Consider the following 110,127-nt stretch of genomic DNA (forward strand, 5'->3'; position numbering starts at 1 on the left):
GTATCTGTGCGCCGGCCATGTCTGCGTGACCACCTGCGCTTCCGATCTGGTCGAACGCCGAGCGGAGCGTCTCCCCCAGGTCGATGTCCGTTCCCTGTGCTCGCGCAGAGATGTAGACGACGTCGTCGATGAACCCGTAGACCAGCGTGGTCGTGATGCCGTCCATCGTCAGGAGCTTGTCCGCCGCCTGTGGGAGCGCGTCCCGGTCGTTGATGCGCCCGGCTCCCGTCACCAGCACGGACCCCCGGACCTCGCGGTTCCTGATGGCACGTGCGACTGTGTCGAACGTGTCGCCGCTGATGCTCGGTGACTCGATGCGTTCGAGTGTCGCCGTGTCGACGAACGGGAGCAGCATCGCCGCGGCCGAGAAGTCGAGGGTCGCGACCTCGCGACTGAAGTCCTGCGTGTCCACCTGGATACCGTACAGGAGCGCGGTCGCGACCGTCTCGTCGAACGGAACGCCGAGTCGGTCGTAGTGGTCCGTGAGCAGCGTACTCGTCGAGCCCACGTCGTACCGAAGGTCCTGATACCGGCCCTGGATGGGACCTCTCGGTGGGTGATGGTCGATCACGATGTCCACGTACAGCTCCTCTGGAAGCTGGTCGTTCACACCCGGTCTGGAGTGGTCGACGAGTGCGAAGCCGGCGAACTCACCGAGGTCCGAGCCCGGCTCCAGACTCTGTAACTCCAGGTCGAGCAGGTTGACCATCGCCCTGTTCTCCTGGTGTGAGATCTCGCCGTAGTAACAGGCGACCGCTGGTGTGCCGACCGCCTCCGCGAGCCGCGCCAGTGCGACTGCGCTCGCGATCGCGTCCGGGTCCGGGTTGTCGTGCATCACGACGGCGAGCTTGCCGTCGATGTCGTCGAGCACGCGCCGTAGTTCGAGCGAATGCTCGGCGCGCTCGTCCGCGACCCGGTCGACGATGGCGGAGGCGAGCGCATCCCGGGGGTCTATGAGTCTGTCCGCGAGGCCGGCGAGCGCCGACCGCTCCGATTCGCTCGCATCGATACCTGCGTAGACGACGAGCAACGCATCGGGATACCGCTCCCTGGCGGCCTCCGCAATCTCGAAGTTCGCGCGAGCGCCGTCACTCGCCACGATCACGACATCCGCGTCGTCGAGTTTCGCGAGGACCGACGGATCCCGGGGGTCCGCGTTGATCGCGTTAACACCCTCCTCTCTGAGGGCCTGGACGCGGCTCTCGCGGTCACAGACGACGCGTTGGAAGCCGTGCCAGTCGGCCATCCCCTCGACGAGACGCTGGCCGATAGCACCGCACCCGAGGACGACCCGGGAGACCATACCCGGCGTTGCCACTCCGGCGGGTAAAGTGTACCGACACCGTGCGAAAAGAAAGGAAGCCGTTACAGCAGTGCCGCGGCCGCCTCGATGGCGGAGTCGGACAGCGGACCGAAGACGGCGAACATCGCCGTCGTCACGACCGCTGCGAACACGACCGAGGCGTAGATGCCGACCGGTCGACCGGTGATCTCGAGCGGCTTCTTGCTCTCGGGTCGGTCGTCGACCCACAGCGCCTTCACGACCCGCGTGTAGTAGAACAGGCTCACGGCACTGTTGATGGCGCCGATCGCGGCGAGCCACCAGAACCCGCTGTCGATGGCGGCACCGAACAGCAGGTACTTGCTGAAGAAGCCACCGAACGGCGGCAGCCCAGCGAGCGAGAACATGAACACGGTCATCGCGACAGACGCGATGGGCGCCTGCCGGCCGAGTCCCGTGTAGTCCTCGAACGTCCGGCCGACGTCCCAGTACTCCGCGAGTGCGATGAACAGGAACGCGCCGGTGTTCATGAAGCCGTAGACGAACAGGTGCAGCATGCTGCCGGCCAGCACGAACTGCCCTGCTTCGATCTTGCCGCCGACGGCTGCGCCGCCACCGGAGAGCGCGGCCAGTCCGATGAGGACGTAGCCGGCGTGACCGACGGAGGAGTACGCGAGCATCCGCTTGACGTTGTTCTGCGTCGCCGCGGCGAAGTTGCCGAGCGTCATCGTGACGACGGCGAGGATCTGGAACAGCAGGACCCAGTCCGCACCGAGCACGACGAACTGGCCTCCCTCAGAGGAGACCTGCAGGAACGCCTCGGTGAACACGCGGAAGGCGATGACGAAGCCGGCCGCCTTCGAGGCCGAGGAGATGAACCCGCTTATCGGCGCGGGCGCGCCCTCGTAGGCCTCCGGTGCCCAGAAGTGGAACGGAACGGCGGCGACCTTGAAGCCGATACCGGCGATGGTCATCACGACGCCCATCCCGAGCAGCCCCGCGAAGTCGCTGGAGATGGCCGCCTGCACGTCCGAGAGCAGGAGCGAGCCGGTCGCAGCGTAGATGAGGCTGATACCGTAGGCGAACACGGCGCTCGACAGGGCGCCGATGAGGAAGTACTTCAGACCCGCCTCGACGCTGCCCTTGTTCTTCTTCAGGAACGCGACGAGCGCGTACGAGGGCAGGGAAGCGAGTTCGAGCGCGACGAAGATGGTGGCCAGCGAGTTGGCCATCGCCATCAGCGTCATCCCCGTCGCGGCCAGCATGACCAGCGAGTAGTACTCGGCCTGGTAGGCGTGGTCGCGCAGGTAGTTGTAGCTCGCGAGCGACACCATCGCCGTGACCGAGGCGACGATGACGGCGAGCAGCAGCGCCATCTGGTCGACGATGAGCGCGTCTCCGACCGGAATCGTCGGCGGCTCGCTCAGGTCACCGTACGTGGCCAGCAGGCCAACGGCGGCGACGAGCGAGACGAAGGAACCGGTGACGGAGATTCCCGCGAGCAGCCCGCGGTTGCGGGTGTCGGGGTTGACGCTGTCGACGAGCAGCAACAGCAGCGACGTCAGCGCCAGCACGATCGCCGGCGAGAGCCACTGGTAGTCGACGAGTGCCATCAGGCACCACCTCCGGAGATGAGATCAGCGACCGGACCAGACGCGTCGCGGATCATCTCGAAGAAGATGTCCGGCGCGGTGCCGAGCGCGATGATCATGACGAGCAGCACCGCGAGCGGTGCGACATCGTGGAGCGGTGCCTCACCGACCTCGTAGTCGGTGTCGAGGCGGAACTCCCCGAACAGGGTGCGCTGCATGGCGAACAGCAGGTAGCCAGCGACGACGACGATACCGAACATCCCGACTGCGGTGAACAGCACGTGGATGTCGCCGAAGTTGGCGCCCCACTTGGCCTGCATCGAACCGAGGAAGACGTAGAACTCGGCCGCGAAGCCGGACATGAGCGGGAGGCCCATGTAACCGAACGCGCCCGCGATGAATATCGCGACCGTGTACGGCATCTTGTCGGCCATCCCCGACATGTCCGTGACCATGCGCGTGTGCGTCGTGTTGTAGATGACGCCGACGGCCATGAACATCAGCCCCGAGATGAGGCCGTGGGAGATCATCTGGAACGTCGCGCCGCCGACGCCGTAGAGCGTGTAGGCGACGAGGCCCAGGATGACGTAGCCCATCGAGGAGACGGACGAGTAGGCGACGATGCGCTTGAGGTCGCTCTGTGCGAGCGCGAGCATCGCGCCGTAGATGATGGAGATGACGGCGAACGCCGCGATGATGGGCGCGTTCGCGTTCGCCACCTCGGGAAGCATCGTGAAGTTGAACCGGAGCAGTGCGTAGGTACCCATCTTCAGCAGGACGCCGGCCAGGAGCACCGACACCGGGGTCGGTGCTTCGACGTGAGCGTCAGGCAGCCAGGTGTGCACCGGGACGACCGGCACCTTCACCGCGAATCCGGCGAACATCGCGAAGAACGCGGCGGCCTTCAGGGCTCCAACGGAGAACCCGAAGGAGGTGTCCGCGGCCGGGTTCGCGCCGAGACTCGCTTCGGTGACCGCCGGCAGGCCGAACGAATCGACGCCGAGGCCGAAGACGAGTGCCGCGAAGCCGATGAACATCACCAGCGAGGCGACGTTCGTGTAGACGAACATCTTGATCGCCGCGTACTTGCGGCGGGGACCGCCCCAGACACCGATGAGGAAGTACATCGGCAGGAGGACGGCCTCCCAGAAGACGAACCAGACGAAGAAGTCGAGCGCCGTGAAGACGCCGAGCAGGCCCGCCTCGAGGAAGAGGACGAGACCGTAGAACTGCGACTGACGTTCGTCGATGGGCGTCCACGAGCTCACGAGTGCGAGCGTGGTGAGGACGCCGGTCAGGACGACGAGCGGCATGCTGATGCCGTCGACGCCGACGTACCACTGGATGTCGGGCAGCGGTCCGAGCGAGAGCCAGTTGACCTGACTCTCGAACGCGAGCACTCCATCGGAGAGGAGTGCGTTCTTCTCACCGTCGAAGTTGGCCCACATGTAGAGGCTACCGGCCAGCGGCAGCAGACTCCAGACTGTCGCGAGCTTCGGCGCGACCCGGTCGGAGCTGGCCATGACGACGAACGATCCGACCAACGTGACTGCGATGAGCGCTTCAATCGTTCCGTTTATCATTTAGAACCACCCCCCTGTTATGCCGACGATGACCAGGAGGACCACGAGACCCAGCGAGAGGAGGGCCGCGTAGTTCGTCACCACGCCAGTCTGGACGCGCTTGATGCGCGAGCTACCGAGCAGACTGACGCTGGATGCGCCGTTGACGACGCCGTCGACGACGCCCTGGTCGAACTTGTCGGCGACCTTCGCCAGGGGCAGGGTGAGACCCGTCGCGAGCCACACCTGGTACTCGTCCTGGTAGTAGTTGTTGTACCAGAGTGTCTTCACGGAGCCGAGCTTGTCCGTGTGCTCCTCGGGGTCGGCACCAGCGTACAGCGCGTACGCCAGTCCGACTCCCGTGAGCGCGAGTCCGAGCGACGCTGCTGCGGCAACGAGCGTCGGGAACTCGGCCGCTTTGAAGTGTGCGAACTCGTGGAGGAGACTCTTCTCGCCACCGGTGTAGTGGTGGGCGGCGAGCGCGTGGAACGGCTCGGCCGCCTTCTCACCCTTGTCCAGGTAGTGGTGAAGCTCCTCGATACCGAGGGGGACGGCGTTGACGAAGCCGGACACGGTCGCCAGCACGCCGAGGACGACGAGCGGGACCTTCACGTTCCAGCGGACGCCGTGCGGGTTACGAGCCGTGTCGGACCGGGGCTCCCCGTGGAAGGTCAGGAAGACCATCCGGAAGGTGTAGAACCCGGTGAACAGCACGGCGAGCATGCCCATGCCGTAGGCGACGAGGAGCAGCGTTCCCGCCATCCCCTCGGTTCCGAGACCGTGCAGCAGGGTCTCGTACAGTGCCTCGTCCTTCGACCAGAAGCCGGCGAACGGGAAGATGCCCGCGAGCGCCAGCGAGCCGGCGAGGAACGTGGCGTAGGTCACGGGCATCTTGTCCTTCAGTCCGCCCATGTCCCACATGTTCTCGTTGTGGTGCATCGCGATGATGACCGACCCTGCACCGAGGAACAGCAGCGCCTTGAAGAAGGCGTGGGTCATCAGGTGGAAGGTCGCCGCGACGTAGCCACCGCCACCCAGTGCGAGCATCATGTACCCGTACTGCGAGATGGTGGAGTACGCGAGGACCTGCTTGATCTCCTTCTTGACGACGCCCATCGTGGCGGCGAACAGCGCGGTGAAGCCACCGACGAGTGCGATGACCGCGAGCACCGTCGGGAGCAGCGCGTAGAAGCCGTACATCCGAGCGACGAGGTACACACCGGCTGCGACCATCGTCGCCGCGTGGATGAGTGCGGAGACGGGCGTCGGGCCCTCCATCGCGTCCGGCAGCCAGGTGTGGAACGGGAACTGCGCAGACTTACCCATGACGCCGCCGAGGACGAGGAGCCCGAGGATCGGGAACCACGCTTCGGGGCCCATGCCGAGGAAGGTGTTCACGTGCGCGCCACCCTCGGCGAGCGCGTGCTCGGCGAGGACGGGGAACGACTCCTGCTCCTCCGTGCTGACGAACAGGCCGGTCCCGAACGTCGCGATGATGCCGACCACGCCGATGAGGAAGAAGTAGTCCCCGAAACGGGTGACGAGGAACGCCTTCTTCGCGGCCGACGGCGGGCCGTCCTGGCGGAACCAGAAGCCGATGAGCAGGTACGAACACAGACCGACCAGCTCGAAGAACATGAACGCCATGAGGATGTTGTCCGCCATGACGAACGCGAGCATCGAGAAGGTGAACAGCCCGAGTTCGGCGTAGTAGCGCGGCAGGCCGGTCTCGCCCTCGTCGTTCATGTACCCCATGCTGAAGATGTGCACGAGGAACGCGATGAGCGAGACGATGACGAGCATCATCGCCGACAGCGGGTCGATGAGGACGCCGAAGTGGAGCGGAATCTCCTCGGCGCCGCTCCAGACGAACAGCTCGTGGTGGTACGCCTTCCCGCCGTACACCGTCAGCATGGCGAACAGCGAGAGGACGAGCGAGCCACCGGTGGCGGCGATGCCACCGAGTGCCCCACCCTTGGGCATGTACTTCCCGACCGCGAGCGCGACCAGGAACGAGGCGAACGGAAGCGCCGCGATTGCGGGCGCGAGTTCGAATGCGAGTTCTCCTGCCATCGTTACCACCTCATCGTCGTGGCGTCAGCCACGTCTACGTCTTCGAAGTTACGGTACAGTACGAGGATGATGCCGATACCGATGGCCACCTCGGCCGCCGCCAGCGCCATCGTGAACAGCGCGAACGTCTGGCCGGTCAGGTTGCCGTGGTACTGGCTGAACGCGACGAGGTTGATGTTCGCCGCGTTGAGCATCAGCTCGACCGACATCAGGAACATCAGCGCGTTCCGACGGGTGAGGATGCCGAACAGGCCGGTACAGAAGACGCCGGCCGAGAGTATCAGATAGTACGTGTTGTCGATCGCCATCAGTTGTCACCTCCGTCGGATCCGGCCCGGCGAGATTCAGCTGCCGCGGAACCGCCGTCGGTCGCGACCGCCGGACCACTGGACGACTCGTCGTCGCTCCCGCCGATACCGAGCGCACCGACGACCTCGCCGCCGACGTCACGACGGGCGAGCATCACGGCACCGACGAGTGCTGCGACGAGCACCAGATCGATGATCTCGAACGCGACGAGGAACGACTCACCGGGCACGGTCGGCTCTGCGCTCGAGCCGAGACCGAACAGGTGGTACCCGATGTCGTCCGTCACGCCACCGGAGGCGCCGGTCGCACGCGCGTAGACCTTCCCGTTCTGCGTGAACACCGATGCGTTCACGTTCTCCGGGGAGTCGTCCGAGAGTTTGACCTTCTTGACCTCCTTGGTCGTCTTGTTTCCGTCAGCGTTCGTCGTCTGTTCCTTGACGACGGCGAACGTCTGGTTGTTCTGTGCTTCGACGACGGCGAACTTGCCGGAGTCGGTCTGCTCGGTCGCGATGTCGTCGGCGGAGCCGAGTTCGACCGTCGCATCACCGAATCCCGCGTTGTCGCCCGCGATGGGTGCGCTCACGAAGGTGAACGCCATCACGGCGAACAGCAGCACTGCGACGATTCCGGGGGCGAGGTGCCCACCGAGGCGCAGCTTCGGTTTCGTCGTCATGTCTCTACCACCTCTGTTTCGCCTTCCTGGCGCACGAGCATCACGGCGAACGTGATGAGGATGAGGACCCCGCCCACGTAGACGAGTATCTGCATCGCTGCGAGGAACTCTGCATCTCGCATCACGTAGTGCACCGCGAAGCTCAGTAGCGCGACGCCGAGGAGGAGTGCGGAGTGCCACACGTCCTCCACGAGAACGACGCCGATGCTACTCGCCATCGTGACGATGGCGAAGAGCGCGAAGGCGACGAGTTCTGCGGTTACCATTTTCTATATCCTTCCTTGTGTTTCGTATCGGTCGTCACTTACTGGTAGTCGACCTCTCCGTCTCCTTCGCCGATCCACGCGCCGCGGTCGGGTTCACGGGACTCGAGCGGGTCGATGTCCTTGTACCACGGGACGGCGCGGAGCTGATCCTTGTTGTACACCAGGTCGTCCTTGGTGTCGCCGGTGAACTCGAAGTTCTGCGTCAGCAGAATCGCGTCGACCGGGCAGACCTCCTCGCACAGTCGGCAGTAGATGCACTGCCCGATGTGGAGGTTGTACTGCTCACCGTTGCGCTGTGCGTCGGTGACGATGTGGATGGTGTCGTTCGGACACACGTTCTCACACTGGCGGCACCAGATACAGCGTTCCTGGCTGAACTTGTGAACGCCGCGGAACCGGGGGGAGACCTCGGGTGCGACGTCCGGGTACTCGACGGTGAACGTCTCGCCGTCGAGTGCGTGCTTCATCGTCGTTGCCATCGATTTGAGGAGTCCGATCATGCTATCACCCCGACGAGTATCGCGGTCAGCAGCAGGTTGGCGAACGAAAGGACGAGCATGCCCTTCCAGCCGATCTCGATCATCTGGTCGATACGCACACGCGGAATCGCGGAGCGGAACCACTGCGTCAGCAGGAACACGCCCCAGATCTTCGCGGTGAACCAGATGAAGCCCGGGATGACCGCGAGCTGCGGAATCGGTGCCGTCGGGCCACCGAGGAACAGCGTCGCGGCGATAGCGCCACCGAGGAAGATGTGCAGGAACTCGCCCAGGTACATGAGGACGAAGTAGACCGAGGAGTACTCGGTCTGGTACCCTGCGACGATCTCGGTCGGCGCCTCGGGGATGTCGAACGGGTTACGTCCGACTTCGGCGAGGTTCGCGACCATGAACAGCACGAACGCGAACGGGTTCACGAACGCGAACCACGAGTTGATCTGGATCGGTCCCAGCGAGATGAACGTCGCGGTCTGCGCCTCGACGATGCCGCTCATCTGGAGCGTCCCCGTGAACAGCACGACGGACGCGGCCGTGATGACGAGCGGAATCTCGTAGGCGATGTTCTGTGCGATGGCGCGGAGGCCACCGAGCAGGGAGTACTTGTTCGCGGACGCGTAGCCACCCATCGTGATGCCGAGCGTCGCGATGGACGCCACGGCGAAGACGTAGGCGAGGCCAGCGTCAGGGTCGGCGAGCTGCAGGTTGACGCCGGCGATGGAGCCGATGGGGATGACCGCGAACCCGAGCATGGCCGAGCCGGCCATGATGATGGGTGCGAGGTCGTACGCGGGCCGGTCCGCGTTCTCCGGGATGATCAGTTCCTTCGCGAGCAGGCGGACCGCGTCCGCCACGATGATGAGCAGGCCGAAGGGCCCGATGCGGTTCACCGCGATGCGGTCCGTGAATGCGGCCGTGATCTTCCGCTTCGCCCACGGGCCGGCGATGCCGGTGTAGGCGAGGAAGATGTTCCCGACGAGGAACGCCGCGATGAACGCGGCGACGAGTTCGCCGAGTGCGCCGTACGCGCCCAGTCCGAGCGCCTGCTGGATCGTCTCGGGAAGGAGCGTCTTCTCAGCCATCAGCGGTCGACCTCCCCGAGAACGATGTCGAGGCTACCCAGCGATGCGATGAGGTCGGGGATGTACTCGCCCTGGCTCATCTCGGGCAGCGTCTGCAGGTTCGAGAAGCACGGACTGCGGATCTTGAACCGTGCGGGTTTGTCGGTACCGTCTGCGCGGATGTAGATGCCGAGTTCGCCCTTCGCGGCCTCGACCGCCTGGTAGGTCTCCGTGTCGTCGGCCGGCTTCAGCGTGCGCGGCACGTTCGACTGGATGGTGCGGTCGTCTTCCGGCCACTCCTCGAGCAGGTCGACACACTGCTCGATGATCTTGGCGGACTCTTCGACCTCCTGCATCCGGACGAGGACGCGAGCGTAGTTGTCGCAGCCGTCCTCGGTGACGACGTCCCAGTCGAGCTCGTCGTAGTAGCCGTAGGGGTCGTCGCGGCGCAGGTCGTAGTCGATGCCGGAGCCACGTGCGACGGGACCCGTCGCGCCGTAGGACTTGGCGACCTCGGGGTCGAGGTAGCCCGTGTCCACACAGCGGAGCTGGAAGATCTCGTTCGACGTGATCATGTCGTGGTACTCCTCCAGCTTCGTCGGCAGGTCCTCGAGGAAGTCGCGCGACTTCTCGAAGAACTCCTCGCGCGGTTCCGGGAGGTCCCACGCGACGCCGCCGAGGCGGAAGTAGTTGAACATCATCCGCTGACCGGTGAGGTCCTCGAGGATGTTCTGGACGACCTCGCGGTCGCGGAACGCGTACTGGAAGATGGCGGTGAAGTCACCGTAGACGTCCAGCGCGAACGTCCCGAGTGCGAGCATGTGCGCGGCGATGCGGCAGTACTCCGCCGACATCGTCCGGATGATCTGTGCGTACTCCGGCACCTCGATGTCCGCGAGGTCCTCCGCCGCGCGGGCGTAGGCCCACTCGTTGAGGATGCCCGCCGAGACGTAGTCCCAGCGGTCCGGGTAGGGCATGATCTGGTGGCGGTAGGTGCCCTGCTGGCACATCTGCTCCTCGCATCGGTGGAGGTAGCCGATGTCGCTCTCGACGTCTGCGACCTGCTCGCCGTCGAGCACGGTCTTGACGTGCAGCACGCCGTGGGTCGCCGGGTGGTGCGGGCCGATGTTCAGGAACATCGTGTCCGCCTCGTCGTCACGGTGGTCGTCCTTGAGCGGGTTGTCCCACTCGCCCAGCGTGACGATCTGCGGGCGGTCCTGGTCGTAGTCCATCCCGAGGGGATGGCCCTGCCACGTCTCGGGCAGCAGGATGCGACGCAGGTCCGGGTGGTCCTCGTACTGGATGCCGACGAGGTCGTACGCCTCGCGCTCGTGCCAGTCGCAGGTGCGGTAGGCCGCGTTGCCGGACTGGCTGACGGGGTTGTCCTTCGAGGCCGGGACGACGACGCTGACCTGCTGGGTCGGGTCGTCGTACTTCTTCAGATGATAGATGGACTCGAAGCGGTCCTCGTACTCCTGCGCGGTGACACAGGAACAGTGGTCGAACCCGGCCTGGTCGCGGAGCGCAAGGAGCGTCTCCTCGACCTGGTCGGGGCGGACGACGACGGACTGGTCGGCGTTCAGGTGCTCCTCCGTGTCGAGCACCTTGTCGCCGAGCAGGTCGAGGATGGCGTCGCCGTCGACGTCACCCTCGGCCGTGACCATCCGCTCGCTTGGCTTCTCCAGGCTCATGGTGAATCAGCCCAGTTGTAGCGCATGGCGAGCGTCTCTTCGTCGATCTGGTCCGCGAGCTTGTCGACGACCTCGTCGCGCGGCATGTCGCCGAACTGCTCGAGTTCGTACGGCTTCACGGTCACCGGAGCGGACTCGCCGTTGGCGATGCGCTCCTGGAGCTTCGCGACGCCGTAGATGAGGGCCTCCGGACGCGGCGGGCAGCCCGGGACGTGGATGTCGACCGGGATGACCTCTTCTGCGCCCTTGATGACGTTGTAGCCCTCCTGGAACGGGCCGCCGGAGATGGTACACGAACCCATCCCGACGACGAACTTCGGCTCGGGCATCTGGTCGTAGACGCGCTTCATCCGCGGCGCGAACTTCGACACGATGGTCCCGGGCACGATGATGACGTCCGCCTGTCGCGGGGACGCCCGCGGCACACCTGCACCGAAGCGGTCCAGGTCGTGCTTGATCGCGTACGTGTGAATCATCTCGATACTGCAGCACGCGATACCGAACTGCAGCATGAACATCGAGGAGCCCCGGACCCAGTTCATGAACTTGTCGAACTTCGTGAGGATGAACGGCGTCGAGCCGAACGCCTCGCGAAGTTTGGAGTTGAACCGGTCGTCGACTCCCTCGCCCATCCGCGCATCGCGCGTCTTGGTCAGAGCGTCTGTACTCGTTCGGTCTGTGGGATTGTCACTGCTCATCGTTTTGCCTGTGCTCCCTTTCTACTCTCGGCGCGGGGGCTCCGTGCCCACTTGACAGCGCCGTTGCGCCACGCCCAGGCGAGACCCACGACCAGCACGGCGATGAACACGAGCATCGGGACCAGCACGACGTCGAGCCCGACGCCGCCTTCGAGAGCAGAGCTGTAGATGACCGTCCACGGGAAGATGAGGACGGTCTCGATGTCGAAGACGACGAACAGGAGCGCGACCATGTAGTACTGGATGTTGAACCGGATGCGCGTCCCGCCGGTGGGGATCTCACCACTTTCGTATGTGGCGCGTTTGTTCTTCTCGGGTACCGTCGGTCTGAGGAGTGCCGACACCGCCATCATACCGAGCGGAATCAGCAACCCGACCAGAGCCAACGCCCCTATGGCTATCCATGGATTCATACCGTATACTCCGTATCATCCGGGGGTTTGGAGCGCTCCCATATAAGGGTTGATTCTTGCGATTTTCGGCTTCTCTCCGGGGTTTCTGCGGTGCAAGAAGTGCGAACGACACCCGTGAGAACGTATAAAAGGACGGGGTATTCCTGGTTCCGGACCGGTCCGGTGGACGGATACCCGGTCCTCCCAGTCGCTCCTCGAGCTTCGGAGCGTCTAGTCCCGCCGTGCCTTGAAACCGGGCGTCCCGAGTTCGTGGAGCGACCGGGAGGTCCGCGCGACGTCTCCCTTCAGTCCCTCGTGGTAGTCGACGAGCCGTTCGCGGAGTTCGTCGTGCTCGCGGGCGAGAATCATCGCCGCAGACAGTGCCGCGTTGAACGACTTCCCGGCGTCGACCGCGGTCAGGGGCGCACCCTGTGGCATCCCGATGACCGAGTCGACCGACTTCTCCTGTACCGGGACCCCGATGACCGGCAGGGGATAGGCGATGGAGGCGGTCATGTTCGGCAGGTCCGCCGACTTGCCGCCGGCCCCGGCGATGATGACGTCGATGCCGCGAGCCTCCGCCGTCTCCGCGTACGCGTACATCAGTTCCGGCGTCCGGTGGGCCGAGACGACGAACGTCTCGAAGGTGAACCGCTCGTCCGGTGCGTCGTCGAAGTCCGTGACCTCCGCGAAACCGAGTTCGTCCACGAAGGCGTCGTACGCACCGGGTCGGCCGTCCTCGGAGCCCATCATCACGTCGAGGTCGGAGTCCGAGCCCATGACGATGCCCACGTCGGGGGTGTCCTCGGCCGGGCGGTCGCGCTGTGCCTCTGCGTGCAGGTCGTCGATGAGTGACTGGAGTTCGTCGGTCATTCGAAGTCGAGTTCCGCGACGAGGTCGCGGGTCGCCGAGAGCAGTTCGTCGGTCGATTCGTCGTCGGTGGCGACGCGAGTGACGTGGCCCATCTTCCGCAGCGGCCGGACCTCGCGCTTGCCGTACCAGTGCATCGCTGCTCCGCGAGTCGACAGCACCGCGTCGACACCGGTCAGCTCTGCCGGCCGAGACTCGTCACCGCTCCCGAGGATGTTCTTCGAGACGGTCGGGGAACGCAAGTCGGTGGCACCGAGCGGCCAGCCCAGGACCGCCCGGGCGTGCTGCTCGAACTGCGAGGTGAGCGAGCCTTCGATGGTCCAGTGGCCGGAGTTGTGCGGCCGCGGGGCGATCTCGTTGACGAGTATCTCTCCCTCGCGCGTCTCGAACAGTTCGATACCGTAGACGCCACGGCCGACCATCAGGTCGAGGACGTCCTCGGCGACGGCCTTCGCCTCTTCGAGCACCGCGTCGGAGGAACGAGCCGGGACGACGGTCTCTCGTAGAATCTCTTCCTCGTGGACGTTCTCGCCGACGGGGAAGGTCGCGACCTCGTCGTCACCCTTGACCGCGATGACCGACACCTCACGCTCGTAGTCGACGAACTCTTCCAGCATCGCGGGACCGGCCACGGCGTCGATGGCCGCGTCGGCCTCCTCGCGGGACTCGACCGGGACGTTCCCCCGGCCGTCGTAGCCGCCGGTTCGCGCCTTCAGCATCGCGGGCGCACCGAGTTCGTCGATGGCGTCGCGAAGCTCGTCGGCCGTCTCGACGGCCCGGAACTCGGGGACCGGAATCCCCTCGTCGGCGAGCGCGCGCTTCTGATGGAGCTTGTCGTGGATGAGTTCGAGCGTCGCCGGGTCGGGATGGCACGGGACGCCGGTCGCCTCGCTGACCTCGTTCAGTGCGGTCTGGTCGGCGAGTTCTATCTCGAACGTCAGGAAGTCCACTCTCTCAGCGAGTTCGCGGATCGCTTCCTGGTCGTCGAAGTCGGCGACGAGCTGGTCGCGGCAGACCGCCGATGCAGGACAGTCGGGCGTCGGGTCGAGTACAACCACATCGACGCCGAGCGGTCCCGCGGCCTCGGCGAGCATCCGCCCCAGTTGCCCACCGCCGACGACGCCGAGTGTCGGCCCAGGCAGGGTCGTTGGCATATATGCGGCGGTTCTGTAGCTCCGCGCTTAACGCTTGCTCTCTGCGCTCAGTAGTGCCACTCGTAGTCGTCGAAGTCCGGGTCGCGCTTCTCGACGAATGCGTCCCGTCCTTCCTGGGCTTCGTCGGTCATGTACCCGAGGCGGGTCGCCTCGCCGGCGAAAACCTGCTGGCCGATCATGCCGTCGTCGGTCATGTTGAACGCATACTTGAGCATCCGCATCGCGGTCGGCGACTTCGAGTTGATGGTCTCCGCCCACTCGAGCGCGGTCTCCTCCAGCTCCTCGTGGGGCACCGCCTCGTTGACCAGGCCCATGTCCGCGGCCTCCTCGGCGGAGTAGGTCTTCCCGAGGAAGAATATCTCGCGCGCCTTCTTCTGGCCGACCTGCTTCGCGAGGTAGGCCGACCCGAAGCCGGCGTCGAAGCTGGCCACGTCCGGGTCGGTCTGGAGGAACTTCGCGTGCTCCTTCGAGGCGAGCGTCATGTCGCAGACGACGTGCAGGGAGTGGCCGCCGCCGACCGCCCAGCCGGGGACCACGCAGACGACCGGCTTCGGGATGTGCCGGATGAGTCGCTGGACCTCGAGGATGTGTAGCCGACCGGACTTCGAGGCCGACTCCTTGTCGGCGTCGTCGCCCTGGTACTCGTAGCCGGCGCCGCCCCGTACGCGCTGGTCGCCGCCGGAACAGAACGCCCAGCCGCCGTCCTTCGGGGAGGGACCGTTCCCCGTCAGCAGGACACAGCCGACGTCCGTCTGTCGCTTCGCGTGGTCGAGCGCCTGGTACAGTTCGTCGACGGTTCCCGGGCGGAACGCGTTGCGTACCTCGGGTCGGTCGAAGGCGATTCGGACGGTGCCCGAGTCGACGGCGCGATGGTAGGTGATGTCGGTGAAGTCGAGGTCGATGGGTTCCCACCGGTCCGCGTCGAAGAGTTCCGAAACCATGTCGCGAGAGTCCGGTCGGTGTCGGGAAATAGGTTCCCGTCCTGCCGCGGCGAATCCTGGTCGAGACGGACCGGCGGTCGCTACGGGCGACGCCCGCGACAGACCGGCGACCGAGCCACCCGGGATTCAGCCGTGCTGGCCGTCGAGGGCGAGCAGTGCGGCGAACCCGACGAGGACCGTCCCGCTGACCCCGCGGAGGAGGGTGGGGAGTCGCTCTGACTCGGCGACGAGCGACCGCGCACGCCCGGCGAACACCGCCAACAGTCCGAGGTACGCCAGGCTCAACAAGGCGTAGACGACGCCGAGCGTCGCCATCTCGACGGGGGCTGCGGTACCTGCGGGGACGAACTGCGGGAGGAACGCCAACACGAAGACGGCGACCTTCGGGTTCGAGACGTTGACGACGACCGACCGTCGGTATGCGTCTCGGGGGGAGCCGCTGTCCTCTGCGCCAGGCGTCACGTCGAACCCCTCGCGGTCCCGGAGCGTCTGGATGCCGACGTAGGCGAGGTAGGCAGCTCCGACGTACTTCACGACGGCGTACGCGACCTGGGACGTCTGGAGGAGGACCGATAGACCCGCGACGGCGGCGAGCGTGTGGACGAGAACCCCGGTCGCCGTGCCACAGGCCGCGGCGACGCCCGCCCGCCGGCCGCCACCGAGTCCGCGTGACAGCACGAACATCGTGTCCGGACCGGGCGCGAGCACGACCGCGATGGCGGCCGGAACGAACGCGACGAGCGTGGCAGGGTCGAGCACGTTCACACTGAACACTGCCGGGGATTTCAAACCTGCTTCCGTGTCGAACCGTGCCGCGTCACCAGTGGCAAGAACTGTTTTGGGGAGGAGGGGCGTAGCTGGCGCAACGACATCTCGAATGACGGAGACGTTCTACGACGTGCTCGGTGTCGAACGCGACGCGTCGCAGGAGGAGATACGGTCGGCCTACCGCCGCCGAGTCAAGGAGACGCATCCGGACCTCAACGACGCGCCCGACGCCGCAGACGAGTTCCGCCGGGTCACCGACGCCGAGGAGGTGCTGGGAGACCCGGAAGAACGTGCACGGTACGACCGACTCGGACACAACTCCTACACGCGCATGTTCGGCCGGGCTGGTGACGGGAGCGCCAGTCGAGAGCGCTCCCGGCCAGGGGAGAGCGAGGCGGCATCACGGTCGTCGGGCTCTCGCGGCCGAACGCGGTCGAGACGGCGTCGGACTAACCGTCGTCGGACCGACGGACGCCAGAACGGGCGTCGTCAGACGAACCGCCGCCAGAGCAGTGACCGACGGACGAGCCGCGGGGCTGGCGCCGACCGGCGGGCGACCGACTCGGGCAACGCCTCGCGTCGGAGCTACAGTTTCGACTCGGCGTCGCACGAGGAGGAGCCGACGGACCGGAGGAGCGCCGACGCGAGTGACGGTGCCAGTGCCCGTCGGGGGGACCGTGGCCGCAGTGAGAGCCGTGCCCGCCGCGAGACCCGTGGCCGATACGAGCACGTTGCCGAAGGGAAGGCGAACGAGTGGCAGGGGTTCTCCGTCCACGACTGGGACGAGGAGGAGCTCGCCACGGACCCGGAGCCCATCGGTCTCACGCAGAACACCGCCGTCGTCGTCGGCTCCATCTTCCTGCTCTACCCCGTGCTGGCTTACGCGACCGTCGCACCCGGGTTCGGCCTCGCCGTGAACGTCACCGTCGGCGCGTGTACCCTGCTGTTGCTCGGCTACCTGCTGACGATTCCGCGGGTGTCGACCGTCGGATTCGGTGCACTGAGTCTCGTGGTTCCCGTCCTGCTGTTCGCAGCCGGCGTGAACCTGTTCTCCCTGATGAATCTGTTCGTCGTCGGCGCGTGCTGGGTCCCGTTCGGCTACGCGATACTGTTCTCGCGCGTGCTCAGTTCGCCGACGTGAAGGCGTGGAGCGTGCCGTCGCCGTCACCCACGAATATCCAGTCGTCGACGACGAGCGGGCCAGCCCGAGTTCTGGCCCGGGTGAGCCCGAGCCTGTAGCGGACCTGCCCGTTCGACCGGTCGTAGGCGACGAGCAGGCCGGAGTCGCCGACGGTGAAGACGCTCTCGGTCGTTGCAACCACCTGCGAGACGATGGAGCCGGTGTTCTCTCTGGCTTCCCACAGCTTCTCTCCCGTGTCGCGGTCGAGCGCGGTCACCGTCCCACCGTCGTGCCCGACGTAGACGGCATCGGCCGTGACTGCAGGTGATGGATTCTGTCCACCGCTCAGCGTCGTCTTCCACCGCGCCGTGCCCGTTTCCGCATCGATGGCGTAGGTCACACGGTTCTCACAGCTCGCGTAGATCGTCCCGTCGTCGTACACCGGTTCGCCGGTGAAGTAGTAGTACGAGCCGCTGCCGTCGGATTCACCGACTTCGTACCGCCACCGCTCCGAACCCGTTGCGAGGTCGAGCGCGTAGATTCGGCCGGGTCTGTCGCTGGGCCGGTCGGCCACGTAGACGACGTCGCCAGCGACTGCAGGAGCGGTATCGACCTCGACGTCGGTGAGGGCCCGCCAGGTCACAGCCCCGATATCGGCGTCTAATGCGACCAGACCGCGTTTTCCACCCGCGAGTACGAGGTCATCCACCACGGTGAGCCCGGCAGCGTCTTCGCGCTCGTTCCACTGCTGCTCGCCCGATTCCGGGTCGAACGCGGCCACAGTCCCGTAATCGGACGAGTAGACCAGCCCGTTCGAGACGACCGGGGACGCGTTTCCGCCGATGTGCGTGGACCATCGTTCTTCGCCGGTGCGTGCGTCTCTCGCTGTGAGCCCGTCGGCACCAACGTAAAGTGTGCCGTCGACAAGAGCTGGGACGGTCTTGATCGGGTTGTAGAACGAGACCGTCCACGCCTCGATGGGCGATTCCACGGGGCCGGTGGCATCGTAGAAGCCGGTGTTCGCCGTATCGTACCCGATGGAGCGGCTCGTCCCCGTCACGGGAGGTCCATCGACGCCACCGTCTTCGGTGGACGATTCCTCCCCGGTCGTAACCTCGCTCGTCGTCTGGGTATCCCCGGTGGTCGTCCCGTCGTCCGACTGGGGCTCCACCGCGGCCGTCGGCTCCTGCTCAGAGACGCCCCCGTTTGCCTCCTGTAACCGCAGACAGCCGGCCCCACTCATCGCGCTCGCCAGTGCCGCGAGCGCCGCTCGTCGCTTCATACCGTGGACTCTCCTGTAGGGTATAATAAATCGTCTGGCAGAATCGAGAGGCGGTACCGTGGTTGGCCGCGTCTCAGAGTCGGTCCACGACCGCCTCCGCCAGCTCCTCCCGTGTCCGATGACTCGTCTCGGCGTCGAAGTCGACCTCCACCACGGTCGTCCCGTCGCTCGCGAGCGCGTCCCGATACGCCTGGTCGAACTCGGCCGGTTCGACCCGACGGAAGTCGAGGTCGTACAGCTCACCAGTGGCCGAGAAGTCGAGCCCGTGTGGTGTCTTGAACTGCTCCGTGAACGGTGGGTCGTGCTCCTCGATGGGGAGCAGGTGGAAGATGCCGCCGCCGTCGTTGTTCAGGCAGACGATGGTCGCGTCCACGTCGCATCGCGAGAGCGCGAGCAGACCGTTCATGTCGTGGTAGTACGCGAGGTCACCGGTGACGAGGACGAGGTCGTCGTCGGTCGCCGAGCCGGCACCGAGGGCGGTCGAGACGATGCCGTCGATACCGGACGCCCCGCGGTTTCCGAGGACTGTCAGGTCGGCGGCGCGCGGTGCGCCGAACCGGTCGGCGTCGCGGATGGGCATCGAGTTCGAGACGAAGACGGTGGTCGGGTCGGGCGCGTCGGCGAAGACCGTGTGGAGGACAGCGCCCTCAAGCGTCGTCTCGGCCGCACCGAGTTCCTCGGCGAGCGTGCTCCAGTACCGGCCGTCGGTCGCCACGAGCTCGCTTCGGAAGTCCGAATCACCGGGCGAGTCGACCGCCTCGGCGAGTGCGAGCGCGGTCGCCGCCGGGTCGGCGACGACGAGGTCGGAGCAGACGAACTCGGCGTCGCGCCACTGCCCGGCTGGGTCGACGAGCACCTGTCTGGCGTCCCACGATGCGGCCGTCTTCCGCGTCACCTTCGAGGTCATCGACGCCCCGAACCGAACGACGATGTCGGGGTCGACGTCGAGCGCGTCGATGTAGCCGTCGTAGCCCCCGAGCACCGGGGCGGAGAGGACGTGCGGGCCGAACCGCAGGCCCGATAGCGGGTCTGCGAGTACGGGAAAGTTCGTCTCGCGTGCGAGTGCGGCGATGGCCGATGCGCTGTCCTCTCCGGTGCTCGCTGGGTCGGCTGGGCCCGCGAGGATGAGTCCCGTCTCGGCGTCGTCGATGGCCGCCGTCAGCGTCTCGAGGTCCGCGTCCGAGAGCGTCGGCCGCCCCTGTGTCCGACGGACGTAGGGAACACGCTCACCGGACGAACCGACGCGGCCGACGGCTGCACGCTCGTCTCCCTCGTTCCAGTCCTCCGGGACGTCTCCGGGTACATCGGTCGGCTCGAGCGGTTTCCGGAACGGACAGTTGAGGTGGACCGGTCCCTTCGGTGTCCCGGTCGCCGAAGTGAGCGCACTCGCGGCATCGGTCCGCAGGCGACGGAGTTTCCGCGGGGTCGCCTCCGGCTCCGGCAGGTCCCGGTACCACCGGACTGCCGAGCCGTAGAGCTTCTCCTGATCGATGGTCTGATTCGCGCCCGAGTCCCGGAGTTCGGGCGGCCGGTCGGCCGTGAGGACGAGCAGCGGGACCCTGGCCTGGTCGGCTTCGACGACAGCCGGGTGGAAGTTCGCCGCGGCGGTGCCGGAGGTACAGACCAGTGCGGTCGGCTCGCCGGTCCTGCGCGCTCGACCGAGCGCGAAGAACGCTGCAGACCGCTCGTCGAGGTGTGAGAAGACCTCGACGCCGTCGTGTTCGGCGAACGAGACGGTGAGCGAGGTCGAGCGACTGCCGGGCGCGATGCAGACCGCCGAGAGACCGCCGGCGACGAGTTCCTCGACCAGCGTCCTCGCCCAGAGGACGTTCCGGTTGGGGTAGTCGCTGCGGTTGGGGGAGTCGCTGCGGTTGGGGGAGTCGCCGGGCATTGTCACTCCAGTTCGTCGAGCAGCGGGCGGTACTTCAGCTGTATCTCGTCCCACTCCTCCTGTGGGTCGGAGTCACCGACGATGCCGTTCCCGGCGAACAGGGTCGCCCGCGTCCCGCCGGCCAGTCCGGACCGGATGCCGACGAGGAACTCCCCGTCGCCGTCCGCGTCGAACCAGCCGATGGGTGCGGCGTACCAGCCGCGGGCGAACGATTCGACTTCGCGAATCGTCTCCGCTGCGACCTCGGGCGGAAGTCCCCCGACGGCCGGCGTCGGGTGGAGCGCTTCGACGAGGTCGAGGACGTGGCGGTCCGAATCGAGGTCGACCGATATCGGCGTCTGGAGGTGCTGGATGTTGTTCAACTTCCTGACCGTCTGTGAACCCTCTGTGACGTCCCCGAGCGGGGCGAGCTGCTCGCAGATGGCGTCGACGACGAGCCGCTGTTCGTGCTGTATCTTCTCAGAGTCAACGAGCGACTGCGCCAACGCGGCGTCAGCGTCCGGCGTGCCACCCCTGCCGACCGAGCCGGCCAGGGCCTCGGTCTCGACGTACCGTCCCGTCTTCCTGACTAGCCGCTCGGGCGGGGCGCCGAGGAAGCCGGCCTCCTCGGTCGGCTGGACGAGGAACCGGAAGCAGTTCGGGTAAGTCCGCCGCAGTCGTTCGAGCACGTCCGGCAGGTCCACCTCGTTCGCGAGTTCGACCTCCAGCGCGCAGCCGAGGACCACCTTCTGCAGATCGCCGGAGTTGATGCGGTCGGTCGCGTCGCGAATCATCTCTATCCAGCGGTCTTTCGGGGTCGTCCGCCGTGTGGAGACGACACCGGGGGAGCCGCCGCTGGGGCGCATCGCAGGCAACTCGGCGACGGCCATCGCCGCCCTGTCGAGCTGTGCCTCGACAGCGGCCGGGTCGACGTCCGTCCCGAACCGGTTGACCGTCAGCCACGTTCCATCGTCGGTTCGGGTCAGCTGTACCTCCGGGAGAAGGAACTCCGCAGCGGGAAAGCCGACCCACGGGTCGGCAGGTTCGTGCCTCTCGTCGAAGGCGAATCCACCGACGAGGCGTGGACGCGGGGCGTCCGTGTTCGAACAATCGGCGTCGGAGAAGAGGGCTGTCGCGCGTTCTCGTATCGACGCGAAGCGTTCGTGTCCGCTCGCGGTGAGTCGCGCGGCGGTGCCTGCACCGGCCAGCTCCATCCCGTCGAGGCCGGCCCAGTGCAGGCGTGGCGGTTCGCGAGAGGCGAGAAACGCCCGGTAAGAGACGTCGTCTATCCGGCGACTCCGGCTGACGAGAACGCCCTCCTCGCGCATCGCCGGGGTCACCGCCGGGCCCTCGCTACGCGCTCGTTCCATTGGCGAAAGCTGGGTAACACGTCTGCTAAAACCTGTCCATTGCGAGCGACGCGTGGAAGATTAGCTGTACCGCTCTTCTTCCCAGGGGTTGGCGCTGTCGGAGTAGCCGCGGCGCTCCCAGTAGCCCCGCTCGGGCTCGGTGAGGAACTCGACGCCGTCGACCCACTTCGCACCCTTGTACGCGTATCGGTGTGGGGTGACGACCCGGAGCGGCCCGCCGTGGTCCCGCGGAAGCTCGTCGCCGTCGAACGCCCAGACGAACATGACCTCGTCGCGCATGCACTGCTCGAGCGGGAGGTCGGTCGTGTAGTCGTCCATCCCGCTGAACATGACGTGACAGGCGTCGTCGTCGACGCCGGCCCGTTCGGCCAGTTCGGTGAACGTGACGCCGGTGAACTCGCAGTCGAACTTCGACCAGCCCGTGACGCAGTGGAAGTCCTGTCGCTGCGTCTCGCTCGGCAGGTCACGGAACTCGTCCCAGGAGAACGTCAGCTCCTCGTCGACCGCACCGGTCACCGTGAACTCCCACGTCTCGGGGTCCCACGGGGGCGTTCCGCTCTTCGAAAGAACCGGGAACTTCGAGGTCTCGCGCTGGCCGGGCGGGAGCCGGTCGTCACCGAACTCCTGGTAGAGGTCGGTCACGTCTCTGACGGTCATACCCGACACTCGGCAGTGAACGACTGTAGTCGTGACGGAACCGCCCGCAGAGAGCAGTTCGCCACCGGCCGATATATCTCCCCGTCAGGCTTAAATACCCCATCACCGAAAGCCCAACCAACGATGCCGAAAGTCGAGATTAACATCCCGGAACACCTCGAGATGCAGATTGCACAGATGGTCGAACGCGGCGAGTTCGTCAACCGCGAAGAAGCCATCAAGGACCTGCTGTCGACCGGACTCAAGGCGTACAAGACCTCCGGCCCCATCGACGAGGACGAACCCGCGGGCGGGTTCGAGGACGATGGTATGATGGGCCACGAAGACGAGTACGTCTTCTAACGAACGAGTTCCGGGTGTCAGGCAGAACGGTTCTCCGGCCGTCTTGGCCGCGTTCGCGAGCAACGAACAGTCGAAAGTCCGGAAGGGAGGAACTCGGCGGATTTTTGTGACGTCCCGCGCGACTGCCGCCAGATGAGCGACGACCACCCCCTGGCGACCGTCGAGACGCTCGCGCTCGTCGCCCTGGGTGGCTTCGCCGGCGCGAACGCCCGGTTCGTCGTCGACGGTGCGCTCGGTCCCTTCGGGTTCGGGCTCGCCGGGACCCTCGCCGCCAACGTCTGCGGCTGTCTCCTGCTCGGCTTCGTCCTCTACGAAGAGGTCTACGTCGGCGTGTTCTCTCGCCAGCTGCGTGTCGCGGTCGGCACTGGCTTCCTCTCGTCGTTCACCACCTACAGCACGTTCGCCGTCCAGACGTTCGAGGCCGGGACGGATTCGCTGGCGCTCGTTCTCGGAAACGTCGGCGCGAACTACGCGCTCGGTTTCGCCGGCGTCCTGCTCGGACGCTGGCTCGCCCTCTCGTTCGCCGCGGAGGTGGACGCGTGACGGCGCGGCGCGCCCGCGAGCAGGAAGAGCGTGGACGCGTGATGGGACACTCCCTGTCGGAGGTGGTCGGCTGATGTCGACCATCGCGCCCGCCTACCTCGTCGGCCTCGGCGGGGCCCTCGGCGCACTCCTCCGTCACTGGGTCTACTCACACCTCAAACGTGCCGGCGACCCGGTCCCGCGGGCGACCCTGACTGTCAACGTCGTCGGCAGCCTCGTCCTCGGCTTCCTGACCGCCGCTGCGCCCGGACAGGACCTCGCGCTGTTCGTCGGAACCGGTGCCTGCGGCGCCTTCACGACGTTCTCCAGCTTCAGCTTCGAGACCGTCGACCGGTGGACAGATGGGAAGCGACTGGCTGCGGTTGCGAACGCGCTCGGGAATCTGGTGCTGTCACTGGCGGCCGTCGCGGCCGGCTGGACGCTCGCGGGATTCGTCTGAGGCTGCAATCGTCGTTTTAGCTTGACAGGTATTTATCGGGTTTCCGAACGAAGACGAGAGTATGCGACACGCCCTCCCCACCTTGCTGTGCTGTCTGTTGTTGATGACCGCCGGCTGTGTGAGCGATCCGCTGGTCCCCGGTGCGAACCCCACCGACACCGAATCGAAGGCCGACGACCCCGTCGAGCCGAGCGAAGCATCCCCCGGAACGACCGTCTCGAGGGACCTCGGAGAGCCGACGACCTGCGGTGTCTCCTCCGTTGCTTTCTGGAAGCCGCCGAACGGCTGGGAGTCGGACGAGGTGCAAATCGGCTACACTATCGACGGGAACAGTACGGTCCTGTTCGTCGTCCTCGACGGGAACGAAGTCGTCGGCGTGAAGGAATCGACGAACTCGAACGACCAGGCACTGGCCGTCGACGGCGAGCCAATTCGAATCGACCCGGAAACCGGCGGCCGGGTCTCCGTCGTCGCGTTCTCGGACGAGAACGGGAACCTCGCGTTCGACCCCGGGACGGACCGACCCTGCGGCCACGACGGAGAGGTCGTCAGCACGGGCGAACGGTCGCTGAACTGAGGCCTGCAGCATCGACGGCACCGACCCGACGACACAGTGACCCTTTTGCGGACACGGTCCCAACCCGCCAGCAATGACCGAGAACGCGACTGCGGACATCTCGCGGACGAAGGCGTGGGTGATGGCCGCGCGGCCACAGACCCTACCGGCGGCCGCGGCCCCCGTCATCGTCGGGACGGCCGTCGCCTACTACGGCGACGTCTTCCGGCCGCTTCCGGCCCTGATGGCGTTCGTAGGGGCGGCGCTCATCCAGGTGGGGACGAACTTCGCGAACGACTACTACGACGCCGTCCAGGGCGCGGACACCGAGGACCGACAGGGCTTCACCCGTGTCACACAGTCGGGGCTCATCGACGCCAGCGAGGTGAGACGAGCCATGCTGCTCACCTTCGCCATCGCGGTCCTGACCGGGACCTACCTCGTCTGGGTGGGTGGGGTTCCCATCCTCGTAATCGGCCTGCTCTCTGTCTTCTCCGGCATCGCCTACACCGGCGGGCCGTACCCGCTGGGCTACAACGGCCTCGGCGACCTGTTCGTCTTCGTCTTCTTCGGCGTCGTCGCCGTCGTCGGCACCTACTACGTGCAGGCGGCCGCAGCCGCGACGACCTATGGCCCGCTCGCAACCGGGCTGGCCCCGATGGACCCGGAGACGCTCACGGTCGCCGCCCTCGCGAGCCTGCCCATCGCGGCCATCTCGACGAACATCCTCGTCGTCAACAACGTCCGAGACAGAGAAGAGGACGCTCAAACGGGCAAGACGACCCTCGCAGTGGCCTTCGGCTACGGCTTCGCACGTGGTGAGTTCCTCACGATGCTCGCGCTCGCGTACCTGACACCCGTCGTCCTCGTCTTGGCCTACGAGGTCCCGGCGGCAGTTCTCGCGCCGCTACTCTCGCTGCCGCTGGCCGCGAAGACGGCGAAGACGGTACTCACTCGAACCGACGGCGAGGCGCTCAATCCGACGCTCGAACGTGTCGGGAAGTTGCTCGCGGTGTACGCGATACTGTTCGGACTCGGCTTCGTCGCCGCGGGGGTGGCCTGATGGACGCCGAGTTCCGCGAGTTCGACGTCTCGCTCGCCCGACCGCTCGCGACCGCGAAGGGCGAGATGACCGAGCGCGAGGGCTTCCTCGTGCGGGTCAGCGACGGCGAACACACCGGCTACGGCGAGGCCACTCCGCTCCCGGGCTGGACCGAATCGCTCGCGGACTGCCGTGCCGCGCTGGCGGACGCGACAGAACGCATCCGGAACGACGAAGCGGCACTCCGCGAGGACCTCGCGGCGAATCCGGCTGCCCGTCACGGGATATCTCTCGCGCTGGCCGACCTCCGCGCGAAACAGCACGACAGACCGCTGTACAAGCTCCTCGGTCGGAAGGCGACCCGCCAGACCGTTCCGGTCAACGCGACGGTCGGTGATGCGGCGCCCGAGGACACCGCCAGGGCTGCCGAGCAGGCCGTCGAGGAAGGGTTCGACTGCGTGAAGCTCAAGGTCGGCGTCCGGGACGTCGAGACCGACGTCGAGCGGGTGTCCGCCGTCCGCGAGGCGGTCGGCGACGGGCTGAGCCTCAGAGCAGACGCCAACGGCGCTTGGACCCGAGAACAGGCCGAAGCGGCGTTCGACGGCTTCGCAGATGTCGGCCTCCAGTTCGTCGAACAGCCACTCGACCCGGACGACCTCTCCGGCCACGCGGCACTCCGGAACCGGCCCGGCCCCGTCGGCGTCGCACTGGACGAATCGCTCGCCGAGCACACCGTCGAGTCCGTCCTCGAATCGGACGCGGCCGACGTGCTCGTCCTCAAGCCGATGGCGCTCGGTGGGGTCGAGAAGGCGAGACAGGCTGCCCTGGCGGCGCGCGACGCCCAGGTCGCGAGTGTCGTGACCACGACCATCGACGCCTGTGTCGCCCGGACCGCCGCCGTCCACCTCGCGGCCTCGCTCCCGGGCGTCATGCCGAGCGGACTGGCGACCGCGGAGTGGCTCTCGACCGACGTCGGTCCCGACCCGTGCCCGGTCGAGGACGGCGAGATCCGCGTGCCGCAGGCGGCGGGACTCGGCGTTCGAGGGGTGTGGGAGGAGTGACCGGCTCGCCGTCAGGTGGAGAGGCTCCGGCGGCTCGGACGACCGGGCCGAAGACTTCGCCGGTCGACTGGCCGACTCGCGACCTCGTCACGATTCGCGCGGAGACGACGCCGGAGCGAACCGCACTCGTCGACGCGGAGACCGGCGATACCTGGACCTATCGGGAACTGGACGCCAGCGTCGACCAAGCTGTTCGCGACATCGGCGTTCCGGCCGGCGGCCGTCTCGGCGTCCTCTGCGACACTCGCGTCGAGGTGGCGATGCTCCTGTTCGCGGCGATGCGATGGGGGGCGACACTCGTACCCCTCAACGTCCGGAACACGGCGGACGAACTGGCCAAACAGGCGGCTCGTGCCGACCTCGACATGCTCGCGTGCGAGGCCGAGACTCGCGAGATGGCCGAGACCGTCGCCCCCGCGGGCTGTCCGGTCGTCGACGTGGCTGCGATGGGGACACCCGCTACGGCCGACGGCGCCGAGTCCCCACAGGGCCGACGGCCAGTTAGTCCGGCCGAACTCACCCCTGACACCGACCTCCTGCTCCTGTTCACCTCCGGTACGACCGGCCGCCCGAAGGGTGTGCGCCTCACCGTGGCCAACCTGCTCGCGAGCGCGACCGCCTCCGCGTTCCGGCTCGGCGTCGAGAGGGGCGACCGCTGGCTCGTCTGTCTCCCGACGTACCACATGGGCGGGCTGGCCCCGTTCGTCAGGTCGGCACTGTACGGCACTGCCACGGTCGTCCAGCGCGAATTCGACGCCAGAGAGACGCCGGCAGTGATGGACCGATTCGACGTGACGGGCGTTTCGCTCGTTCCGACGATACTCCGCCGACTGCTCGAAGCCGGCTGGACGGCCCCGACCTCGCTTCGATTCGTCCTGCTCGGCGGGGCAGCCGCCGGACACGACCTGCTCGAGGCGGCACTGGCGTCCGGGGTCCCCGTCTTTCCTACCTACGGTATGACGGAGGCGGCCTCGCAGATAGCCACGGCGACGCCAGAACAGGTGGCCGATTCGCCAGGGACCGTCGGCCAACCGCTCGTGAACACCTGCGTTCGGGTGCTCAGCGAGACGGGCGAGCCGTGTGACACCGGTGACCCCGGCGAGCTCGTCGTCTCGGGGCCGACCGTGACACCAGGCTATCTCGACGACGCGAACACCGGTGCCGCGTTCTCCGACCGCGGCTTCCACACCGGCGACGTCGGCTATCGAGACGACGATGGGCTGCTCTGGGTCACCGGCCGGGTCGACGACCGCATCGTCACGGGCGGCGAGAACGTCGACCCGTCGGTCGTGGCTTCGACGGTCCGGGCCCATCCGGACGTGTCCGAGGCTGCCGTCGTCGGCCTGCCGGACGAGGAATGGGGAGAGCGAGTCGCTGTTCTGGTCGTCGCGGCGAGCGAGGAACTCTCCGCCGCGGCACTCCAGGAATTCTGTCGCGACCGGCTCGCCGACTTCGAACTGCCGAAGACCATCGCGTTCGCTCCCGAGCTCCCGCGAACGGTCTCCGGAACGGTCGACAGGGAGGCAGTCAGAGCGCGGTTACGTAAGGAGCGGTAGTGCGTGGCGACCGGGGTCAGTGCTGAACAACGTCTCCGTGTTCGTCGACCTCACCGGCGACGACCCTGGTCGACGAGAGCCGTTCTCCACGGTCGTCGAGGACGAACGGGACGACTATCGAGACCAGCTCCGGAAGCTCTGCTGCCCGGCGGGCTTCGTTTATCTCGTCGACGACGGGGTACGTCTCCGGAGAGACGACGATGGCGTCGAGGTCGTTCTCGGTCGCCGCGAACGCTCCTTCCGAGGCTATCTTCCGTATCTCGAGCGGTCTCCCCCACAGGTCGAGGTCGTTCAGCTCCCGTTTCAGCGACCGCTCTCGGGACGGGAACGGCAGGACCATCCTGTCTCTCGACTCCTTGGCGAAGGCGTCGCTCGTCAATCCGACGAGGACGCCTCCAGCGCCGAGCTCGAGGGCCGTCTCGAACAGTTCGCGGTGGCCGTCGTGTATCGGACTGAACGTCCCCGCAACGGCGACTCGCATACCGACCCATAGGTGGTGTACGAAGATACCGCTACCGGGCGTTTTTCAGTCTCTCAGCCCGTACGACGGCTCGTGTGTACTCTCACCATCGCGTGGCGAGTGTTCGACGAACCGGTCGTCGTCGCCGCCAACCGCGACGAGCTGCTCGACCGACCAGCTGATCCGCCGGCGGTCGTCGGGACCGACCCCGTCGTCGTGGCACCCACGGACAGGGAGGCCGGCGGCACCTGGGTCGGCTACAACGAGCACGGGTTGTTCGTCGGCGTGACGAACCGCTGGGTCGACGCCGACCTGGCGGGCGAGCGGTCTCGCGGACTGCTCGTCCGCGAGGCACTCGACCAGCCGAGCGCCCGGGCAGCAGCGGAGTTCGTCGAGGCCGCAGTCGATTCCCACGAGTACCAGGGGTTCAACCTCGTCGTCGCCGACGACACCGATGCCATCCTCTTCGAGTGGGACGGCGAGCTCAGCCGCACCGCGTTCGACCCCGGCATCCACGTCGTCGTCAACGTCGGCGCGGACGACCGGTTCGAGATTCCGACTCACCGGGCCGCCGTTGCCCGCGAGCAGGCCGACAACGCCCGGGCGGTCCGGTCGGAACTCGAGCCCCGCGAGGGTGAGACCGCGACAGAGTGGCGGGACCGGGCCGCGGGCGTCCTCGGCGACCACGAGTTCGGCGTCTGCGTCCACGACCCCGACGGTCGGTACGGGACGCGCTCGTCGACGCTCCTCGTCCTGGGTGACACCGTCGACTACCGGTGGGCGGACGGCCCCCCGTGCGAGACGCGTCACGAACCTGTCGACCTCGAAGGGCAGGTTTAAGCGAGTTCGGACGGCAATTCGTAGTGTGATACCCATGCCTGCTACGCCGACTCCGGGGTGGTCGCAGTGAGCGTCTCCGAAGAGGAACTCACCGAGGAGGAACTCGCTGGCCTGGAACTCGTCCGCGAGACCGGTGGCATCCACCAGAGCGACTTCTGGAAGAAGCTCGACGTGTCGTCGCGAAAGGGGTCGCGCATCGTCGAGTCGCTCGTCGAGAAGGAGCTGGTCAACCGCGAGGAGACCATCTACAACGGGCACAACACCTACTTCATCGAGCCCGTCGCCGCCGACCTCGACTTCGCGCTGCTCATGGCCGGCGACATGCTCTCGCCGTTCATCGGTGAGGAGGAGGCCGACCCGCAGAGCGACGCCTTCACGCAGTGGATAATGAACCTCGCCTACCAGTAGGCGAACCGCAGAATCTCGTTTCTCTTACGCCGTCGGGTGCCGCCGTTCGATGAGCACGAACGGGTCCCGTTCCCGGTTGTAGTATCCGACGTCGCCGTCGATGGCCTCGATGATGCGCCGGTGTACCTCTCGGGCCGCCCGCCCCTCGTCGGGCGACATGTTGTGGTTCTCGCGGAGCTGCCGCCAGAACGAACCGTCGAGCCACAGGAGCGTCTCGTCGTTCGACTGGTAGACGATGTCGCCCTCCTCCTCCAGCGTCTCGGGTCCGAGTCCTCGACCCGAGAGCTGTGCCCGGGCGAGAACCGCGACGAGCTGTCTGTGCGACACGGGAGCGTGCAGTGCGACCTCCTCCAGCAGGTCGCCGTAGTACTCCTCGACGATGTCACAGGCTCGGGAGAACTCGTCGAACTCGACGTCCGTGTCTTTCGAGATTCGCATTGTTGATCACGCTGCCCCGGCATCCAGCCACGGGGCAGTTCTTGCAGGAGAATACATGAGGAGTGACATAAGGATTGTGGGTCCTCAGGTGGTGTTACCGGTTGTGGAACCCAGTTACACGGCCGGAGTGTCAATAAAAAATTAATGGTGAAGGAGACATCGAAGCTCGAATGCTCGTCCCCACCTTTTTCCAGTCCGCCCTCTTTCCAGTCCCCCCTTCTTCCCGTCGGGTGGACACAGTCGACCGCTCCTCGAAAAAGCTCGGCCAAAAAGCTCGGCCAAAAAGCTCGGCCAAAAAGCCGGCGGCAAGCTGCCGGAGAACCGCACTCGCAGTGCTCGTGCGGACGTTAGTCCTCCAGCGCGCTCGCCGCTCGAATGATCGTTTCCTCGTCGAACCGCTTCCCGACGAGCTGTAGGCCGACCGGAAGGCCGTCGGTCTCGCCAGCCGGGACCGAGATGGCGGGCAGGTTCGCGAGGTTCACGGGAACCGTGTTCGCGTCGGCGAGGTACATCTTCAGCGGGTCCGAGAGGCTCTCGCCCAGCTCCATCGGCGGGACCGGCATCGTCGGGGAGGCGAGCACGTCCGCCTCCTCGAACGCCGCGTCGAAGTCCTGCTGGACCCACGCGCGAGCGTCCTGTGCCTTCTTGTAGTACTTGTCGTGATAGCCGGCGGAGAGGGCGTACGTTCCGAGGAGGATGCGTCGCTTTACCTCCGGACCGAAGCCCTCCTCGCGGGCCTTGCCGAAGACCTCGTTCCAGTTGCCGTCGTAGCCGCCGGAGTGGCCGTACCGGACGCCGTCGAACCGGGCGAGGTTCGAGGACGCTTCCGACATCGCGATGACGTAGTACGCCTGAACGGCGTACTCGACGGATTCCAGCGAGACGTCGACGGTCTCAGCACCCTGTGCTTCGAGCTCCTCGAGTGCGGCCTCGAACTGGGCCTTGACGCCCTCGTCGGCGCCTTCGACGAGTTCGGAGGGGACGCCGATGGTGAGTCCCTCGACGTCGCCGTCGGCCGCCGCCGCGTAGTTCGAGTCGGCACCCTCGTCGCGGGTCGTCCCGTCGCGCTCGTCCGGACCGGCGATGACGTCCAGTAGCTCGGCGGCAGACTCGACGTCGGGTGCCAGCGGGCCGATCTGCTCCAGCGAGTTCGCGTAGGCGACGAGGCCGTAGCGCGAGACCAGCCCGTAGGTCGGCTTGATGCCGACGACGCCACAGAAGGCGGCCGGACAGCGGATGGAGCCACCCGTGTCGGAGCCGAGTGCGAGGTCGGCCTCGCCCGCGGCGACAGCGGCGGCGGAACCACCTGAGGAGCCGCCGGGGACGTGGCCCTCGGCGACGGGATTCTCTGTCGGGCCGAACGCGGACGTCTCCGTCGTCGTCCCCATCCCGAACTCGTCCATGTTGGCCTTGCCGACGATGGTCGCACCGGCGTCCTTCAGCCGCTCGACCACGGTCGCATCGTATGGCGGGACGTAGTCGTCCAGCATGGCGGAGCCGCAGGTCGTGCGGACGCCCTCCGTGGAGATGTTGTCCTTGACGGCGATGCGCTTCCCGGCCAGCGGCCCGTCGTCGTCACCCTCGAGTTCCGTCTCGGTGATGAAGATGCCGCTCATGAGACGTTCGGCCCCTTGAAGAAGCCGTCTTCTGTCTCCTCGGCGTTTCGGAGTGCGTCTTCTCGGCTGAGACACTCGCGCGTCTCGTCGGGACGCATGACGTTCACGAGGTCGGCCTCACGCTCGACTTCGGGCACCTCGTCCAGTGCATCGAAGTAGTCGAGGATATCCGCGAACTGCGTGGCGAACTCGTCGACCTCGTCGTCGTCGAGGTCGACCCGTGCCAGGTCCGCGACGTGACGGACGTCCTCTGCGGTGGCGGACGTGTCGCTCATGGTCGGAAGGACTCGACTGGTCCGAGTAAGGGTTTCGATACTGTTGGCCCGGAGCCTGCCCCCGCTCGTGTCGGTTGGGAACCACGAAATTCCCCAATCGATAACGAACGTTTTCGAATCTGCAGATATTTTACCGGCAGTCCAAGCATTCTACCCCTGGAATTTAAGTCGGCGGCATCACAACAGATAGATACGAGCGCCCGTTTTCGAACCCATCCCCCGAGGGCCCCCATACTATGACCGATACGAGAATCCGACGTCAACAGACCAGCGAGACGCGAACGAGTCGCACAGACACAGAGGAAACAGAGGAGACGAAGCTTCACTGCCCGGAGTGTGGCGGCGACCTCATCAACGACGACGAGCACGGCGAGACCGTCTGCGCCGAGTGTGGGCTCGTCGTCGAGGAGGACTCCGTCGACCGCGGTCCGGAGTGGCGCGCGTTCGACGCTGCCGAGAAGGACGAGAAGTCCCGCGTCGGTGCGCCGACGACGAAGATGATGCACGACGAGGGACTGTCGACCAACATCGGCTGGCAGAACAAGGACGCCTACGGCCGTCAACTCAGCTCGAATCAGCGCCAGAAGATGCAGCGCCTCCGCACCTGGAACGAGCGCTTCCGCACCCGCGACTCCAAGGAGCGCAACCTCAAGCAGGCGCTCGGCGAGATCGACCGCATGGCGAGCGCGCTCGGCCTTCCGAAGAACGTCCGCGAGACGGCGTCTGTCATCTACCGCCGCGCCCTCAGCGAGGACCTGCTCCCCGGCCGTTCCATCGAGGGCGTCTCGACGGCGTCGCTCTACGCGGCAGCGCGCCAGGCGGGCACCCCGCGTAGCCTCGACGAGGTCACCAACGTCTCTCGCGTCGAGCGCGACGAGATCGCCCGAACCTACCGGTACGTCGTCCGGGAGCTGAACCTCGAGATACAGCCCGCGGACCCGGTCAGCTACGTACCCCGCTTCGCCAGCGAACTGGAGATATCCGACGAGGCCGAGCGCCGCGCCCGTCAGCTGCTCGAGACGGCCAAGCGAGAGGGCCTGCACTCCGGCAAGTCGCCGGTTGGGCTCGCCGCGGCAGCCGTCTACGCGGCGTCGCTGCTGACCAACGAGAAGGTCACCCAGAACGAGGTCTCTGAGGTCGCCAATATCTCCGAGGTCACCATCCGCAACCGGTATCACGAACTGCTGGAAGCCGAGCAGCCAGCCTGACGCGTCAGCGAACGTCGTCCTCGGTCGGGAAGTAGTCTTTTCCGAAGTCCGCGAGTCCGACCAGCGCCAGCACTGTCATCCCGATGACCGCGACCCAGAAGCCGACGAGCAGGAACAGGTCGTCCCGGCCGCCGCCGCACTTCTCGACGTCGTCAGTGGTCACCCAGTAGTACTGCCCTTCGAACTGAACCGTCGAGTTGTCGATATCCGTCCCGTACTGTCCCGGTTCGACGAACCCCGGTCGGTCCTCCTCGATGGCGGTCTGCAACGCCAGCTGAACCGGCTCCGAGAGGTTTCCTGCTTCCGTCACGGTCCCGTTCGGCTCCGAGAGTTCCGTCACCGAGATCGCGACGGCCTGGTCGCACTCGTCGGGCTGGACGAAGCTCGCCCCGACGAGACCCACACCGAGGAGGAGAATCACGGCACCGACGAGGTAGCGGTTTCGCGTTCGCACAGTTCGAGTCGAGGACTACGCGACAATAGGCGTTCCGTCACGCAGAGACGACCAGCCGCGTGGCGAGGCGAGGAGAACGGGAAAAACGGGGCCGTCAGCGTGGGCGATTTCACCGGTACAGGCCACCGTTCGGCGATGGGTCGGGCCGCGGACCGGGGAACCGCGGACCAGGGTCCGGGTTCGGTCGCGGGCGGGGGAACCGGTCACGGTCCGGACGCGGGAACCGCGGGCGGAGCCACTCGATTCGACCGCCGACGTGCCGGTGCGGACGGCAGCCGTCCGCGTGGCTGTGGCCGAGGACTCTCCCGCCACGGCCGCGGTGCAGATGGGTCCGCGGCTGCCGGACGCAACGTCCCCACTCCCAGGTGCGCCGGGTGCCGACGGAGGGCCGGTGCTGGTGACGCTGCCAGCCACCGCTGTGACAGTGCTGTATCCAGCGGCCACGGCGGTTACGGTGCCAGTGACAGGTCGGCCGACGCCCACGCTGGTAGCCGGTGAGCCAGCCGTTGGATGGTCGTGGCTCAGGGTACGGGTACGGACGTGGTCGTGGCTCGGGGTACGGGTACGGACGTGGTCGTGGCTCGGGATACGGGTACGGCCGTGGTCGTGGTTCAGGATACGGGTACGGGCGTGGATAGGGGTCCGAGTCTCCGTTCGAATCCGAGTCTCCGTTCTGCGGCTGTACTCCCGTCGACGGTGTCAGCGCGGCAGCCGTCCCGGTTCCGACCGCCAGAGCCGACGCTCCGATTCCGACCGTTCGGAGAAGCGTACGGCGAGTCAGTCGATGGTATCGGTGCATGTTCACTCCCCGCTAGACGTAGACCACGGCGGCGGAAATCGCCGCGCTATACGGTGGTTACGGAGCAACCACGGAGTTGTTCAACGAAACGTGATTTCGTGCTGGTACGCCCGTTTCCCTGCGCTCACCTATCGGACCGTCAGCGGGTTTGTGAACGACCGTACCGGTCCCCTCCCCGCGGTCGCCGCACGGGTGGGACCCCCCGCCTCTGTCCCGGACGGTCCCGGACGGGCACGATACGACCCCACTGATGGTCGTGGGGCCGGCAGCCGCGCCGGTGGATGTGGTAGATGAGCCGCCGCCGACGGCCCGGTCCACCGTGGACGTGGTAATCCGGGCGTTGGCGACAGCCGACCCACTGGAGCGAGTTCGGGTCCTCACCGGAGCGCTGGACAGGGTGACGGTACTGCCCACCACGGTGGCAGTGACGGACCCAGCGGCGGGTTCGGAGGTTCCAGTGCCAGTGGCAGGTCCCCCGGTCGCGCCGGTACCGGACCAGTCCGCGGTGCGTACTCGTCGGGCGCGGGAACGGTCTCGGTCGAGGCCACGTCTGGTCGTGTCCCTGCTGTCGCGACGACGCGGCCACACCATCGCTTCCGACGGCGACGGCGCCCAGGCCGACGCCCACCGTCCGGAGCAGAAGCCGTCGGCTCAGTCGCTGTTCTGCGTTCATGGATTCTCTCCCCGAGAGACCTACATCATCCAGACGAATAACGCCGCGCTGAAGTGGGGTAACCGGGGAACCACCGGGTTGCCCGGCGGAACGTGATTTCGTTCCGTCGGGGAACGTGCGTCGGGGGTCACGTGTCCGGGTCGATGCGGGATTCGACGTAACTGGAGACGTGGTCGGTCATCCGCCGCTTGAACCCCGCCTGCCGGGCGAGGCGGTCGAGTTCGCGAGAGACCAGACTGCCGTACTGGACCGCCTTCTTCTCGCGGAACGTGACGCGGTCGGGAAGCCACTCGCGGGCGGCGAGCCGAAGCGCGACCTTCCGTTCGCCCCTGGCGTCGACCAGTAGCTCCTCCGGCAACTGGAGGGCCGCCGACACCACCGCGTCGTGCAACAGCGGGGCGACGGGTTCTACGCCGGCCGCCCGGATCGCGAGTACGTCCCGTTCCAGCTGGTCGGGCAGGGTTCCGACCATCTCGCGGGCAGCACCGCGAATCGTCTCCGCGCCGACGCGCGGGTCGTCGGGTGCCTTCGCCACCTTCGCGTAGCCGCCGAACAGCTCGTCGGCGCCCTGCCCGACCGCGAGTCGGTCGAAGCCGTCCGCCGCGATTCGTCCGGCGACAACGAACAGCGGCAGGGCGATGGCGACGTCCATCGCGTTCGTCCGTCCGATAGCCCGGGCCACTCGCGGAACCGCTCGCTCGAGTCGGTCCGCCGTGAGCTCGACGACGGTCAGTTCGACGTCCATCGCCCGCGCCGCTGTCCGTGCCGCGTCGACGTCGTGGCTATCGGGGAAACCGACCACGTAACAGGGTGAATCGAGGAGGGCGGCGACGAGCGCCGAGTCGACCCCGCCCGAGAACGCGACCGCGGTTTCACCCTCCGTCTGGAGGGAACCGACGCTGGCCTCGATGCCGCGTCTGACCGTCTCGACCGCGCGTCGCCGGTCCGTCTCGGGGGCCGGGTCCGGGAGCGACCACGATCGATGAGAATCGTCGTCGACGGAGTGGATGCCCGGGTCGACCCGCCGGGGGTCGTCGAGTTCGCCCGGTCGCGTGTCCCACTCGTCCGACTTCCCGTCTCTGAACAGCGGCACGCGGCCGAGCACGTCGCGAACGAGAGCGCCGTCGAGCTCACCCGCGAACCCGGCAGTTCCCGGTAGAGACTCACCGTTCTCGATGGCACGTCTGACGAGAGCCGGGTCGGCCCCGTAGAGCGTCACAGAAGGATGTCGTGCAGCCGGTTCTTCACGCGTCGTTTCGCCCCCGTCGCTGCCTGCTGAAAGCTGATTCGCCACGGGGTCCGCTTGCCCTCGACGGTCGTCCGACCGTCTTCGATGGCACTGAGAATCGCGTCTGCCGACTGCTCGTTCGTTCCGACTCGCGTCACCGCCTGCCCGACCATCTCGCTGATGTGGGCGTCGCTTCCCGCGGTCATCGGGAGCTGGTGTTCGCGCGCGAACCGTTCCGCCTGCCGGTTCGACCGGCCGGTCAGCAGCCGGGAGTTGTACACTTCGATGGCGTCGGCGGTGGCTAGCTGCTCCTGGCTGATGTTCTCGATGACCCCGCTCCGGGATTCCTGGAAGGGGTGCGGGACGACCGCGATGCCCTCACGCTCGCGGACGTAATCGAGGGTGTCGTCGAACGGCATCCCGGCCGGGACCTTCTCCTCGACACCGAGCGCGAGGACGTGACCTGCGGCGGTCGTAACCTCCATCCCCGGGATACCCACGAGGCCGTAGTCGGGCGCCTTCTCGACGGCGGCGAGACTCGCGTCGATCTCGTCGTGGTCGGTGACTGCCACCGCGTCGAGGCCGACTGCTGCGGCTTGTTCGAGGATGAGCTCGACGGGGTCGTAGCCGTCGTACGAGAGTTCCGAGTGACAATGCAACTCGACCGATAGCACGGGTAGCCCTAGCGGAGGGTAGGTCAAAAGCGACTCGGTATCTGTGCTGGTCGTCGTTGTTACGTGCTGACGGTGCAGTCGCCGGTCCAGTCACTTCGTCTCGAGCGGCGACAGGTGAACGTGCGACAGAAAGAAGATACTCGGGGGCAGGCCCCCCGGCTCAGCCGAGGATGTAGTCGAGTTTCGGGTACCGCTCGATGAGTGCCTGTCCGCCGACCTGGTAGTTCTCGATTATCGCGTCGAGGCCGAGGATCCGGCCCGCACCGAACGCGGCGAGCGCCAGGAACACCAGCATGTACGCGAAGTCGCCGTTGATGACGCCGTGTTCGACGCTCCAGTTCCCGAAGTAGAACATCGCCATCAGGAACGCGCCGAAGAACGCCGCGAGGCGGACCAGCGCGCCGACGAGGAGGCCGAGACCGATGAACAGCTCACCCCACGGCACGGCGACGTTCGCGAACGAGACAAGCCACGAGGTCTCGCCCATCCAGACGAACATCTCCGCCAGCGGGTTCCCGTTCGCACCTGCCGCAAAGAGCAGGTATCCCTTCGCGTTGAACGGCTCGGCCGCGACGATCTTGTCCCAGCCCGCGTGCAAGAACGCGTAGCCCATCATGAGGCGCAGCGAAAGCACGAACCACGCACTCAGGCTGTGTGCCCTCCCCGTGACGGTTATCCCGCCCAGCTTGCTCTCGAAGGTGTTGCTTCCGACTGAAATCTCGTTCGTTGCCATTGTAATCGTCTCCTCCGACTCAATAGATGTCGGCTCGAATTATATAAACAAGATATAATTCTCAATAACGTAGAATCAGTACCGGCCGTCGAGTTCGAGCCCACTCAACCGACACAGACTCCCGAGACCCGTCTTTTCCGGACCCCAAACCGACTATATGGAAGATAGAGCACTCCCCTCGTGACGGGCGGTCGGTGCCAGACCAGTTCACTATCCGTCAGTTGAATCGGGCAGCGATCTCTCGTGCCCGCGACCGGACCGCCGCCGCGTCGGTTCCTCGGTGCTCGCCGTCCTCGTACAGCACGTGGCCATCCACCATGGTGAACACCACGTCGTCGCCGTGGGCGGCGAACACGAGGTGGGAGAACACGTCGTGGACGGGAGTCGCTCGCGTCACGTCGGTCGTCAGGCCGACGACGTCCGCCTTCCAGCCCTCTCGAAGCTCGCCGACCAGCTCGAAGCCGGCCGCCTTCGCACCGTTCCGCGTCGCCATCTCGAAGATGTGCTGGGCGGGCATCGCCGTCGAGTCGAGGTGTTCGACTTTCTGGAGCAGGCTGGCCTGGCGCATCTCGGTGAACGCGTCGAGGGTGTTGTTGCACGGCGGCCCGTCGTTGCCGAGGGCCACGTTGACGCCGCGGTCGAGGTAGTCGAGGACCGGCGCGACGCCGCTCGCGAGCTTCATGTTCGATGACGGGCAGTGGGTGACGTGCGTGCCCGTCTCGGCCAGCAGCTCGCGCTCGGTCTCATCCGTCCAGACGCAATGTGCGAGGACCACGTCCTCGCCCGTGAGACCGACCTCGTGGAGCCAGTGGATGTTGCGTTTGCCCGTCTCCGCCTCGACCGTCTCTATCTCGCCGCGGTTCTCGCTCGCGTGTGTGTGGATTCGGACACCGTCGTAGCTATCCGCGAGTTCGCGCGCGCCACGGAGGCACTCCTCGGAGCAAGTGACCGCGAACCGTGGGGTCACGGCGTACCGGATGCGGTCGTCGAACGAGCCGTGGTACTCCTGGACGAGTCGCTCGCTCTCTGCGAGGGCCTCGTCGGTGTCCTCCTGCAGCCCTTCGGGGGAGTCTTTGTCCATCATGACCTTCCCGAGCAGACCGCGGATACCGACCTCGCCTGCGGCATCGAACGCCCGGTCCGCGTGCGCGACCGAAAGGTGGTCGACGACCGTCGTCGTCCCGCTCTCGATGCACTCGAGATAGCCGAGCGTCGCCGCGACCTCCATCTCCTCGGCCGTCAACGACGCCTCCATCGGGAGGACGTGGTCGAACAGCCAGTCGAGCAGCTCGGTGTCGTCCGCGATACCGCGACCGAGACTCTGGACCGAGTGAACGTGCGCCCCGACGAGTCCGGGGGCGATGACGTCGTACTCGCGTCGTTCGTCCTCGGTGTGCCCGTGCTCGGCGACGATGGCGTCACGCTCGCCGACCGCCTCGATCCGGTCGTCCGCGACGACCAGTGCGCCGTCGTCGATGACGGTCTCCGAATCGACGACGACCGTCCCTGTGAGTAACATCCAGTCGGAAACAGGTCGGTCGAGAAGGAATACGCCTTCGGTTCAGTACGAGCGAACCTTCGGCTCGTACTTCTTGCTCTCGCCTTCGAGGATGGTCGGCCGGTAGAAGACCGTCGGCTCACCCTCGTGCCAGCCGATGAGCGTGTGCTTCAGCCACTCGTCGTCCTTGCGCTCCTGGTGCTCTGCGCGCCAGTGGGCGCCGCGGAACTCGGTGCGGACGAGTGCGCCGAGCGTGATGGTCTCCGCGATGTCGATGAGGTTGCGCGTCTCGATGGTGTGCTGGAGGTCGGTGTTGAACGTCCGGGAGGGGTCTTCCACGTAGACGTCCTGGTAGGCCTCGCGAATCTCGCGGATGTCCTTGAGCGCCTGCTTCAGGCCCTCCTCCTCGCGGAAGACGTTGACGTTCTCGGTCATCGTCTTCTGGAGCTTCGCACGGATCTGGGAGTGCTGGATGCCGTCTTCCTTCTCCATCAGCTGTTCGACGCGCTCGCGCTCGCGTTCGACCGCGGCCGAAAGGACGCTGTCGCCGTCGGTGGCGACGGCCCCGCCGTCGGTCGCCGCGGCGTGGGTCTGCGGACCCTCCATGTCGACCTCGCCGGGCAAGTACGGCAGTTCGGTCTCGTCGTACTCGATGTCGCCGCGCTCGCCCGTCTCGATCTGGGGTTCGCCCAGGTCGGCACCGGCTGCGTGGCGGCCGGCTCGGGCGCCGAAGACGATGAGCTCCGGCAGGGCGTTCCCGCCGAGGCGGTTCGCACCGTGGACCGAGACGCAGGCACACTCGCCCGCTGCGTAGAGGCCCGAGATGCAGGTCTCGCCGTGCTCGTTCGTCTCGATGCCGCCCATCTCGTAGTGCTGGCCGGGCTTGACCGGCATCGGCTCGACGAGGCCGTCGACGCCCTCGAAGTCCTCCGCGAGGTGGAGGATGTTCTCGAGTCGGTCGATGATGCGCTCTTCGCCGAGGTGGCGCATGTCGAGCATCACGTACTCGTCCTCGAAGCCGCGACCCTCGTTGACCTCCGTCAGCTCGGAGCGAGAGACCACGTCACGCGAGGCGAGCTCGCCGTCGTTGTTCGCGTAGCCGTACTCGAACATGAACCGCTCGCCGTTCGCGTTGTAGAGGATACCACCCTCTCCGCGGACACCCTCGGAGATGAGGACACCCGTGCTTGGCAGCGTCGTGGGGTGGAACTGGACGAACTCCATGTCCTCCAGCGGGACGCCCGCGCGGTAGGCCATCGCGTAGCCATCGCCCGTACAGGCGACCGCGTTGGTCGTGTGGTCGAACGCCTGTCCCGGGCCACCGGTCGTCAGGATGACGCCCTTGTTTGCCTTGAAGCCCTCGACGTTGCCGGTCTGGACGTCGATGGCGACGATGCCGTGGCAGGAGCGGTCCTCGGGTTTCTCCTCGTCGGTGACGGCGAGGTTCGTGACGAACCACTCGTCATAGACCTGGATACCCCGTTTCACGACCTGCTCGTACATCGTGTGCAGCAGGTGGTGTCCCGTCTCCGCGCCCGCGTAGGTCGTTCGCGGGAACGACAGGCCACCGAACGGACGCTGGGAGACGCGACCGTCCTCCTCGCGAGAGAACGGCATGCCCCAGTGTTCGATCTGGAAGACCTCGTCAGGGGCGTCCTGCGCCAGCGTCTCGATGGCGGGCGCGTCGCCGAGGTAGTCCGAGCCCTTCATCGTGTCGTAGGCGTGGTCCTCCCAGCTGTCGGCGTCACGCAGGGCCGCGTTGATGCCCCCCTCCGCCGCACCCGTGTGCGAGCGGACCGGGTGGAGCTTGGTCACGATCGCTACGTCTGCTCCCTCCTCGTGTGCGGCGATGGCCGCGCGGAGACCCGCGCCGCCGCCACCGACTACCAGTACGTCGTGTTCGTACATCGTTGATTACCAGAATTTCAGGTTCTGCTTGACCGCCTCGCGCTTGAGCTCCTGAATGTGCTCGGTGAGCGGGATGTCCTTCGGACACACCTCGGTGCAGGAGAACTGGGTCTGACAGCGCCAGACGCCGTGTTCCTGCTCGAGGATGCGCAGACGGTGTTCTTTCAGCTCCTCCTCGTCCTCGCGCTCGTCCATGTAGAACCGGTAGGCCTTGTTGATGGCCGCCGGGCCGAGGTACTCGTTGTCACCTGCGGCGATGTTGCACGAAGACATGCACGCGCCACACCAGATGCACCGGGTAGACATCTTGATCTTCTCGCGGTTCTCGCGGGTCTGGCGCTGCTCCTCCTTCGGGAGGTTCTCCGACTGGAAGTACGGCTCGACCGCGTGCATCTGGTCGTAGAAGTGCTCCATGTCGACGACGAGGTCCTTCTCGACGTCTTGGTGCGGAAGCGGCTCGATGCGGACCGGCTCGGACAGCTCGCTGAGCTGGGTCTTACAGCACAGGCGCTGCCGCCCGTTGACGAACATCGCGTCGGAGCCACAGACCGCCTGCCGACAGGAGTGACGGAAGGTGAGCGAGGAGTCGTAGTGGTCTCGCGCGTACATGAGCGCGTCGAGGACGGTCATCCCCTTCTTGTACGGAACGTAGAAGTCGTCGAATCGTGGCTCCTGTTTGTCCTCGACCTCGGGGTCGTACCGGAAGACCTTGAGGTGGTAGGTCTCCTCGGCGGCCTTCAGGTCGTCTTCGGCCTGTTTCTGGGCGTCGCGGAACGCTTTCTTGCGTGCCTTCTCGGCCATGCGCTTGTCCTGGGGCGACTGCCCCTGCGACTCGGCCGGCTGTTCGGCGTCGGTCTCCGTCTCGGTCTCTGCGTCTGGAACTTTCGTACTCATGTTAGAGGAATCCGTTCATGACGAGTGCGACTCTGGTGCCCTGTGCGACCAGCAGGAAGCCGGCGAGTGCCAGCACGCCTTTCATCGCGGTCTTCTGGCCACCGCTGATGCCCTGGTTGACGAGGGCGTTGTAGATGCCGTTGACCCCGTGGAACGTCGCGGTCACGAGGAACAGCCACATGGTGGCGAAGTAGCCGACGTCCTGCATCCGGGCCTGCGTGCCCATGAAGGTGATCTCGAAGGCGTGGTGGTAGAAGTGGAGCAGGAAGAAGTGGAACGCGAGCACCACGACCAGAAACGCCGCAGTGATGCGCTGGAACAGCCAGCCCCAGCCGCCACGCTCGAACGAGGTAGGTGCGCCAGTACTCATTTCAGGCACCTCCGAGTCCGGCGAGGAAGGTCGGGACGCTCGCGACGACGATGACGCCCGTCAGCACGAGCGAGGCGTAGAAGGTCTTGTCCTGCGAGTCGAGGCCGATACCCAGGTCGACCAGGAGAAGACGGATGCCGTTCAGGATGTGGAAGACGGCGACTGCGAGAAGGCCGACCTCCAGCAGGCGGACGATGAAGATGCCTTCCAGCGTTCCCAGCGTCTGGGAGTACACGTCGGTTCCCTGGCTGATGGCGCTCTGTGACGCCGTCGACGCCTCGATGGCAGTGCTCAGCACGGCGATGTGGGTGAACAGGTATCCGATGAGAACCCATCCGGTGAACTTGTGGAATATCCACGCCCACATCCCGGCCGAGAACTCCTTCCAGCGACTGAAGTCCTCGATGAGGCCGCGATTGTAAGACTGGCTCATACTCTCAGTTCGGAGGGTTGGAGCGTATCTTAAAGAAAGTTCCTACCTGCCCCTGCCGTGGCCGCTTCTCTCAGGCCATCTTCGGGTGCGTGTCCGGCGGTGCAGACTGCTCGCGCTCAACGGCACGGAGCGTGCTCTGGTCGAGTTCGACCATGTGACAGAGCGGATTACCGGGATAGACGACGGGATTCTCCAGCACCCCGACCATGACGCCGGTGAACGGGGCGAAGATGGGTTCGTTGTCCGTCTTGAACGGACTCGTGATGGTGCAGATTCGGTCGCCCTCGTGGACGAGCGCACCGGACTCGAAGTGCATGTCGACGATGCCGCCCGCGTCGGCCCGGAGCCAGGTCTTCTCGCCGTGTCCCTCGATGATGGTCCGCCAGCCCGGCCAGCGGACCGCCTCGGCTTTGAGCATCCCGTACTCCGCGAGGACGCTCCGCACGCCGTCGAGTGCACGGTCGATGAGGTCGCGCTGGAACCGGTGTGCCTCGCCCATCTCGATGGTGATGGTCGGGATGCCGATGTCGGACGCCTCTCGTCGAAGCGTCCCCTCCGGTCCGTCGCTCCCGATGATGACGTTCGTCGCGAAGGCCCTCGCGAGTCGTGCCACGTCTGGGTCGTCCATGTCGGCGCGAACGTGGAGCATGTTCGTCCGGCCCCGGGTCGACGTGTGCAGGTCGATGCCGAGATCGCACGGTTCGATGAAGTTCGTGAAGATGCGGTGTGCCATCCGCTTCGCACTCGTCGAGTCCTCACGGCCGGGGAACGAGCGGTTCAGGTCGCGGTCGTAGATGGGGAGATACCGCTGCTGGGCGAGGAAGCCCGGAACGTTGAGCACGGGGAGACAGACGAGACAGCCGTGCAGGTCCTCGAGTTCCCACTCGTGAGCGACCTCCCTGACGACCTCGATGCCGTTGAGTTCGTCGCCGTGGGCCGCCGCAGACAGGAACAGCGTCGGACCCGGCTTCTCCCCGTTGATGATGGTGACGGGTATCCTGACCGGGTCACCGAGATACGTCTCGCTGATACCGTAGCGGATGTTCGCCGACTCGCCGGGCGCCACCTTCCCACCGATATAGGTGAACGCCTCGTTCGCGTCGGCCGAATCCTCCTCACTGGTCATACTGGCCCTCAGTGCCCATGCTATAAAGGAGTGTGCGTCTGCAAGCCTGTCTCCTCGCCGGACGACGATACCTCGGCCGGGACGTTATAAGCGATGACTCCGTACCCACGAACATGGAGATTCGCCCAGCTACCGACGCTGACTTCGACGCTATCCGTGACATCGCGAACCGGTCGCTCCACGAGACGTACGAGTCGTTCCTCGATGCAGAGAGCATCGACGAAGCGGTCGGTACCTGGTACGCGTCGGATGCGCTTCAGGACCAGCTCGACGCCGAGGACACGCTCTTGCTCGTCGCCGAAGACGACGACGGCATCGTCGGCTTCTCACAGAGCCAGATATTCGGTGAGACGCCTGCGGAGGGTCGTATCGTCTGGCTCCACGTCGACCCCGACGCCCGCGACCGCGGAATCGGCGCGCGCTTGCTCGTCAGGACACAGGAGGAACTGCTCGATGCGGGTGCGGGGCAGCTCTCCGGTGTCGTCCTCGAGGGGAACGAACTCGGGAACGACTTCTACGAGGCCAATGGGTACGAACACGCCAGCGAACGAACCGTCGAGATATCCGGGACGGAGCTGACGGAGAACGTCTTCATCAGGGCCGAGAGCGACGACGAGACCGACTGGGAGACGCTCGACGAGTACGACACGGAAGACGGACCCGTCTACGTCAGCTACAGCGAGTCGAACCGGGGTTCGAACGGTCCCTTCTACCAGGCCTACACGGACGACGACCGGGACCAGAAGTACGGCTGGTTCTGTGGGGCCTGTCAATCGTTCGAAACGGCGATGAGCAGCATGGGCGAAGTCGTCTGTAACGAGTGCGAGAACCGCAGGAAGCCGACGCGGTGGGACGCCTCGTACCTGTAGCGTGTAACCCGCTACCAGTCGAAAGCGTGACTGGCAACGTTTTTGGACCACCCGCGAGTTGATTCGGTATGGTTGATTCTGAGAGTGTTCGAGTAGGGGTACTCAGCCTTCACAACAGCAAGGAGTCGAAGGCGATCTGTAACGCGGTCGAGGACCTTGGTCACGAGCCGGAGTGGATGCGAGAGGAGAACACGACTATCCGTATCAAAGAAGACGGTGTCACTCTCGAACCCGACGTGGACGTCATCGCGAACCGGATGCTGCTATCGAACACGGAACAGCCGTGTGAAGAACTCGGTCTTGCGAACTCTCTCAACAGTCTGCGGCCGATGCTCAACGAACCGAGTACGACACTTCGAGCCACACACAAGATAGCGACGGCCGCTGCGCTCGCGGACAACGGCATCCGCGTCCCCGAAGCGCTGCTCGCCCTCAACGGCGACCGACTCAACGCGGCACGAAGCGAGTTCGGCGAGGAGGCCGTCTACAAGACGGCTATCGGCACCCACGGCGGCGGCACCTGGAAGGTCGGCCCGGACGAGCGCGTCAACGCGAAGGTCGGCAACCGGTACGCGTTTCTCCAGAAGCTCATCGACCGCGACGGCGAGCGACACCGCGACCTGCGCGTCTACGTCGTCGGCGACAAGATAGTCGGCGCGATGTACCGGTACGCGCCGGACAGCGACTGGCGGACGAACGTGGCACTGGGCGGCGACGTCGAGGACGCGACGGGCGAACTGCCGGACGAGGTGCGCGAGATAGCGAAGAAGTCGGCCGACGTGGTCGGTCTCGACTACGCCGGCGTCGACATCGTCGAAGGCGACGAGGGCTGGTACGTCCTCGAGGTCAACCCGACCGCCGGGTTCAAGGGGCTGTACAAGGCGACCGGTCGCTCGCCCGCACCGTACATCGCCCAGCTGGCCATCGAGCGGGCAGGCGGCAAGGTCGACACGGAACGGGTCCGCGAGCTGTCGGCGACGCTCGACGACTCGTGGCCGTCCTGTGCCCCCCGCGAGACCCAGCAGAAGCCGGACAAGCCGGTCGTCGTCGGCTACACCGAGGAGGTCGTCGTCTCCGGGACCTCCGACTCGAAGACGGTCCTCGCGAAGTCGGACACGGGTGCGACCCGGACCAGCATCGACACGGGTCTCGCCGCGGACATCGGTGCCGGCCCCATCAAGTCCGTCATGCGCGTGAAATCGGGCAGCCTGAAACAGGGTAAGTCCCGCCCGGTCGTCGACCTCGTGGTCGGCGTCGGCGGCAACCAGCATACGGTCACGGCCAGCGTCGAGGACCGGAGTCACATGGACTATCCCGTCCTGCTCGGCCGTGATATCCTGAAGAACTACCAGGTAGACGTCTCGAAGCGCGTCGACCGCGACGACGGAGACGAGCGAGAGGAAGAAGAAGAGGTAATGGAGTAGCGGAGGCGGAGTCGTCGTTATTCGGACTCTTCGTTCGACTCGCCGCCCGATCTGAATCGCCCCTCGTCGAGTATCTGGTCGTCGCCCCGCTTCCAGTAGTGGACCGCACCCGTCGTGACGAACAGGAGCGGAAACACCACCGCCCAGATGAGTCCGTCGAGGTCTGCGAACGGACTGACTCCGAGCGCGACCAGACCCGCGACCGAGAGACAGACCACGCCGAGTCCGAGGTAGTACTTGCTCCAGGAGACCGGTTGTTCCTCGGCTGTATCGAAGAGTCCATCGAGGTCGTCACACGCGTCGGTCAGTTCGATGGCCCCCGTCGACGAGTCGTACTCGACGAGTCCAGCATCCTCCAGCTTCGGAAGGTGTGTCTGGTGCAACGCGATGTAGACTCGCTTTCGTTCTTCGGACGAGACCATCTCGGGAGATTGCTGTGTCTCCCACGCGGCGAGCTGACGAGAGAGCTCCCGCTTCGTCGTTCCGCCGTCGCGACGCTGGAGCAGATAGTAGAGAGCTTGCCTGCGTCGCTGATTCGAGAGTACCTCGAACAGTTCTTCGTTCGTCGGTCCCAGTGCTTTCGACTGATCCGGTGGCGGCCGTATCGTCTGTTTCGTTGCCATGAATTCCTGTTTGACTGTCTTTCTCCCCCACTTCGGGGCGGGTACGAGCGCATATGTCGAAACATGGCCAAAACGTTTAAAATAAGGCCTTGGTTCGTCATGCGTTTCGGTATCATGACATTCACTTCCGGCGATAATTACGAGCGGCCGGCTTTCAGACCAGTGTCTGGACGACCCACAGGGTCACCATGCCGACCGAGATGGTCGCGAGCACGTCTTCCGTTCGCCACGCGACGGCCGCTGCCACGGCGGCGGCGACGACCTTCGCTGGTTCGTAGACGAGTTCGAACGAGCCGACGGTCCTCGCGAGTGCGGACGCGAGTTCCGCGGGCTCGGAGGCGAGTTCGACCGACCCGCTCGTCACGACAAGTGCGGGGACCACAAGTGCGGCCAGAACCGCCGCCGGAACGAACCGAAGGACGGTCTCGACGACGTCCGGAACGTCGTCGACCCGTCCGAGCAGGAAGATGAACGAGAGCCGGATGAGGAACGTCCCGATGCCGGCGGCCACGATTATCGTCCAGACGGTTCCGTCGGCGTAGCTGGTCACGGCTCCGCACCTCCGTCGCCCACGGAGTCGTCTCGGGTGGATTCGGCCGTCCGGTCGTCCAGCCGGTGAACCGCGAACCCGGCACCGATTCCCAGTACCGAGGCGACCACCAGTCCGAGGTCGAACGGGAGCAGCGTCGCCGGAATCGCGACGGCCCCCGCCACGAGGGCGGCGGTCCACGTCGACCGGTCCTTCAACGCCGGGAACAGAAGCGCCATGAACGTCAGCGGAACGGCGAACTCCAGCGAGAGTCCGGCCGGGAGGCTGGCCCCGAGGACGACGCCGCCGATGGTCGCCGCCTGCCAGACGACCCAGAGGGTGACCGCGGCACCCAGATAGTACCACTTCCGGCTTCGCTCCTCGCGAGCGGTCTCCCTGAACTCGGTGAGCGAGAGGGCGTAGGCCTGGTCGGTCAGGAGATACGCACAGAGCCACTTCCAGCCCCGAGAGAACGGGCGGAAGTACGGGGAGATGGAGGCGCTGTACATCATCATCCGGAGATTGACGACCACCACGGTCAGGACGACGACGGCGGCTGGCGCGTCGCGACCGAGCAGGTCGATGGCGGCGAGCTGCGACGCACCCGCGAAGATGATGGTCGACATGCCGACGGCGTGGAGCGGGTCGAGTCCGGCCTCGAGCGCACTCACGCCTGCGATGAGCCCGAACGGGATGACTCCGAGGAGAATCGGTGCGGCCTCCCGGGCGCCTGCGACGAAGTCGGTTCGGCCGCTCATGGCGGGCCCTCCCTGCGGCCGCTCATGGCGCGCCCTCGTGCTGGTCGATGACCGGCGTCGGCTCGTCGACGGATGGCATCTGTCGGAAGACTCGACGTGGAACAGGATAGGTGGTGTGATTCCTGTCGGTGTGTTCCGACCCCGAGCGCTCCTGCTCCGCCGGTCGGGGATTTCGCCGGAACAGGCAGCGTCGGTTCAGTCGACCGCCCGCCAGAGGTACCGGCTCGCGTAGCTCCGGTACGGCCGCCACCGCTCGGCGATGTCGACCATCTCGGCCCGGCTGCAGTCGCCGAACAGCTGCTCCGTCCCGCGGCGGATGCCGAGGTCCTCGACGGGGAACACGTCCTCGCGGCCGAGGCAGAACATGAGGAACATCTTCGCCGTCCAGTCACCGATGCCGGTTATCTGGGTCAGCTCGTCGACGACCGCGTCGTCGTCGAGCTCGTGGAGCCGCTCGACCGAGAGTCCGTCCTCGAACCGTTCCGCGACGTTCCGGACGTAGCGTATCTTCTGGCCGGACAGGCCTACCTCCCGGAGTTCGTCTTCGTCTGCACCGAGTAAGCCGACTGGCGTCACCTCGAACCGGTCGAACAGCCGCTCCCGGATGGCGGCCGCGGACTCGGTCGAGAGCTGCTGGTTGACGATGGAGACGACCAGCCGCTCGAAGGGGTCGGGGTGGGGTTCGACCGACAGCTCGCCGTGCTCCGCGACGAGCGGTCCGAGGTGGGGGTCGTCGCGCAACCGTTCGTATGGGTCGTTCGCGGACACGCCGAAGAAGAGGGGGTCGCCGGGGTTAAATTCCGCGCCCGGGGATGACCTCGAGCAGGGTCGCCTCGCCGAGGTTATTGCCTTCGTCGAACGATTCGACGCGCAGTTCGACCCGTTCGTCGACCAGCGATGCGGCGTTGTCGACGCCCGTGACCCGCAGGTGCGAGTCGCCGATGCGGACGATCGCATCCCCGTCGTCGACGCCCGTGACGAACGCGGTTATCGTCTCACCCTTCTGGAACTCGGGGGTGGCCGAGCGGAGTCCGAAGCCGGCGAAGACCGACGAGAACAGACTCATACGCGCTCCACCTCCGCGGACTGACGGTCGTGGACGTACTCACGGCCGTAGCCGGTGAGGGCCGCGAAGACGAACACCCCCACCAGGAACCAGCCGTGGAAGACGTACGGCCAGACGGTGACGGGGTTGACGAGCATCTCTTGGGTGAACCACGGCTCGGACTTCACCAGTCCGGTCATCGCGCCGTAGCCCGCGAGCAGACCACCACCCCACGGGAAGATGTACCCGAGGGCGGAGGTGTTCGCGTCGAGGACGTTCGCCCGCCGGTAGCCGTTCAGGTTGAACCGGCCACCGATCTTCGCGATGTACGGAGCGATGGCGATCTCGGCTGCGGTGTTGATGGTGATCATCCCGTTGATGAGCGCCGTGCCGAGGACCATCGTTACCTCTGCGCGACGGACGGTGGTCGCGACCTTCTCGAGCAGGAAGTCCTGGATGGCCGCGAAGCCACCGCCGCGGATCATGACCTCGGCCGCAGCGACGATGAGTAGCGTCAGGACGATGAGCGGGAAGAACCCAACGGCACCGCCGTAAATCGCCCCATCGACCGCGACGGACTCACCCTGACCGGCGACCTGGACGAACGGCAGCCAGGTCAGTTCGGAGGCGAGGCTCGTCTCGGCGGGTGCCCGGAAGACGATGAGGTCGGAGACGGTCGACAGTCCCAGGAGCAGGTTGGCCGAGATGGCCGTGATGAGACCCCAGGAGACCGCCTCGATGATGTGGCGGCCCTTGATTGCCGTCACGATGACCACACCCATGGAGACGAGGTGGACGAGCCCGATCGGGTTCGCCTCACTCGCGAGGCTCGTCCCGGACCCGGAGACATCGATACCGGACATCGACATTCCCGCGACGATGTAGGCGACGAACGCCAGCGCGGCGGCGACGAGTGCGTACTTCAGCCGCGATGAGACGACGCCACCGATGTCGGCGTCCTGGGTCACGGCACTCACGATGGTCGTGTCGGAGACCGGCGCGAGGTTGTCACCGAAGACGGCACCAGAGAGAATCGCGGCGAACAGAAGAGTCGGGTTCGCGCCGAGCAGGACGCCGGCAGGGAACACGACGGTCGTGAACGTGATCGCCGTCCCGTAACCGGTCCCGATACCGGTCGCGAGGAGTGCGGCGAGAATGAATGTGACCGCTGGGAACAGCGCGCCAGACACCTCGAGGATGTCGGCGGCCCAGACGAGACCATTTACGAACTGTCCTGCCTGCAGGACGTTCGCGAACATCCCGGCCCAGAGCCAGGCGACGACCGCTGTTGCGGCAACACGTTTCGTCATGCCATCGAAGATGGCGTCTGCATAATCTTTCCATGGGCCCTTCACCAGGAACATCCCGGCGACGAGACCCAACAACATGCCGACGACCAGCCCGCTGGTGTCGCCGACCCCGAGGACGCCGCTCTGGAAGATGGCCCAGGCGACGAACACGGCGAGTGGAACGGTACTCGCGATGCGGCCCCCTCTGAACGTCAGAGAAGGACTATCAGGCTCCGCATCGTCATCGAACGATTCGATCTCTGCCATCGGCGAGTCCGATGTATTCCGCCCGTATAAATCACACGAGATTCTGTAGAAAACGGCGTTTGCGGAGGCTGATACCTTTGTTTGTCTGTCAGAAGCCCTTGCCGAGCAGCTCGCGGGCGATGATGTTCTTCTGGATCTCCGTCGTACCCTCGTAGATCTGGGTGATCTTCGAGTCGCGGTAGAACCGCTCGACGGGGAAGTCGTTGACGTAGCCCGCACCACCGTGAATCTGGACCGCCTCGTCTGCGACGTCGACGGCGACCTGCGAGGCGAACTCCTTCGCCATCGAGGCGAGCTTCGTGATGTCGTTGTCCTGGTCGACGTTCCAGGCGGCCTTGTAGGTCAGGTTCCGTGCAGCCTCGGTCTTCGTGTGCATCTCGGCGAGTTTGTGCTGGATGGCCTGGAAGTCCGAGATGGGACGGTCGAACTGCTCGCGCTCCTGTGCGTACTTCAGTGCGGCTTCGGAGGCACCCTTCGCGATACCGACGCCCTGTGCGGCGACGGCGGTCCGGGTCTGGTCGAAGAAGTGCATCTGCTGGAGGAAGCCCATGCCGCGGGTCCCGACGAGGTTCTCCTCGGGCACGCGAACGTCGTCGAGGATGAGTTCGGCGGTGTCGGACGCGCGGATGCCGAGCTTGCCCGTGATCTTATCGCTCTTGAATCCGTCGCGGTCGGACTCGACGATTATCTGGCTGAAGCCGTTGTAGCGGCCCTCTGCCTCGGGGTCCGTCTTGCAGAGCATCACGAAGAAGTCGCCGACGGTCCCGTTCGTGATCCACATCTTGTTGCCGTTGATGACCCACTCGTCGCCGTCCTTCTCGGCGGTGGTGGAGACGCTGGAGACGTCGGAGCCGGTGTCGGGCTCGGAGATGGCCGCGCCGGAGATCTTCTCACCGAGTGCGACGGGTTCGAGGTACTCCTCCTTCTGTTCCTCGGAACCGAACTCCATGATGGCCTCGCAGCCGAACGAGGACGCGACGATGGACAGGGCGATGCCCGGGTCGGCGGCGAACAGCTCCTCGACGATGATGGTCGTGTCGAGGATGGAGTAGCCCGCGCCACCGTAGTCCATCGGGATGTACGGACCGGTCAGCCCCATCTCGGCTGCCTGCTTGACGATGTCGTGGGGGAACTTCTCCTCGACGTCGTACTCTTCCGCGTTCGGAATGATCTCGTTCTCTGCGAAGCGACGGACCTCGTCGCGAATCTGTTTCTGCTCGTCTGAGAGTGCGAAGTCCATGAACAACTAATAACTAATTGTGGGTTAAAAATCTATGTAACCCGTGATAAACTCAACAAGAGTTCTGTATTCTGCCAGGGGAAACCTTGAAACAGTAGCCACGTGACGTTTCCAACATGGAGTTGGACGAAGTCAACACTATCACAGTTCTTGGAGCGGGGAACATGGGCCACGGTATCGCGGAAGTGGCCGCGCTCGCCGGCTACGACGTGAACCTCCGTGACATCAACGACGAACTCGTGGAGGATGGGTACGACAAGATCGAGTGGAGCCTGAACAAGCTCGCGGAGAAAGAGGCCATCACACAGGAGGCAGCCGACGCCGCCATCGACCGAGTCACACCGCTGGTCGACCTCGAAGTCGCCGTGCAGAACACCGACTTCGTCATCGAGGCCATCGTCGAGCGGATGGACATCAAGAAGGATGTCTGGGGGCAGGTAGACGAGCACGCGCCGGACCACGCCGTGTTCGCGACGAACACCTCCAGTCTCTCCATCTCGGAGATCGCGACGGCCACCGACCGCCAGGACAAGTTCTGCGGGATGCACTTCTTCAACCCGCCCGTTCGGATGGAGCTCGTCGAGGTCATCTCCGGCGCGGAGACGAGCGAGGAGACGCTCGCCATCACCGAGGACCTCGCGGAGTCGATGGACAAGACGCCGGTCCGCGTCCGCAAGGACGTCCCCGGGTTCATCGTCAACCGCATCCTGGTCCCCCTGATGAACGAGGCCGCCTGGCTCGTCCACGACGACGTGGCGACCATCGAGGAGGTCGACTCGACGACGAAGTTCGACATCGGCCTGCCCATGGGCAGCTTCGAACTCGCGGACTACGTCGGCATCGACGTGGGTTACCACGTCCTCGATTACATGCACGACGAGCTCGGCGACCGGTACGAGCCGTGCCCGCTGATGACCGAGAAGGTCGAGGCCGAGGAGTTCGGCCAGAAGTCCGGCAAGGGCTTCTACGACTACGAGGACGGCGACGGCGCCGACATCCCGATGGACGAGACGAACGCGGAGGTCAAAGAGCGCCTCCTCGCGGTGCTGGCGAACGAGGTTGCCTACCTCATCGGTGACGACGTCGCCTCCGCCGACGAGATCGACGAGGCCGTCAAGCTCGGCGGCCGCTGGCCCAAGGGCCCGGCGAAGATGACCGACGAGTACGGCCTGAACAAGCTCCTCAGCACGCTCGAATCCGCCCACGAGGAGTCCGGGCACCCGCGCTACGAACCCTTCGACTCCTTCGAGTCCTTCGTCGACGAGGGCTTCCACGGGAAGGCCGGCGACGCAGACGAAGGCGAGGTCGAGTTCGACACCATCGAACTGTCCTACCCCTCCGAGAAGGTCGCCCACGTCGAGCTCAACCGCCCCCAGCAGATGAACTCCATCTCGCTGGAGCTCATCGAGGAACTCGACGCCGTGCTCGACCTGCTCGAGGAGAACGACGACGTCCGCGGCATTCTCCTCTCCGGCGTCGGCGACAAGGCGTTCTCCGCCGGTGCCGACTTCATGAGCATCGCCGGCGGCGGCGCGGATCCGCTCGGTGCGGTCGAGCTCTCGAAGTTCGGCCAGGAGACGTTCGGTCGCCTCGAGTCCATCGAGATGCCCGTCGTCGCGGCAATCGACGGCTACTGTCTCGGCGGTGGCATGGAGCTGGCCACCTGCGCGGACCTCCGAATCGCGACGACCCGCTCGAAGTTCGGCCAGCCCGAGTTCAAGCTCGGTCTGCTCCCCGGCTGGGGTGGCACTCAGCGTCTCCAGCGTATCGTCGGGATGGGCCGCGCGAAGGAGATAATCTTCACGTGTGACCACTTCGACGCCGAGCGCATGGAAGAGTTCGGCTTCGTGAACGAGGTCGTCGAGCCGGGCGAGTTCGACGAGGCCGCACTCGACCTCGCGTCCAAGCTCGCCGGTGGTCCGCCTATCGCGATGCGCTACACGAAGCGCGCGATGCAGAAGGGCTGGGACGACACGGACGCCGGGCTCGAGATCGAGTCCCAGGCGTTCGGTCACGTGGTCGGTACCGACGACGTCCACGAGGGAATCAACGCGTTCTTCGGCGACGGCGAGCCGGAGTTCGAGGGCAAGTAACGTCGCGCTGACCCCCGCTACGGCGGGGACCGATTCTGCGGCCCTACTTCTATAGGACGTACCACCAACGGTGTGTCCACGTATTGTCCACCTATGGAGCTCCTCGAGGTGCTCGACAGGGAGCGCGGACGCGAGAAGACGCTCACCCTGTTCAACGCCCCGGCCGACTCGTCGCTCGCAGCCGACGCCGAAGCGTTCTTCGGAGACGACACCGTGGAGGTGGCGGTCGACGAGACCTCAGCGTCTGCCCCGTGTTTCGCGACGCTCACGAGCGACGGCGAGTTCCACACGGCGATATCGGGTGACGAGCTCAGATCGCTCATCGACGGACCGCTTCCGTCCTCCGCGAAACTCGGAGACGACGCCACCACGCCGGACAGCCTGTTCGACGTGTTCCAGGACGCATCGACGACCCGCTTCGACGAGTCCCGGCTGCTCGCGACCACACGGGAGTTCGAAGAACGTGCCTTCCGTGCCGGTGGGGGCTCCTTCCACGTCGCCATCCCCGACTGGACCGGTGAGTCCGACCGTTCCGAACCGCTCGCGGCGCTGGCTTCGGAAGGGGTCGACGTCCACTGTTACGGTGAGCCTGCGGAAGAGCCGTCGATTCAGGGTGTGACGGTCCACAAGGCGGACGAAGAACTTCGGGCAGTGTGGTTCGTCTGTTTCCAGGGTGCCGGGCCCGACGACGGCTCCTGTGCATTCTACGCGACCGCCTCACCGGATGGAGCCTTCGAAGGTCACTGGACCTACGACCCGGCGGTCGTCCGCCGACTGGTCGCGTACGTCACCGCCCAACATTGACGACTGTCTCGGAAGATAGCTGTCAGTGAACCACGTGGCGCCGTGGCAACGAGCTGAGCTATCAGATTTATTAGCTGTGGGCGCGGCATTTATGAACCCCACACACCATTGCCAAGACGTGGCAGAAAACGACGGTGAAGGGGCTGGAAATACGGATGGCCTCGAAGTGCTCGTCGTCGACGACGAGTCACGACTGGCGGACCTCTTCGCAGCGTGGCTCGCGCCGGAGTACAACGTCGAGGCGGCGTACGACGGGGAGACAGCACTGGAGTTGATGGAAGAGACGGTCGAGATAGTGCTTCTCGACCGCCGGATGCCCGGTCTCTCCGGCGACGAAGTTCTCTCGCAGATCCGTGACGCCGGCTACGATAGCCGCGTCGTGATGGTGACAGCGGTCGACCCCGACTTCGACATCATCGAGATGGGCTTCGACGACTACCTCGTCAAGCCGGTCTCGAAGGACGAACTCCTCGACGTCGTCGTGCGAGTCACGTCCCGTTCGGACTACGAGAACGACATCCAGGAGTACTACGCGCTCGTCTCGAAGAAATCCCTTCTCGAATCGGAGAAATCAGAGCGAGAACTGACCGACAACGGCGATTACGTCGAACTGTGTGACCGCGTCGACGAACTCAAGCGCAGGGTCGATAGCGCCGTCTCGGACATGCGCGACCACGACGATTTCGTCGGTGCGTTCCAGGACCTTCCAGGCGGGAGTTAGACCGTCCGTACCCCCGAGAACTCGAATCGAGCACCGCCCTCCGAACTTTCCACGACACGCGTCGACCAGCCGTGAGCGTCCGCTATCTCGCTGACGACCCACAGCCCGATGCCGAACCCGTCCTCCGCAGTGGTGAAGTCCGAGTCGAACGCGTTCTCACGGACGTCCCTGGGCATCCCCTCGCCGTCGTCCTCGACGTAGAACCCGACCGGCTGGCTCGTCTCGTCCTCCCGGAGCAAGCCGACCCCGACCGAGACGTCGGAGCCGCCGTGCTCGACCGCGTTCCGGAACAGGTTCTCACAGGCCCGAAGGAGCCGTGACCGGTCGACCGAGATGACGGTCGACTCGTCGACGGTGAGCGACGCTTCCTTCGTCTCTACGTTCGCCCACGCTTCCTCGACGAGTGCAGCGAGGTCGGTCGGGGCGGTCTCCGCGACCGTGCCACCGTGTCGCGCGAGGGTCAGCACGTCCTCGATGATGTCCTCCATCCGGGCGAGTCCGTCCTCGACGTAGCCGATGTACTCGTCCAGCTCCTCGTCGGTCTCGGTCTTCACGAGGTCGAGATATCCCTGCGAGACGCCCAGAGGATTGCGGAGGTCGTGACTCACGATGCTCGCGAAGGCGTCGAGCCGTTCGTTCTGCCGCTGGAGTTCGCGTTCGCGTCTCTTTCGCTCCGTGATGTCGCGGACGACACCGACGCTGCCCTTGTACTCGTCCTCGAATGGCAGCAGTGCGAACTGGACCTCACACGGGAACGATTGGTCGTCTTTCGTAGTCAGCGTCACTTCGCTCGTCTCGCCCTCCATACGCTTCTCGGAGAGCATCTCTTGGATGAGTTCGGTCCCCGACTCGACCGACGCGTCGTCGAAGATGATGGAGATGTGTTCACCCAACAGCCCCTCCCGGGAGTACCCCGTCATCGAGACCAACGCGTTGTTGACGGTCATGATGTGCCCCCCGGAGTCGAGGGCGTACATCCCGTCGCCGACGGTCTCGACGAGTCGCTCGTAGCGTTTGAGGACGCGCTCTTGCTGGTCGATGCGCCCCCGAATCGCGATGCTGTCGAGGACGTGGGAGACGCTGCTCCCTATTTCGCGAATCGCGTCGACCTCCTGGTCGTCGAATCCGCCCGGGTTAGTGGTGTAGAGCCCGAGCACGCCGTGGAGTTCGTCCAGACCGAGCGGGACGACCGCGACCGACGTGCACCCTCGCTCGATGGCGGCGGTTCGCCAGGGAACGGCGTCGCGGTGGGTCCTGACGTCGTCGACTATCTGGAGTTCGCGCGTCCGGAGCGCGTGGTCGATCACGGAGATACGTTCGGGCCGTCCCACCGGGAACGTCATGCTGGTGGGCCAGTCGCCGGACCCGCTCGCGGAGACCCACGGTATCACGTTCCCCTCGCCGCGGTCGTACTCGCCGATCCAGGCGAACCGGTACCAGTTCTCGGCGGTGAGCTGGTCACAGACCGCCTCCTCGATGTCGAGCGGCGACGAGGCGTCCACCAGCGAGCGTTTCACCTCACGGACCAGTTCGCCCGGCGTCGAGGCCGACGCGTCGTCGTGGGCTTCCGAGCCGCCGAACACGGTACTGGCGACCCAGTCGGCGAACGCGCTCTCGGTCGCCGGGGCGTTCCGTTCGTCGATGAAGTCGACGGTTTCGGCGAGAGCGGCTCCGCTTCCGCGGTCGGTCTCGTACGAGGATACCACGAGGAGCGAGACGTCGGGATGTCGTTCTCGGGTCGACTGGAGGAGGTCGGGAGCGCTCGAGACGGTCGCCGCGTCGCTGACGATGCATTCGAGCGAGCCGTCGTCGAGGTGGTCGACGATGCCGTCGAAACCGGGTGCGGTGAGCACCTCGAGGGATGGATAGGACTGCTCGAGTGCCGCCTCGTAGTCGTCACGACACGTTGCATCGTTGCTGATGATGAGGACCGTCGCCTGCGAAGTCATCCGTCCTCCGGGACCGCGTTCGGACTGCGGAACTGAAGCGTCGAGAGCATCGGATGTGTTATCTGGTCTATTCGCCGGTTCCTATAAAGACGCTTGTGGCAGATGAGTCACGGTGTCGCACACCGACCCTTCGTCGGGACTGGTTCGGTCGGAACCGTGCTCAGGCCTGCCGGTAGATGAGGTTGCGCTGGATCGCGTTAGCACCCTCGTAGATGACGGGGATGCGGACGTCACGGTAGACGCGCGCGATGCGACGCTCGTCGAGGACGGAGCGGCCACCGTGGAGCTGCATCCCTTTCTCGGCGTTGTGCGTCGCCGTCTCTGTCGCCTTCGTCTTCGCCATCGCGGCCCAGTAGCCCGCGTTCTGCCCGTTCTCGACCTTCTCGCAGGCGCGCCAGGTGAGCGTCCGCGCGGCTTCGAACTCCAGCAGCATGTCGGCGAGGTCGTGCTGGACGGACTGGAAGTCGGCCACCTTCCGGCCGAACTGCTCGCGGTCGTGGACGAAGTCCCACGCCTCCTCGATGGCCGCGGCGGCGAGGCCGAGGCCGTGGCCGGCGACGACGACCCGGCCGTGGTTGAAGAACTCCGCGAGCATCATGAAGCCGTTGCCCTCGTAACCGATGAGGTTCTCCTCGGGGATGCGGCAGTCGTCGAAGGTGATGTGGGCCTGCTTCGACGCCCGGAAGCCCATCTTCTCCGGGATGTGTTCTGCCTCGTACCCCTCGGTGTCGGTCGGGACGATGAACATCGAGTGGTTCCCGTACTTGTTGTCCTCGTTGTCGCCCGTCCGTGCGTAGACCGTCACCCAGTCGGCCTCGACGCCGTTGCCGATCCAGTACTTCTCGCCGTTGAGGACGTACTCGTCGCCGTCCTTCTCCGCGCGGGTCTGCATCCCCGCGAGGTCGCTCCCGGTCTCGGGCTCCGAGACAGCGAGACCCGATATCTGCTCACCCTCGGCGACGGGTCGGATGTACTGCTCTTTCTGCTCCTCGTTGCCGTACTCGTAGGTTATCTCGCAGCCGAAGCTCGCGAGCTGGAGGGTCAGCGCGATGCCGGCGTCGGCACGGTAGAACTCCTCGGTCAGTGCCAGCAGCTGTGTCAGCGACAGCCCCCGGCCACCGTACTCCTCCGGGATGTCCTGCGCCACGAGCCCTGCCTCCTGTCCGGCTTTCAGGATCTCGGTCGGATACTCACCGCTCTTGTAGTACTCCTGTGCGTTGGGTTCGATGTACTCGGCGGCGAACTCGCGGGCTTCCTCTTTTATCGCTCGGGCCTCCTCGGGAACCAGACTCTCGTCGAGAAGCTCCATGGTTCGGCTTCGCAGGGGAGGCACAAATACGGTGGGGCAGCGACATCGAAACCACAACTAAACCCGTCACGTTGGCCTATCCGAGCCTGAGTCGGTAGCCGCTTCCCTCGTAGCGGAACCGGACGTTCTCTCCCTCCGGTCGCACACCCAGCTGGGAGAGGCGGTCGCGCAACTGTCCGACGCGCTCCTGAGACGTGTGCAGGACCACCCGTGAGTGCGAGCCGTCTTCGAGATGATAGAGCGTGTTCCGAAGCACGGGGAACTGCATCACCTGCTCGCGGGCGAGGACGGTGCCGCCCGGAGCTGTCGTCTCCGCCTCGACGTCGCCGAAGTTCTCTACCGTGGTGTAGACGTGGAGGCTGTCTCCATCGGTCTCGGTCCGGTCGACGTCGACGGGCGTGAGTGTCGGTGCGTCACCGATGAGTTTCAACAGGACGGCCGGAACGACGGTCTCCGATTGCTCGGTGGACGGGTTCCTCTTGAACCGTCCGTAGGCGACGGCGTAGGTTCCCGGACCGAGCCCCGGGACCGCGAAGTCAGCCTCGTCCTCCGGCCCTGTTCGATAGTCGGCAGCCGGCAGTCGCCTGCCGTTCGAGAGTGCCAGCCGCACCGACCGGGACTCGCCGGGCCACACCGTCGTCACGTTCCCACCCCTCGCCCAGGGAGCGATGAACCGCCAACGGCCATCCACGAGCTTGTAGAGATTCCACGTCGAAGCTTCGATGGTGACTGCCCGGCCAGCCCAGTTCTGGAAGGTGAGTTCGAGCGGCCGGTCGTGCAGGCCGAGCTGTTCCGTACTCGGCTTCGTGTAGATAGCGTCGGTTCGCTCGACCTCGTGGTACCAGCGTATCTCTGCCGAGTCGTCCATCGGCAATGCTGGTGCCTCGAACCCTGCGAACTGTGACTCCCCCGGCTGGTTGTCGCGCGGGTCGAACACGGAGAGTCCGAAAGACCAGCCCGAGTTCGACGAGACGACGTACTGCCCCGGTGGGAGACAGCCAGGCTCGTCTGTCGGCGTGACGATAGCGTAGTCGTGGACGACGGCCTTTCCGGGCGGAATCCGCACCTCGTGTGTCCCCTCGCCGGGGGTCGCGATGCCGCGGAAGTTCGGCTCCCAGCAGTTGTCGTACCGTATCCCCTTCGTCGGTTCCGCGTCGGTCACCGGGACGACGAACAACCGACGCTTCGCCTTCGTGTCCCAGGCGACGTAGTTCGAGAGGGGCGGTGTCGGGCCGAACTCCGCCTCGATGGTCTCGGACCCCGCGTTACGGTAGACGAGACGGATCGTGGTCGGACGCTCGTCGTTCCCACGGACGGAGAAGCCGACCTGCACGTCGACGCCGGCTGGCGTCTGTGCCGGTGGGAGGATCACCAGCCGACGTGGTGGACCGACGAGGGGTTCCGTGACGGGGACCGAGCTGTCCCCGACGTTCCGGACGAACGGCTGTGTGGTCGGCTTCTCTTCTTTCGTGGTGTCGACCTCCAGCGGTTCGCGGGTCTCGGTTCCCGACACGTCGAGGGCGCTGCAGCCGGCGAACCCGCCGAGGCTCGCGGCCGCCAGTGTGGAGAGCAGGGAGCGGCGGCGCATACACTACATATCGAGCAGGCGACCAAAAATGTACAGTATCGGTTTCCGACTAGTCGTCGTTCTGGTCCGGCGCGGCTTCCTCGGGCGCCTTGCCCGAGACGAGGTCCGAGTCCTCGCCGTACTGGTCGCGCAGGACCTTCTTGTCGAACTTCCCGGTCGCGGTCTTCGGGACCTCCTCGATGTAGACCACGTCGTCCGGGACCCACCACTTGGGGTACTCCGATTTGATATCGTCGAGCAGTTCCGACCGCAGCGTGTCGGTGTCAGCACCACCGGCCGGGACGACGAAGGCGACGGGCCGTTCCTGCCAGCGCTCGTGCGGGATGCCGATGACGGTCGCCTCGGCCACGTCGTCGTGGGCCATCAGCGCGTTCTCCAGCTCGACGCTGGATATCCATTCGCCGCCGGACTTGATGACGTCCTTGGCGCGGTCGATTATCTTGATGTAACCGTCCTCGTCGACGTTGACCACGTCGCCGGTCTTCAGCCACTTGCCGTCCGGGTCGTCGACGAAGTCCTCCTCGTTCGCGTCGGGTCGCTCGAAGTACTCGGTCGTGACCCACGGGCCGCGGACCCAGAGCTCGCCGAAGTCGTCGCCGTTCCACGGGACCTCGTTGCCGTCGTCGTCGACGACGCGCATCTCGAGGCCGGGGACGAGCAGCCCCTGCTTCGCTTGCTTCTCGTAACGCTTCTCGTCGGGCCAGTCCTCCATCTCGGGCTTGAGGTGGGCGACAGTTCCGATGGGTGCCATCTCGGTCATACCCCACGCGTGGACGACCTGTACGTCGTACTCCTTGTCGAACGTTCTGATGACCGACTTCGGCGCAGCGGAGCCGCCGATGACGATGCGTTCGAGCGAGGAGAAGTCGACCTCGTTCTCCTTGGCGTACTCGAGGAGGCCCAGCCAGACGGTCGGTACCCCGGCGGTGAGCGTGACGTTCTCCTCGGCGATGAGCGCCGCGAGGTCCTCGGGGTCAGGCGACGGGCCCGGGTAGACGTGTTTCGCGCCCGCGGCCGTCGTCGAGAACGGCATCCCCCACGCGTTGACGTGAAACATCGGGACGACGGGCATGACGACCTCGTCGGATTCGATGCCGAGGCCGGACTCCGGCAGCGTCGCCATCGTGTGGGCCCACAGCATCTGCTGGGTGTACTCGACGCCCTTCGGGTCGCCGGTCGTCCCCGACGTGTAGCACATCCCGGCCGGCGCTTCCTCGTCGACCTCCGGCCAGTCGTACTCGGTGTCGTGGCCCTCGACGAACGACTCGTAGTCCGTCACGGGCTCGAGCGAGGTCTCGGGGACCTCGCTGCCCATGACGACGAACTGGTCGACGCCGGAGAAGGAATCTGACTGGGCTGGCCCCTCCAGCTTCGGGACGAACGACGGGTCGACGAAGATGAGGTTGTCGTCCGCGTTCTCCACGATGTACTCGATGTGGTGGTCGGGGAGGAGCGGGTTGATGGTGTGGAGCTGTGCGCCCATGTTGGGGAGCGCGAAGTACGTCTCGAAGTGTCGGTGGTGGTTCCAGCAGACGGTCCCGACGCGGTCGCCGGGCGAGACGCCGGCGGCGTCGAGTGCGTTCGCCAGCTGGGCGACACGGTCTGCGTACTCGTCGTAGTCGTATCGAACCATCCCCTCGTGTGTCCGGGAGACGATCTCACGGCCCGGGAACAGTTTCTCGGCGCGGGACAGGAACGGACGGAGCGTCTGATTCGTGCCACCTGGCATACCAGGCGGTTCGAGGCGCAGGGACTTGAGGGTTGGTGACAACTAGCTCTCACCTGTCCGCCGCCCGAACCGTTACGGTCACGGCCGCCGCAGGTCGGATATGTACCTCGCAGATCAGACCTGGCCGGAACTCGGGGAGTACGTGGCGGAGGAATCGGTCGCCGTCGTTCCGCTCGGGTCGACGGAACAGCACGGACCACACCTCCCGGAGAGTACCGACCACGCCATCGCCGAGGCACTGGCTCGCGAGGCGGCCGACCGCACCGGCTACCTCTGCACGCCGACCATCCCCATCGGCGTCAGCACGCACCATCTGCAGTTCCACGGGACGATGTCGGTGGATCCTCCTGCGTTCCGGGACTACGTCGAGAGTTTCTCGCGCAATCTCACCCGGCACGGAATCGACCGCATCCTCTACGTCAACGCCCACGGTGGCAACATGCAGCACCTTCGTGAGGTCGGCCGCCGACTCCGGGAGGACGAGGTCGCTTACGCGGTCGAGTGGATGTGGGACGAGTCGATTCCCGACCTCGTCGACGAGCTCTTCCCGAACAAGGGCCCACACGGCGGTCCGAAGGAGACCTCGATGATGCTCCACATCGACCCCGAGAACGTCCGCGAGGACAAACTGGAGGAGGCGAGGGATGGGGGTCGGGTGAACCTCGAAGATGGAGAACCGACCATCCACGGCGCGCGGAACTACTACGACGCCATCGATAACTCGCCGAACGGCGTCTTCGGCGACCAGACCGAGGCGAGCGCCGAGAAGGGAGAGCGGCTGTTCGAGGCGGCGACCGACCAGCTCGTGCAGCTCCTCTCGTGGCTCGACGAGAAGCCGTTCGACGACCTGATGGCGAAACCACACGTCGACCCGCAGCCGGGGAGCCGACGGTGAGTACCAGAACTGGCGAGAACAGCCTCCCTGCTCGACGACGTGTGTGAAACCTGACCACTGTTTCGAAACGATAATCAGCACGTTGTCGTATTATGTGCCATGGACGAACGCGTGCGGAAGCAGGCCGAGATTCTGGTGGAGGAGTGTGCAGACATCGAGAAGGGTGACAACGTCGTCGTGAAGGGCCCGAAGGAGGCCGAAGATCTCGCGGTCGCCATCGCTGAACTGCTCGGCGAGAAGGGCGCTCACCCGACGACGAGTCTCACGCTCCCACGCGTGAACCGTGCGTACATGCTCGCGACCGATCCGGAGGACTTCGACACACCCGAGCATATCCTCGCGATGGCCGAGAACGTCGACGCCTACATCGCCATCAAGGGCGACGCGAATATGTACGAGCGGAGTGACGTCCCGCCGGAGAAGAACCAGGCACGCGCGAAGCACATGAAGCCCATCCAGGAGGCGTTCATGGAGTCGAAGTGGGTCGTCACGCAGTACCCCGCACCGGGCGACGCCCAGAAGGCAGAGATGTCGACTCCCGCCTACGAGGACTTCGTCTATGGGGCCATCAACAAGGACTGGGAGGCCCAGGACGAGTTCCAGCAGCAGATGGTCGACATCGTGAACGACGCCGACGAGATACGCATCGTCTCGGGCGAGACGACCGACCTCACGATGTCCGTGAAGGGCAACATCTGTATCAGCGACACCACCCAGAACAACATGCCCGGTGGCGAGGTATTCACGGCTCCCATCCCGGACTCGGTCGAGGGCGAAGTGCTGTTCGACAAGCCGCTGATGGCCCAGGGTCGCGAGGTCATCGGTGTCTACCTCCGCTTCGAGGACGGCGAGGTCGTCGAACACGCCGCTGAGAAGAACGAGGAGGTCCTGACGGCCGTCCTCGACACGGACGAGGGGGCGCGTCGCCTCGGTGAGCTGGGTATCGGTATGAACCGCGACATCGACCGGTTCACCTACAACATGCTGTTCGACGAGAAGATGGGAGATACCGTCCACATGGCCATCGGCCGAGCCTACGAGGAGAACATCGGCGAGGGCAACGAGCAGAACCAGTCCGTCGTCCACCAGGACATGATCGTCGACATGAGCGAGGATTCGCGTATCGAGGCCGACGGCGAGGTCGTCCAGCGGAACGGGACGTTCGTGTTCGAAGACGGCTTCGAAGAGTAACGTCGTCGCGTCTGCGGCCCGCGCTACTCCGCTCTGTAGCTCACCGAGATACCCTCGCCAACCGGCAGGACGACCGTCTCGAAGGCGTCGTCGCCCCGCACCGTCTCGAGGTAGTCGAAGATACCCCGCGTGTGCTCGTTCGGGTCTTCGGGGTCGTCGCCCTCGACCAGCGCCAACAGCTTCTCGAACTCGATTGGACCAGCCGTCATCGCGTTGTCCGCGACGACGACGCCACCTGCGGGGACCTTCTTCCGAACGGCCTCGAACGCCTCCCGGTAGCGGTGCTTCTGGTGGTCGATGAGCACGCAGTCGAAGGGGCCGTCGTACCGTTCGATGGCGTCGAGGGCGTCCCCGTGTTCGTACCGTGCGAGGTCGTCGAAGCCCCCACGAGACATGAACTCCCTCGCCTGGTCGAGTTCGTCCTCGTCGAACTCGGTGAGGACGACCTCCCCATCGTTCGGGAGCGCCTGCGCCCACCAGTACGCGGAGTAGCCGAAGCCGGAGCCGAACTCGAATATCCGCTCGGCGTCGACCATGCGGGCGAGCATCCGAAGGAGGCCGCCGACCTCCGGGCCGACGTGGGGGAAGTCGCGCGCCTGTGCGTAGTCGTCCATCTCCCGCGCGAGCTCGTCGGGCTCGGGTGCAGTGGCCGCGACGAACCGGGCTATCTGGTCGGATGGAACGTCCATGGCCGACCGTGCTCACGGCGGGCACCTAAGCGTTTCCGGGGGCGCTGGTGACTCCCCTCAGTCGGGCTGCTGGAGTTCGGACCGGTCGATGGCGAACCCGCCTACCGGCAGGTCCGTTTCCCCGTCGACCGCCAGGTCCGCCAGGGCTTCGCCGACGGCGCTCGAGAACTTGAACCCGTGCCCCGAGAAACCGGCGGCGACGACGACGTTCGGCTGGTCCGGAAGCGTATCGACGACGAAGTCGAGGTCGGGAGAGTTGGTGAACATGCAGGTCGATAGGCCCATCATCGGCCCGTTCGCGTCGGGGAAGTGGTCGTTCAGGGCGTCACGCAGCACCCGCTCGTCCTCGGCCGTGGGTCCTTGCAAGTCGTCAGGGTCGGCCTCTTCGTGCAGGTGGTGGTAGACACCGACCTTGACACCGGGGCGGTCGTATCGCGGAAAGCCGTAGTAGTCGGTTCCGTCTTCGGTCTGGGTCACGAAGACGGGGAACCGGTCAGGTGTGAAGTCACTGGGCTCGGATGGCTGGAACCAGCCCAGTACCTGTCGCTCGGGGACCACCTTCCCGGCCAGTTCGGGGAGGAAGTCAGCCATCCACGCGCCCGCAGAGAGAACGAGACTGTCGGCTGTGTAGGTCCCCCGGTCGGTCTCGACGGTGACACCGTCCTCGCTGGCCGACCAGTCGGATACCGTCTCTCGTGCGCGAATCGTTCCTCCCGCTGCCTGTGCCTGCTCGACGTGGGCGATGACCGCGCGTTCGCAGTCGAGGAAGCCCCCGTCGGGCTGGTAGAGCGCGTCGTAGCCCTTCGGGATTCCGTATCCGGGGAACCGGTCGTTCAACTCCGTGGCCGTCATCTCTTCGAAGTCGAGTCCGTGTTCCTCACAGGCTCGCCGTGCGTTCTCGACGAGGTCGCCGGACGGCGGGGAGGCACAGACTGACCCGGTGACGTACAGCAGGTCGCGGCCCGATGCCTCCTCCAGCGCCCGCCAGTTCTCGTAGGCTCGCTCGACGAGCGGAACGTAGTCAGGATGTTCGTGGTACGCCTTCCGGATAATTCGCGTCGACCCGTGGGACGAACCGTTCGTGTGTGGGATATCGAACCGTTCGATTCCCAGCACGTCGACCCCTCTCGAAGCCAGCTGCGCGCACGTCGCACTGCCCATACCGCCAACTCCGACGACGATGACGTCGTGCGATTCGACCATGCACGGAGATGAGGTGGTGTCCTGTAATAGAGACTGGGATGCCACCGAGAACCAGGCCGCAGCTCACGAACTGTCTCAGCGGAACCGGCCGACCGGGTAAGCGACCTTCTCCGGTTCGGCGTGGAACCGTTCGACGATGCGGTCGTAGAGCTGGTTCCGGGTCGCCTGCATCTTCGTCGGCTCGACGAGGTATCGGAGACGGAGTACGACCCACGTCTGTTCCATCCGGACGTTCACAGTCGGTCGTTCCTGCACCTCGAGTTCGACAGGCGTTGCGTCGAGCTGCCGTCTGTAGGTGTTGATTCGACGCTGCATGACGTCACCCAGGAACTCGTCCGCCACCTCGCGCATCGTCTCCTTCGCGAAATCGAGGTCCGTCTCGTAAGACACCTGGACCTCGAGCTCGTTCCAGACGAACGGGAACTCGTCGCGCGAGTAGTTGAACACCTGTGACGAGAGGACCATGCTGTTCGGAACGGTCACGACGCGGCCGGAGGGCTGGTGAGAGGTGACGAGGTCGCCGTCTATCTCCCACAGCGTCGTGACGAGGAAGTCGACGTCGATGACGTCCCCCCGTGCGTCCTCGATTCGCACCCGGTCGCCGACCTGGTACGGTCGCTTCGCCGTGATGTAGACCCAGCCGAGGAGCGACGACAGCGGTTGCTGCAGTGCGAAGGTGACGGCGAAGCCGACGATACCGAGCGAGAAGAGAACGCCCATCCACTCGCCGGAGACGACACCGGCGACTGCGACGGTGGCCGCGACGGTGAGGCAGAGCCGTGTGACGTTTCTGACGTCGTGTCGGTGACGCTTGTCGCGGACGACCCGCTCGATCCCCCTGCTGAGGACGAGGTAGAGTCCGTAGGTGCCGCCGATGAGCGAAACGGAGAGAAGCCCCTTCACGACGAGCTGTTTCGTCGGGTCACCGGCTTCGAATCCCAGTGCCGTCCAGAGGGGGTCGACGAACCCGACGACGACGAACGCGAGGAGCGAGACGAGGAGAATCGCGTATCCGAGACGACGTTTCACGTCCAGCCAATCGGAACCGGATGGGAAAACGGTTGTGCCACGTCGGTTTTTTCCGGATGGCGTCCGAACGCTCCCCCATGACCCGGGATATCGTCGAGCGAGTGGACGGACTCGTCCACCCGGAGACCCAGCTGCGAGAACACGGCATCGACCTGACGGTCAGTGCGATACACGAGGTCGTCGAGCCCGGTAGTATCGACTTCGGCGGCGACGAACTCGCCGAAGCGGAGTTCGAGCCCCACGAACTCACGAAGCGCGATCCCGACGACGAGTACGAATGGTGGAACCTCGATGCGGGGCAGTACGTCCTCCAGTACAACGAGTTCCTGGTCGACGGCGGTGACGCCCGACTCATGCTCCAACCACGGAACAAGCTGCTCGCGCGGGGAACGTCGCATCCGACGGTGACCGTCGGCGACCACCTCCCGTTGATGCCGGTTTCGGTCGGCGGGGCCGGAATCCGCATCAAGGAGAACGCGCGCGTCTCCACGTTAGTCCCCGTTCACGCCGGCCCCGGCGCGGTCGACGAACCCCTGACAGACGATGGCCTGACAGACGACGCGACGGTCGTCGAGGAGTGACGGCGTCGGTCGGCCGGAACCCGCGTTCTCGAACCGCGAACACGCCCCGTGTGAGTTGGTACCAATAGTTATCCCCTTGCCGTGCGAATCATCAGTTTGGTGTCACAGACATGACTGCCAGAAAGATCCTGTTACTCGCCGGAGACTACGTCGAAGATTACGAGATAATGGTGCCGTTCCAGGCGCTACAGGCGGTCGGACACGAAGTCTACGCGGTCTGCCCGGAGAAGGAGGAAGGAGAGACGGTGAAGACAGCCGTCCACGACTTCCGCGGTGACCAGACCTACCAGGAGACGCGAGGCCACGACTTCGAGCTGAACGCGACGTTCGCCGACGTCAACCCCGAAGATTACGACGCGCTCGTCATCCCCGGTGGTCGCGCACCGGAGTATCTCCGGAACGACGACGACGTACTGTCCGCAGTACGGCACTTCTTCGAAGCGGACAAGCCGGTCGCCTGTATCTGTCACGGGATGCAGATACTGGCCGCAGCTGGCGTCGTCGAAGGCTACGGTTGTACGGCGTATCCAGCGCTGAAACACGACGTGGAGGCGGCTGGTGGCGAGTGGCGGGACGGCGTTACCACGGACGGGAACCTCGTGACGGCGCAGGCGTGGCCCGACCATCCGGAGTGGCTGGCCCAGTTCCTCGACCTGCTCGGAACGGAGATACGGCTGCACGAGCCGATAGTGGTCGACGACTGAGTGTTTCGCCCGTTCGACCCAACGGCGTCCTGAAATAGTCGGGCGTCCTACCCTTCGTATGAACCTCGACGCGAGCGACCTTACCGTGGGGGTCCTCAGCTTACACAACAGCAAGGAGACGAAGGCGATCTGTAACGCCGTGGAAGCACTCGGAGCCAGGGCGGAGTGGATACGCGAGGAGACGATAGCGATACGCATACGTGACGGCACGGTCGAACTCGACCCACCGGTCGACGTCATCTGCAACCGGTTGCTCCTCTCGAAATCCGACGCTCCCTTCGAAGAGCTGTGTCTCGGCAATCGGCTCGCACGGCTTCGCCCGACGTTGAACGCGCCGGACAGGACGCTGACGGCGCTCGACAAGTACGCGACCGCCCTCGCCCTCGCCGACGAGGGCATCCCGGTCCCCGACGCGTTCCTGGCGCTCTCGTACGACCGATTCAACCAGGCTCTCGACGAATTCGGGCCGGAAGCGGTCTACAAGACGGCCATCGGGACCAACGGCGCCGGAACCTGGCTCGTCGGGACGGAAGAGCGCAAGACCCCGACGGTCGGCATGAAACAGGCGTTCGTCCAGTCGTTCGTCGAGAGCGATGCCGAACGCCCCCGGGACATGCGCGTTTACGTCGTCGGCGACGAGGTCATCGGTGCGATGTTCCGGTACGCTCCGCCCGGCGACTGGCGGACGAACGTGGCACTGGGCGGCGACGTCGAGGATGCGAGTGACGCCCTCACCGACGAGGTGGCCTCGCTCGCCCTCGACGCCACGCGGGTCCTCGGCCTGGACTACGCAGGCGTCGACCTCATCCAGGGTGACGACGGCTGGTTCGTCCTCGAGGTGAATCCGACCGCGGGATTCAAGGGACTGTTCCGGGCGACCGGACGATGTCCGGCACCGTTCATCGCGAAACTCGCCATCGAGCGGGCCGGTGGGCGAGTCGACGACGCTCTCGTCGCCGAACTCGCGACGGAGTTCGACGATTCGCTCCCAGCGTGTGCTCCCGACGAGTTCGCCGATTCTCGATCCCCGAAGGCGGTGGGGTACATCGAGGAGGTGATGGTGATCGGGACCAGCGGGGCCGAGACGGTGTACGCGAAGTCCGACACCGGGGCCGGCCGGACGAGCATCGACACCCGGCTGGCGGCCAAGATCGGCGCTGGCCCGGTCCGGGATAGCATCCGCGTCCGCTCGGGCAGCCTCAAGACGGGGCGGGTCCGACCGATGGTCGACGTGGTCCTCGACCTCGGGGGCGAGCGACACACGGTTCAAGCGAGCGTCGAAGACCGGAGCCACATGGAACACCCCATCCTGCTGGGGCGAGACGTGCTCCAGTACTACCACGTCGACATCAATCGGCGCGTCGACGACAGCCAGTGAGTGGGGAATCGGCGGTTGCTGAACGAGTGACTCGGGAGCGGTAACGGGGTGACCACGGAGTGACGAACTTCCGCGTGTCTGGGGAGAGTTGGTTACCGGGTAGTGTGGACGTGACGGGCTATTGTTTTCGTCACTCCCAACCGCGCAAGCTATACTGTGTCAAGCCGTACCATACGTATGGATACCGGCGGGAGGGACGACATGGGTCCCTTCTTCGATGAGTTCGAGAGACTGTTCAGCGACGCGCTGGAGGGTCGCTTCGGGGGAAGTAACTGGCTATCGGACCGCATCCTCTGGAGTGTCTATCAGGTGGAGAACGAGGTGTACGTCGTCGCCGACGTGCCGGGTGGTGTCGACCGGAGTGACATCGCGATCCGATGTACCGGCCGAACTGCTTCCCTCCGTGTCTCTCACCCCTACGCTGGTGAATGGTCCGTCTCGCTCCCCTCGACCGTCGAGACCGAGCCGAACCGGACCCGATACGCGAACGGCGTCCTCGAACTCGTGTTCGAGAAGGTGCCGACCGTCCCAGTGGAGTGAAAAGCACAACAACATTTCTTCCGTCCGGTCAGCCGGTGTCCCACTCTTCGATAGCGCTGTCGAGGTGATGGTATCGAGGTGACCGACCGACGTCGCACTGAGGTCTCGCGTCGAGCGGCCGCTTACCGCGTCGAGCGACCGCTTACCGCGCCCGACGTGCGGTCTCGACCAGTTCTGCAACCCGCCCTTCGTCGACCGCGTTCGTCACCTCGCCATCTACTTTGAGCGCCGTCCCGACGACGACGCCGTCTGCGAGTTCGAGCGTCTGGGCGACGCTCTGTCGTGTCACCCCGCTGCCGACGAACAGCGGAATCGTTGGGAAGCGGTCGTCGAGCAAGGCCCTGGCCGTCTCCAGTACGTCGTGTGAGGTCGGGTCGCCGGTCCCGCTCCCGGAGACGATGACGCCGTCGACCAGCCCTCGTTCGCAGGCGTCTGCGAGCTCCTCGCGCATCGGTCTGTCGCCGAGGGGTGTGGCATGCTTGACGGCGACGTCGGCGAGCACCGCCACGTCGGCGTCCAGTCGGTCGCGGAGGCGCATCGTCTCGTGTGCCTTCCCCTGGAGGAGGCCCTGGTCCGTGACGGTCGCCCCGGTATGGACGTTGACCCTGATGAAGTCCGCGTCGACCGCTGCCGCGATGGAGAGCGCCGCCTCCGCATCGTTCCGGAGGACGTTGACGCCGACCGGGAGGTTCACTGCGTCGACGAGGTCGGAACAGAGGGCGGTCATGTCCGCGACGGTGTGCGTCGGGACCGAGTCGGGGTAGAACGGTGCGTCGCCGAAGTTCTCGACCATGATGGCGTCGACGCCGCCCGAATCGAGCGCCCGGGCGTCGGCCAGCATCGACTCTCGTAGCTCCTCGCGGTCGCCGTCGAACCGGGGCGCGCCCGGGAGCGGCGGGAGGTGGACCATCCCGACCACGGGTGCGTCCGTACCAAAGGTGTCCTGCAGGTTCATGGCTCGGAGTTGCGGGGGGAGTGCGATAAGCGCCGTCCTTCGGCGTCGCTGCTGTCGACGGTTCACGACCCGGGTTTCCGTTCCGGCAATCCCACCAGCCCTCCGGAGGCGATAACCCCCCTGCCACGCAAGACCCGCGCATGACCGACCTCTTCACGCCGCTCTCGCTCCGCGAGACGACGGTCCCGAACCGCGTGATGGTCTCGCCGATGTGCCAGTACTCCTGCGACGGCGACGGCCTCGCAACCGCCTGGCACCAGCAGCACCTCGGAAGCCGCGCCGTCGGGGGTGCCGGCATCGTCATGACCGAAGCGACCGCCGTCTCCCCCGAGGGTCGCATCTCCCCTGACGACCTCGGTATCTGGAGCGAGGAACACGCCGACACGCTCGCGCCAATCGCCGAGTTCATCAGCCAGCAAGACTCGGTCCCGGCCATCCAGCTCGCACATGCCGGCCACAAGGGGTCGAAAGCGCCCCCGTTCGAGGGCGGCGAACCGGTCGGACCCGACGACGGCGGCTGGGTCGCCCCGTCCCCGAGCGCGGAGGCGTACCCGTACGACGACGACAAGTCGGTCGAGACGCTGTCGACCGAAGGGGTCGAGAAGGTCGTCGACGACTTCCGGAGCGCGGCCGAGCACGCCCTCGACGCCGGTTTCGAGATCGCCGAGGTCCACGCGGCCCACGGCTACCTGCTTCACGAGTTCCTCTCCCCCGTGACGAACCGGCGCGATGACCGCTACGGCGGCGACTTCGAGGGGCGGACCCGACTGGTCCGCGAGGTCACCGAAGCCGTGCGGGAGGTCTGGCCCGACGAGAAGCCCGTGTTCGTCCGCTTCTCAGCGACCGACTGGCTGCCCGAGCAGGATTCCTGGGACGTCGAACAGACGGTTCGACTCGCCCGCGAACTCGAGGAACTCGTCGACCTCGTCGACGTCTCCGCGGGCGGCCTCCACCCCGACCAGGAACTCCCCGACACGGGGCCGAACTACCAGGTTCCCTTCGCAGAAGACGTGAAGGAACAGACCGAGAACCTCGTCGGCGCAGTCGGCGGTATCACGACCGGCGAGCAGGCCGACGCGCTGATTCGAAACGGGCGGGCAGACCTCGCAATCGTCGGCCGCGAACACCTGCGTGACCCGTACTTCACGCTCCACGCCGCCGAGGAACTGGGCCGGGAGGACGCCGTGGAGTGGCCGAAGCAGTACCGAAGGGCGGTCTGAGGGACTCGTTTCGGTCGTCTGCCGCCCCTGGGTTTCCCTGGCATGTCAGGCCATGGGTAACATAGATTACCATCCGATTTGTATGCCGGTACCGTATGCCATCCAGCAGCCACAATCTCCCCGGTTACGACGAGTACAGGAAGTCGTTCTCCTGGGACGACATCTTCGCCGAGGCGGACTGGGACGCCCCGGACCGACTGAACATCGCCCACGAGGTGTGCGACCGACACGCCGAGGACCGGTCGAAGGTCGCCCTCTACTACGTCGGGACCGACGGCGAGTCGGAGACGGTTCCGTTCTGGGAGCTCCGGGACCGCTCGAACCGGTTCGCGAACGTCCTCTCGGACCTCGTCGACGAGGGCGACCGCGTCTTCTCGTACATGCCCCGGATACCGGAACACTACGTCTCGATGCTCGGGACGCTCAAGGCTGGCGCGGTGTGGGGGAGCGTCAACGAACGGTTCGGCCCGGACGGCATCGCCTACCGGCTGGACGACTGCGACGCGAAGGTAGTAGTCACGACGGCGGAAAACCGCGAGACTATCGGCCGGGCGCTCGCGGATGCCCCGTCGGTCGAGCACGTACTCGTCCTCTCCCGGGATGGGACCGGCATCGAGCGGGGCGACATCAGCTTCCGCGCCGCGATGGCCGACGCGAGCCGCGAGTTCGAGCCCGTCGAGACCGGCGGCGAGGACGACGCGCTGCTCTACTACACCAGCGGGACGACCGGCCTGGCGAAGGGCGTCCAGCACAAGCACCGCTGGGTCGCGGGCGTCGCGGCGACACAGCGGTTCGCCGTCGACCTCCAGCCCGGCGACCTCTACTGGTCGACGGGCGACCTCGGCTGGCTGACCGGGCCCATCAACACGCTCGGCGCCTGGTTCTGGGGCGCGAGCCTGTTCACCTACGAGGGCGAGTTCGACCCCGAGACGTGGGCCGACCTGCTCGACGAGTACCCCATCTCGGTGCTGTTCTCGGTCCCCACTGCGTACCGGATGCTCCGCGCGAACGAAGACGTCCTCGACGAGAAGTCCCTCGAACTCCGCCACGCGCTCTCCATCGGCGAACCCCTGTCGGCGGGCGTCGTCGAGTGGGCAAAGGACCGCCTCGGCGTCACTGTCCACGACACCTACGGCCAGACCGAGACGGGCAACATGATAATCAACAACTACCCGACGATGGAGATCCGCCCGGGCAGCATGGGCAAGCCACTGCCGGGCATCGAGGCGGCCGTCGTCGACCCCGAGACCGGCGAGGAGCTGGAGCCGGGTGAGACAGGAGAGATCGCCCAGCGCGGCGACTACCCCTGTTTCTTCGCGGGCTACTGGCAGAAGCCAGAGAAGACGGAGGAGTGCTTCGTGAACGTCCCCGCGAGCGAAGCGAGCGGGGGCTCGGAAGACAGGTCTTCGGGCGGGTGGTACCTATCTGGCGACCTCGCCCACCTCGACGAGGACGGCTACTTCTGGTTCGAGGGCCGCGCCGACGACGTCATCCTCTCGGCGGGCTACCGCATCGGTCCGTTCGAGGTCGAGTCGAGCCTCGGTGAGCACCCCGCCGTCGCCGAGGCCGCCGTCGTCCCGAAGCCGCACGAAGAGCGCGGCAACATCGTGAAGGCGTACGTCGTGCTCACGGACGACTACGAACCGTCGGACTCGCTCGTCACCGAGATACAGGACCACGTGAAGAACGAGCTGTCCGCACACGAGTACCCGCGCGAGATCGAGTTCGTCGAGGAACTGCCGAAGACCGTGACCGGGAAGATCCGACGAACCGAACTGCGAGAACAGACCGCCGACCCGACCAGCTAGGTCGGGATACCTGCCGAACTAGTTCTTCCGCGTCACTGTCTCGACGTGGTGCTTCTGCACCGACATCGCCCCGACGGTCCCGCCGAGGACGAACAGCAGGAGCGCCGAGAGGAGTGCCAGTGGCGGGAACAGCACCACGACGACGGCCATCGTGAGCACGCCTCCGAGCACGACCAGCTGCACCGCCTTCGGTGTCGTCGACCGCGCCAGATAGAACGGGAACAGCAGTATCCCGATAGTCGTCCGTGCAAACCCGGCGAGTTCACCGAGAACCCGTCGTAGTCCCGAGTCGCGCGACCCCCCGTATTGTCGCATATGTAGAATTAGGCTTCGTGGAGTATATCTCGTTTTCCCGGCCGCAGGGTGGCAGTTCCGGAGTAAGGGAGTGGGGGTATCGAAAGTACCTCTCGGTTACTACGCAGTTTGGAGAATCGGGGATTACTCGGCTTTCCACTTGATGGAACAGCCCTGCGATGGCTGCCACTCCAGGTCGACCGGTTCGTCGGCCAGCAGTGCATCGATGGCTTCGCGGACGTGGAACCGGGTCGGCTCGGCGTCGGGGTTCATCGCGTCGTCGAGACGGCCGTGGTAGACCAGCCTGAACTCGCCGTCCTCGCGCGCGAACAGGAACGGGTCCGGCGTGCAGACCGCGCCGTAGGCCTGGGCGACCTCCTGGCTCTCGTCGCGGAGGTAGGCGTCGTACTGGATGCGACCGTCCTTGGTCCACTCCTGCATCGCCTCGAACGAGTCGTCAGGGTACTCCTCGGCGTCGTTCGGGTTGATGCCGACGACGGCCACGTCGTCGTACTCGGCGGCCAGCTCGTTGAGCAGGTCGAACTTCGCCTGCGCGTACGGGCAGTGGTTACAGGTGAAGACGACCAGCAGCCCCTCGTACTCGGCGAAGTCGTCGAGCGAGTGCGTCTCGCCGTCGACGCCGGGGAGGTCGAACTCCGGTGCGACGTCTCCCTTCTCGAGTTCGGAGTCGGATTCGAGCAAAACCATGCGAAGAGGTAGAACCCGCGCGAGGTTAGTCGTTTTCGCTCGCGGACCAGGGGCTCGCGCTACCGGGGCGCTGGCCGTCCACGCTTATTACGCATCATCACAACGGTGTGCGTATGCCAGAACTCACCATCTCGGAGGAACAGCGGGAGTTCCTCGAATCGCTCCGCACGGAGATCCAGGCCGAGGTCCGGTACGGCAAGGTCCGGCCCCGGGACGCGCTCCAGTACCTCATCGACACGCACGACACCGACGAACTGGACCTCGACGTGGAGGCCCCCGGGTCGTCGCCGGCGCAGGAAGACGAGGCCGACTGGGCCGAGAGTGCAGACGACGGCGACGACACCGACGACACAGATGCGGAATCGAGCGAGTCCGACGAATCGGAAGCCTCGTCGGACGACGACGGTGATGATAGCGGCGAAGATCGACTCAACGCGATGATGAACCTGATGGACACCCACGACGACAAGTGGCGAGAGGCGTCGAAGGAGGACGCTCGCTACGAGGTCGACATGCCCGATGGGACGACCGAGTACGTCCAGACGAAAGACGACGTCCGGGCGCACCTCTTCAAGAACTACTGAGGGTCGGTCGGCTGCTCGCGTCACCATATTCGACGAACCGACTGCCACCCCGTCTCACTGCGGGCTTATCTCCTCACCCGACCTCTCGGTACACATGAGTTTCTTCGCACGGCTGAAGTTCGGCTGGCACCTCGCGATGGACAGCGTCGGTGTCCTCCGGAAAGACCCCGAACTGCTCGCGTTCCCCCTCGTCGCCGGGGTCGCAGGCACCGTCTACCTCGTCCTGTTGCTGGGCGGCTCGTCCCTCGTTGTCGGTACCGAGTCTGGACCGCTCGCCTGGGTCGTCCTGTTCGCGCTCTACCTCGGCTCGACGTTCATCGCCTCGTTCTTCACCGCGGGGCTGATGCACGAGTCGCGGGAAGCGTTCAGGGGACGCGACCCATCGCTTCGGAACGGGCTTGCGGCAGCCTGGCGGAACGTCGGCACGCTGTTCGCCTGGGCGGTCATCGCGGCGACCGTCGGGGTCCTCCTCCGGGTAATCCGAGGTGACGATACCGTCGTGGGCGACATCCTCGCGGGCCTCGTCAGCGTCGCCTGGGGCATCCTGACGTACTTCGTCGTTCCGGTCGTCGTCTTCGAAGACGTCTCCATCGGGGACGCCATCCGCCGCAGCGGCGAGACGTTCAAGCGGACCTGGGGCGAGACCGCGGGTGCCGGCTTCGGCGTCGGCCTGGTCAGTATCCTGTTCACCGTCGTCGGCGTCGGCCTCGCCATCGGGGCGTTCGCCCTCCTCGGCGGAAGCGGAGCCGGGTTCCTCGTCGCCGCGATCTTCGCCGTCGTCGTGGTACTCGGGACCGTTCTGGTCGGCCAGGCCCTCACCGGCATCGCGAAGACCGCCCTCTACGTCTACGCGACCGAAGGGACCCAGCCAGCGGCGTTCGACGACGTGGACTTCCGGCACACGGTCCGCTGAACTGACACCGCCGAACCAGTGACGAGGGTCGCTGGCGGCGAACCCGGACACGGAAGCAACGCTTTTGCGCCTCCCTCTGCTCGGTTGGAGTATGAGTGCACGGGACGACCTGCTCGACCTGCTGCTGGAGAACGCGCGCCACTCGACGGCGGACCTCGCCCGCATGACGGACCTGAGCGAGGAGGCGGTAGCAGCAGAGCTAGCGGCACTCGAGGACGAGGGTGTCGTACGCGGCTACCAGGCCATCGTCGACTGGGACAAGACCGACCGCGAGGTCGTCCGTGCGAACGTCGAGCTGAACGTCACGCTCGACCGCGAGACGAGCTACCAGGACATCGCCGAGCGCATCGCCCGTTTCCCGGAGGTCAGGACGCTCCGGCTGGTCAGTGGCGACTACGACTTCCAGATGGAGGTCGAGGGTGAGTCGATGCACGACGTGTCCATCTTCATCTCGGAGAAGGTCGCGCCGGTGCCCGAGGTGACCCAGACCGTGACGCACTACGTGATGACGACCTACAAGGACCGCGGGGTCCGCTTCGACGACGGCGACGACGACGAGCGCCTGTCGGTCTCGCCGTGACGATGAAGGTCTCAGACCGGGTCCGGTCGGTCCCACCGTCGGGTATCCGCAAGTTCTTCGAACTCGCTGAGGAGCGAGACGACGTCATCTCGCTGGGCGTGGGCGAACCGGACTTCTCCGCGCCGTGGGCCGCCCGCGACGCGGCCATCGAGTCGCTCGAACGCGGCCGGACGAGCTACACCGCCAACCGCGGGAAGCGAGAGCTCCGCACCGAAATCTCCCGCCACGTCGCCGACCGGTACGACCAGCAGTACGACCCCGACTCCGAGATACTCGTGACGACCGGGGTCAGCGAGGGCGTCGACGTCGCCCTCAGAGCCCTGGTCAACCCCGGCGACACGGTCGCCGTCGTCGAACCGGCCTACATCTCCTACGTTCCGGGCGTCGTCTTCGCCGGCGGCGAACCGCTTCGCGTGACGACCCGCGAGGAAGAGGAGTTCAAGCTGACCTACGAGGCGCTGGAATCGGCGGGCGCGGCCGACGCCGACCTGCTGATGCTCTGTTATCCGAACAACCCGACGGGAGCGGTTATGACCGAGTCGGACCTCGAACCCATCGCCGAGTTCTGCCGTGAGCACGACCTCACGGTCATCTCCGACGAGATCTACGCCGACCTCCAGTACGAGAACGACCACACGTCCATCGCCACCCTCGACGGGATGCGCGAACGCACCGTCGTCTTCAACGGCTTCTCGAAGGCCTACGCGATGACCGGGCTCCGGCTGGGCTACGCGATGGCACCGCCGGAGGCCGTCTCAGCGATGAACAAGGTCCACCAGTACGTGATGCTGTCTGCACCGACGACCGCCCAGCACGCCGCACTGGAGGCCCTGCGGAGCTGTGACGACGAGGTCGAGTACATGCTCTCGCAGTACGACCGCCGTCGGCGGTTCGTCCTCTCCCGGTTCGAGGAGATGGGCATCGACTGCTTCCGGGCGAAGGGTGCGTTCTACGTCTTCCCGGAGGTCCCGGACGAGTACACCTCGGAAGGGTTCGCGGAGTCGCTGCTCGACGAACAGGGCGTCGCCGCCGTCCCCGGAAGCGCCTTCGGCGAGAGCGGAGAAGGCCATCTGCGCGTCTCATACGCGACCGGGCTGGACGACCTCCGCGAGGCGATGGACCGGTTCGAAGCCTTCCTCGAGTAGGGGCGCACCCGATTCCTTTGTCGACGACGACCACACATTCTCGGGGACGGTTTCAATAGCCTCCCGTCCGTCTCGGCAGGCATGACAACGCTGCTCGCCGGGACAGACGACGCGGCGACGAGTCACAAGCTCTGTGACTACCTCGAGGAACGGGTCGACCAGGTCGACCGGCTCTACGTCGTCAACTCGCTCACGGGAGACGGCGACGAGGAGAAGGTAGCCGCGGGAGAGGAAGCCCTCGCCGTGTTCGAAGACCGCTTCGACGACCGGACGACCGTCGAGATGCACCAGTTCACCCGCGGAAACGACGCGACCGCGGACCTGCTCAGCTTCGCCAGCGAGCAGGACGTCGACGAGCTCGTCGTCGGTATCGACCAGAAGCGAACGCAGGTGAAGAAGCTCATCTTCGGGAGCGTCGCGCAGGCCATCCTGCTCCAGACCGACCGACCGGTCGTGGGCGTCCCACTCCCGCCGGGTGAGTGACGATGGGAGCGACACTGAGCGAGGACGGCCCCGTTCCGCGTCCCCTCGCCGCGTTCGCCGGCGGCCTCGCCGGGGTCACCGTGATGTCCACCCTCTTCGTCATCTTCGAGGTGCAGACGCGAACGCAGATGGAACTGTTCGAGGTCGTCTCCCGGTTCGCCGGTGTTCCCGGACAGGTGTTCGTCGGATTCGCACTGTTCCTGGTCGCGGGCGTGGTCGCGTGGCCCCTGCTGTTCGTCGCGCTCGAAGCGTACGTCCCGCTCGAGCTCGACCCCGCGACCGCCGGGATGGGATTCGCCACGCTGCTCTGGGTCGCGTTCGTCGTCACGGGACGGGGCTCGCTCGGCGGAGCGATCCTCGTCGTCTACGCCGTCTCGACGCTGCTGGCACATCTCGCGTACGGATTCACCCTCGGCGCCGTCTACGCACATCTCACCGGCCGGCAGTACACTCACTCGTCGACGCCGACGTGAGCAGCGGGCCCGAACACGACGGCTTACCCACCTGCCTTGGGCGTAGCTATTTTTGACCGCTCCGAGAACGTACCCCAAATGTCGTCGCCCTTCGCGTCGGGACTCGTCGCCGGTACCACCGCGGTGGTCGCGCTGACGCTCGCCCTCCTCGTCGTCCATCTCCGGGTCGGCGGCCACCATCGTCGGCTGATATCGGACGGTGGCTACCTCGCTGGAACCGGACGGCTGACGAACAAGCCGACGGGCATCGTCCGCTGGCTCACGACCGTCGACCACAAGGACATCGGTATCCTGTACCTCGTCTTCGGCACCGTTGCCGCTCTCTGGGGCGGGATGGACGCGATGATGATGCGAACCGAGCTCGTCACCGCCCAGACCGACGTCTGGAACGTCGAGACGTACAACCAGCTGTTCACGACCCACGGCCTGACGATGCTGTTCTTCTTCGCGACGCCGGTGTTCACCGGAATCGGAAACTACGTCCTGCCGCTGCTCATCGGCGCCGACGACATGGCGTTCCCACGCGTCAACGCCGTCGCGTTCTGGCTGCTGCCGCCGTCCCTGCTGATGGTCCGTGCCGGCCTCGTCACCGACGTGATCGGGAAGGGACTGCAGGCGGTCGGCCTGCCGACGCACGGACTGCTCGAACTCGTTCCACCTGCGGTCGGCTGGACGATGTACACTCCGATGAGCCACACCTCCGCGATTCCGGGCGAGGTCAACCCGGAGGTCTCGGTCATGCTGCTCGGCCTGCACCTGAGCGGCCTCGCGACGGTGATGGCCGCTATCAACTTCGTTGTCACCGTGTTCACCGAGCGAGGCGAGGGCGTCGGCTGGGACACGCTCGACATCTTCTCGTGGACGCTCCTCACCACGAGCGCCATCGTCATCTTCGCGTTCCCCATCCTCGGCAGCACGCTGCTGATGCTGCTCATGGACAGGGTCGTCGACACGACGTTCTTCACGACCGACGGCGGTGGCCCGATGCTGTTCCAGCACCTGTTCTGGTTCTTCGGCCACCCCGAGGTGTACATCCTCGTCCTGCCGTCGTTCGGACTCGTGAGCCACATCCTCCCGAAGTTCTCGGGTCGGAAGCTGTTCGGTTTCCGGTTCATCGTCTACTCGACGCTCGCCATCGGCGTCCTCTCCTTCGGCGTCTGGGCGCACCACATGTTCGCGTCCGGCCCCGACCCCCGGCTGAAGGCGTCGTTCATGGCCGTCTCCATCGCCATCGCCATCCCCTCCGCCGTCAAGACGTTCAACTGGATCACGACGATGTGGAACGGCCGGGTCAGGCTCACCGCCCCGATGCTGTTCTGTATCGGCTCCATCGCGCTGTTCATCGTCGGCGGCGTGACCGGCGTCGTCCTCGCTTCCATCCCCGTCGACCTCGTCCTCCACGGGACCTACTACGTCGTCGGTCACTTCCACCTCATCATCGTCGGCATCATCCCGTTCTCGATGTTCGCGGCGAGCTACTACTGGTACCCCCTCCTGACCGGACGGTTGTACAACCAGACGCTCGCGAAGGCCCACGCCTGGCTCAGCATCGTCGGTGCGACGGTCACGTTCGTCCCGTTGCTGGTGCTCGGCTACGCCGGGCTCCCGCGCCGGTACGCCGAGTACCCCGTCGTCTACGAACCGCTCCAGCAGGTCGCCACCGTTGGGGCCTACCTCATCGGTATCGGCGTGATGCTCTGGCTGTACAACATGCTCAACTCGCTCCGGACCGGCCCGCTCGTCCAGGAAGCAGACGTCTGGGGCCTGAAGGAGACGGGGCAGTTCACCCGGGAGTGGCAGTGGTTCGCGGAGCAGCTGGAGGAGCGTCGCGGGAGTGAGTGACCGTCGCGGAAGCGAGTAGGAAGACAGCTTTCCCAGGGCTCGCTCACTCGACGTAACCGGCGTCGTTCTCGTGGACTATCTCCGTGTCGCGCTGCGACGTCCGGCCGACTGGCGACCGACACGGCCTGCCACACTCGGGCAACCTACTTCACACAGCCACGCGAGTCTCGAGTTATGTCCGATTACCGCCCTCTCTCCGACTCCGAGGCCCACCGGGAGCTGTTCCACGACTTCGTCACCTACGCCTTCCGCCCGCAGGCGGGACCACCCGAGTACGACCCGGAGGAGGTGAACGAGGAGAAGCGCAAACTCGGGGACAAGCGTGGTCTCTTCGAGGACGACGAGGCACTCTGTGTCTGCCAGCACTACTGGTTCGAGACGACGCTCCGTGGCGTCGACGTCGAGATGCCGGGTCTCTCGGCGGTCGCCTCCCCGCCGGAACACCGACGCGGTGGGAACATCCGCCAGCTGCTCGTCGATTCGCTCACCGAGTACCGTGAGCGCGACGCCCCTGTCTGCGCCCTCTGGCCGTTCTCGTACGGGTTCTACCACCGGTACGGCTGGGACACGTCGAACCACCGGAGCGAGGTGACGTTCGACCCCGAGGTACTGGAACCGGTCCTCGCCGACCACGAGCCGCGAGGCTCGTTCCGGAACCTCGACCCTGACGACTGGGCGGCGGTGGCCGCCGTCTACGACGAGATGACCGGCGACGAGGACCTCGCCATCGACCGGACCGAACGATGGTGGCGCTACCGGTGTTTCTCCGGCTGGGAGCAGGACCCGTTCGTCTACGGCTGGGAGCGAGACGGTGAGGTCCGCGGCTACGTCATCTACGAGGTCGGGAAGGACGGCGACGAGCGGACGATGAACGCCTGGGAGGTCGGGTTCGTCGACCACGAGGCCTATCTCGAGTGCCTCCGGTTCTGCTACAATCACGACTCGCAGGTCGGGGAGGTGTCCATCTCCGGCGGGACCGACCCGCTCCTGCTCGACCTCGTCGACGACCCGGCGGACCTTACCGTCACACAGAAGACCGGGGCGATGGTCCGCGTGGTCGACGTGGTCGACGCGCTCGAGACGGTTCCGTATCCCGCTGGGACCGAGTCGACACTCACCTTCGAAGTGGTCGACCCACTCGTGGACTGGAACGATTGCCGGTTCACGCTCCGTGTCGAAGACGGCGACGGGACCTGTGCGCCGACCGCCGCCAAGGACACCGTCGAGCCAGACGTTCGCCTCGACGTCGCGGCTCTGTCCCAGCTCGTCGTCGGCTACCGCGGACTCGACCGTCTGGAGCGAACCGCCGACCTGGCCGTCGAGTCCGTAGCCGCTCGCGAGGCACTGAAAGAGCTGTTCCCGCCGCGAGAGACCTACGTCCGGGACTTCTTCTGAGGCGGGACGGGCGGTCCGAGAAGGTCGATTCGAGGGGACGCCTTCGAGAAGGAACGGTTCGAGAAAGTTGATTCGAGAAAGGCCAGCTCGACCGGCCGACTCGATTACTCCTGATCGCCGCCGAGGTAGGCGTCGATGACGCGCTCGTCGGAGAGGACCTCCTCGGGCGTCCCCGTCGTCAGGACCGAACCCTGGTCGAGGACGATGATGCGCTCGACCATGTCGGCGAGCGTCTCGATCTCGTGTTCGACGATGAGGAAGCTGCGGCCCTCCTCGCGGTTCAGCCGGACGATGTGCTCTGCGATGCTGGCCTGGAGCGTCGGGTTGACGCCGGCGAACGGTTCGTCGAGCAGCATCAGGTCCGGATCGAGGATGAGCGCCCGGGCCACCTCCAGCAGCTTCCGCTGGCCGCCGGAGAGCGACGCGGCGTACTCGTCGGCGAGTCGGGACAGTTCGAACATCTCGAGCAACTCGTCGACCCGCTCGTGGACGTCCGACTCGTACGCCTGCACCTGACCGGGTCGGAACACGGCGGTCGCGGCTCGCTCCCCGGGATGGCCGGGGTCGCCGAGTGCGATGTTCTCCCGGACGGTCATCGAGGTGAGTTCGCGCGACTGCTGGAAGGTGCGCACCATCCCGCGACGTGCGAGTTCGTGGGGTGCGAGGTCGGTCACGTCGTCGCCGCGGAGCGAGACGGTCCCGCTGTCGGCGTCGAGTACGCCGGAGACGAGGTCGAACGTCGTCGTCTTCCCGGCCCCGTTCGGCCCGATGAGGCCGACCAGTTCGCCCTCCTCTATGTGGAAGCTGGCGCCAGCGACGGCCTGCACGCCGGAGAACGACTTCGAGAGGTCGTCGACCTCGAGGACGTTCTTCGTCATCGCTCCACCCCGAGCTTCCCGGCGTCGCCCCAGAGTCCCTGCGGGCGGTACCGGATGATGAGGATGAGCAGCAGGCCGACCATGATGAGCCGGACCGACGCGAACTGGTCGGCGGTCACTGCCGGAACCTGCTCGTTCAGGAAGCGGGTGAACAGCCGGAAGCCGACGATGATGCCGACGCCGACGATTGCGGCCCAGTCGTTCCCGGGCCCACCGACGAGCATCCCGACCCAGACGGTGACGGTGACGCTGATGGTGAAGAAGCCGGGCGAGACCGAGCCGAGGTTGAACGCGTACAGCGCACCGGCCGCCCCGGCGATGGCCGCCCCGTAGACGAACGCCCAGAACTTGTAGCCGAAGACGTTCTTCCCGAGCGTGCTCGTGACGCGTTCGTCGGCCCGGATGGCCCGCAAGACGCGACCGTACGGCGACTCGGCGAGCCGGTGGAACCCGGCGTAGGTGACGAGCAACAGCCCGCCGAACAGCAGCGTCGTGAGCATCGCCGAAGCGCCGGCCGTCCCGGCCAGGTCCGCGATGGGCCGAGGCACGTTCTGCAGACTCACGTCGCCGCCGGTGATGCCCTGGAAGCTCCCCAGCAGGTCGTGGAGGATCTCCGCGATAGCGAGCGTGACGATGGCGAGGAAGTCCCCGCGTAGCCGGAGCGTGCTCGCCCCGATGAGGGCACCGAGTACGGTCGCGGCGACGACCGCACCGATCAACCCGACGGGCCACGGGAAGCCGAGGCCGACGCCGACGAGCGGGTCCTCTGCGGTCAGCATCGCGGCGGCGTAGCCACCGACCGCGAAGAAGGCCACGTGGCCGAAGTTGACGAGGCCTGTGTGGCCGAACTGCAGGTTGAGGCCGACGACGAGGAAGCCGAACAGCAAGAAGAGGATGATGTCCTCGAAGAACGTGAGGCTCCACGCCGGCGGCTGGACGAACAGCGGCGTCAGCAGGAAGACGAGCGAGACGGCGACGAGAAGGCCGCCGAGCGTGCCCGTGCCGACCGGGACGCGCTCCCGTATCGTCTCCACCGTGGACTGGATGCTATCGCTCGACATCAGGCGCTCACCTCCTCACCCGTGATACCGCCCGGCCGGACCAGCAGCACGAGGACCAGCATGACGAACGCCATCGTCGTCCCGAGCTCGCTGGCCCACGACGGCAGCAGGGCGATGGCGAGCGAGACGGTGATGCCGAGGACGTAGGCGCCAACGACGGCCCCGTAGACGCTGCCGGCGCCGCCCAGGATGGCGGCCGTGATGACGAGCAGGAGCTGACTGAAGCCGGTGTGGGGAGTCGCCCCCTGGCCGATGGCGAGCATGTAGCCCGCGAGTCCGGCGAACGCCGAGGCGAGTATCCAGACGATGGCACGCATCCGCCTCGTCTGGATGCCGGTGACCTTCGCAAGCGCCTCGTTGTCAGACATGGCCCGCATTGCCTTCCCCATCTTCGTCCGCGTGAGGAACAGGTGAACGCCGACGACGGCGACGGCGGTCACCCCGATGAGCAGCAGGTGCTGGCCGGTGATGAAGAAGCCGAGGTCCTCGAACCGGTAGGTCGGCGCGTTCAGGTCGACGTAGCGCTTCTCGGGCGAGGCGACGAGGCGGATACCGTTCCGCATGATGAGGCCGAGTCCGATGGACGTGAGCAGGAGCGGAATCGGGCCGGTATCGGAGAGCGGTTCGAACACGAGCCACGCCAGTAGCCAGCCCGCCAGCCCGCTCACGAGCATGACCGGGACGAGCGCGAGCGTTACCGGGAGGCCGAGCGATTCGGCGGCGACGAAGCCGAGGTACGCCCCCACGGTCATGTACTCCCCGTGGGCGAAGTTGATCATGTTCACGAGGCCGTACACCATCGTGAAGCCGATGGCACCGATGGCGATGTACGAGCCAGTTACGACTCCGAATATCAGCTCTTGAACGAAAGGGAGTGCCATGAAGGGGTTAGTAGTCGTCGATGAGACCCTTGAGGTCGTCGGCCTTCACCGTCGACTTCTCCTCGAAGCCGTCGGGCGTCACCTGCGAGACGCTGACGTTGCCGAAGACGTTGCCGAAGTCGGTGAAGTCGACGGGCGTCGCGGCACCCTCGTAGTTTATCTCGTCGCCGTTCGCGAGCGCCTCCTTCCCCTCTGCGAACGTCGAGACGGTGGTTCCGCCCTCGCGGGCGACCGCGCCGATGTTCTTCTGGATGGCAGCCGGGTCGGCACTGCCGGCTCGCTCTATCGCGAGCGCGGTGACGTTCGTGGCGTCGTAGGCGGCGACGCCCCAGGTGTGGACGTCGGCGTCACCTGCGGCCTTGAACTTCTCGATGAACGCGTCGTACTCCGGCCCCTGACTCGAACCGGCGGCGATCCACGCACCGTCCGCCTGTTCGCCGACCGCCTTCACCAGGTCGGGGTCGCGCAGCCCGTCCTCCATGAGGAGCTGCCCCCCGTAGCCCGCGCTGTCCCACTCACGGACGATGGTCGTGGCGTCCTGCAGTCCGACGGCGAGCGCCCAGGCGTCGAAGTCGCCCTCGAACAGCTTGTTCAGCTCCGACTGGTACGAGGACTTCCCTTCGCTTATCTCCACCCGGTTGGAGACGCTACCACCGTTGCCCTCGAACGCCTTCTGGAACGAGTCCGCCCAGGAGCGTTCGCCCTGGCTCGTCCCGTTCATGATGCCGATCTTGTCGTAGCCCTGTTCGAGCATGTACTGGGCAGCCCCGAGCGTGTGGACGGTGTCGCCGATGACGGTCCGCCAGACCCACTCGTCGTCGCCGACGTCTTCGGTCCCGTGGTCGCCACCCTTCGTGTCGAGGAAGGTGGTGCCGGGCCACGGCGTGACGACCGGGACCTGCGTCTCGTTGAGGAAGTCGAACAGCGGCGTCAGTTCGCTCGAGAACAGGCCGAGAATCGCGGACGCCCCGTCGCTGTTCACGAGCTGGCTGACGACGCTCCGTGCCTGCTGCGGGTCGACCGCAGTGTCGCGCCGCTTGACCGAGACTTCCGCATCGAGTATCCCCCCGGCTTCGTTTATCTCCTTCACCGCGAGGTCGGTCGACTGCGAGATGGCCGGCTGGAGGAAGTCCCACTTGCCGGTCAGTGCGGCGGGCTGGCCGAAGACGACCTTCGACGGACCGCCGCTCTCGCTACTGTCCGAGTCGTCCGTTTCGTCACCGCCGCCACCGCCGCCACCGCCGCCTCCGCCGCCAGAACCACCGTCGCTGGTCTCCTCACCGGGATTGTCCCCGACACCGACACAGCCGGCGAGTCCAATCGCGAGACCCGATACGCCTGCGTACTTCAGTACGTCGCGCCTGTACCCCGTCTTCGAATCGTCGTCGTCGATGTTCCGTGCCATGGTTTCACTCGTCAGATGCTCACTCGACTCATTCTCGCAGGGGGTGGTAAATATTCTTGAATAAATAGTTTACAAACCCGATGAAAATAATATATCTTGAGAACCATTGGCAATCTTCGTCGAGAAGAATAAGAATACTTCCAGATATGTCACTACGCGACGTTACGTTCGTCCAGCGTCTCTCCACGCTCGAACCGGTTCGCGGAGAGCGGCGTGACGTCGACGAGGGACGCTTCTCCGTCGAACGCGAGTTCGGTGACGAGCTGTCCCGTCGCCGGCGCGTGCTGGAACCCGTGTCCAGAGAAGCCGATGGCCGTGATATAGCCAGGGACGACCTCGTCGAGGATGGGGTGGTGGTCCGGGGTCACCGCGTAGAGCCCCGCCCACCCGCGTTTGATCCGGGTCTCAGGGCCGAAGTAGCCCGCCGTATCCGCGGCGTGTTCCACCGCTTCCACCATCCAGTCCACGTCCGCGGTCGTCGAGAACCCGTCCGGGTCGACGGTCGGGTCGTCGCCGCCGAAATGACCGCCGACGAGTGCCGCACCCTCCCGTTCCGGGCGGAAGTACGAGCCGGTGTCGAGGTCGATGGTGAGCGGGACCGACTCCGGGACGGGTGTCTCCGGGTCGACGACGGCCACCTGTCGCCGCTTCGGTTCGACCGGAAGCTCGACACCGGCGAGTTCGTTCACGCGGTGTGCCCACGGTCCTGCCGCATTGACCACGTAGTCCGCATCGAGCCGGCCGGCCGGCGTCTCGACTCCTGTGACCCGCCCAGTCGACTCCGACCGACAGACGTCGAGGACGGGCGTCTTCGTTCGGACGTCGACACCGGCGTCCGTCGCTGCTTGCGAGTAGCCCTGCAGTGCGAGATGTGGGTCGGCGAACCCGTCGGTCGGACAGTACGTCGCGGCCAGGAACTTCGACGGGTCGAGTTCGGGGCAGAACTCGGTGGCCTCCGTCGGTTCGAGCAACCGGCTGTCGACACCGAGGTCTCGTTGCATCGCGACGTTCTCCTCGAAGTCTACCGCCGTCTCGGCCTCGCGAGCGAGGAACAGATAGCCGGCCCGTCGGTACGAGATGTCGGTCCCGAACTCTTCCGCGAAGGTCTCCCAGACCGCGATGCTCTCGCGGGAGAGTTCGACGTTGACCGGCGTCGAGAACTGCGTCCGGATGCCACCGGCCGAGCGTTCCGTGCTCCCCGAGCCGATGCTTCCCTTCTCGCAGACGACCACCGATGCCCCCCGCTCCGCGAGGGCGTGTGCACTCGCGAGTCCGACGATACCGCCGCCGATAACGACCACGTCCATACGCCCACCATTGCGATACCCTGTGTTAACTCTTGGCGACGGAAGCTCTAACACGACGTGCTCGCATGGTGAAGGCATGGTCCGCATCCTCGACGACGACGACGTCGCACAGCTCCTCGACCTGTCGGGGCTCCTCGACGTGGTGGAGACCGCGTTCCGACGACAGCGTGACGGTGCTGTCGAACGGCCGCCACGGCCGCACTTTCCCGTCGGTGTCGGACTCGACGAGTCGTCTCCCGACGACCCCCTCGGAACCGGCCTGACGATGCCGGCCTACATCCACGGCGCCGACACCTACGCGACCAAACTGGCGAGCGTCCACGAGGGGAACGAAGCGCGGGGTCTCCCGACAGTCAACGCCCAGATAGCGCTCACCGACGCGGCCACCGGGCAGCCGGTCGCATACCTCGCCGGGACGCGCATTACGAACGCCCGAACGGGCTGTATCGGCGGGAACGCCGTCCGCCACCTCACCAAGGGTCCGGTCGACCTCGCCGTCTTCGGTGCCGGGACACAGGCTCGCTGGCAGACCCGCGCCATCGCCGCCGCGACTGACCTCGCCAGCGTGGCGGTCTACTCTCCGAGCGACTCGAAGTTCGACTTCGTCGACGACCTCGCCGACCTCGAGTGCGACGTTCGCGCCGCGGAGTCGCCTGCCGACGCCCTGGACGGCGCGACCGTCGTGGTCACCACGACGACGAGCACGAGTCCAGTGTTCGACTCGGCCGACCTCGCCGACGGGACCCTCGTCGTCGCCATCGGGGCGTACACGGCCGAGATGTGCGAGCTGGACGCCGGGACCGTCGCGCGCGCGGACCGTCTCTATGCAGATGTGCCAGACGAAGCCGTCGAGACCGGCGATCTCGCGGGACGGGTCCCGGAAGCGGACCTTCGGCCGCTCGCGGACGCCTTCGACGGTCCGCCCGTCGGAGACGACGAGGTCGTCCTCGTCGAGAGCGTCGGGTCCGCGGTACTCGATGCTGCGACGGCAGACTGGGTTGTCGGACGGGCCGCGGGGGCGGACGTCGGACGGACCGTCTCGCTCTGAGTCGACGCTCATATACCGTTCCGGACATCTCGATTCTCCCGTGTACTGGACGCAGACCGCTCCTGGCCGCTTTTCGACGCTCCGTTCGCGGCCACGAAAGGTAAGTAGGGGAACCACGTACTCGCTGACAGTCTACTAGTCATGCATCCGTCATCCTCGCGATACCTGCCGTTCTCCGACGCCAGACGGTCGACGTGCGAGGTGGCCGGCGCGTGACACGCAGAACACGAACCGCGGACCGGTCGCTTCCAATCCTCGACCGTGTCGACGACGCGTTCTTCGCGCTCGACTCCGGCTGGCGATTCACGTACATCAACGACCGAGCAGAGTCGATGCTCAAGCGGTCACGGCGCGAACTCATCGGCCGGGTGATGTGGGACGAGTTCCCGGAGACGGTCGAGACCCAGTTCCCAGAGGGGTTCCACGAAGCCATGGAGACGCAGGAACCCGTCTCCTTCGACGTCTACCACCATCCGATGGACACCTGGTTCGAAGCTCGGGCCTATCCCTCGAACTCGGGTCTGTCGGTCTACCTGCGGGACATCACGGCGCGAAAGGACAGCGAGAAGGAGCTCGCCCAGCACGCCCGCGTCGTCGAGGCGGTCCACGACGGCGTCCTCACCGTCGACGACGACAACCGAATCGCCAGCGTGAACGGGGCGGTCGAGACCGCACTCGGTGCGTCCCGGTCCGACCTCGTCGGTGAACCGATCCACCGCCTGCCGGAACTCGCTTCCATCGACGTCGAAGGGGCGATGGCGATGGGAGAGGCCATCGGAAAGATACAGGCGGGGCACACCCGCCACGAGCGGTTCGAGCTGACGTTCAGCAACGCCGCAGGTGAAGAGCGAGTCGGCGAGATGCGCATGGTGGCCCTCGGCGACGGACAGGCGAACGTCGCCGGCGTCATTCGCGACGTCACCGAGCAACGCGAATACCAGCAGACGGTGGGCTCGCTCCACGAGGTCACCCGGTGGCTGTTCGAGGCCGAGGACGCCGCCGAGATCTGTTCCGTGGCAGTCCACGCTGCGGGCGAACTACTCGACCTGCCGCTCAGCGGCATCTGGCTCCTCAACGACGAGATGGGCGTGCTCGACCCGATGGCCGCGACGATGGACGCCCACATGGAACTCGGCGGCCTCCCCCAGTTCTACGAGGGCGAGGGACTCGTCTGGGACGTCTACCGCGACGGTGAGATGGTCTACTTCGACGACCTCTCGACCGAGGACGTCTACGACCCCGATAGCCCCCTGCAGAGCGAGATAATCGTCCCCATCGGCACTCACGGGGCGCTGATGACGGGGTCGAAACAGCCCGACGCCTTCGGCGAGACCGACCTCGAACTCGTCTCGTTGCTCGCGTCGAACACCGAGGCAGCGCTCGACCGGGCGGACCGGGAACGGCTCCTCCAGAACCGGACCCAGAGCCTCACCCGCCAGTCGGAGCGGCTCCGCTCGGTCGCCGACATCCTCTCGGAGGACCTCCAGTCGTACCTCGACTCCGCAGCGACCGAGTTCGCCGACGGTGACGGCGAGGCCGCAGAGGCCATGGAGACGCTCACCCGAGCCGAGGCACTCGTCGACGACATCCTCGAGTTCACCCGGGACCAGACCTCGATGGGTTCGCGCTCCTCGGTCGACTTCGAGCAGGCCCTGTCGGACGCCCTCGACGCCTCCCTCGCCGAGGACATGACCGTCTACCTCGAGTTCGAGGGTCGGCTCCGCGCTCACCGCGACCGCTTCGTTCATCTGCTCGAGACCGTCTTCAACGACATCTGCGGGCGGGCCGACGGCGCCGGTGCGACGGTCAGGATCGGCCCACTGGAGGACGACGAGACGGGGCGACCGACCGGCTTCTACATCCTCGACGACGCCGAGCGGATACCCGAGACGGAGTTCGACCGCGTCTTCGAACCGGCGGCGGGCGGTGCCCGCGACGAGGTCGGCCTCGGGCTGGCGGTCGCCCGTGAGATCGCCGAGGCCCACGGCTGGGACGTCGAAGTCTCGACGGGACAGGCTGGCGGGACGCAGTTCTCGATTACGGGGATGGTGACGTTCGAAGTGACGCGCTCGTGAGAACGGAACCGTCCGCCAGACGGACGTGGGCGACTGCTCACTCGGTCCGGGACAGGTCCCGACAGACCCGACGGTAGGCGTCGTGGTCGGAGAGCTCGGTGATGGTCTCGTCGAGCTGGGCGCGCATGACGTTGAGCCGGTCCTGCAGCCTGGCGTACTCCTGGGAGGCGTGCAGCTCCGCCTCCGTCTTCTGTGAGTCGAGCACGGCCTTCTTCGAGGCGAGTGAGAAGAACTGCTGTATCTGTGTGTCGTAGGTCGAGCGGAGGAGCAGCTGGTCGATGGTCGAGAGCAGGTCTGACTTCGAGACCGGCTTGACGAGGTAGTCGTCGAAGCCCATCCCGACGATGTCGAAGTCGGGTTCGACCGCGGTGACCATCGCGACACGTGTATCGAGGTCGCGGTCGCGGATGGTCGAGAGGACCTCGTCGCCGGAGAGGCCCGGCATCCGCCGGTCGAGCAGGACGATGTCGACGGTCTTGGAGATCGCGTCGAGTGCCTCCGAACCGCTGTATGCCGTCTCGACGTCGGTCGCATCGCGCAACCACGCCGCGTAGAGGTTGGCCAGGTCGGGTTCGTCCTCGACGATGAGGACCGTGGGGTCAGCCATCTCCCTGCCCTCCCTCTGTGTACATGCCTGTGTGGTTGCCGGACGGTGTATAAGAATATGACGGGCGTTCGGGGTTCGAGACGCGGTTACGTCGTCGACTGACGCACAGTAGGTCACTGCGCGAACTGACGCACAGTAGGTCACTGCGCGAACTGACGCACAGTAGGTCACAGCGCGGGCCGCCTGCAGACGACAGCGATCACCAGGACGACGCGAATCCCACGATGTGTTCGACTGGAGCGGGGATCCGCACGAACGTCGCCTCGACGTGTGTCTCGTCTTCTCGCTGGCAGTCTCCCTCCCGTGCAACCACCTCGTAATCGACCCGGAACGAGTACCCTCCGTCCGGTCCCTTATCGGACTCCTGCCAGCGAAGCCGGTCTATCTCCCGCGTCGAATAGCCGCCGACTGTATACTGGTCGACGACGACCGTGTACGTCGACAGGTCCGTCTCCTCGACGAACGCAATCGCGTCGGCCGTTCCAGTCGTCTCCTCGGCGAACTGGAGCGCGTCGGTGCCGTCCGTGGAGGCGACAGCCCAGTGTTCCGAGGTCCATCCACGGAGTGGCGACACGTCGGACGACGTGACGGCTGGCTTCTCCGAGGCATTCCGTACCCGCTGTGTTTCCGGGGACGTTGTCTCTCGCGAGTAGCTTCGCTCGGTCGCGGTCGCAGTCTCTGTCTCCGGGCCGCCGTCTGTTCCGAGACAGCCACTCGTGAGGACCGATGCCCCGACCAGACTCTGCAGTACGTGTCGACGTGACGGGAGGGCCATACGGCTGCCAGTCTCGGTTCGGTGATGAACTTTCCCTTTCACTGTCAGAAATCAGCTGGCGGACCTGTCGCGAAGAACCGCCGCTCGACCGCCTCAGTCCAGCTCGCGCTCGATGACCGACCGAAGCTCGGCGATGGCGGCCGCGTCGTAGGTCAGGCCGCCGTCGCCGACCGACAGTTCCAGATTGCCCGTCTCGGTCCCGTCGCCGATTGTCTCCACGGCTGCGACGCCGTCGAAGGCCTGGCGAACCGCGTCCGGGTCGGTCGTCTGGAGCAGGACGCGTCCCGGCTGTTCGTGGAACAGGGCGCCGACTGGGTCCGCGGCGTCGAGGGTGACGGACAGCCCGGCGTCCTCGGAGACCATCTCGGCGAGTGCGACCGCGAGGCCACCGTGGCTCACGTCGTGGCTGGCGAGCACGTGGTCCGAGTCGGCCACCTCGGCGAGGGTCGCAACGAACTCGGCCGCGTTCTCGGGGAGTTCCGGGAACCGGTCGCTGCCGCCGACGCGGGCGAGCAGTTCCGAGCCGCCGAGGCGCGTCTCGGTCTCGCCGGCGAGTGCGCGGTCGCCGACGAGGAGGAGTTCACCCTCGGATTCCGCGGCGAGCGGGGGTGCGTCGTAGCCGTCCTTGACGCCGACCATCGCGAGCGTCGGCGTCGGCGGGATGGGACCAGCGGGCGAGTCGTTGTACAGCGAGACGTTGCCGCCGACGACCGGGACCGACAGGTCGGCGCACATCTCGGCGAGTCCGTCGACGATTCCCTTGAAGCCGCCGTAGACCTCGGGCTTCTCGGGATTGCCGCCGTTGAGACAGTCGACCGCGGCGAGCGGGGTCGCGCCCTTCGCGGCGATGTTGGTCGCGTTCTCCAAGGCGACGGCGCGGGCGCCGTCGAAGGGGGCGCACTCGGTCCAGAGCGGGTCGGAGCCAGCGGAGATGGCGAGACCCTGTTCGGTCTCGCGGATGGCGACGATGGCCGAATCGTCGCCGGGGCCCGTCGCGGTCCGGACGCCGACCTCGTGGTCGTACTGGCGGTAGACCCACCGCTTGGAGGCCGTGGTCGGGCTCCCGACGACGGCTTCGAACGCGTCGGCGAGGTCGACCGCGGGGATGTCGGTCTCGGGCACCGTGGGCTCCTCGTGCGCGAGGTCGTTCATCGGGGCGCCCTCGCCCAGGAACTCGGCGTCGACCGAGACGACCTCCTCGCCGCCGAAGGTGCAGACGTAGTCGCCGTCGGTCACCTCGCCGATGACGGAGCAGCCGAGGTCGAACCGTTCGGCGATCTCGGCGACGCGGTCGACGTTCTCCGGGGCGACCTCGTAGCACATCCGCTCCTGCGACTCGGCGAGGAGTATCTCCAGTGCGTTCATGTTCGGTTCGCGCTGGTGGACGCGCTCCAGGTCGATGCGTGCGCCGAGGCCGCCCTTGGCGACGAGCTCCGAGGAGGCGCCGCCGAGGCCGGCCGCGCCGAGGTCGCGTGCGGATTCGACGAGCTTCTCCTCGACGAGTACCTCGTTCGCCTCGATGAGGAGTTTCTCCGTGTACGGGTCGCCGACCTGTACGGCGGGTCGGTCCTCGGTCTCTGCGTCCTCGCCGAGGTCCTCACTGGCGAAAGAGGCTCCACCGAGACCGTCGCGGCCGGTGCCGTTGCCGACGAGGACGAGCTTGTTGCCCGGTTCCTGTGCCTCGGCCGTGACGAGACGATCCTCGTCGAGCAGGCCGACACAGGCCACGTTCACGAGTGGGTTGCCCTCGTAGTCCGGATGGAAGTCGACGCTCCCGCCGACCGTCGGGACACCGATGCAGTTCCCGTAGTGGCTGATACCCTCGACGACGCCCTCGAACAGGTAGCGGGAGTGCTCGCGGTCGAAGTCGCCGAAGTACAGCGAGTCGGTGAGCGCGATGGGGTAGGCACCCATCGACAGCGTGTCGCGGACGATGCCGCCGACGCCGGTCGCCGCCCCGTCGAACGGGTCGACGAAGGAAGGGTGATTGTGCGATTCGATGCCCAGCGTGACGTACGTCGAATCCCGCAACCGGACGACTGCGGCGTCGTCACCCGGTCCGATGACGACCTGTTCTCCCTCGCTGTCGAACGCCGCCAGCAGGGGTCGAGAGGACCGGTACGCACAGTGCTCACTCCAGAGGTTCTCGAACAACGTGGCCTCCGCGGGTGTGAGGTCACGCCCGAGTTCACCCTCGATGAGTTCACGGTCAGAGTCGGCGAGGCTCATTCACCTCCATGTCGATACTCCCCCGACTAATGCGTTTCCATGTGCACGTTCGTGTATATTGTCGTGAGGTGGTGCGGGGCGGAAGACGCCCGATTGGAGCGGCCCGTCCGCGGTATCGTTCCGAACCGGGTAATGGACGCCACCGACATCCGGCCCCACGACGCGACGGCTCGTCACGAGTCGAACCGATTACAATTCTTGCCGTCTGCCCGTTTCGGTAGGTGTGTATGGTCTGTGCGTCGTTCGCGATGGTGTAGTGTCGAGTCGCCGCTGCCTGGCGTGAGAAACGCCCAGATTTACGACTATCGTCGAACCCGAGTTTTATTATCGTCGAATCTATTCCTCAGTATACCATGAGCACGACACACTCCATCGAACTGGATCGACCCACGGCGGTCGCCGCCGTCGACTCACCGAACGCGAAACTCGTCACACTCTACCTCGAGACGGTCGGGGAGGGGACGGCCGAGCAACTGCAGTCGGACCTGGGACTCTCGAAGCTCTCGCTCCTGTCCATCCTCTCGACGCTCGAGCGCCGCGGACTCGTCGAACGCGACACGAAAGGCACCATCAACCTCTGCGACGCTCAGTAGAACCTGTCGTACAGCAGGTCGCCGACGAACGCCCCGAGGTTCGGAGGAACGACGACGAACCCCAGCGTCCGAAACACGACGAAGGTCAGCCACGGGGAGAATGGATTCTGTGGCGGTCAGAGCAACGGGAGAACTTCGGCGAGATACTCACGGGAGACGATGAGTAGAACGATCGCGACGACGGCAGAACAGCCGACTCTCATTCCGACACGGTAGACGTCGGTGTCGACGCTGGTCGGTGGGTCGGGCCATTCGCCGTCCTCGTCTCGCATAGGCGCCGGAGGAAGCGGAACAGCAGGAACGGTTCGCCGCGGAAAGCTGTGAGGACCGCTAGAGCTCGATCCGTTCGACGAGGTCGTCGGTCTCGTTTCCGGACTTGATAGCGACGATACGGATGTGCTCTTCGAGCATCGAGTCCCGGAGCTTCGCTTTCAGCAGGTTGTCGACCTGGTAGACGCCCGCCGCGCTCGTCATCTCTATCTCGACGAGGACCGCATGGTTTTCGCTTTCGCGGAGCGAGACGTTCTTTATCGCCTGGCTGGACAGGGTGTTGATACCTCGACCGCCCTTCTCGTAGGGGATGCGCGACCGTCCAGACTCCATATCGAGCGCGTCGGCGACGCGGACGACGCCGGCCTCGCGGGTCAGCGGCAACTCGGCGGTGTGGTGGCAGAGAATCGCGTGAAGGACCTCGCCTTTGACCCGGACCGCCTCCGACTTGCCGTAGAACTCGGGCAGGACGCGGTCGAGGACGTCCGAGGCGAGCGGGATGGAGTAGTATGAGTGCTCGTCGCGGTGGACGACGTGGCCGATGTCGTGCAGGGTGGCCGCGAGCGCGACGATGACCGATTCGTCCTCCTCTTCGAGCCCCTGCTGGCTTGCGCCGTTGAAGTCGACGCCGGCCCGCTTCAGCAGGTCGTAGAGACACAGCGCACGGTGACGGACGATAGAGATGTGCTTCGGCCCGTGGTCGTTGTACCCCTTCCGGTCGACGGCGTTGACGTTCTGCGCTTCGAGATACGTCTGTATCTCGACGTCGTTCTCGATGTACTCGAGGACCTTGTTCAGCTTCTCGTCCGGGAACGAATGCTCGTCGTCGGGCGCGTACGTCCGACCCTCGACACCGACGTCGTCGCTTGCGTCGCTCATATCTCGAGTCTCACTGCCCTGCTAAAAAAGCGCTTCGCGCGTGTGGTTCACTCGCGTGCGTTCTCAGCCGCCTCGCGAACCGCTTCGTAGTCCGGCTCGACGCCGGGGTCGTCGCTAACCCACGACCAGGTGACCTGTCCGTCGCCGTCGACGACGAAGACCGAGCGCTTGGCGACACCGTAGACGCCCAGGTCCGCGAAGTCCATGCGGACGTCGTAGTCGTCGATGACCTCCTTCTCGAAGTCGCTCAGGAGGCCGAACGAGAGGTCGTTCTTGTCGCGGAACTCGTTGAGCGCGAACGGCGAGTCGACGGAGATGCCGTAGACGGATGCGCCGACGTCCTCGAAGCCGACGAGCTGGTCCTGGAACGTACACATCTCGGTCGTACAGACGCCGGTGAACGCGCCGGGGAAGAACGCCAGGACGATGGGCGCCTCCTCGTCGAGACGCTCAGAGAGCGTGAACGAGTCGACATCGCTGTTCGCGAGCGGTACCGTGAAGTCGGGTGCGTCGTCTCCTACTTCGACCATTGTACCCCCTGCTACACGTAGCGGTGGCAAGTCGGTTGCGTTCTCGACTGAGCGCGAACCGACCGACTGGCCACTCGTCTGCCGGATACTCCGTTAGCGGCTGAGTTGTCCACACCGTATACAGATGAGCAAAAAGGTTATAATCGGCAGCGGGTAAGCCACAGGTAGAGATGGCACTCGAAACCACACCACTGTTCATCGGGGGCGGCCTCGGTGGACCCGAAGTTATCGTCATCTTCCTCATCGTCGTGCTGCTCTTCGGCGCGAACAAGATCCCGAAGATCGCACGCTCGACCGGTGAGGCGATGGGCGAATTCCAGAAGGGGCGAGAAGAGGTAGAGGAAGAACTCCAGCAGATGCGGGAGGGGAAGACCAAGTCCAGTTCCGTCGACACGGAGCCCGCAGCGAGCGAGCCGACGACCGAGACGGAAACCGAGACTGAGACCGAGACAAACGAGAAGTAAAACGGGCGTTATTTTTCTGCCACGGGGCGTGTGGCCTAGCGGATAGGGCAGGAGGTTCCTAACCTTCTGATCGCGGGTTCGAATCCCGTCACGCCCGTTCTCCGGCGAGCAATAGCGAGCCGTGAGAACGAGCCCAGGGATTCGAATCAGGGAGCAACTTGAAGAGTTGCGACCGTGGTTCGAATCCCGTCACGCCCGCTCACTGCGTTCGCGGGCGTGACGGACATCGCGAATCCTTCGGATTCGGTCAATCCCGTCACGCCCGTATTCATGTCCGATTGGCATTAAGGACTGAATGCGAATCTCGCCTCGCCCTCACTCGTCTCCGAACGGCAGTGACCACCGGATACGAACCGGAGGTATTCGAGCCCATCGAAAGAGGGGGCCGCACTCTGGGGCTGGTTTCCATGCCGAACGTTCCGGTTACCGAGTCGGCGCCGTCACCCCTCGAAGACACCATCGTCCACCACCAACGGATATCTTAGCGGCGGTAACCTGTCCAGAGTCACCCAGTTCACCGGATAAACGAGAGCGAATGAGCCGTTGAAATCTGGAAATCCGGACAGAATAAAACGGTTCGTTGACGACAGCCCCTCGTCAGATAATCCAGTGAAGGCTAGGCGTCAAGGACTCATTGATGCCAGTAATTGACTGATATATTTCAGATTATCGGATGTGATAACCGGTGGAAGGTTTTTTGGTGGGACAGGAAAAGGGGTAGTCAATGGCTGTGAACGACGCCGACGGATCCGAGTCGAGTCAGTTCGAGGGTGCTGACGAGTCGGACCCGACGTCGGAAGAGAGTCCGTCCGGAGGGCCGACGACGGGCTCAGACACCAGAGTGGGCGCGTATACCTGGCGGGACTTCATGACGGAATATGGGTACGGGGACCAGGTAAGCTCACTCTACGCTGACGTCGAGCGGCAAACGACCGACGATTCGAAACGACTCGGGCTCGGGAACAGTGAGGGTGAGGTCAGAACCACCCCACACGGGAGCTCGTGGGACCGGGTCGAGTTCGACCCGGAAACGTACCTCGGCTACCACCCGGACGACCTCCCCGACCGCATCACGGAGCACGCGAGCAACGGCAAGTGGGTGTGGGAGCAGTTCGCCGCGTACTGCGACCCGGACGCGACCCCGGTGGTCAAGGACGTCTGGACGTGGGAGCACTTCAAGTGGGAGTACCACTACGACGATGGCGGACAGATACCGCACGACTCCGACGGCGAGAAGGTCGAGTTCGACGAGTCCGAGTACCTCGGCTTCGAGGCCGACGAGATAGAGAGCCAGCTGAGCCTGGCCGACGACATCGCACAGGAACTCGACCGCGTCGTCGACGAACGGACGGTGAACATCACACACGAGGACGAGGACACGTTCTTCTCGACCGACGCGGGAAACACCACGCTCGTCAATCGCTACGACCTCGAGAAGGCGGTCCCGTTCGACAAGAAGCTACACTTCCGGGAGGTCGAGCGCTACTGGGTGAACAAACCGTACGCGTTCGTCATCATCTTCCACTCCGAGAAGGAGAACGAGAAGAAGTACTACGCGGTAGAGCCGTACCGGAACGAGATAGAGACGGACCTGCAGGACTTCATGTCCGGCAAGCTCCGGACCGCGATCAAGTACTCCGACGAAGAGATCACGGTCGAAGGCGACGAGGGAGCCCGGCGTGCCGTCATCGGCCGAGAGACGAAACGACTCCTGAAACGGTACGACCTGTTCAAGGCGAAGAAACGTGGCGGCGGCGAGAAGAAGGGATTCGTCGAACAGATTCGGGAGCTGTTCGACACCAACGGCGACGAGAGCGATGCTGCAGAGGACGGTGATGTCGAGGAGACGGAGGTGGAACCGGCGGACGACGGCGACGCGCCGATCGCGGACATCGCACTCGACGGAATTTCGGCACGTCCGGAACCGGCTGTCATCGCCGACGACGCCGACCGACTCTCGGAATACCAGGTCGAGAAACTGCTGTACTACCTGAAACGCAACTTCATCGGCTACGAGCGTATCGACCCCATCAAACACGACATCAACGTGGAGGACATCTCCGTCGACGGCTACCACTCGCCGGTGTTCGTCTACCACTCCGGCTACGAGCAGATCATCTCGAACATCTACCACGGCCAACGAGAGCTCGACGACTTCGTCGTCAAACTCGCACAGCGTTCCGGAAAGGGCATCTCGAAGCGCAGGCCCCAGGTCGACGCGACGCTCCCGGACGGCTCACGCGCCCAGCTCACCCTCGGTCGGGAGGTGTCCGACCACGGGACCAACTACACCATCCGTCAGTTCAAGGAGGTCCCGTTCACGCCGATCGACCTCATCTGCTGGAACACGTTCTCGCTCGACGAGATGGCGTTCCTGTGGCTCTGTATCGAGAACCACAAGTCGCTCATCTTCGCCGGGGGTACGGCGTCCGGGAAGACGACCAGCCTGAACGCGGTCTCGCTGTTCATCCCCTCGAACACGAAGATCGTCTCCATCGAGGACACGCGTGAGGTCGAACTGCCCCAGCGGAACTGGATCGCGAGCGTCACCCGCCCCTCGTTCAGCGAGGACGCCCAGGGTGACGTCGACGAGTTCGACCTGCTGGAGGCCGCACTGCGGCAGCGCCCGGACTACATCGTCATGGGTGAGATCCGTGGTGAAGAAGGTCGGACGCTGTTCCAGGTCATGTCGACGGGTCACACCACCTACACGACCTTCCACGCCGACTCCGTCGGCGAGGTCCTCAAGCGGTTCACGACCGACCCCATCAACGTCTCGAAGACGATGTTCACCGCCCTGGACCTCGTCTCCATCCAGACCCAGACGCGAGTCCAGGGCAACAAGGTCCGTCGGAACAAGAACCTGACCGAGATAAACCACTACGACGCGGAGAACGACGAGATCAACGTTCAGGACGTCTACCAGTGGCAGGCCGAGACCGACGAGTACCTCAAGATGGGCGACTCGAACACGCTCGACGAGATCCAGTTCGACCGTGGCTGGTCGCGCGAGAAGCTCGAAAACGAGCTGTTCATGCGTCGGGTCATCATCGCTTACCTCATCAAACACGGGCTGAACGAGTACGTGCAGGTCGCGGCCACGTTCCAGGCCTACATCAACGACCCAGACACCATCCTGACGCTCATCGCGAACGGACACCTGGAGAAGAGCCTCGAAGACCTGCGGGAGATGGAGTCGGTCCAGATAAACGTCGATCCCGAGGACGAAGCGCTCGTTCCCCGACCGGACCCCGACGACGAGACGTACAATCTCGCACAGGACATCCTCGAGCGTGCCGAAGAATCGCTGTTCGAGGAGTACCGCGGCAAGACCCTGACCGGACTGGGCATCGACTCCGCGCTCTCTGGCTCCGGGATGGACGAGGACGAACCGTCTATCGAGGCCGAACCGGGGGACGAGGACTTCGACTTCGGCGGCGGGCTCGCCGACGACGACCCCTTCGCGTTCGACGACGAGGGCGACGGGTTCAGTTTCAGTGCGGACACCAGCGAATCGGTCGAGGACGGCCCGTCGTGGCTCAGCGACGAAGGCGGGTTCGACTTCGGGGACGATACTGGTGAGTCCGGTGATGCCGACCAGGGCGGGTCGCCAGAGCCGACGGAGGCACCCGCTCTCGAGGCGTCGGCCACGGCGAGCAGCACGGCCGATGCCGGTAGTGAGTCCGACGCCGCCGACGGTGACTGGGAAACGGAACCGTCGACAGAGGGCTCCGCAGCAGAACCGACCGTACCGGTCGACGAGTCCGGCCTCGATACGGTCGAGCTGGACGACATCGAAGAGGCAGACGCGCCGCCCGAACTCGACGGAGACGTCTCGGACGTCCCCGTGTTCGACGACGGTGAGGAGAGTCAGGGTGATGCCGGAGAAACCGGCGAACGGCCGTTCGGCGAGGGCTCCGCAGACGCTGGCGACCCCGGGCCGATCTTCGGGGACGTCGAGGAAGCAGAGACCGGCTCGATGTTCGACGCTGAAACAGGGACCGACCCGTTCGAAGCGTTCGCGGAGGACATGTCCACGGTACCGGAACCGTCGACGGACGTCGACACCGAGACGTCGGCGCTCGATGGCGACGAAGAGGCCGACGACGGATTCGAGAGCGCCTCTGCGATCGACGCGGACGAGTCGACTCCAGAAGCCGATTCACCATCTGGCGCCACTGCGACGGACGGCATCGAAGAGGACGAGTCGGCCTTCTTCGGCGACGACGACGAACCGTTCTTCTCCGACGACGATGACATCGACTCCATCTTCGGTGACGAAGACGGTGCCTCCGTGTTCAGCGAGGACGAGGAGCTCCCCGAAGACGACGGTGGGATGTTCGGACGGCCCGATGACGACGCCGACGACGGGGGCTCGATCTTCGACGGCTCCGGTGGCGACGGTGCGGAGTCGGAGGAGCCGGACGAAGGGAGTATCTTCGGCTCGGCCGCGGGGGAGACGGCGGACCGCGGTGACGGTGATGCGGAATGAGCCTCCAGACGAAGGGTGATGCGAACAGCGGGTTCAACACCTCCTCCGATTCGCTCGGCGACCTGTTCTACCCGGTGTACGACCGGTTGTTCGAGGAGGACTCCGACTTCGTCAGCGACGTCGAGACGAAACTGGCACAGGCCCGGATGGCTGACACGGTCGAGATGTACCTCGCCCGCTCGCTCGCTATCGGTCTCATCAGCGGGGGCGTACTCTGGCTCATGGGCATCCTCGTTGGCTACGCCCTGTTCGCGACGGGCATCGTCCCGACGCAGAACCTCATCGGGGCGACCATCCCGAACGAGACCCTGCTCGCCATCATCCAGTCGATAAAGGTACCCGCGCTCATCCTCGTGACCGGTCTCTTCCTCGGTTCCATCGGATTCGCGATGGGGTTCGGGGCGCTGGTCGCGGTCCCGTACTCGCGGGCGTCCACGCGGAAGCGCGAGATAAACATGCTCCTGACCGACGCCGTGTCGTTCATGTACGCGCTCTCGGTCGGCGGGATGAACCAGCTGGAGATCCTCGAGGCGATGGCACGTGCGGAGGACACCTACGGCGAGGTCGCGAAGGAGTTCCAGTCCATCGTCCAGGAGACAGAGTACTTCGACACCGACTACCGGACGGCGATTCGGAACCAGGCGCTCGAGACGCCGAGCGACGAACTCTCGCAGTTCCTGACGGACATGCTCTCCATCGTCAACTCCGGTGGTGACATGGAGAGCTTCCTCTACGACAAGAAGGAAAAACACATGCGGACGGCCAAGCAGCAACAGGAGCTCACGCTCGAGACCCTCGAGCTGTTCGGTGAGATGTACATGACGCTCTCGCTCTTCCCGCTGTTGCTCATCATCATCCTCGTCATCATGCGGATGCTCGGTGAAGCGCAGGTGACGATGCTGTACGGGACGGTCTACGGGCTCATCCCGCTGACCGGCGCCGGCTTCCTCGTGCTCGTCTCGACGGTCAAGGAGGACGAACCGGGCGACGGCTACCTGATGCCAGACGACGCGGACGACCGGCTGGCGCTCCAGCAGAAGTCCGGTCTGCTCAACCTCGGCCTCATCGAGCGTTTCACCGGGACCTACAGCGTCTTCGACCGCATAAAGGACCGGGAGGGAACCCACGAGACCATCGAGGTGCTCAAACGGCCGCACGTCTTCTTCCGGGACAACCCGCTGTACACCCTCGCCCTCACGGTTCCCGCGACCCTGGTGTTGCTCGTGGTCGCGATGGTCTCGGGGGCGGTTCCAACCTCCTGGGACGGACTCGTCGACAACCCGGTCTGGGGGACGTTCGTCTACATCTACCTGCCCGTCTACGTCATCATGCTGCCGCTGGCCATCTTCCGCGAGTGGAACATCCGCTCGCGGACGACGGTCATCTCGAGTCTCTCCGACAACCTTCGGAAACTCTCCAGCGCGAACGACACCGGGCTGACGCTGCTCGAATCGCTCCGCACCGTCTCCGACACGACGAGCGGGAAGCTCGCTCGCGAGTTCGAGACGATGCACGCGAAGGTGAACTACGGGATGAGTCTCAAGCACGCCCTCGTCGAATTCAACAACAAGTACCACATCCCGAGACTCTCGCGGACGGTCAAGCTCATCTCGAAGGCACAGGAAGCGTCGAGCCAGATCACGGACGTGTTGACGACGGCTGCGCAGGCCTCGGAGAACCAGGACGACATCGAGCGCGAGCGCAAGTCCCGCACCCGAATGCAGGTCGTCATCATCATCATGACCTACCTGACGCTGCTCGCGGTCATGGCCATCCTGAAGACGCAGTTCCTCGACGTGCTGACGGGACTCACCGACACCAGCTCCTCGGGTGGTGGCGGCGGTGCGACCGGTGGTCCCAGCTTCGGGGGCAACGTCAACACCAACCTGCTGTCATTGCTGTTCTTCCACGCGGTGACGATGCAGGCCATCCTCTCCGGGATGATCGCGGGCTACATCCGCGACGCCGACATCCTGAGCGGACTGAAGTTCGTGCTCGTACTGTGTACCATCGCACTCGTCGTGTGGGCGGCAGTCGCCTGATGACCATGAAATCGGTGGGAAACACACTCTCTGACGGACGCGGACAGACCACGCAGGACTTCGCCGTCGGCATCAGCATCTTCCTGCTCGCGGTCGGGTTCACCTTCGGGTTCTTCCCGAGCCTGCTGACGCCGTTCGGTTCGCCGCTCGGCGACGACATCACGGCGAAGTCCGACCGTGTCGCTGCGACGCTCATCGAGGAACACCACGTCGACGGCGAACCACGTCGGCTTGATTACGCACAGCTCAACGCGTTCCTCGCCGACAACGATACCGCGAGCGAACTGCGCGACCACTTCGGGCTTCGGAGCTCCGCCAACGTCAACGTCACCTTACAGGACGTACAGTCGAATGGAACCCGGACACAGTTGTTGAGTGCGGGAGACGTCTACGCGGACCAGACACCTGCCGCCTCCACGACGCGAGTCGTGGTCGTGACTGGCGGCCAGTGTACCGTCGAATGTCTCGTCATCGTGAGGGTCTGGTAAGATGCGAGGAGACGAACGTGGCCAGGCTTACACGCTTGAGGGGTTCATCGGCGCGATGCTGGTCTTGACGGCGATACTGTTCGCCCTTCAGTCGGTCGTCATCATGCCCACGACCTCGGGCAAGGTGAGCCGAGACGTACAGGAACAGCTCCGGGTGGAGGCGACGGACGTGTTGCTCATCGCGGCCGAAGAGGAGTCGCTCTCGTGCCAGGTTCGGGCCTGGGACCACGTGAACGAGACCTTCGCGAATTCGACGGGCGACCCACGAATCGGGTACGGGCCGAACCCGCCGAAGAACGTGACATCGTGCGACGGTGACGGGACGAAGTTCGGAGCCATGTTGAACCAGACGTTCACCGAACAAGGACGCGAGTACAACGTCATCGTCTCGTACCGGAACGAGACCATCTCGACCAAGACGGACTCGCTCCGGATGGTCTACCGGGGCGTTCCGACCGAGTCGGCCGTCACCGCGACGTACACCATCACGCTGTACGACGACCAGCGAGTCATCGACCCGAACAAGTGCCCGTCTGACCCGTCGAACTGTCCGACGCTCGAGAACACGAGCAACGACTATCCGATTCCGGACGCCGCACCGAACAGCCCGGTCTACAACGTCGTCGAGATACGGGTGGTCGTATGGTGATGTCGGGTGAACGGCGGTCACGAGCCCAGATCGTACTCGTCGGTGCGATCGCCATCGCGTTCATCGTCCTCGGTATCGTCGTCGTGTTCAACACGGTGCTGTACACCGAGAACGTCGACGGTGGCGGCAGTGGCTCGATAGTGACCGAAGCCGCGTGGATACAGGACGAGGTCGGAGATAGCGTGGCGCGGATGGCCCTCTCCTCGAACGAAGGGAACCAGACGGTCGCCGAACTCCAGTCGGAACTCTCCCGGAACGCGAGCAACGCGAGCATCCTCTGGCAAGAGTCACGTGCCCAGGCGGGGACGGCGATGGTCAACTTCTCGTTCGACAACGACTCGAGCCAGTACGGAGCGAGGGTGTTCCAGAACGATGGCGGCCCGTTCACGGCGAAGGACACCTCGTTGAACTGGCAGGTCAGCAACGAGAGCGAACCGGCCGACGTGGCCCGGTTCTCTGCGACCGTCAACGTCACCACGCTCTCGCCCGCGCAGGCGACCGCGTACCACGTCGCGGTTCTCGGGACCGACGGGTCAGGCAGTTACGAATGGCGGGTCGTTCGACTTCACAACGATGGCGGCTCGCTCGACGTCTCGGTCGGGAACGCAAGCGGCGGGACGGTCGGGAGCGGACCACCCCTCGGCTGGGACGACGAACCAGCGACGTCGACGCCCTGTGACGACGTCGCTCCCACCGGATCCGACATCGAAGTCAACTTCACCGCCGGCACGGTCGAGGGGAGCTCGTGTTCGTTCGACTTCACCGACGGAATCGAGCCGCTCGACGACCGGGGGTACGTCATCGCCTTCCGGAACGGAATCGAGGCGCAGGGGAACTACTCGCTCGTGCTGAGTCACAGGGACTACCTCGACAGCGTGGACGGCACGAAGGTAGAGAACGCGAGCACGGGGAGTCCGGGGGCAGGCCCGTACTACACTCCCATCGTCTGGCGTAGCGCAGTCACGTTCCAGTACGACAGCACATCGCTCTCGTACCGCGAGACGTACACGACCGAGGTCTACAACAGCTCACGATGACGCGCGACATCCCACTCTCTGACGACCGTGCCGTCTCGATAGCTGTCACGCACGTCCTCACTATCGGCATCACGACCATCCTCATCGCGGGGCTGCTCATCGGCGCCGGTGGCCTCCTCGAGGAGGAGAAGAGCGACGCCGCTCGTGACGAGATGCGGACCATCGGGAACCGTATCGCGGTCGACATATCGAACGTCGACCACGCCGCGGACGGCGGGACGGGGACCATGAGCATCCGGAGCAAGCACGTTCCGGAGGTCTCGGGAGCGGGCTACACCATCCGTCTTCGGCCCTCTACTGACGCTGACTGTCCGTACGACACCGCCTGCCTCATCCTGGAGGCTGCTGCGACCGACACGACCGTCATCGTTCCCTTCCGGAACGAGACGCCCGTCCAGTCCAGCGCCGTCTCTGGTGGGACGGTCTACGTCGTCTACGATGGGTCGAGCATCACGCTGGCGAGCGAACCGCCGACCCTCAGAATCGCCGTCGCTCCGCCCGCAGCGGGCGTCGCAATGGCGACGCCAGCACCACTGGACTCGCGGACGTCGGCGCGCTATCGGCCACCGCCTGGGGAGGTGATTCACCGATGACCGGGTCGTGGTCGCTCGACGACCGCTCGGTCAGCGACGTCCTGGCGTTCACCATCGTCTTCGGCATCGTCATCTCGTCGGTCGGGCTGGTCTACACCGTCGGGTTCGGTGCGCTCAGCGAGTTCCAGGAGGGCGAACAGCAGACCAACGCGGTTCGAGCGTTCGACGCGATGTCGACCACGTTCGACGACATCCAGGACAGGGGCGAACCCGGACGCGCAGGGACACTCGCCCTCTCGGGCGGGACCATCCAGGTGGTCGAGGACTCGGACATCACCATCTCGGTCGAGAACGCCTCGGGAGGCGAGATATGGAGCACCTCGAGGACGACGGGCTCGCTCCGGTACACACTCGAAGAGACGACCGTCGCGTACGAGAACGGCGGTGTCTTCCGGAAGGACCGCGACAACTCCGTGCTGGTCAGCCAGCCGTCGATCCGCTGTTCGCCGTCGAGCGATAGAGCCGTCGTCTCCGTCGTCGTCCTGAACGGCGAGAGTGGAGCCAAAGGTGGCGACACCAACGTCGAGATAGTCAGCCGAGAGAACGCCTCCCGGCTCGTCTACCTCTACCCGAACAGGAACCTCAATGGGACCGCCGCGAGCGTGAACGTCACCATCTCGGGCTCCAGCTTCGACGACGCCTGGAACCGCCACCTCGCGTCGAGCGGCTGGGACGACAACGGCGGCGGCGAATACGGATGCGAGGCCACGCAGATCGTGGTTCGCGTGACTGTCATCGACGTCGACTTCCAGTGACGCGAGCACTCGCTCGCGTCGGTCTGTGACTTCTTCGAACCCGCCTCCGGCTGTCGGGTTCGTGACTATCCCTGCCCGGTTATCTGACCGAGTCGCGCAGACTCTGACAGAGCCTTCCAAGGTCGTTCTTTCGGAGGTGTGCATCTCCGGCGCATCGCCACGTAATCACCATCGTACGTCCCTCCATCGGACGTTGTGTATGTCGTCAGAGACACAGACCACGGCCACCCACGCGGAATCGACGGCGACCGACTGGCAGTCAGGCGTCGTCGCCGGGCTCGTCGCCGGTGGCGTGATGACGGTCATCCTCTTCGTGAACAGCACCCCGACCATCGAGATGGCGATTCCAGCGCTGTACGGCCTCTCGGGCCTGCCGGCAGGAATCGCGATACACCTCTTCCACAGCGTCATCTTCGGTCTCGGCTTCGCGGCGCTCGTCCGGTCGGGGCCACTCGAGAGTGCCACCGGCAGCCTCGCGTCGACCGTCGGCGTCGGTGCCGCCTACGGCGCGGTCATCTGGCTGCTCGGCGCCGCCATCCTCATGCCCATCTGGCTCGGTGCAGTCGGCTTCCACATGGCGCCGCCCGTCCCGAACATCGCCGTCCAGAAGCTCGTCGTCCACCTGCTGTTCGGCGCAGTCCTCGGCGGCGTCTTCCACGCCAGCAACTGAGCGCGGCCCGTTTCGGACGCTCTCCTCTGGAGTGAGTCAGACTCCCAACCGCACGACGAATCGCGGGGTTTATAGTCGCGCACCTACCAGAATTCGATAGCGGGCGCTTAGCTCAGTCTGGACAGAGTGCTTGGCTTCGGACCAAGTTGCCACGGGTTCAAATCCTGTAGCGCCCATACTCCTTCCGCGAACAAGTTCGTGAGCGGGAGGTATCGAAACTCGAAGGATTTGAACTAGCGAGCGAACGCAGTGAGCGAGTGGAGTTCAAATCCTGTAGCGCCCATACTCCTTCCGCGAACAAGTTCGTGAGCGGCGGTAACGTCACCGTAGCTATATCGTCGTGAGAGACTGGGCGAATCTGTCGTCGCACGCTGGCCGCCATCTCCACCACGAGCGAGCATCCAGGGGCATCGCCGACCGAAACGAGAGGGCTTTCTCAGTTTCAGCAAACGCTGTGCTATACTTATGCAGGTAGCGACGAACGCACTGAGTAGGCGGGGGGTTCCATACCCGCTACCGTATCCCACACCATTTTTCCGACGCCGTTGGACGGCTCGAACCACAGTTCAGCAGATGAATCCATAGCCTCCGAAGTCGCAGAACTGACTCCCCGCAGACTATCTCGTCTCCAGCCCCGCCACGATTTCCCTCGCCGCCCGCAACTCGTCTTCGTTCACCGTGTGCCCCATCCCCTCGTAGATTCGCTCCGTCACGTCGCCGCCCAGCTTCTCGAACACGGATGTGCTCTCCTGGACGCGCTCGAGCGGGATGTGCGGGTCGACGTCGCTACAGCCGAGGAACACGGGGGTCCCGTCGAGCGAGCCGTCGTACTCGAACGCCATGTCGGGCGGGCCGATGAGGCCACCGCTGAAGGCGACGAGGCCGCCCCACTCCCGTGCGTTCCGGGCGACGAACTCGCAGGCGAGGCAGGCCCCGTGCGAGAAGCCGACGAAGGCGATTCGTTCCCTGGGAATGCCGGCGTCGGTGAGCTGGGAGACGGCTGCGGCGACGTCGGCGAGACCGTTGGAGACGCCGGGTTCGTTCGCCTCCAGGGGCGCCATGAACGAGTTTGGGTACCACGCGCCGCCGGGTGCCTGGGGGGCGACGTAGGCGACGCCGTCGGCGTCGAACTCGTCCGCGAGGCCGAGGATGCCCCGGGCGGTTGCACCGCGGCCGTGGAGCATGACGACGCCAGCGGTAGCGTCCGCGGCGGAGGTTCCGGCGGTCGCGAGCCGGGTGTCCCGGGGCATGGTCACCGGTCCCCCGTGGTCGGGTCGGTGAGCGGCGTGAGACCGGCTGCGAGGCGCTCGTACTCGTCGTCCAGCCAGGGCGGGACGCGGAGCTCGCTGCCGAGGGTCTCGACGGGTTCGTCGGCGGTGAATCCGGGACCGTCCGTGGCCAGCTCCATGAGGATGCCGCCCGGTTCGCGGAAGTAGACCGAGCGGAAGTAGTGGCGGTCCTTCTGGGGCGTGACGGACTGGCCGGCGGCCTGGAGCTGTTCGGCGAGCTCGGCCTGGGCGTCGTCGTCGGGCACTCTGAAGGCGACGTGGTGGACGGTGCCGGCGCCGGGGACGCCCTGCGAGCCGTCACGGGTCAGGAGGTCGACGACGGTCGCGTGGTTGCCCTCGACGCGATAACGGACGCGGTCGGGGCCGGTCTCGCTTCGCTCGTAGCCGAGCGTCTCCAGGACGGAACCGGTCACGTCCGTGTCGAGACTGTGGAGGGTGACGCTGTGGAAGCCCCGGATGGCGTGTTCGGCCGGAACTGGTCCACCGCTCCACGGTTCGACCGCGGTCTCTGTGGCGGACTCGGTCGCGACCAGTTCGAGCGGCTGGCCGTCGCCGTCGCGA

Annotated in this window: 108 protein-coding genes and 2 tRNA genes (2 of these 110 only partly in view); 46 read left to right on the forward strand and 64 right to left on the reverse strand. The window is 65.6% G+C overall.

The features are described from left to right. The 16 genes from ACSC1Y_RS14285 to ACSC1Y_RS14360 all read right to left on the reverse strand — a co-directional run. A protein-coding gene (locus ACSC1Y_RS14285) for a DHH family phosphoesterase (RefSeq protein WP_435335591.1) crosses the window boundary here: on the reverse strand, positions 1-1,303 show its 5' portion. It extends 179 nt beyond the left edge of the window; the window shows 1,303 of its 1,482 coding nt (coding positions 1-1,303); it begins with the start codon at positions 1,301-1,303; the stop codon falls past the left edge of the window. Between the two features lie 62 nt (positions 1,304-1,365). Further along, entirely contained in the window at positions 1,366-2,895 is a 1,530-nt protein-coding gene (locus ACSC1Y_RS14290) for an NADH-quinone oxidoreductase subunit N (protein WP_435335592.1), read from the reverse strand. After that, positions 2,895-4,457, reverse strand: coding sequence for a complex I subunit 4 family protein (locus ACSC1Y_RS14295; protein ID WP_435335593.1), 1,563 nt, complete (start codon positions 4,455-4,457; stop codon positions 2,895-2,897). The genes ACSC1Y_RS14290 and ACSC1Y_RS14295 overlap by 1 nt, the downstream gene beginning before the upstream one ends. Beyond that, positions 4,458-6,509, reverse strand: coding sequence for an NADH-quinone oxidoreductase subunit L (gene nuoL, locus ACSC1Y_RS14300; RefSeq protein ID WP_435335594.1), 2,052 nt, complete (start codon positions 6,507-6,509; stop codon positions 4,458-4,460). A gap of 2 nt (positions 6,510-6,511) precedes the next feature. Then, the gene (gene nuoK, locus ACSC1Y_RS14305) at positions 6,512-6,817 is read right to left on the reverse strand and encodes an NADH-quinone oxidoreductase subunit NuoK (RefSeq protein WP_435335595.1); all 306 of its coding nucleotides are present in this window, start codon (positions 6,815-6,817) and stop codon (positions 6,512-6,514) included. Further along, a complete protein-coding gene (locus tag ACSC1Y_RS14310; RefSeq protein WP_435335596.1) occupies positions 6,817-7,491 on the reverse strand; it encodes a hypothetical protein in 675 nt (224 codons plus the stop codon). The genes nuoK and ACSC1Y_RS14310 overlap by 1 nt, the downstream gene beginning before the upstream one ends. Then, on the reverse strand, positions 7,488-7,757 hold the full coding sequence (locus ACSC1Y_RS14315; protein WP_435335597.1) for an NADH-quinone oxidoreductase subunit J: 270 nt from the start codon (positions 7,755-7,757) through the stop codon (positions 7,488-7,490). The genes ACSC1Y_RS14310 and ACSC1Y_RS14315 overlap by 4 nt, the downstream gene beginning before the upstream one ends. A gap of 38 nt (positions 7,758-7,795) precedes the next feature. Beyond that, the gene (locus ACSC1Y_RS14320) at positions 7,796-8,257 is read right to left on the reverse strand and encodes a NuoI/complex I 23 kDa subunit family protein (RefSeq protein WP_435335598.1); all 462 of its coding nucleotides are present in this window, start codon (positions 8,255-8,257) and stop codon (positions 7,796-7,798) included. Continuing rightward, positions 8,254-9,336 carry a complex I subunit 1/NuoH family protein gene (locus tag ACSC1Y_RS14325; protein ID WP_435335599.1) on the reverse strand — a complete coding sequence of 361 codons (1,083 nt, stop codon included), beginning with the start codon at positions 9,334-9,336 and terminating at the stop codon, positions 8,254-8,256. The genes ACSC1Y_RS14320 and ACSC1Y_RS14325 overlap by 4 nt, the downstream gene beginning before the upstream one ends. Next, complete coding sequence (locus tag ACSC1Y_RS14330; protein WP_435335600.1) at positions 9,336-11,006, reverse strand: NADH-quinone oxidoreductase subunit D; 1,671 nt, start codon at positions 11,004-11,006, stop codon at positions 9,336-9,338. The genes ACSC1Y_RS14325 and ACSC1Y_RS14330 overlap by 1 nt, the downstream gene beginning before the upstream one ends. Beyond that, a complete protein-coding gene (locus ACSC1Y_RS14335) occupies positions 11,003-11,704 on the reverse strand; it encodes an NADH-quinone oxidoreductase subunit B (RefSeq protein ID WP_435335601.1) in 702 nt (233 codons plus the stop codon). The genes ACSC1Y_RS14330 and ACSC1Y_RS14335 overlap by 4 nt, the downstream gene beginning before the upstream one ends. Continuing rightward, positions 11,701-12,117, reverse strand: coding sequence for an NADH-quinone oxidoreductase subunit A (locus ACSC1Y_RS14340; RefSeq protein WP_435335602.1), 417 nt, complete (start codon positions 12,115-12,117; stop codon positions 11,701-11,703). The genes ACSC1Y_RS14335 and ACSC1Y_RS14340 overlap by 4 nt, the downstream gene beginning before the upstream one ends. Before the next feature lie 210 nt (positions 12,118-12,327). Further along, on the reverse strand, positions 12,328-12,969 hold the full coding sequence (locus tag ACSC1Y_RS14345; protein ID WP_435335603.1) for an AIR carboxylase family protein: 642 nt from the start codon (positions 12,967-12,969) through the stop codon (positions 12,328-12,330). Beyond that, positions 12,966-14,120 carry a 5-(carboxyamino)imidazole ribonucleotide synthase gene (locus ACSC1Y_RS14350; RefSeq protein ID WP_435335604.1) on the reverse strand — a complete coding sequence of 385 codons (1,155 nt, stop codon included), beginning with the start codon at positions 14,118-14,120 and terminating at the stop codon, positions 12,966-12,968. Before ACSC1Y_RS14350 ends, ACSC1Y_RS14345 begins: the two co-directional genes overlap by 4 nt. Before the next feature lie 47 nt (positions 14,121-14,167). After that, positions 14,168-15,061: a 1,4-dihydroxy-2-naphthoyl-CoA synthase gene (locus tag ACSC1Y_RS14355; protein ID WP_435335605.1), complete on the reverse strand. Its 894-nt coding sequence runs from the start codon at positions 15,059-15,061 to the stop codon at positions 14,168-14,170. Positions 15,062-15,187: 126 nt separating this feature from the next. Beyond that, the gene (locus ACSC1Y_RS14360) at positions 15,188-15,820 is read right to left on the reverse strand and encodes a LysE family translocator (protein WP_435335606.1); all 633 of its coding nucleotides are present in this window, start codon (positions 15,818-15,820) and stop codon (positions 15,188-15,190) included. 118 nt (positions 15,821-15,938) lie between these two features. On the opposite strand from ACSC1Y_RS14360, the gene ACSC1Y_RS14365 reads away from it, so the two are divergent. After that, complete coding sequence (locus tag ACSC1Y_RS14365) at positions 15,939-16,970, forward strand: DnaJ domain-containing protein (protein ID WP_435335607.1); 1,032 nt, start codon at positions 15,939-15,941, stop codon at positions 16,968-16,970. On the opposite strand, the gene ACSC1Y_RS14370 is transcribed toward ACSC1Y_RS14365, so the two are convergent. The 4 genes from ACSC1Y_RS14370 to ACSC1Y_RS14385 all read right to left on the reverse strand — a co-directional run bounded on the left by ACSC1Y_RS14370 (position 16,954) and on the right by ACSC1Y_RS14385 (position 22,128). After that, the gene (locus ACSC1Y_RS14370) at positions 16,954-18,231 is read right to left on the reverse strand and encodes an outer membrane protein assembly factor BamB family protein (RefSeq protein ID WP_435335608.1); all 1,278 of its coding nucleotides are present in this window, start codon (positions 18,229-18,231) and stop codon (positions 16,954-16,956) included. The genes ACSC1Y_RS14365 and ACSC1Y_RS14370 overlap by 17 nt on opposite strands. Positions 18,232-18,304: 73 nt before the next feature. After that, positions 18,305-20,122, reverse strand: coding sequence for a 2-succinyl-5-enolpyruvyl-6-hydroxy-3-cyclohexene-1-carboxylic-acid synthase (gene menD, locus ACSC1Y_RS14375; RefSeq protein ID WP_435335609.1), 1,818 nt, complete (start codon positions 20,120-20,122; stop codon positions 18,305-18,307). 2 nt (positions 20,123-20,124) lie between these two features. Beyond that, positions 20,125-21,471 (reverse strand): isochorismate synthase, encoded by a 1,347-nt coding sequence (locus tag ACSC1Y_RS14380; RefSeq protein WP_435335610.1) that lies wholly within the window; start codon positions 21,469-21,471, stop codon positions 20,125-20,127. Positions 21,472-21,531: 60 nt separating this feature from the next. Continuing rightward, positions 21,532-22,128, reverse strand: coding sequence for a sulfite oxidase-like oxidoreductase (locus ACSC1Y_RS14385; protein ID WP_435335611.1), 597 nt, complete (start codon positions 22,126-22,128; stop codon positions 21,532-21,534). A 123-nt stretch (positions 22,129-22,251) separates the two neighbouring features. Between ACSC1Y_RS14385 and ACSC1Y_RS14390 the strand changes: the two genes are divergently transcribed. The 7 genes from ACSC1Y_RS14390 (at position 22,252) to ACSC1Y_RS14420 (ending at position 27,667) form a co-directional block, all read left to right on the forward strand. Next, a complete protein-coding gene (locus ACSC1Y_RS14390; protein WP_435335612.1) occupies positions 22,252-22,470 on the forward strand; it encodes a ribbon-helix-helix domain-containing protein in 219 nt (72 codons plus the stop codon). Between the two features lie 132 nt (positions 22,471-22,602). Next, the gene (locus ACSC1Y_RS14395) at positions 22,603-23,013 is read left to right on the forward strand and encodes a fluoride efflux transporter FluC (protein ID WP_435335613.1); all 411 of its coding nucleotides are present in this window, start codon (positions 22,603-22,605) and stop codon (positions 23,011-23,013) included. Positions 23,014-23,086: 73 nt separating this feature from the next. Continuing rightward, entirely contained in the window at positions 23,087-23,452 is a 366-nt protein-coding gene (gene crcB / locus ACSC1Y_RS14400; RefSeq protein WP_435335614.1) for a fluoride efflux transporter CrcB, read from the forward strand. A 61-nt stretch (positions 23,453-23,513) separates the two neighbouring features. Further along, complete coding sequence (locus ACSC1Y_RS14405; protein WP_435335615.1) at positions 23,514-24,029, forward strand: hypothetical protein; 516 nt, start codon at positions 23,514-23,516, stop codon at positions 24,027-24,029. A gap of 121 nt (positions 24,030-24,150) precedes the next feature. Continuing rightward, entirely contained in the window at positions 24,151-25,071 is a 921-nt protein-coding gene (locus ACSC1Y_RS14410; RefSeq protein WP_435335793.1) for a 1,4-dihydroxy-2-naphthoate polyprenyltransferase, read from the forward strand. Then, positions 25,071-26,111 carry an o-succinylbenzoate synthase gene (gene menC / locus ACSC1Y_RS14415; protein ID WP_435335616.1) on the forward strand — a complete coding sequence of 347 codons (1,041 nt, stop codon included), beginning with the start codon at positions 25,071-25,073 and terminating at the stop codon, positions 26,109-26,111. Before ACSC1Y_RS14410 ends, menC begins: the two co-directional genes overlap by 1 nt. Continuing rightward, complete coding sequence (locus ACSC1Y_RS14420) at positions 26,108-27,667, forward strand: class I adenylate-forming enzyme family protein (RefSeq protein ID WP_435335794.1); 1,560 nt, start codon at positions 26,108-26,110, stop codon at positions 27,665-27,667. Before menC ends, ACSC1Y_RS14420 begins: the two co-directional genes overlap by 4 nt. Before the next feature lie 16 nt (positions 27,668-27,683). Here the strand turns inward: ACSC1Y_RS14420 and ACSC1Y_RS14425 are convergent, their stop codons facing one another. Beyond that, positions 27,684-28,148, reverse strand: a complete 465-nt coding sequence (locus tag ACSC1Y_RS14425; RefSeq protein WP_435335617.1) for a phosphopantetheine adenylyltransferase — start codon at positions 28,146-28,148, stop codon at positions 27,684-27,686. Between the two features lie 72 nt (positions 28,149-28,220). Between ACSC1Y_RS14425 and ACSC1Y_RS14430 the strand changes: the two genes are divergently transcribed. Together ACSC1Y_RS14430 and ACSC1Y_RS14435 are read left to right on the forward strand one after the other, a co-directional pair. Further along, positions 28,221-28,967, forward strand: a complete 747-nt coding sequence (locus tag ACSC1Y_RS14430; protein WP_435335618.1) for an NRDE family protein — start codon at positions 28,221-28,223, stop codon at positions 28,965-28,967. Between the two features lie 57 nt (positions 28,968-29,024). Next, on the forward strand, positions 29,025-29,375 hold the full coding sequence (locus ACSC1Y_RS14435) for a helix-turn-helix transcriptional regulator (protein ID WP_435335619.1): 351 nt from the start codon (positions 29,025-29,027) through the stop codon (positions 29,373-29,375). 24 nt (positions 29,376-29,399) lie between these two features. Here the strand turns inward: ACSC1Y_RS14435 and ACSC1Y_RS14440 are convergent, their stop codons facing one another. The 3 genes from ACSC1Y_RS14440 to gatC all read right to left on the reverse strand — a co-directional run bounded on the left by ACSC1Y_RS14440 (position 29,400) and on the right by gatC (position 31,704). Beyond that, positions 29,400-29,813, reverse strand: coding sequence for a DUF8048 family protein (locus tag ACSC1Y_RS14440; protein ID WP_435335620.1), 414 nt, complete (start codon positions 29,811-29,813; stop codon positions 29,400-29,402). 347 nt (positions 29,814-30,160) lie between these two features. Further along, positions 30,161-31,429, reverse strand: a complete 1,269-nt coding sequence (gene gatA / locus ACSC1Y_RS14445) for an Asp-tRNA(Asn)/Glu-tRNA(Gln) amidotransferase subunit GatA (RefSeq protein ID WP_435335621.1) — start codon at positions 31,427-31,429, stop codon at positions 30,161-30,163. Continuing rightward, the gene (gene gatC / locus ACSC1Y_RS14450) at positions 31,426-31,704 is read right to left on the reverse strand and encodes an Asp-tRNA(Asn)/Glu-tRNA(Gln) amidotransferase subunit GatC (protein WP_435335622.1); all 279 of its coding nucleotides are present in this window, start codon (positions 31,702-31,704) and stop codon (positions 31,426-31,428) included. The genes gatA and gatC overlap by 4 nt, the downstream gene beginning before the upstream one ends. A 236-nt stretch (positions 31,705-31,940) precedes the next feature. On the opposite strand from gatC, the gene ACSC1Y_RS14455 reads away from it, so the two are divergent. Then, the gene (locus tag ACSC1Y_RS14455) at positions 31,941-32,912 is read left to right on the forward strand and encodes a transcription initiation factor IIB (RefSeq protein WP_435335623.1); all 972 of its coding nucleotides are present in this window, start codon (positions 31,941-31,943) and stop codon (positions 32,910-32,912) included. Between the two features lie 4 nt (positions 32,913-32,916). Here ACSC1Y_RS14455 and ACSC1Y_RS14460 read toward each other — a convergent pair whose 3' ends face one another. From ACSC1Y_RS14460 to ACSC1Y_RS14505, 10 genes are all read right to left on the reverse strand, one after another. Next, on the reverse strand, positions 32,917-33,366 hold the full coding sequence (locus ACSC1Y_RS14460) for a DUF7979 domain-containing protein (protein ID WP_435335624.1): 450 nt from the start codon (positions 33,364-33,366) through the stop codon (positions 32,917-32,919). 1,599 nt (positions 33,367-34,965) lie between these two features. Next, a complete protein-coding gene (locus tag ACSC1Y_RS14465) occupies positions 34,966-36,057 on the reverse strand; it encodes an asparagine synthase C-terminal domain-containing protein (protein WP_435335625.1) in 1,092 nt (363 codons plus the stop codon). Then, positions 36,054-36,740 (reverse strand): PHP domain-containing protein, encoded by a 687-nt coding sequence (locus ACSC1Y_RS14470; protein WP_435335626.1) that lies wholly within the window; start codon positions 36,738-36,740, stop codon positions 36,054-36,056. Before ACSC1Y_RS14470 ends, ACSC1Y_RS14465 begins: the two co-directional genes overlap by 4 nt. A 160-nt stretch (positions 36,741-36,900) precedes the next feature. Then, on the reverse strand, positions 36,901-37,473 hold the full coding sequence (locus ACSC1Y_RS14475) for a DoxX family protein (RefSeq protein ID WP_435335627.1): 573 nt from the start codon (positions 37,471-37,473) through the stop codon (positions 36,901-36,903). Between the two features lie 217 nt (positions 37,474-37,690). Then, on the reverse strand, positions 37,691-38,992 hold the full coding sequence (locus ACSC1Y_RS14480; RefSeq protein WP_435335628.1) for a 5'-deoxyadenosine deaminase: 1,302 nt from the start codon (positions 38,990-38,992) through the stop codon (positions 37,691-37,693). A 42-nt stretch (positions 38,993-39,034) separates the two neighbouring features. Further along, positions 39,035-40,879: an FAD-binding protein gene (locus tag ACSC1Y_RS14485; RefSeq protein WP_435335629.1), complete on the reverse strand. Its 1,845-nt coding sequence runs from the start codon at positions 40,877-40,879 to the stop codon at positions 39,035-39,037. A gap of 6 nt (positions 40,880-40,885) precedes the next feature. Then, entirely contained in the window at positions 40,886-41,773 is an 888-nt protein-coding gene (locus tag ACSC1Y_RS14490) for a succinate dehydrogenase/fumarate reductase iron-sulfur subunit (protein WP_435335630.1), read from the reverse strand. Between the two features lies 1 nt (position 41,774). Next, positions 41,775-42,143 carry a succinate dehydrogenase hydrophobic membrane anchor subunit gene (locus ACSC1Y_RS14495; RefSeq protein WP_435335631.1) on the reverse strand — a complete coding sequence of 123 codons (369 nt, stop codon included), beginning with the start codon at positions 42,141-42,143 and terminating at the stop codon, positions 41,775-41,777. 1 nt (position 42,144) lies between these two features. Beyond that, positions 42,145-42,576 (reverse strand): succinate dehydrogenase, cytochrome b556 subunit, encoded by a 432-nt coding sequence (gene sdhC / locus ACSC1Y_RS14500; protein WP_435335632.1) that lies wholly within the window; start codon positions 42,574-42,576, stop codon positions 42,145-42,147. Between the two features lie 70 nt (positions 42,577-42,646). Continuing rightward, positions 42,647-43,702 carry a succinylglutamate desuccinylase/aspartoacylase family protein gene (locus ACSC1Y_RS14505; protein WP_435335633.1) on the reverse strand — a complete coding sequence of 352 codons (1,056 nt, stop codon included), beginning with the start codon at positions 43,700-43,702 and terminating at the stop codon, positions 42,647-42,649. Between the two features lie 113 nt (positions 43,703-43,815). On the opposite strand from ACSC1Y_RS14505, the gene ACSC1Y_RS14510 reads away from it, so the two are divergent. After that, positions 43,816-44,571 (forward strand): GNAT family N-acetyltransferase, encoded by a 756-nt coding sequence (locus ACSC1Y_RS14510; RefSeq protein ID WP_435335634.1) that lies wholly within the window; start codon positions 43,816-43,818, stop codon positions 44,569-44,571. 68 nt (positions 44,572-44,639) lie between these two features. After that, positions 44,640-45,995, forward strand: a complete 1,356-nt coding sequence (locus ACSC1Y_RS14515; RefSeq protein ID WP_435335635.1) for an ATP-grasp domain-containing protein — start codon at positions 44,640-44,642, stop codon at positions 45,993-45,995. Positions 45,996-46,012: 17 nt separating this feature from the next. On the opposite strand, the gene ACSC1Y_RS14520 is transcribed toward ACSC1Y_RS14515, so the two are convergent. From ACSC1Y_RS14520 to ACSC1Y_RS14550, 7 genes are all read right to left on the reverse strand, one after another. Continuing rightward, complete coding sequence (locus tag ACSC1Y_RS14520) at positions 46,013-46,618, reverse strand: DUF7344 domain-containing protein (RefSeq protein WP_435335636.1); 606 nt, start codon at positions 46,616-46,618, stop codon at positions 46,013-46,015. A 154-nt stretch (positions 46,619-46,772) separates the two neighbouring features. Further along, on the reverse strand, positions 46,773-47,168 hold the full coding sequence (locus ACSC1Y_RS14525) for an AzlD domain-containing protein (protein WP_435335637.1): 396 nt from the start codon (positions 47,166-47,168) through the stop codon (positions 46,773-46,775). Next, the gene (locus ACSC1Y_RS14530) at positions 47,165-47,905 is read right to left on the reverse strand and encodes an AzlC family ABC transporter permease (protein ID WP_435335638.1); all 741 of its coding nucleotides are present in this window, start codon (positions 47,903-47,905) and stop codon (positions 47,165-47,167) included. The genes ACSC1Y_RS14525 and ACSC1Y_RS14530 overlap by 4 nt, the downstream gene beginning before the upstream one ends. 195 nt (positions 47,906-48,100) lie before the next feature. Beyond that, positions 48,101-48,673 carry a DNA-3-methyladenine glycosylase family protein gene (locus ACSC1Y_RS14535; protein ID WP_435335639.1) on the reverse strand — a complete coding sequence of 191 codons (573 nt, stop codon included), beginning with the start codon at positions 48,671-48,673 and terminating at the stop codon, positions 48,101-48,103. A gap of 25 nt (positions 48,674-48,698) precedes the next feature. Then, a complete protein-coding gene (locus tag ACSC1Y_RS14540; RefSeq protein ID WP_435335640.1) occupies positions 48,699-48,971 on the reverse strand; it encodes a DUF7513 family protein in 273 nt (90 codons plus the stop codon). After that, complete coding sequence (locus ACSC1Y_RS14545; protein WP_435335641.1) at positions 48,968-50,506, reverse strand: Na+/H+ antiporter NhaC family protein; 1,539 nt, start codon at positions 50,504-50,506, stop codon at positions 48,968-48,970. Before ACSC1Y_RS14545 ends, ACSC1Y_RS14540 begins: the two co-directional genes overlap by 4 nt. Before the next feature lie 88 nt (positions 50,507-50,594). Continuing rightward, positions 50,595-51,746, reverse strand: coding sequence for an acyl-CoA dehydrogenase family protein (locus tag ACSC1Y_RS14550; protein WP_435335642.1), 1,152 nt, complete (start codon positions 51,744-51,746; stop codon positions 50,595-50,597). A 116-nt stretch (positions 51,747-51,862) separates the two neighbouring features. Between ACSC1Y_RS14550 and ACSC1Y_RS14555 the strand changes: the two genes are divergently transcribed. From ACSC1Y_RS14555 to ACSC1Y_RS14565, 3 genes are all read left to right on the forward strand, one after another. Beyond that, entirely contained in the window at positions 51,863-53,839 is a 1,977-nt protein-coding gene (locus ACSC1Y_RS14555; RefSeq protein ID WP_435335643.1) for a 3-hydroxyacyl-CoA dehydrogenase/enoyl-CoA hydratase family protein, read from the forward strand. Positions 53,840-53,932: 93 nt separating this feature from the next. Continuing rightward, positions 53,933-54,643: a hypothetical protein gene (locus ACSC1Y_RS14560; RefSeq protein ID WP_435335644.1), complete on the forward strand. Its 711-nt coding sequence runs from the start codon at positions 53,933-53,935 to the stop codon at positions 54,641-54,643. Positions 54,644-54,761: 118 nt separating this feature from the next. After that, a complete protein-coding gene (locus ACSC1Y_RS14565; protein WP_435335645.1) occupies positions 54,762-55,364 on the forward strand; it encodes a HalX domain-containing protein in 603 nt (200 codons plus the stop codon). On the opposite strand, the gene ACSC1Y_RS14570 is transcribed toward ACSC1Y_RS14565, so the two are convergent. From ACSC1Y_RS14570 to ACSC1Y_RS14585, 4 genes are all read right to left on the reverse strand, one after another. Next, positions 55,361-57,313, reverse strand: coding sequence for a PAS domain S-box protein (locus tag ACSC1Y_RS14570; protein ID WP_435335646.1), 1,953 nt, complete (start codon positions 57,311-57,313; stop codon positions 55,361-55,363). The two genes, ACSC1Y_RS14565 and ACSC1Y_RS14570, sit on opposite strands and share 4 nt — an antisense overlap. 160 nt (positions 57,314-57,473) lie before the next feature. Beyond that, positions 57,474-58,622: an acyl-CoA dehydrogenase family protein gene (locus ACSC1Y_RS14575; RefSeq protein ID WP_435335647.1), complete on the reverse strand. Its 1,149-nt coding sequence runs from the start codon at positions 58,620-58,622 to the stop codon at positions 57,474-57,476. A 76-nt stretch (positions 58,623-58,698) separates the two neighbouring features. Then, positions 58,699-60,210 carry a hypothetical protein gene (locus ACSC1Y_RS14580; protein WP_435335648.1) on the reverse strand — a complete coding sequence of 504 codons (1,512 nt, stop codon included), beginning with the start codon at positions 60,208-60,210 and terminating at the stop codon, positions 58,699-58,701. 49 nt (positions 60,211-60,259) lie between these two features. Continuing rightward, positions 60,260-61,939 (reverse strand): long-chain fatty acid--CoA ligase, encoded by a 1,680-nt coding sequence (locus tag ACSC1Y_RS14585; RefSeq protein WP_435335649.1) that lies wholly within the window; start codon positions 61,937-61,939, stop codon positions 60,260-60,262. Between the two features lie 100 nt (positions 61,940-62,039). On the opposite strand from ACSC1Y_RS14585, the gene ACSC1Y_RS14590 reads away from it, so the two are divergent. Both ACSC1Y_RS14590 and ACSC1Y_RS14595 read left to right on the forward strand, forming a co-directional pair. After that, positions 62,040-62,834 (forward strand): creatininase family protein, encoded by a 795-nt coding sequence (locus tag ACSC1Y_RS14590; protein WP_435335650.1) that lies wholly within the window; start codon positions 62,040-62,042, stop codon positions 62,832-62,834. 99 nt (positions 62,835-62,933) lie between these two features. After that, the gene (locus ACSC1Y_RS14595) at positions 62,934-64,025 is read left to right on the forward strand and encodes an aminopeptidase (RefSeq protein WP_435335651.1); all 1,092 of its coding nucleotides are present in this window, start codon (positions 62,934-62,936) and stop codon (positions 64,023-64,025) included. Positions 64,026-64,048: 23 nt separating this feature from the next. Here ACSC1Y_RS14595 and ACSC1Y_RS14600 read toward each other — a convergent pair whose 3' ends face one another. The 3 genes from ACSC1Y_RS14600 to ACSC1Y_RS14610 all read right to left on the reverse strand — a co-directional run bounded on the left by ACSC1Y_RS14600 (position 64,049) and on the right by ACSC1Y_RS14610 (position 66,946). Continuing rightward, positions 64,049-64,714 carry an O-methyltransferase gene (locus ACSC1Y_RS14600; protein ID WP_435335652.1) on the reverse strand — a complete coding sequence of 222 codons (666 nt, stop codon included), beginning with the start codon at positions 64,712-64,714 and terminating at the stop codon, positions 64,049-64,051. Positions 64,715-64,771: 57 nt separating this feature from the next. Next, positions 64,772-65,917 carry an N-methyl-L-tryptophan oxidase gene (gene solA, locus ACSC1Y_RS14605; RefSeq protein WP_435335653.1) on the reverse strand — a complete coding sequence of 382 codons (1,146 nt, stop codon included), beginning with the start codon at positions 65,915-65,917 and terminating at the stop codon, positions 64,772-64,774. Between the two features lie 75 nt (positions 65,918-65,992). After that, positions 65,993-66,946: a mechanosensitive ion channel family protein gene (locus tag ACSC1Y_RS14610; protein ID WP_435335654.1), complete on the reverse strand. Its 954-nt coding sequence runs from the start codon at positions 66,944-66,946 to the stop codon at positions 65,993-65,995. Positions 66,947-67,023: 77 nt separating this feature from the next. Between ACSC1Y_RS14610 and ACSC1Y_RS14615 the strand changes: the two genes are divergently transcribed. The 4 genes from ACSC1Y_RS14615 to ACSC1Y_RS14630 all read left to right on the forward strand — a co-directional run bounded on the left by ACSC1Y_RS14615 (position 67,024) and on the right by ACSC1Y_RS14630 (position 70,149). Further along, entirely contained in the window at positions 67,024-67,527 is a 504-nt protein-coding gene (locus tag ACSC1Y_RS14615; RefSeq protein ID WP_435335655.1) for a dCTP deaminase/dUTPase family protein, read from the forward strand. A 110-nt stretch (positions 67,528-67,637) separates the two neighbouring features. Continuing rightward, positions 67,638-68,231 carry a DJ-1/PfpI family protein gene (locus ACSC1Y_RS14620; RefSeq protein ID WP_435335656.1) on the forward strand — a complete coding sequence of 198 codons (594 nt, stop codon included), beginning with the start codon at positions 67,638-67,640 and terminating at the stop codon, positions 68,229-68,231. Positions 68,232-68,289: 58 nt separating this feature from the next. Continuing rightward, on the forward strand, positions 68,290-69,609 hold the full coding sequence (locus ACSC1Y_RS14625) for a RimK family alpha-L-glutamate ligase (protein ID WP_435335657.1): 1,320 nt from the start codon (positions 68,290-68,292) through the stop codon (positions 69,607-69,609). A gap of 201 nt (positions 69,610-69,810) precedes the next feature. Then, entirely contained in the window at positions 69,811-70,149 is a 339-nt protein-coding gene (locus ACSC1Y_RS14630) for an Hsp20/alpha crystallin family protein (RefSeq protein ID WP_435335658.1), read from the forward strand. Positions 70,150-70,291: 142 nt separating this feature from the next. On the opposite strand, the gene ACSC1Y_RS14635 is transcribed toward ACSC1Y_RS14630, so the two are convergent. Beyond that, a complete protein-coding gene (locus ACSC1Y_RS14635; RefSeq protein ID WP_435335659.1) occupies positions 70,292-71,104 on the reverse strand; it encodes a BtpA/SgcQ family protein in 813 nt (270 codons plus the stop codon). A gap of 140 nt (positions 71,105-71,244) precedes the next feature. On the opposite strand from ACSC1Y_RS14635, the gene ACSC1Y_RS14640 reads away from it, so the two are divergent. Further along, complete coding sequence (locus ACSC1Y_RS14640; RefSeq protein ID WP_435335660.1) at positions 71,245-72,324, forward strand: NADH:flavin oxidoreductase/NADH oxidase; 1,080 nt, start codon at positions 71,245-71,247, stop codon at positions 72,322-72,324. A 95-nt stretch (positions 72,325-72,419) separates the two neighbouring features. Next, positions 72,420-74,132 (forward strand): acetate--CoA ligase, encoded by a 1,713-nt coding sequence (locus ACSC1Y_RS14645; RefSeq protein WP_435335661.1) that lies wholly within the window; start codon positions 72,420-72,422, stop codon positions 74,130-74,132. 18 nt (positions 74,133-74,150) lie between these two features. Here ACSC1Y_RS14645 and ACSC1Y_RS14650 read toward each other — a convergent pair whose 3' ends face one another. Beyond that, entirely contained in the window at positions 74,151-74,447 is a 297-nt protein-coding gene (locus tag ACSC1Y_RS14650; RefSeq protein WP_435335662.1) for a hypothetical protein, read from the reverse strand. Between the two features lie 123 nt (positions 74,448-74,570). Then, positions 74,571-75,134, reverse strand: coding sequence for a thioredoxin family protein (locus ACSC1Y_RS14655; protein WP_435335663.1), 564 nt, complete (start codon positions 75,132-75,134; stop codon positions 74,571-74,573). A gap of 113 nt (positions 75,135-75,247) precedes the next feature. On the opposite strand from ACSC1Y_RS14655, the gene ACSC1Y_RS14660 reads away from it, so the two are divergent. The 8 genes from ACSC1Y_RS14660 to ACSC1Y_RS14695 all read left to right on the forward strand — a co-directional run bounded on the left by ACSC1Y_RS14660 (position 75,248) and on the right by ACSC1Y_RS14695 (position 82,549). Then, positions 75,248-75,718, forward strand: a complete 471-nt coding sequence (locus ACSC1Y_RS14660; protein ID WP_435335665.1) for a hypothetical protein — start codon at positions 75,248-75,250, stop codon at positions 75,716-75,718. A gap of 94 nt (positions 75,719-75,812) precedes the next feature. Continuing rightward, the gene (locus ACSC1Y_RS14665) at positions 75,813-76,631 is read left to right on the forward strand and encodes a DUF6159 family protein (protein WP_435335666.1); all 819 of its coding nucleotides are present in this window, start codon (positions 75,813-75,815) and stop codon (positions 76,629-76,631) included. A 91-nt stretch (positions 76,632-76,722) separates the two neighbouring features. Then, positions 76,723-77,211 carry an Lrp/AsnC family transcriptional regulator gene (locus ACSC1Y_RS14670; RefSeq protein WP_435335667.1) on the forward strand — a complete coding sequence of 163 codons (489 nt, stop codon included), beginning with the start codon at positions 76,723-76,725 and terminating at the stop codon, positions 77,209-77,211. 2 nt (positions 77,212-77,213) lie between these two features. Then, complete coding sequence (locus ACSC1Y_RS14675) at positions 77,214-78,356, forward strand: pyridoxal phosphate-dependent aminotransferase (protein WP_435335668.1); 1,143 nt, start codon at positions 77,214-77,216, stop codon at positions 78,354-78,356. 81 nt (positions 78,357-78,437) lie between these two features. Continuing rightward, positions 78,438-78,839: a universal stress protein gene (locus ACSC1Y_RS14680; protein WP_435335669.1), complete on the forward strand. Its 402-nt coding sequence runs from the start codon at positions 78,438-78,440 to the stop codon at positions 78,837-78,839. A 2-nt stretch (positions 78,840-78,841) separates the two neighbouring features. Then, a complete protein-coding gene (locus ACSC1Y_RS14685; RefSeq protein WP_435335670.1) occupies positions 78,842-79,312 on the forward strand; it encodes a DUF6789 family protein in 471 nt (156 codons plus the stop codon). 78 nt (positions 79,313-79,390) lie between these two features. Beyond that, a complete protein-coding gene (locus ACSC1Y_RS14690) occupies positions 79,391-81,154 on the forward strand; it encodes a cbb3-type cytochrome c oxidase subunit I (protein ID WP_435335671.1) in 1,764 nt (587 codons plus the stop codon). Positions 81,155-81,328: 174 nt separating this feature from the next. After that, positions 81,329-82,549, forward strand: coding sequence for a GNAT family N-acetyltransferase (locus ACSC1Y_RS14695; RefSeq protein WP_435335672.1), 1,221 nt, complete (start codon positions 81,329-81,331; stop codon positions 82,547-82,549). Between the two features lie 104 nt (positions 82,550-82,653). Here ACSC1Y_RS14695 and ACSC1Y_RS14700 read toward each other — a convergent pair whose 3' ends face one another. The 5 genes from ACSC1Y_RS14700 to ACSC1Y_RS14720 all read right to left on the reverse strand — a co-directional run bounded on the left by ACSC1Y_RS14700 (position 82,654) and on the right by ACSC1Y_RS14720 (position 88,081). Continuing rightward, on the reverse strand, positions 82,654-83,427 hold the full coding sequence (locus ACSC1Y_RS14700) for an ABC transporter ATP-binding protein (RefSeq protein ID WP_435335673.1): 774 nt from the start codon (positions 83,425-83,427) through the stop codon (positions 82,654-82,656). Further along, on the reverse strand, positions 83,424-84,488 hold the full coding sequence (locus ACSC1Y_RS14705) for a branched-chain amino acid ABC transporter permease (protein ID WP_435335674.1): 1,065 nt from the start codon (positions 84,486-84,488) through the stop codon (positions 83,424-83,426). The genes ACSC1Y_RS14700 and ACSC1Y_RS14705 overlap by 4 nt, the downstream gene beginning before the upstream one ends. Next, positions 84,488-85,369 (reverse strand): branched-chain amino acid ABC transporter permease, encoded by an 882-nt coding sequence (locus tag ACSC1Y_RS14710; RefSeq protein WP_435335675.1) that lies wholly within the window; start codon positions 85,367-85,369, stop codon positions 84,488-84,490. Before ACSC1Y_RS14710 ends, ACSC1Y_RS14705 begins: the two co-directional genes overlap by 1 nt. A 7-nt stretch (positions 85,370-85,376) precedes the next feature. Beyond that, positions 85,377-86,774 carry an ABC transporter substrate-binding protein gene (locus tag ACSC1Y_RS14715; RefSeq protein WP_435335676.1) on the reverse strand — a complete coding sequence of 466 codons (1,398 nt, stop codon included), beginning with the start codon at positions 86,772-86,774 and terminating at the stop codon, positions 85,377-85,379. 152 nt (positions 86,775-86,926) lie between these two features. Next, positions 86,927-88,081 (reverse strand): NAD(P)/FAD-dependent oxidoreductase, encoded by a 1,155-nt coding sequence (locus ACSC1Y_RS14720; protein ID WP_435335677.1) that lies wholly within the window; start codon positions 88,079-88,081, stop codon positions 86,927-86,929. 76 nt (positions 88,082-88,157) lie between these two features. On the opposite strand from ACSC1Y_RS14720, the gene ACSC1Y_RS14725 reads away from it, so the two are divergent. Both ACSC1Y_RS14725 and ACSC1Y_RS14730 read left to right on the forward strand, forming a co-directional pair. After that, complete coding sequence (locus ACSC1Y_RS14725; protein ID WP_435335678.1) at positions 88,158-89,129, forward strand: ornithine cyclodeaminase family protein; 972 nt, start codon at positions 88,158-88,160, stop codon at positions 89,127-89,129. 212 nt (positions 89,130-89,341) lie between these two features. Then, positions 89,342-91,204 carry a PAS domain-containing sensor histidine kinase gene (locus tag ACSC1Y_RS14730; RefSeq protein ID WP_435335679.1) on the forward strand — a complete coding sequence of 621 codons (1,863 nt, stop codon included), beginning with the start codon at positions 89,342-89,344 and terminating at the stop codon, positions 91,202-91,204. Between the two features lie 37 nt (positions 91,205-91,241). Here ACSC1Y_RS14730 and ACSC1Y_RS14735 read toward each other — a convergent pair whose 3' ends face one another. The 3 genes from ACSC1Y_RS14735 to purL all read right to left on the reverse strand — a co-directional run bounded on the left by ACSC1Y_RS14735 (position 91,242) and on the right by purL (position 94,815). After that, positions 91,242-91,811, reverse strand: a complete 570-nt coding sequence (locus tag ACSC1Y_RS14735) for a HalX domain-containing protein (protein ID WP_435335680.1) — start codon at positions 91,809-91,811, stop codon at positions 91,242-91,244. Between the two features lie 199 nt (positions 91,812-92,010). After that, complete coding sequence (locus tag ACSC1Y_RS14740) at positions 92,011-92,586, reverse strand: hypothetical protein (protein WP_435335681.1); 576 nt, start codon at positions 92,584-92,586, stop codon at positions 92,011-92,013. A gap of 93 nt (positions 92,587-92,679) precedes the next feature. Then, positions 92,680-94,815, reverse strand: a complete 2,136-nt coding sequence (gene purL / locus ACSC1Y_RS14745; RefSeq protein WP_435335682.1) for a phosphoribosylformylglycinamidine synthase subunit PurL — start codon at positions 94,813-94,815, stop codon at positions 92,680-92,682. Between the two features lie 353 nt (positions 94,816-95,168). Between purL and ACSC1Y_RS14750 the strand changes: the two genes are divergently transcribed. Then, entirely contained in the window at positions 95,169-95,408 is a 240-nt protein-coding gene (locus tag ACSC1Y_RS14750; RefSeq protein WP_435335683.1) for a TrmB family transcriptional regulator, read from the forward strand. Positions 95,409-95,524: 116 nt separating this feature from the next. Here the strand turns inward: ACSC1Y_RS14750 and ACSC1Y_RS14755 are convergent, their stop codons facing one another. The 3 genes from ACSC1Y_RS14755 to ACSC1Y_RS14765 are packed head-to-tail and all read right to left on the reverse strand — an operon-like array spanning position 95,525 to position 97,087. After that, the gene (locus ACSC1Y_RS14755; protein ID WP_435335684.1) at positions 95,525-95,680 is read right to left on the reverse strand and encodes a hypothetical protein; all 156 of its coding nucleotides are present in this window, start codon (positions 95,678-95,680) and stop codon (positions 95,525-95,527) included. Positions 95,681-95,738: 58 nt separating this feature from the next. Next, entirely contained in the window at positions 95,739-96,557 is an 819-nt protein-coding gene (locus tag ACSC1Y_RS14760) for an HD domain-containing protein (RefSeq protein WP_435335685.1), read from the reverse strand. Between the two features lie 47 nt (positions 96,558-96,604). Further along, on the reverse strand, positions 96,605-97,087 hold the full coding sequence (locus ACSC1Y_RS14765; RefSeq protein WP_435335686.1) for a redoxin domain-containing protein: 483 nt from the start codon (positions 97,085-97,087) through the stop codon (positions 96,605-96,607). 170 nt (positions 97,088-97,257) lie between these two features. Here ACSC1Y_RS14765 and ACSC1Y_RS14770 point away from each other — a divergent pair, with 170 nt between their 5' ends. The 11 genes from ACSC1Y_RS14770 (at position 97,258) to ACSC1Y_RS14820 (ending at position 108,453) form a co-directional block, all read left to right on the forward strand. After that, entirely contained in the window at positions 97,258-97,551 is a 294-nt protein-coding gene (locus ACSC1Y_RS14770) for a Sec-independent protein translocase subunit TatA/TatB (protein WP_435335687.1), read from the forward strand. 24 nt (positions 97,552-97,575) lie between these two features. Beyond that, positions 97,576-97,648, forward strand: a tRNA-Arg gene (locus ACSC1Y_RS14775). Positions 97,649-98,275: 627 nt separating this feature from the next. Further along, a complete protein-coding gene (locus ACSC1Y_RS14780; protein WP_435335688.1) occupies positions 98,276-102,043 on the forward strand; it encodes a type II/IV secretion system ATPase subunit in 3,768 nt (1,255 codons plus the stop codon). After that, entirely contained in the window at positions 102,040-104,085 is a 2,046-nt protein-coding gene (locus tag ACSC1Y_RS14785) for a type II secretion system F family protein (RefSeq protein ID WP_435335689.1), read from the forward strand. The genes ACSC1Y_RS14780 and ACSC1Y_RS14785 overlap by 4 nt, the downstream gene beginning before the upstream one ends. After that, on the forward strand, positions 104,085-104,573 hold the full coding sequence (locus ACSC1Y_RS14790; RefSeq protein WP_435335690.1) for a DUF7287 family protein: 489 nt from the start codon (positions 104,085-104,087) through the stop codon (positions 104,571-104,573). Before ACSC1Y_RS14785 ends, ACSC1Y_RS14790 begins: the two co-directional genes overlap by 1 nt. Before the next feature lies 1 nt (position 104,574). Next, complete coding sequence (locus ACSC1Y_RS14795) at positions 104,575-105,222, forward strand: DUF7288 family protein (protein ID WP_435335691.1); 648 nt, start codon at positions 104,575-104,577, stop codon at positions 105,220-105,222. Further along, positions 105,222-106,259 carry a hypothetical protein gene (locus ACSC1Y_RS14800; RefSeq protein ID WP_435335692.1) on the forward strand — a complete coding sequence of 346 codons (1,038 nt, stop codon included), beginning with the start codon at positions 105,222-105,224 and terminating at the stop codon, positions 106,257-106,259. The genes ACSC1Y_RS14795 and ACSC1Y_RS14800 overlap by 1 nt, the downstream gene beginning before the upstream one ends. Continuing rightward, entirely contained in the window at positions 106,256-106,852 is a 597-nt protein-coding gene (locus ACSC1Y_RS14805) for a DUF7266 family protein (protein WP_435335693.1), read from the forward strand. The genes ACSC1Y_RS14800 and ACSC1Y_RS14805 overlap by 4 nt, the downstream gene beginning before the upstream one ends. Beyond that, positions 106,849-107,607, forward strand: coding sequence for a DUF7289 family protein (locus ACSC1Y_RS14810; protein WP_435335694.1), 759 nt, complete (start codon positions 106,849-106,851; stop codon positions 107,605-107,607). Before ACSC1Y_RS14805 ends, ACSC1Y_RS14810 begins: the two co-directional genes overlap by 4 nt. 199 nt (positions 107,608-107,806) lie before the next feature. Further along, entirely contained in the window at positions 107,807-108,277 is a 471-nt protein-coding gene (locus ACSC1Y_RS14815) for a histidine kinase (protein WP_435335695.1), read from the forward strand. A 101-nt stretch (positions 108,278-108,378) separates the two neighbouring features. Next, positions 108,379-108,453, forward strand: a tRNA-Arg gene (locus tag ACSC1Y_RS14820). Between the two features lie 441 nt (positions 108,454-108,894). Here the strand turns inward: ACSC1Y_RS14820 and ACSC1Y_RS14825 are convergent. Both ACSC1Y_RS14825 and ACSC1Y_RS14830 read right to left on the reverse strand, forming a co-directional pair. Continuing rightward, the gene (locus ACSC1Y_RS14825) at positions 108,895-109,527 is read right to left on the reverse strand and encodes an alpha/beta hydrolase (protein WP_435335696.1); all 633 of its coding nucleotides are present in this window, start codon (positions 109,525-109,527) and stop codon (positions 108,895-108,897) included. A 2-nt stretch (positions 109,528-109,529) separates the two neighbouring features. Next, on the reverse strand, positions 109,530-110,127 hold the 3' portion of the coding sequence (locus ACSC1Y_RS14830; RefSeq protein ID WP_435335697.1) for a ring-cleaving dioxygenase. The gene runs 350 nt beyond the window's last position; 598 of the gene's 948 nt are visible here — the last part of the coding sequence; its start codon lies off the right edge, out of view — the gene reads right to left on this strand; its stop codon occupies positions 109,530-109,532.

Source organism: Haloarchaeobius lipolyticus, assembly GCF_051208015.1.
Taxonomy (GTDB): domain Archaea; phylum Halobacteriota; class Halobacteria; order Halobacteriales; family Natrialbaceae; genus Haloarchaeobius.

What these genes read in the sequence shown, in the direction of transcription:
- ACSC1Y_RS14620 (WP_435335656.1), top strand. Translation starts at nt 67,638, where the DNA reads ATGACTGCCAGAAAGATCCTGTTACTCGCCGGAGACTACGTCGAAGAT.
- ACSC1Y_RS14800 (WP_435335692.1), top strand. Translation starts at nt 105,222, where the DNA reads ATGTCGGGTGAACGGCGGTCACGAGCCCAGATCGTACTCGTCGGTGCG.
- ACSC1Y_RS14690 (WP_435335671.1), top strand. Translation starts at nt 79,391, where the DNA reads ATGTCGTCGCCCTTCGCGTCGGGACTCGTCGCCGGTACCACCGCGGTG.
- ACSC1Y_RS14575 (WP_435335647.1), bottom strand. Translation starts at nt 58,622, where the DNA reads ATGGAGCTTCTCGACGAGAGTCTGGTTCCCGAGGAGGCCCGAGCGATA.
- ACSC1Y_RS14590 (WP_435335650.1), top strand. Translation starts at nt 62,040, where the DNA reads ATGTACCTCGCAGATCAGACCTGGCCGGAACTCGGGGAGTACGTGGCG.
- ACSC1Y_RS14615 (WP_435335655.1), top strand. Translation starts at nt 67,024, where the DNA reads ATGACCCGGGATATCGTCGAGCGAGTGGACGGACTCGTCCACCCGGAG.
- ACSC1Y_RS14505 (WP_435335633.1), bottom strand. Translation starts at nt 43,702, where the DNA reads ATGACCAGTGAGGAGGATTCGGCCGACGCGAACGAGGCGTTCACCTAT.
- ACSC1Y_RS14340 (WP_435335602.1), bottom strand. Translation starts at nt 12,117, where the DNA reads ATGAATCCATGGATAGCCATAGGGGCGTTGGCTCTGGTCGGGTTGCTG.
- ACSC1Y_RS14570 (WP_435335646.1), bottom strand. Translation starts at nt 57,313, where the DNA reads ATGACTTCGCAGGCGACGGTCCTCATCATCAGCAACGATGCAACGTGT.
- menD (WP_435335609.1), bottom strand. Translation starts at nt 20,122, where the DNA reads ATGCCCGGCGACTCCCCCAACCGCAGCGACTCCCCCAACCGCAGCGAC.
- ACSC1Y_RS14555 (WP_435335643.1), top strand. Translation starts at nt 51,863, where the DNA reads ATGGAGTTGGACGAAGTCAACACTATCACAGTTCTTGGAGCGGGGAAC.
- ACSC1Y_RS14660 (WP_435335665.1), top strand. Translation starts at nt 75,248, where the DNA reads ATGCCAGAACTCACCATCTCGGAGGAACAGCGGGAGTTCCTCGAATCG.
- ACSC1Y_RS14425 (WP_435335617.1), bottom strand. Translation starts at nt 28,148, where the DNA reads ATGCGAGTCGCCGTTGCGGGGACGTTCAGTCCGATACACGACGGCCAC.
- ACSC1Y_RS14510 (WP_435335634.1), top strand. Translation starts at nt 43,816, where the DNA reads ATGGAGATTCGCCCAGCTACCGACGCTGACTTCGACGCTATCCGTGAC.
- ACSC1Y_RS14310 (WP_435335596.1), bottom strand. Translation starts at nt 7,491, where the DNA reads ATGACGACGAAACCGAAGCTGCGCCTCGGTGGGCACCTCGCCCCCGGA.
- ACSC1Y_RS14695 (WP_435335672.1), top strand. Translation starts at nt 81,329, where the DNA reads ATGTCCGATTACCGCCCTCTCTCCGACTCCGAGGCCCACCGGGAGCTG.
- ACSC1Y_RS14705 (WP_435335674.1), bottom strand. Translation starts at nt 84,488, where the DNA reads ATGTCGAGCGATAGCATCCAGTCCACGGTGGAGACGATACGGGAGCGC.
- ACSC1Y_RS14580 (WP_435335648.1), bottom strand. Translation starts at nt 60,210, where the DNA reads ATGCGCCGCCGCTCCCTGCTCTCCACACTGGCGGCCGCGAGCCTCGGC.
- ACSC1Y_RS14290 (WP_435335592.1), bottom strand. Translation starts at nt 2,895, where the DNA reads ATGGCACTCGTCGACTACCAGTGGCTCTCGCCGGCGATCGTGCTGGCG.
- ACSC1Y_RS14440 (WP_435335620.1), bottom strand. Translation starts at nt 29,813, where the DNA reads ATGCGAATCTCGAAAGACACGGACGTCGAGTTCGACGAGTTCTCCCGA.
- nuoK (WP_435335595.1), bottom strand. Translation starts at nt 6,817, where the DNA reads ATGGCGATCGACAACACGTACTATCTGATACTCTCGGCCGGCGTCTTC.
- gatA (WP_435335621.1), bottom strand. Translation starts at nt 31,429, where the DNA reads ATGAGCGGCATCTTCATCACCGAGACGGAACTCGAGGGTGACGACGAC.
- ACSC1Y_RS14760 (WP_435335685.1), bottom strand. Translation starts at nt 96,557, where the DNA reads ATGAGCGACGCAAGCGACGACGTCGGTGTCGAGGGTCGGACGTACGCG.
- ACSC1Y_RS14625 (WP_435335657.1), top strand. Translation starts at nt 68,290, where the DNA reads ATGAACCTCGACGCGAGCGACCTTACCGTGGGGGTCCTCAGCTTACAC.
- ACSC1Y_RS14485 (WP_435335629.1), bottom strand. Translation starts at nt 40,879, where the DNA reads ATGTACGAACACGACGTACTGGTAGTCGGTGGCGGCGGCGCGGGTCTC.
- ACSC1Y_RS14385 (WP_435335611.1), bottom strand. Translation starts at nt 22,128, where the DNA reads ATGACCGTCAGAGACGTGACCGACCTCTACCAGGAGTTCGGTGACGAC.
- crcB (WP_435335614.1), top strand. Translation starts at nt 23,087, where the DNA reads ATGTCGACCATCGCGCCCGCCTACCTCGTCGGCCTCGGCGGGGCCCTC.
- ACSC1Y_RS14725 (WP_435335678.1), top strand. Translation starts at nt 88,158, where the DNA reads ATGGTCCGCATCCTCGACGACGACGACGTCGCACAGCTCCTCGACCTG.
- ACSC1Y_RS14410 (WP_435335793.1), top strand. Translation starts at nt 24,151, where the DNA reads ATGGCCGCGCGGCCACAGACCCTACCGGCGGCCGCGGCCCCCGTCATC.
- solA (WP_435335653.1), bottom strand. Translation starts at nt 65,917, where the DNA reads ATGGTCGAATCGCACGACGTCATCGTCGTCGGAGTTGGCGGTATGGGC.
- ACSC1Y_RS14805 (WP_435335693.1), top strand. Translation starts at nt 106,256, where the DNA reads ATGACGCGCGACATCCCACTCTCTGACGACCGTGCCGTCTCGATAGCT.
- ACSC1Y_RS14545 (WP_435335641.1), bottom strand. Translation starts at nt 50,506, where the DNA reads ATGGCAGAGATCGAATCGTTCGATGACGATGCGGAGCCTGATAGTCCT.
- ACSC1Y_RS14495 (WP_435335631.1), bottom strand. Translation starts at nt 42,143, where the DNA reads ATGAGTACTGGCGCACCTACCTCGTTCGAGCGTGGCGGCTGGGGCTGG.
- ACSC1Y_RS14795 (WP_435335691.1), top strand. Translation starts at nt 104,575, where the DNA reads ATGCGAGGAGACGAACGTGGCCAGGCTTACACGCTTGAGGGGTTCATC.
- ACSC1Y_RS14295 (WP_435335593.1), bottom strand. Translation starts at nt 4,457, where the DNA reads ATGATAAACGGAACGATTGAAGCGCTCATCGCAGTCACGTTGGTCGGA.
- ACSC1Y_RS14395 (WP_435335613.1), top strand. Translation starts at nt 22,603, where the DNA reads ATGAGCGACGACCACCCCCTGGCGACCGTCGAGACGCTCGCGCTCGTC.
- ACSC1Y_RS14720 (WP_435335677.1), bottom strand. Translation starts at nt 88,081, where the DNA reads ATGGACGTGGTCGTTATCGGCGGCGGTATCGTCGGACTCGCGAGTGCA.
- ACSC1Y_RS14475 (WP_435335627.1), bottom strand. Translation starts at nt 37,473, where the DNA reads ATGGCAACGAACGAGATTTCAGTCGGAAGCAACACCTTCGAGAGCAAG.
- ACSC1Y_RS14685 (WP_435335670.1), top strand. Translation starts at nt 78,842, where the DNA reads ATGGGAGCGACACTGAGCGAGGACGGCCCCGTTCCGCGTCCCCTCGCC.
- ACSC1Y_RS14780 (WP_435335688.1), top strand. Translation starts at nt 98,276, where the DNA reads ATGGCTGTGAACGACGCCGACGGATCCGAGTCGAGTCAGTTCGAGGGT.
- ACSC1Y_RS14635 (WP_435335659.1), bottom strand. Translation starts at nt 71,104, where the DNA reads ATGAACCTGCAGGACACCTTTGGTACGGACGCACCCGTGGTCGGGATG.
- ACSC1Y_RS14790 (WP_435335690.1), top strand. Translation starts at nt 104,085, where the DNA reads ATGACCATGAAATCGGTGGGAAACACACTCTCTGACGGACGCGGACAG.
- ACSC1Y_RS14740 (WP_435335681.1), bottom strand. Translation starts at nt 92,586, where the DNA reads ATGGCCCTCCCGTCACGTCGACACGTACTGCAGAGTCTGGTCGGGGCA.
- ACSC1Y_RS14655 (WP_435335663.1), bottom strand. Translation starts at nt 75,134, where the DNA reads ATGGTTTTGCTCGAATCCGACTCCGAACTCGAGAAGGGAGACGTCGCA.
- ACSC1Y_RS14520 (WP_435335636.1), bottom strand. Translation starts at nt 46,618, where the DNA reads ATGGCAACGAAACAGACGATACGGCCGCCACCGGATCAGTCGAAAGCA.
- ACSC1Y_RS14325 (WP_435335599.1), bottom strand. Translation starts at nt 9,336, where the DNA reads ATGGCTGAGAAGACGCTCCTTCCCGAGACGATCCAGCAGGCGCTCGGA.
- ACSC1Y_RS14825 (WP_435335696.1), bottom strand. Translation starts at nt 109,527, where the DNA reads ATGCCCCGGGACACCCGGCTCGCGACCGCCGGAACCTCCGCCGCGGAC.
- sdhC (WP_435335632.1), bottom strand. Translation starts at nt 42,576, where the DNA reads ATGAGCCAGTCTTACAATCGCGGCCTCATCGAGGACTTCAGTCGCTGG.
- ACSC1Y_RS14600 (WP_435335652.1), bottom strand. Translation starts at nt 64,714, where the DNA reads ATGGACGTTCCATCCGACCAGATAGCCCGGTTCGTCGCGGCCACTGCA.
- ACSC1Y_RS14750 (WP_435335683.1), top strand. Translation starts at nt 95,169, where the DNA reads ATGAGCACGACACACTCCATCGAACTGGATCGACCCACGGCGGTCGCC.
- ACSC1Y_RS14680 (WP_435335669.1), top strand. Translation starts at nt 78,438, where the DNA reads ATGACAACGCTGCTCGCCGGGACAGACGACGCGGCGACGAGTCACAAG.
- ACSC1Y_RS14380 (WP_435335610.1), bottom strand. Translation starts at nt 21,471, where the DNA reads ATGGAACGAGCGCGTAGCGAGGGCCCGGCGGTGACCCCGGCGATGCGC.
- ACSC1Y_RS14710 (WP_435335675.1), bottom strand. Translation starts at nt 85,369, where the DNA reads ATGGCACTCCCTTTCGTTCAAGAGCTGATATTCGGAGTCGTAACTGGC.
- ACSC1Y_RS14640 (WP_435335660.1), top strand. Translation starts at nt 71,245, where the DNA reads ATGACCGACCTCTTCACGCCGCTCTCGCTCCGCGAGACGACGGTCCCG.
- ACSC1Y_RS14320 (WP_435335598.1), bottom strand. Translation starts at nt 8,257, where the DNA reads ATGATCGGACTCCTCAAATCGATGGCAACGACGATGAAGCACGCACTC.
- ACSC1Y_RS14715 (WP_435335676.1), bottom strand. Translation starts at nt 86,774, where the DNA reads ATGGCACGGAACATCGACGACGACGATTCGAAGACGGGGTACAGGCGC.
- ACSC1Y_RS14735 (WP_435335680.1), bottom strand. Translation starts at nt 91,811, where the DNA reads ATGGCTGACCCCACGGTCCTCATCGTCGAGGACGAACCCGACCTGGCC.
- ACSC1Y_RS14345 (WP_435335603.1), bottom strand. Translation starts at nt 12,969, where the DNA reads ATGACCGACGAACTCCAGTCACTCATCGACGACCTGCACGCAGAGGCA.
- ACSC1Y_RS14515 (WP_435335635.1), top strand. Translation starts at nt 44,640, where the DNA reads ATGGTTGATTCTGAGAGTGTTCGAGTAGGGGTACTCAGCCTTCACAAC.
- ACSC1Y_RS14330 (WP_435335600.1), bottom strand. Translation starts at nt 11,006, where the DNA reads ATGAGCCTGGAGAAGCCAAGCGAGCGGATGGTCACGGCCGAGGGTGAC.
- ACSC1Y_RS14595 (WP_435335651.1), top strand. Translation starts at nt 62,934, where the DNA reads ATGGACGAACGCGTGCGGAAGCAGGCCGAGATTCTGGTGGAGGAGTGT.
- ACSC1Y_RS14785 (WP_435335689.1), top strand. Translation starts at nt 102,040, where the DNA reads ATGAGCCTCCAGACGAAGGGTGATGCGAACAGCGGGTTCAACACCTCC.
- ACSC1Y_RS14550 (WP_435335642.1), bottom strand. Translation starts at nt 51,746, where the DNA reads ATGGACTTCGCACTCTCAGACGAGCAGAAACAGATTCGCGACGAGGTC.
- ACSC1Y_RS14770 (WP_435335687.1), top strand. Translation starts at nt 97,258, where the DNA reads ATGGCACTCGAAACCACACCACTGTTCATCGGGGGCGGCCTCGGTGGA.
- ACSC1Y_RS14650 (WP_435335662.1), bottom strand. Translation starts at nt 74,447, where the DNA reads ATGCGACAATACGGGGGGTCGCGCGACTCGGGACTACGACGGGTTCTC.
- ACSC1Y_RS14585 (WP_435335649.1), bottom strand. Translation starts at nt 61,939, where the DNA reads ATGCCAGGTGGCACGAATCAGACGCTCCGTCCGTTCCTGTCCCGCGCC.
- ACSC1Y_RS14700 (WP_435335673.1), bottom strand. Translation starts at nt 83,427, where the DNA reads ATGACGAAGAACGTCCTCGAGGTCGACGACCTCTCGAAGTCGTTCTCC.
- ACSC1Y_RS14315 (WP_435335597.1), bottom strand. Translation starts at nt 7,757, where the DNA reads ATGGTAACCGCAGAACTCGTCGCCTTCGCGCTCTTCGCCATCGTCACG.
- ACSC1Y_RS14355 (WP_435335605.1), bottom strand. Translation starts at nt 15,061, where the DNA reads ATGGTTTCGGAACTCTTCGACGCGGACCGGTGGGAACCCATCGACCTC.
- ACSC1Y_RS14530 (WP_435335638.1), bottom strand. Translation starts at nt 47,905, where the DNA reads ATGAGCGGCCGAACCGACTTCGTCGCAGGCGCCCGGGAGGCCGCACCG.
- ACSC1Y_RS14370 (WP_435335608.1), bottom strand. Translation starts at nt 18,231, where the DNA reads ATGAAGCGACGAGCGGCGCTCGCGGCACTGGCGAGCGCGATGAGTGGG.
- ACSC1Y_RS14645 (WP_435335661.1), top strand. Translation starts at nt 72,420, where the DNA reads ATGCCATCCAGCAGCCACAATCTCCCCGGTTACGACGAGTACAGGAAG.
- ACSC1Y_RS14675 (WP_435335668.1), top strand. Translation starts at nt 77,214, where the DNA reads ATGAAGGTCTCAGACCGGGTCCGGTCGGTCCCACCGTCGGGTATCCGC.
- ACSC1Y_RS14540 (WP_435335640.1), bottom strand. Translation starts at nt 48,971, where the DNA reads ATGAGTCTGTTCTCGTCGGTCTTCGCCGGCTTCGGACTCCGCTCGGCC.
- ACSC1Y_RS14815 (WP_435335695.1), top strand. Translation starts at nt 107,807, where the DNA reads ATGTCGTCAGAGACACAGACCACGGCCACCCACGCGGAATCGACGGCG.
- ACSC1Y_RS14350 (WP_435335604.1), bottom strand. Translation starts at nt 14,120, where the DNA reads ATGCCAACGACCCTGCCTGGGCCGACACTCGGCGTCGTCGGCGGTGGG.
- ACSC1Y_RS14490 (WP_435335630.1), bottom strand. Translation starts at nt 41,773, where the DNA reads ATGAGTACGAAAGTTCCAGACGCAGAGACCGAGACGGAGACCGACGCC.
- ACSC1Y_RS14765 (WP_435335686.1), bottom strand. Translation starts at nt 97,087, where the DNA reads ATGGTCGAAGTAGGAGACGACGCACCCGACTTCACGGTACCGCTCGCG.
- menC (WP_435335616.1), top strand. Translation starts at nt 25,071, where the DNA reads ATGGACGCCGAGTTCCGCGAGTTCGACGTCTCGCTCGCCCGACCGCTC.
- ACSC1Y_RS14335 (WP_435335601.1), bottom strand. Translation starts at nt 11,704, where the DNA reads ATGAGCAGTGACAATCCCACAGACCGAACGAGTACAGACGCTCTGACC.
- ACSC1Y_RS14630 (WP_435335658.1), top strand. Translation starts at nt 69,811, where the DNA reads ATGGGTCCCTTCTTCGATGAGTTCGAGAGACTGTTCAGCGACGCGCTG.
- nuoL (WP_435335594.1), bottom strand. Translation starts at nt 6,509, where the DNA reads ATGGCAGGAGAACTCGCATTCGAACTCGCGCCCGCAATCGCGGCGCTT.
- ACSC1Y_RS14405 (WP_435335615.1), top strand. Translation starts at nt 23,514, where the DNA reads ATGCGACACGCCCTCCCCACCTTGCTGTGCTGTCTGTTGTTGATGACC.
- ACSC1Y_RS14390 (WP_435335612.1), top strand. Translation starts at nt 22,252, where the DNA reads ATGCCGAAAGTCGAGATTAACATCCCGGAACACCTCGAGATGCAGATT.
- ACSC1Y_RS14455 (WP_435335623.1), top strand. Translation starts at nt 31,941, where the DNA reads ATGACCGATACGAGAATCCGACGTCAACAGACCAGCGAGACGCGAACG.
- ACSC1Y_RS14670 (WP_435335667.1), top strand. Translation starts at nt 76,723, where the DNA reads ATGAGTGCACGGGACGACCTGCTCGACCTGCTGCTGGAGAACGCGCGC.
- purL (WP_435335682.1), bottom strand. Translation starts at nt 94,815, where the DNA reads ATGAGCCTCGCCGACTCTGACCGTGAACTCATCGAGGGTGAACTCGGG.
- gatC (WP_435335622.1), bottom strand. Translation starts at nt 31,704, where the DNA reads ATGAGCGACACGTCCGCCACCGCAGAGGACGTCCGTCACGTCGCGGAC.
- ACSC1Y_RS14810 (WP_435335694.1), top strand. Translation starts at nt 106,849, where the DNA reads ATGACCGGGTCGTGGTCGCTCGACGACCGCTCGGTCAGCGACGTCCTG.
- ACSC1Y_RS14755 (WP_435335684.1), bottom strand. Translation starts at nt 95,680, where the DNA reads ATGCGAGACGAGGACGGCGAATGGCCCGACCCACCGACCAGCGTCGAC.
- ACSC1Y_RS14560 (WP_435335644.1), top strand. Translation starts at nt 53,933, where the DNA reads ATGGAGCTCCTCGAGGTGCTCGACAGGGAGCGCGGACGCGAGAAGACG.
- ACSC1Y_RS14665 (WP_435335666.1), top strand. Translation starts at nt 75,813, where the DNA reads ATGAGTTTCTTCGCACGGCTGAAGTTCGGCTGGCACCTCGCGATGGAC.
- ACSC1Y_RS14480 (WP_435335628.1), bottom strand. Translation starts at nt 38,992, where the DNA reads ATGTTACTCACAGGGACGGTCGTCGTCGATTCGGAGACCGTCATCGAC.
- ACSC1Y_RS14365 (WP_435335607.1), top strand. Translation starts at nt 15,939, where the DNA reads ATGACGGAGACGTTCTACGACGTGCTCGGTGTCGAACGCGACGCGTCG.